100 protein-coding genes, 1 tRNA gene and 12 pseudogenes (1 of these 113 only partly in view) are annotated in these 112,574 nt (G+C 64.4%); 59 read left to right on the top strand and 54 right to left on the bottom strand.

From position 1 onward, the window contains the following. The first annotated feature begins 33 nt into the window (after nucleotides 1–33). The 9 genes from soxY (at nucleotide 34) to ACFJGT_RS21635 (ending at nucleotide 7,322) form a co-directional block, all read left to right on the top strand. The gene (gene soxY, locus ACFJGT_RS21675) at nucleotides 34–498 is read left to right on the top strand and encodes a thiosulfate oxidation carrier protein SoxY (protein ID WP_377842265.1); all 465 of its coding nucleotides are present in this window, start codon (nucleotides 34–36) and stop codon (nucleotides 496–498) included. 48 nt (nucleotides 499–546) lie between these two features. Then, the gene (gene soxZ / locus ACFJGT_RS21670; protein ID WP_089173476.1) at nucleotides 547–876 is read left to right on the top strand and encodes a thiosulfate oxidation carrier complex protein SoxZ; all 330 of its coding nucleotides are present in this window, start codon (nucleotides 547–549) and stop codon (nucleotides 874–876) included. A 104-nt stretch (nucleotides 877–980) separates the two neighbouring features. Next, complete coding sequence (gene soxB, locus ACFJGT_RS21665; protein WP_377842259.1) at nucleotides 981–2,678, top strand: thiosulfohydrolase SoxB; 1,698 nt, start codon at nucleotides 981–983, stop codon at nucleotides 2,676–2,678. A 45-nt stretch (nucleotides 2,679–2,723) separates the two neighbouring features. After that, on the top strand, nucleotides 2,724–3,998 hold the full coding sequence (soxC, locus tag ACFJGT_RS21660; protein ID WP_377842256.1) for a sulfite dehydrogenase: 1,275 nt from the start codon (nucleotides 2,724–2,726) through the stop codon (nucleotides 3,996–3,998). Next, nucleotides 3,982–4,728, top strand: a complete 747-nt coding sequence (locus tag ACFJGT_RS21655) for a c-type cytochrome (RefSeq protein WP_377842253.1) — start codon at nucleotides 3,982–3,984, stop codon at nucleotides 4,726–4,728. Before soxC ends, ACFJGT_RS21655 begins: the two co-directional genes overlap by 17 nt. Nucleotides 4,729–4,757: 29 nt before the next feature. Continuing rightward, the gene (locus ACFJGT_RS21650) at nucleotides 4,758–5,054 is read left to right on the top strand and encodes a c-type cytochrome (protein WP_377842249.1); all 297 of its coding nucleotides are present in this window, start codon (nucleotides 4,758–4,760) and stop codon (nucleotides 5,052–5,054) included. 34 nt (nucleotides 5,055–5,088) lie between these two features. After that, nucleotides 5,089–5,613, top strand: a complete 525-nt coding sequence (locus ACFJGT_RS21645) for a DsrE family protein (RefSeq protein WP_377842246.1) — start codon at nucleotides 5,089–5,091, stop codon at nucleotides 5,611–5,613. A 6-nt stretch (nucleotides 5,614–5,619) separates the two neighbouring features. After that, a complete protein-coding gene (locus tag ACFJGT_RS21640) occupies nucleotides 5,620–6,891 on the top strand; it encodes an FCSD flavin-binding domain-containing protein (RefSeq protein WP_377842242.1) in 1,272 nt (423 codons plus the stop codon). 44 nt (nucleotides 6,892–6,935) lie between these two features. Next, nucleotides 6,936–7,322: a c-type cytochrome gene (locus ACFJGT_RS21635; protein ID WP_377849037.1), complete on the top strand. Its 387-nt coding sequence runs from the start codon at nucleotides 6,936–6,938 to the stop codon at nucleotides 7,320–7,322. Nucleotides 7,323–7,381: 59 nt separating this feature from the next. On the opposite strand, the gene ACFJGT_RS21630 is transcribed toward ACFJGT_RS21635, so the two are convergent. From ACFJGT_RS21630 to ACFJGT_RS21620, 3 genes are all read right to left on the bottom strand, one after another. Then, nucleotides 7,382–8,338 (bottom strand): YeeE/YedE family protein, encoded by a 957-nt coding sequence (locus ACFJGT_RS21630; RefSeq protein ID WP_377842239.1) that lies wholly within the window; start codon nucleotides 8,336–8,338, stop codon nucleotides 7,382–7,384. A 148-nt stretch (nucleotides 8,339–8,486) separates the two neighbouring features. Then, the gene (locus ACFJGT_RS21625; RefSeq protein WP_377842236.1) at nucleotides 8,487–8,867 is read right to left on the bottom strand and encodes an ArsR/SmtB family transcription factor; all 381 of its coding nucleotides are present in this window, start codon (nucleotides 8,865–8,867) and stop codon (nucleotides 8,487–8,489) included. A 12-nt stretch (nucleotides 8,868–8,879) separates the two neighbouring features. Beyond that, the gene (locus ACFJGT_RS21620; RefSeq protein ID WP_377842234.1) at nucleotides 8,880–9,272 is read right to left on the bottom strand and encodes a thioredoxin family protein; all 393 of its coding nucleotides are present in this window, start codon (nucleotides 9,270–9,272) and stop codon (nucleotides 8,880–8,882) included. A gap of 40 nt (nucleotides 9,273–9,312) precedes the next feature. On the opposite strand from ACFJGT_RS21620, the gene ACFJGT_RS21615 reads away from it, so the two are divergent. Beyond that, on the top strand, nucleotides 9,313–9,870 hold the full coding sequence (locus ACFJGT_RS21615; RefSeq protein WP_377842232.1) for a thioredoxin family protein: 558 nt from the start codon (nucleotides 9,313–9,315) through the stop codon (nucleotides 9,868–9,870). Between the two features lie 240 nt (nucleotides 9,871–10,110). On the opposite strand, the pseudogene ACFJGT_RS21610 reads toward ACFJGT_RS21615, so the two are convergent. From ACFJGT_RS21610 to ACFJGT_RS21590, 5 genes and pseudogenes are all read right to left on the bottom strand, one after another. After that, a pseudogene (locus tag ACFJGT_RS21610) lies at nucleotides 10,111–10,242 on the bottom strand (phosphatase); the annotation flags it as partial. A 43-nt stretch (nucleotides 10,243–10,285) separates the two neighbouring features. After that, a complete protein-coding gene (locus ACFJGT_RS21605) occupies nucleotides 10,286–10,948 on the bottom strand; it encodes an RraA family protein (protein ID WP_377842230.1) in 663 nt (220 codons plus the stop codon). A 57-nt stretch (nucleotides 10,949–11,005) separates the two neighbouring features. After that, nucleotides 11,006–12,211 carry a PLP-dependent aminotransferase family protein gene (locus tag ACFJGT_RS21600; RefSeq protein ID WP_377842227.1) on the bottom strand — a complete coding sequence of 402 codons (1,206 nt, stop codon included), beginning with the start codon at nucleotides 12,209–12,211 and terminating at the stop codon, nucleotides 11,006–11,008. Between the two features lie 18 nt (nucleotides 12,212–12,229). Beyond that, complete coding sequence (locus ACFJGT_RS21595) at nucleotides 12,230–13,012, bottom strand: 2-keto-4-pentenoate hydratase (protein WP_377842225.1); 783 nt, start codon at nucleotides 13,010–13,012, stop codon at nucleotides 12,230–12,232. 56 nt (nucleotides 13,013–13,068) lie between these two features. Further along, entirely contained in the window at nucleotides 13,069–14,589 is a 1,521-nt protein-coding gene (locus tag ACFJGT_RS21590) for a PLP-dependent aminotransferase family protein (RefSeq protein ID WP_377842222.1), read from the bottom strand. Nucleotides 14,590–14,763: 174 nt separating this feature from the next. Here ACFJGT_RS21590 and ACFJGT_RS21585 point away from each other — a divergent pair, with 174 nt between their 5' ends. From ACFJGT_RS21585 to ACFJGT_RS21555, 7 genes are all read left to right on the top strand, one after another. Continuing rightward, the gene (locus ACFJGT_RS21585) at nucleotides 14,764–15,540 is read left to right on the top strand and encodes an ABC transporter ATP-binding protein (RefSeq protein ID WP_377842220.1); all 777 of its coding nucleotides are present in this window, start codon (nucleotides 14,764–14,766) and stop codon (nucleotides 15,538–15,540) included. An 11-nt stretch (nucleotides 15,541–15,551) separates the two neighbouring features. Next, nucleotides 15,552–16,349, top strand: coding sequence for a transporter substrate-binding domain-containing protein (locus ACFJGT_RS21580; RefSeq protein WP_377842216.1), 798 nt, complete (start codon nucleotides 15,552–15,554; stop codon nucleotides 16,347–16,349). 73 nt (nucleotides 16,350–16,422) lie between these two features. After that, nucleotides 16,423–17,121: an ABC transporter permease gene (locus ACFJGT_RS21575; protein ID WP_377842209.1), complete on the top strand. Its 699-nt coding sequence runs from the start codon at nucleotides 16,423–16,425 to the stop codon at nucleotides 17,119–17,121. 2 nt (nucleotides 17,122–17,123) lie between these two features. Then, the gene (locus ACFJGT_RS21570; protein ID WP_377842206.1) at nucleotides 17,124–17,852 is read left to right on the top strand and encodes an ABC transporter permease; all 729 of its coding nucleotides are present in this window, start codon (nucleotides 17,124–17,126) and stop codon (nucleotides 17,850–17,852) included. Further along, nucleotides 17,842–18,648, top strand: coding sequence for an inositol monophosphatase family protein (locus ACFJGT_RS21565; RefSeq protein WP_377842204.1), 807 nt, complete (start codon nucleotides 17,842–17,844; stop codon nucleotides 18,646–18,648). Before ACFJGT_RS21570 ends, ACFJGT_RS21565 begins: the two co-directional genes overlap by 11 nt. A gap of 41 nt (nucleotides 18,649–18,689) precedes the next feature. Next, complete coding sequence (locus ACFJGT_RS21560) at nucleotides 18,690–19,562, top strand: inositol monophosphatase family protein (RefSeq protein ID WP_377842201.1); 873 nt, start codon at nucleotides 18,690–18,692, stop codon at nucleotides 19,560–19,562. 527 nt (nucleotides 19,563–20,089) lie between these two features. Beyond that, entirely contained in the window at nucleotides 20,090–20,812 is a 723-nt protein-coding gene (locus ACFJGT_RS21555; protein ID WP_377842198.1) for an NAD-dependent epimerase/dehydratase family protein, read from the top strand. Nucleotides 20,813–20,896: 84 nt separating this feature from the next. Here the strand turns inward: ACFJGT_RS21555 and ACFJGT_RS21550 are convergent. Continuing rightward, nucleotides 20,897–22,622: pseudogene (locus tag ACFJGT_RS21550) on the bottom strand (IlvD/Edd family dehydratase). Between the two features lie 13 nt (nucleotides 22,623–22,635). On the opposite strand from ACFJGT_RS21550, the gene ACFJGT_RS21545 reads away from it, so the two are divergent. Continuing rightward, nucleotides 22,636–23,373 carry a GntR family transcriptional regulator gene (locus ACFJGT_RS21545; protein ID WP_377842194.1) on the top strand — a complete coding sequence of 246 codons (738 nt, stop codon included), beginning with the start codon at nucleotides 22,636–22,638 and terminating at the stop codon, nucleotides 23,371–23,373. 10 nt (nucleotides 23,374–23,383) lie between these two features. Here the strand turns inward: ACFJGT_RS21545 and ACFJGT_RS21540 are convergent, their stop codons facing one another. The 5 genes from ACFJGT_RS21540 to ACFJGT_RS21520 all read right to left on the bottom strand — a co-directional run bounded on the left by ACFJGT_RS21540 (nucleotide 23,384) and on the right by ACFJGT_RS21520 (nucleotide 28,594). After that, nucleotides 23,384–24,298: an SMP-30/gluconolactonase/LRE family protein gene (locus ACFJGT_RS21540; RefSeq protein ID WP_377842192.1), complete on the bottom strand. Its 915-nt coding sequence runs from the start codon at nucleotides 24,296–24,298 to the stop codon at nucleotides 23,384–23,386. A gap of 168 nt (nucleotides 24,299–24,466) precedes the next feature. After that, the gene (locus ACFJGT_RS21535) at nucleotides 24,467–25,717 is read right to left on the bottom strand and encodes an MFS transporter (protein ID WP_377842187.1); all 1,251 of its coding nucleotides are present in this window, start codon (nucleotides 25,715–25,717) and stop codon (nucleotides 24,467–24,469) included. Nucleotides 25,718–25,952: 235 nt separating this feature from the next. Next, nucleotides 25,953–26,366 (bottom strand): cupin domain-containing protein, encoded by a 414-nt coding sequence (locus tag ACFJGT_RS21530; protein WP_377842184.1) that lies wholly within the window; start codon nucleotides 26,364–26,366, stop codon nucleotides 25,953–25,955. Between the two features lie 33 nt (nucleotides 26,367–26,399). Next, complete coding sequence (locus ACFJGT_RS21525; RefSeq protein WP_377842181.1) at nucleotides 26,400–27,770, bottom strand: NAD-dependent succinate-semialdehyde dehydrogenase; 1,371 nt, start codon at nucleotides 27,768–27,770, stop codon at nucleotides 26,400–26,402. A 62-nt stretch (nucleotides 27,771–27,832) separates the two neighbouring features. Continuing rightward, nucleotides 27,833–28,594 (bottom strand): SDR family NAD(P)-dependent oxidoreductase, encoded by a 762-nt coding sequence (locus ACFJGT_RS21520; RefSeq protein ID WP_377849036.1) that lies wholly within the window; start codon nucleotides 28,592–28,594, stop codon nucleotides 27,833–27,835. A gap of 174 nt (nucleotides 28,595–28,768) precedes the next feature. Here ACFJGT_RS21520 and ACFJGT_RS21515 point away from each other — a divergent pair, with 174 nt between their 5' ends. Further along, nucleotides 28,769–29,713, top strand: coding sequence for a LysR family transcriptional regulator (locus tag ACFJGT_RS21515; RefSeq protein ID WP_377842179.1), 945 nt, complete (start codon nucleotides 28,769–28,771; stop codon nucleotides 29,711–29,713). 192 nt (nucleotides 29,714–29,905) lie between these two features. Here the strand turns inward: ACFJGT_RS21515 and ACFJGT_RS21510 are convergent, their stop codons facing one another. After that, complete coding sequence (locus tag ACFJGT_RS21510) at nucleotides 29,906–31,396, bottom strand: PLP-dependent aminotransferase family protein (RefSeq protein ID WP_377849035.1); 1,491 nt, start codon at nucleotides 31,394–31,396, stop codon at nucleotides 29,906–29,908. Between the two features lie 110 nt (nucleotides 31,397–31,506). On the opposite strand from ACFJGT_RS21510, the gene ACFJGT_RS21505 reads away from it, so the two are divergent. After that, a complete protein-coding gene (locus ACFJGT_RS21505) occupies nucleotides 31,507–32,730 on the top strand; it encodes a benzoate/H(+) symporter BenE family transporter (RefSeq protein ID WP_377842175.1) in 1,224 nt (407 codons plus the stop codon). Between the two features lie 158 nt (nucleotides 32,731–32,888). Here the strand turns inward: ACFJGT_RS21505 and ACFJGT_RS21500 are convergent. Continuing rightward, a pseudogene (locus ACFJGT_RS21500) lies at nucleotides 32,889–32,978 on the bottom strand (GNAT family N-acetyltransferase); the annotation flags it as partial. On the opposite strand from ACFJGT_RS21500, the gene ACFJGT_RS21495 reads away from it, so the two are divergent. Beyond that, on the top strand, nucleotides 32,973–33,455 hold the full coding sequence (locus tag ACFJGT_RS21495) for a hypothetical protein (protein WP_377842173.1): 483 nt from the start codon (nucleotides 32,973–32,975) through the stop codon (nucleotides 33,453–33,455). The pseudogene ACFJGT_RS21500 and the gene ACFJGT_RS21495 sit on opposite strands and share 6 nt — an antisense overlap. Here the strand turns inward: ACFJGT_RS21495 and ACFJGT_RS21490 are convergent. Together ACFJGT_RS21490 and ACFJGT_RS21485 are read right to left on the bottom strand one after the other, a co-directional pair. After that, nucleotides 33,435–35,276, bottom strand: a complete 1,842-nt coding sequence (locus ACFJGT_RS21490; RefSeq protein WP_377842170.1) for a putative bifunctional diguanylate cyclase/phosphodiesterase — start codon at nucleotides 35,274–35,276, stop codon at nucleotides 33,435–33,437. The two genes, ACFJGT_RS21495 and ACFJGT_RS21490, sit on opposite strands and share 21 nt — an antisense overlap. Nucleotides 35,277–35,342: 66 nt before the next feature. Next, entirely contained in the window at nucleotides 35,343–36,329 is a 987-nt protein-coding gene (locus tag ACFJGT_RS21485; protein WP_377842168.1) for a GlxA family transcriptional regulator, read from the bottom strand. A gap of 239 nt (nucleotides 36,330–36,568) precedes the next feature. Between ACFJGT_RS21485 and ACFJGT_RS21480 the strand changes: the two genes are divergently transcribed. Beyond that, entirely contained in the window at nucleotides 36,569–36,919 is a 351-nt protein-coding gene (locus tag ACFJGT_RS21480) for a hypothetical protein (protein WP_377842165.1), read from the top strand. Between the two features lie 95 nt (nucleotides 36,920–37,014). Here the strand turns inward: ACFJGT_RS21480 and ACFJGT_RS21475 are convergent, their stop codons facing one another. Further along, complete coding sequence (locus ACFJGT_RS21475) at nucleotides 37,015–38,082, bottom strand: NAD/NADP octopine/nopaline dehydrogenase family protein (RefSeq protein ID WP_377842163.1); 1,068 nt, start codon at nucleotides 38,080–38,082, stop codon at nucleotides 37,015–37,017. 103 nt (nucleotides 38,083–38,185) lie between these two features. Here ACFJGT_RS21475 and ACFJGT_RS21470 point away from each other — a divergent pair, with 103 nt between their 5' ends. From ACFJGT_RS21470 to hydA, 6 genes are read left to right on the top strand one after another with little or no spacing between them, the layout of a single operon-like run. Further along, the gene (locus ACFJGT_RS21470) at nucleotides 38,186–39,052 is read left to right on the top strand and encodes a substrate-binding periplasmic protein (RefSeq protein ID WP_377842160.1); all 867 of its coding nucleotides are present in this window, start codon (nucleotides 38,186–38,188) and stop codon (nucleotides 39,050–39,052) included. Then, a complete protein-coding gene (locus ACFJGT_RS21465; RefSeq protein ID WP_377842158.1) occupies nucleotides 39,052–39,813 on the top strand; it encodes an amino acid ABC transporter ATP-binding protein in 762 nt (253 codons plus the stop codon). The genes ACFJGT_RS21470 and ACFJGT_RS21465 overlap by 1 nt, the downstream gene beginning before the upstream one ends. A 2-nt stretch (nucleotides 39,814–39,815) precedes the next feature. Further along, on the top strand, nucleotides 39,816–40,487 hold the full coding sequence (locus tag ACFJGT_RS21460) for an amino acid ABC transporter permease (protein ID WP_377842153.1): 672 nt from the start codon (nucleotides 39,816–39,818) through the stop codon (nucleotides 40,485–40,487). A 5-nt stretch (nucleotides 40,488–40,492) separates the two neighbouring features. After that, on the top strand, nucleotides 40,493–41,146 hold the full coding sequence (locus tag ACFJGT_RS21455; protein WP_377842150.1) for an amino acid ABC transporter permease: 654 nt from the start codon (nucleotides 40,493–40,495) through the stop codon (nucleotides 41,144–41,146). Nucleotides 41,147–41,175: 29 nt separating this feature from the next. Next, nucleotides 41,176–41,922: a GntR family transcriptional regulator gene (locus ACFJGT_RS21450; protein WP_377842147.1), complete on the top strand. Its 747-nt coding sequence runs from the start codon at nucleotides 41,176–41,178 to the stop codon at nucleotides 41,920–41,922. A 5-nt stretch (nucleotides 41,923–41,927) separates the two neighbouring features. After that, complete coding sequence (hydA, locus tag ACFJGT_RS21445; protein WP_377842145.1) at nucleotides 41,928–43,370, top strand: dihydropyrimidinase; 1,443 nt, start codon at nucleotides 41,928–41,930, stop codon at nucleotides 43,368–43,370. 201 nt (nucleotides 43,371–43,571) lie between these two features. Here hydA and ACFJGT_RS21440 read toward each other — a convergent pair whose 3' ends face one another. The 6 genes from ACFJGT_RS21440 to ACFJGT_RS21415 all read right to left on the bottom strand — a co-directional run bounded on the left by ACFJGT_RS21440 (nucleotide 43,572) and on the right by ACFJGT_RS21415 (nucleotide 50,582). Next, nucleotides 43,572–44,075 (bottom strand): alanine racemase, encoded by a 504-nt coding sequence (locus tag ACFJGT_RS21440; protein ID WP_377842143.1) that lies wholly within the window; start codon nucleotides 44,073–44,075, stop codon nucleotides 43,572–43,574. 20 nt (nucleotides 44,076–44,095) lie between these two features. Further along, the gene (locus ACFJGT_RS21435) at nucleotides 44,096–45,331 is read right to left on the bottom strand and encodes a CapA family protein (protein WP_377842140.1); all 1,236 of its coding nucleotides are present in this window, start codon (nucleotides 45,329–45,331) and stop codon (nucleotides 44,096–44,098) included. Between the two features lie 103 nt (nucleotides 45,332–45,434). Next, nucleotides 45,435–47,114, bottom strand: a complete 1,680-nt coding sequence (locus ACFJGT_RS21430) for a dipeptide ABC transporter ATP-binding protein (protein ID WP_377842137.1) — start codon at nucleotides 47,112–47,114, stop codon at nucleotides 45,435–45,437. Further along, nucleotides 47,104–47,985, bottom strand: a complete 882-nt coding sequence (locus ACFJGT_RS21425) for an ABC transporter permease (protein WP_377842135.1) — start codon at nucleotides 47,983–47,985, stop codon at nucleotides 47,104–47,106. The genes ACFJGT_RS21430 and ACFJGT_RS21425 overlap by 11 nt, the downstream gene beginning before the upstream one ends. A gap of 13 nt (nucleotides 47,986–47,998) precedes the next feature. Then, on the bottom strand, nucleotides 47,999–48,967 hold the full coding sequence (locus tag ACFJGT_RS21420) for an ABC transporter permease (RefSeq protein WP_377842132.1): 969 nt from the start codon (nucleotides 48,965–48,967) through the stop codon (nucleotides 47,999–48,001). Nucleotides 48,968–48,977: 10 nt separating this feature from the next. After that, entirely contained in the window at nucleotides 48,978–50,582 is a 1,605-nt protein-coding gene (locus ACFJGT_RS21415) for an ABC transporter substrate-binding protein (RefSeq protein ID WP_377842127.1), read from the bottom strand. Nucleotides 50,583–50,771: 189 nt separating this feature from the next. Between ACFJGT_RS21415 and ACFJGT_RS21410 the strand changes: the two genes are divergently transcribed. From ACFJGT_RS21410 to ACFJGT_RS21365, 10 genes and pseudogenes are all read left to right on the top strand, one after another. Continuing rightward, a complete protein-coding gene (locus ACFJGT_RS21410; RefSeq protein ID WP_377842124.1) occupies nucleotides 50,772–51,695 on the top strand; it encodes a LysR family transcriptional regulator in 924 nt (307 codons plus the stop codon). Between the two features lie 175 nt (nucleotides 51,696–51,870). Further along, nucleotides 51,871–52,023 (top strand): annotated as a pseudogene (locus ACFJGT_RS21405) (transposase); the annotation flags it as partial. Next, nucleotides 52,024–52,233, top strand: a pseudogene (locus ACFJGT_RS21400) (transposase); the annotation flags it as partial. A 284-nt stretch (nucleotides 52,234–52,517) separates the two neighbouring features. Then, the gene (gene gcvA, locus ACFJGT_RS21395; RefSeq protein ID WP_377842121.1) at nucleotides 52,518–53,453 is read left to right on the top strand and encodes a transcriptional regulator GcvA; all 936 of its coding nucleotides are present in this window, start codon (nucleotides 52,518–52,520) and stop codon (nucleotides 53,451–53,453) included. 70 nt (nucleotides 53,454–53,523) lie between these two features. Then, nucleotides 53,524–55,200 carry an ABC transporter substrate-binding protein gene (locus ACFJGT_RS21390; RefSeq protein ID WP_377842119.1) on the top strand — a complete coding sequence of 559 codons (1,677 nt, stop codon included), beginning with the start codon at nucleotides 53,524–53,526 and terminating at the stop codon, nucleotides 55,198–55,200. Nucleotides 55,201–55,305: 105 nt separating this feature from the next. After that, on the top strand, nucleotides 55,306–56,253 hold the full coding sequence (locus tag ACFJGT_RS21385) for an ABC transporter permease (protein WP_377842117.1): 948 nt from the start codon (nucleotides 55,306–55,308) through the stop codon (nucleotides 56,251–56,253). After that, nucleotides 56,250–57,125 carry an ABC transporter permease gene (locus tag ACFJGT_RS21380; protein ID WP_377842114.1) on the top strand — a complete coding sequence of 292 codons (876 nt, stop codon included), beginning with the start codon at nucleotides 56,250–56,252 and terminating at the stop codon, nucleotides 57,123–57,125. The genes ACFJGT_RS21385 and ACFJGT_RS21380 overlap by 4 nt, the downstream gene beginning before the upstream one ends. Then, complete coding sequence (locus ACFJGT_RS21375; RefSeq protein WP_377842112.1) at nucleotides 57,122–58,126, top strand: ABC transporter ATP-binding protein; 1,005 nt, start codon at nucleotides 57,122–57,124, stop codon at nucleotides 58,124–58,126. The genes ACFJGT_RS21380 and ACFJGT_RS21375 overlap by 4 nt, the downstream gene beginning before the upstream one ends. 5 nt (nucleotides 58,127–58,131) lie before the next feature. Next, entirely contained in the window at nucleotides 58,132–59,223 is a 1,092-nt protein-coding gene (locus ACFJGT_RS21370) for an ABC transporter ATP-binding protein (RefSeq protein ID WP_377849034.1), read from the top strand. A gap of 2 nt (nucleotides 59,224–59,225) precedes the next feature. Then, nucleotides 59,226–60,293, top strand: a complete 1,068-nt coding sequence (locus tag ACFJGT_RS21365) for a peptidase C39 family protein (protein ID WP_377842109.1) — start codon at nucleotides 59,226–59,228, stop codon at nucleotides 60,291–60,293. 185 nt (nucleotides 60,294–60,478) lie between these two features. Here ACFJGT_RS21365 and ACFJGT_RS21360 read toward each other — a convergent pair whose 3' ends face one another. Both ACFJGT_RS21360 and ACFJGT_RS21355 read right to left on the bottom strand, forming a co-directional pair. Next, a complete protein-coding gene (locus ACFJGT_RS21360) occupies nucleotides 60,479–62,602 on the bottom strand; it encodes a putative bifunctional diguanylate cyclase/phosphodiesterase (protein WP_377842107.1) in 2,124 nt (707 codons plus the stop codon). 334 nt (nucleotides 62,603–62,936) lie between these two features. After that, a pseudogene (locus tag ACFJGT_RS21355) lies at nucleotides 62,937–63,053 on the bottom strand (IS3 family transposase); the annotation flags it as partial. On the opposite strand from ACFJGT_RS21355, the pseudogene ACFJGT_RS21350 reads away from it, so the two are divergent. Then, nucleotides 63,049–63,135, top strand: a pseudogene (locus ACFJGT_RS21350) (peptide ABC transporter permease); the annotation flags it as partial. The pseudogenes ACFJGT_RS21355 and ACFJGT_RS21350 sit on opposite strands and share 5 nt — an antisense overlap. A gap of 89 nt (nucleotides 63,136–63,224) precedes the next feature. On the opposite strand, the gene ACFJGT_RS21345 reads toward ACFJGT_RS21350, so the two are convergent. Beyond that, a complete protein-coding gene (locus tag ACFJGT_RS21345) occupies nucleotides 63,225–64,142 on the bottom strand; it encodes a LysR family transcriptional regulator (RefSeq protein ID WP_377842105.1) in 918 nt (305 codons plus the stop codon). Between the two features lie 128 nt (nucleotides 64,143–64,270). Between ACFJGT_RS21345 and ACFJGT_RS21340 the strand changes: the two genes are divergently transcribed. The 4 genes from ACFJGT_RS21340 to rsgA are packed head-to-tail and all read left to right on the top strand — an operon-like array spanning nucleotide 64,271 to nucleotide 66,473. Continuing rightward, nucleotides 64,271–65,059, top strand: coding sequence for an SDR family NAD(P)-dependent oxidoreductase (locus ACFJGT_RS21340; protein WP_377842102.1), 789 nt, complete (start codon nucleotides 64,271–64,273; stop codon nucleotides 65,057–65,059). Between the two features lie 49 nt (nucleotides 65,060–65,108). Beyond that, nucleotides 65,109–65,264, top strand: a complete 156-nt coding sequence (locus tag ACFJGT_RS21335; protein ID WP_377842099.1) for a hypothetical protein — start codon at nucleotides 65,109–65,111, stop codon at nucleotides 65,262–65,264. Further along, nucleotides 65,264–65,407, top strand: coding sequence for a hypothetical protein (locus tag ACFJGT_RS21330; protein WP_377842097.1), 144 nt, complete (start codon nucleotides 65,264–65,266; stop codon nucleotides 65,405–65,407). The genes ACFJGT_RS21335 and ACFJGT_RS21330 overlap by 1 nt, the downstream gene beginning before the upstream one ends. A gap of 52 nt (nucleotides 65,408–65,459) precedes the next feature. Continuing rightward, nucleotides 65,460–66,473 (top strand): ribosome small subunit-dependent GTPase A, encoded by a 1,014-nt coding sequence (gene rsgA, locus ACFJGT_RS21325; RefSeq protein WP_377842095.1) that lies wholly within the window; start codon nucleotides 65,460–65,462, stop codon nucleotides 66,471–66,473. Between the two features lie 143 nt (nucleotides 66,474–66,616). Here rsgA and ACFJGT_RS21320 read toward each other — a convergent pair whose 3' ends face one another. The 4 genes from ACFJGT_RS21320 to ACFJGT_RS21305 form a co-directional block, all read right to left on the bottom strand. Beyond that, complete coding sequence (locus ACFJGT_RS21320) at nucleotides 66,617–67,435, bottom strand: transglutaminase family protein (protein ID WP_377842087.1); 819 nt, start codon at nucleotides 67,433–67,435, stop codon at nucleotides 66,617–66,619. A gap of 356 nt (nucleotides 67,436–67,791) precedes the next feature. Then, nucleotides 67,792–68,949, bottom strand: a complete 1,158-nt coding sequence (ampH, locus tag ACFJGT_RS21315; RefSeq protein WP_377842084.1) for a D-alanyl-D-alanine-carboxypeptidase/endopeptidase AmpH — start codon at nucleotides 68,947–68,949, stop codon at nucleotides 67,792–67,794. 41 nt (nucleotides 68,950–68,990) lie between these two features. Next, on the bottom strand, nucleotides 68,991–75,587 hold the full coding sequence (locus tag ACFJGT_RS21310; protein ID WP_377842082.1) for a hypothetical protein: 6,597 nt from the start codon (nucleotides 75,585–75,587) through the stop codon (nucleotides 68,991–68,993). Nucleotides 75,588–75,786: 199 nt separating this feature from the next. Further along, nucleotides 75,787–76,836, bottom strand: coding sequence for a LytTR family transcriptional regulator DNA-binding domain-containing protein (locus ACFJGT_RS21305; RefSeq protein ID WP_377842080.1), 1,050 nt, complete (start codon nucleotides 76,834–76,836; stop codon nucleotides 75,787–75,789). 93 nt (nucleotides 76,837–76,929) lie between these two features. Here ACFJGT_RS21305 and ACFJGT_RS21300 point away from each other — a divergent pair, with 93 nt between their 5' ends. Continuing rightward, complete coding sequence (locus tag ACFJGT_RS21300) at nucleotides 76,930–77,082, top strand: hypothetical protein (protein WP_377842076.1); 153 nt, start codon at nucleotides 76,930–76,932, stop codon at nucleotides 77,080–77,082. A 343-nt stretch (nucleotides 77,083–77,425) separates the two neighbouring features. Here the strand turns inward: ACFJGT_RS21300 and ACFJGT_RS21295 are convergent, their stop codons facing one another. The 5 genes and pseudogenes from ACFJGT_RS21295 to ACFJGT_RS21275 form a co-directional block, all read right to left on the bottom strand. Further along, nucleotides 77,426–77,881: a TetR/AcrR family transcriptional regulator gene (locus tag ACFJGT_RS21295; RefSeq protein WP_377849082.1), complete on the bottom strand. Its 456-nt coding sequence runs from the start codon at nucleotides 77,879–77,881 to the stop codon at nucleotides 77,426–77,428. After that, a pseudogene (locus ACFJGT_RS21290) lies at nucleotides 77,882–77,938 on the bottom strand (hypothetical protein); the annotation flags it as partial. It abuts the gene before it with no gap. Between the two features lie 80 nt (nucleotides 77,939–78,018). Then, complete coding sequence (locus ACFJGT_RS21285; protein ID WP_377842073.1) at nucleotides 78,019–78,903, bottom strand: carbohydrate ABC transporter permease; 885 nt, start codon at nucleotides 78,901–78,903, stop codon at nucleotides 78,019–78,021. Next, nucleotides 78,900–79,817, bottom strand: a complete 918-nt coding sequence (locus ACFJGT_RS21280) for a carbohydrate ABC transporter permease (protein ID WP_377842071.1) — start codon at nucleotides 79,815–79,817, stop codon at nucleotides 78,900–78,902. The genes ACFJGT_RS21285 and ACFJGT_RS21280 overlap by 4 nt, the downstream gene beginning before the upstream one ends. A 125-nt stretch (nucleotides 79,818–79,942) precedes the next feature. After that, nucleotides 79,943–81,187, bottom strand: a complete 1,245-nt coding sequence (locus ACFJGT_RS21275) for an ABC transporter substrate-binding protein (RefSeq protein WP_377842066.1) — start codon at nucleotides 81,185–81,187, stop codon at nucleotides 79,943–79,945. A gap of 86 nt (nucleotides 81,188–81,273) precedes the next feature. Between ACFJGT_RS21275 and ACFJGT_RS21270 the strand changes: the two are divergent. The 5 genes and pseudogenes from ACFJGT_RS21270 to ACFJGT_RS21250 all read left to right on the top strand — a co-directional run. Next, nucleotides 81,274–81,489, top strand: a pseudogene (locus ACFJGT_RS21270) (GntR family transcriptional regulator); the annotation flags it as partial. A 97-nt stretch (nucleotides 81,490–81,586) separates the two neighbouring features. Further along, nucleotides 81,587–82,402 (top strand): annotated as a pseudogene (locus ACFJGT_RS21265) (LacI family DNA-binding transcriptional regulator); the annotation flags it as partial. Next, a complete protein-coding gene (locus ACFJGT_RS21260) occupies nucleotides 82,395–83,237 on the top strand; it encodes a lactonase family protein (RefSeq protein WP_377842062.1) in 843 nt (280 codons plus the stop codon). The pseudogene ACFJGT_RS21265 and the gene ACFJGT_RS21260, both read left to right, overlap by 8 nt. Next, entirely contained in the window at nucleotides 83,173–83,469 is a 297-nt protein-coding gene (locus ACFJGT_RS21255) for a lactonase family protein (RefSeq protein WP_377842060.1), read from the top strand. Before ACFJGT_RS21260 ends, ACFJGT_RS21255 begins: the two co-directional genes overlap by 65 nt. A gap of 698 nt (nucleotides 83,470–84,167) precedes the next feature. After that, nucleotides 84,168–85,874, top strand: a complete 1,707-nt coding sequence (locus ACFJGT_RS21250) for a BBE domain-containing protein (RefSeq protein WP_377842057.1) — start codon at nucleotides 84,168–84,170, stop codon at nucleotides 85,872–85,874. 106 nt (nucleotides 85,875–85,980) lie between these two features. On the opposite strand, the pseudogene ACFJGT_RS21245 reads toward ACFJGT_RS21250, so the two are convergent. From ACFJGT_RS21245 to ACFJGT_RS21235, 3 genes and pseudogenes are all read right to left on the bottom strand, one after another. After that, a pseudogene (locus tag ACFJGT_RS21245) lies at nucleotides 85,981–86,372 on the bottom strand (integrase core domain-containing protein); the annotation flags it as partial. Between the two features lie 134 nt (nucleotides 86,373–86,506). Further along, a pseudogene (locus ACFJGT_RS21240) lies at nucleotides 86,507–86,679 on the bottom strand (GMC family oxidoreductase); the annotation flags it as partial. Between the two features lie 153 nt (nucleotides 86,680–86,832). Next, nucleotides 86,833–87,618 carry an alpha/beta fold hydrolase gene (locus ACFJGT_RS21235; protein WP_377842055.1) on the bottom strand — a complete coding sequence of 262 codons (786 nt, stop codon included), beginning with the start codon at nucleotides 87,616–87,618 and terminating at the stop codon, nucleotides 86,833–86,835. A 145-nt stretch (nucleotides 87,619–87,763) separates the two neighbouring features. On the opposite strand from ACFJGT_RS21235, the gene ACFJGT_RS21230 reads away from it, so the two are divergent. Then, a complete protein-coding gene (locus tag ACFJGT_RS21230; RefSeq protein WP_377842053.1) occupies nucleotides 87,764–88,261 on the top strand; it encodes a MarR family winged helix-turn-helix transcriptional regulator in 498 nt (165 codons plus the stop codon). Nucleotides 88,262–88,279: 18 nt separating this feature from the next. On the opposite strand, the gene ACFJGT_RS21225 is transcribed toward ACFJGT_RS21230, so the two are convergent. Together ACFJGT_RS21225 and ACFJGT_RS21220 are read right to left on the bottom strand one after the other, a co-directional pair. Next, nucleotides 88,280–89,059 (bottom strand): SDR family oxidoreductase, encoded by a 780-nt coding sequence (locus ACFJGT_RS21225; protein ID WP_377842051.1) that lies wholly within the window; start codon nucleotides 89,057–89,059, stop codon nucleotides 88,280–88,282. Then, the gene (locus ACFJGT_RS21220) at nucleotides 89,056–89,385 is read right to left on the bottom strand and encodes a nuclear transport factor 2 family protein (RefSeq protein ID WP_377842048.1); all 330 of its coding nucleotides are present in this window, start codon (nucleotides 89,383–89,385) and stop codon (nucleotides 89,056–89,058) included. The genes ACFJGT_RS21225 and ACFJGT_RS21220 overlap by 4 nt, the downstream gene beginning before the upstream one ends. A gap of 157 nt (nucleotides 89,386–89,542) precedes the next feature. Between ACFJGT_RS21220 and ACFJGT_RS21215 the strand changes: the two genes are divergently transcribed. The 4 genes from ACFJGT_RS21215 to ACFJGT_RS21200 all read left to right on the top strand — a co-directional run bounded on the left by ACFJGT_RS21215 (nucleotide 89,543) and on the right by ACFJGT_RS21200 (nucleotide 93,814). Then, entirely contained in the window at nucleotides 89,543–90,457 is a 915-nt protein-coding gene (locus tag ACFJGT_RS21215; protein WP_377842046.1) for a LysR substrate-binding domain-containing protein, read from the top strand. 300 nt (nucleotides 90,458–90,757) lie between these two features. Beyond that, a complete protein-coding gene (locus ACFJGT_RS21210) occupies nucleotides 90,758–92,725 on the top strand; it encodes a hypothetical protein (protein ID WP_377842044.1) in 1,968 nt (655 codons plus the stop codon). Between the two features lie 134 nt (nucleotides 92,726–92,859). After that, nucleotides 92,860–93,279, top strand: a complete 420-nt coding sequence (locus tag ACFJGT_RS21205) for a MucR family transcriptional regulator (protein WP_377849033.1) — start codon at nucleotides 92,860–92,862, stop codon at nucleotides 93,277–93,279. Then, complete coding sequence (locus ACFJGT_RS21200; RefSeq protein ID WP_377842041.1) at nucleotides 93,182–93,814, top strand: DUF1214 domain-containing protein; 633 nt, start codon at nucleotides 93,182–93,184, stop codon at nucleotides 93,812–93,814. Before ACFJGT_RS21205 ends, ACFJGT_RS21200 begins: the two co-directional genes overlap by 98 nt. 610 nt (nucleotides 93,815–94,424) lie before the next feature. Here ACFJGT_RS21200 and ACFJGT_RS21195 read toward each other — a convergent pair. Both ACFJGT_RS21195 and ACFJGT_RS21190 read right to left on the bottom strand, forming a co-directional pair. Further along, a tRNA-Arg gene (locus ACFJGT_RS21195) sits at nucleotides 94,425–94,501 on the bottom strand. Nucleotides 94,502–95,003: 502 nt separating this feature from the next. Next, on the bottom strand, nucleotides 95,004–95,828 hold the full coding sequence (locus tag ACFJGT_RS21190; RefSeq protein WP_377842038.1) for a LuxR C-terminal-related transcriptional regulator: 825 nt from the start codon (nucleotides 95,826–95,828) through the stop codon (nucleotides 95,004–95,006). A gap of 118 nt (nucleotides 95,829–95,946) precedes the next feature. Here ACFJGT_RS21190 and ACFJGT_RS21185 point away from each other — a divergent pair, with 118 nt between their 5' ends. Then, on the top strand, nucleotides 95,947–97,074 hold the full coding sequence (locus tag ACFJGT_RS21185; protein WP_377842036.1) for an aminotransferase class I/II-fold pyridoxal phosphate-dependent enzyme: 1,128 nt from the start codon (nucleotides 95,947–95,949) through the stop codon (nucleotides 97,072–97,074). A 152-nt stretch (nucleotides 97,075–97,226) separates the two neighbouring features. Here the strand turns inward: ACFJGT_RS21185 and ACFJGT_RS21180 are convergent, their stop codons facing one another. The 6 genes from ACFJGT_RS21180 to ACFJGT_RS21155 form a co-directional block, all read right to left on the bottom strand. Further along, nucleotides 97,227–98,024 carry an inositol monophosphatase family protein gene (locus ACFJGT_RS21180; RefSeq protein ID WP_377842034.1) on the bottom strand — a complete coding sequence of 266 codons (798 nt, stop codon included), beginning with the start codon at nucleotides 98,022–98,024 and terminating at the stop codon, nucleotides 97,227–97,229. 41 nt (nucleotides 98,025–98,065) lie between these two features. Next, nucleotides 98,066–98,749 carry an ABC transporter permease gene (locus tag ACFJGT_RS21175; RefSeq protein WP_377842032.1) on the bottom strand — a complete coding sequence of 228 codons (684 nt, stop codon included), beginning with the start codon at nucleotides 98,747–98,749 and terminating at the stop codon, nucleotides 98,066–98,068. Next, on the bottom strand, nucleotides 98,746–99,444 hold the full coding sequence (locus tag ACFJGT_RS21170) for an ABC transporter permease (protein WP_377842030.1): 699 nt from the start codon (nucleotides 99,442–99,444) through the stop codon (nucleotides 98,746–98,748). Before ACFJGT_RS21170 ends, ACFJGT_RS21175 begins: the two co-directional genes overlap by 4 nt. A gap of 71 nt (nucleotides 99,445–99,515) precedes the next feature. After that, nucleotides 99,516–100,334: a transporter substrate-binding domain-containing protein gene (locus tag ACFJGT_RS21165; RefSeq protein ID WP_377842028.1), complete on the bottom strand. Its 819-nt coding sequence runs from the start codon at nucleotides 100,332–100,334 to the stop codon at nucleotides 99,516–99,518. Between the two features lie 404 nt (nucleotides 100,335–100,738). After that, nucleotides 100,739–102,634, bottom strand: coding sequence for a glycosyltransferase (locus ACFJGT_RS21160; RefSeq protein ID WP_377849032.1), 1,896 nt, complete (start codon nucleotides 102,632–102,634; stop codon nucleotides 100,739–100,741). A 56-nt stretch (nucleotides 102,635–102,690) separates the two neighbouring features. Beyond that, nucleotides 102,691–104,109 (bottom strand): HlyD family secretion protein, encoded by a 1,419-nt coding sequence (locus tag ACFJGT_RS21155; protein ID WP_377842026.1) that lies wholly within the window; start codon nucleotides 104,107–104,109, stop codon nucleotides 102,691–102,693. Between the two features lie 501 nt (nucleotides 104,110–104,610). Between ACFJGT_RS21155 and ACFJGT_RS21150 the strand changes: the two genes are divergently transcribed. The 4 genes from ACFJGT_RS21150 to ACFJGT_RS21135 are packed head-to-tail and all read left to right on the top strand — an operon-like array spanning nucleotide 104,611 to nucleotide 108,108. After that, nucleotides 104,611–105,519 carry a metal ABC transporter substrate-binding protein gene (locus ACFJGT_RS21150; protein ID WP_377842024.1) on the top strand — a complete coding sequence of 303 codons (909 nt, stop codon included), beginning with the start codon at nucleotides 104,611–104,613 and terminating at the stop codon, nucleotides 105,517–105,519. Beyond that, a complete protein-coding gene (locus ACFJGT_RS21145) occupies nucleotides 105,516–106,421 on the top strand; it encodes a manganese/iron ABC transporter ATP-binding protein (protein WP_377842022.1) in 906 nt (301 codons plus the stop codon). Before ACFJGT_RS21150 ends, ACFJGT_RS21145 begins: the two co-directional genes overlap by 4 nt. Continuing rightward, on the top strand, nucleotides 106,418–107,275 hold the full coding sequence (gene sitC, locus ACFJGT_RS21140) for an iron/manganese ABC transporter permease subunit SitC (RefSeq protein WP_377842019.1): 858 nt from the start codon (nucleotides 106,418–106,420) through the stop codon (nucleotides 107,273–107,275). The genes ACFJGT_RS21145 and sitC overlap by 4 nt, the downstream gene beginning before the upstream one ends. Continuing rightward, nucleotides 107,275–108,108 carry a metal ABC transporter permease gene (locus ACFJGT_RS21135; protein WP_377842017.1) on the top strand — a complete coding sequence of 278 codons (834 nt, stop codon included), beginning with the start codon at nucleotides 107,275–107,277 and terminating at the stop codon, nucleotides 108,106–108,108. Before sitC ends, ACFJGT_RS21135 begins: the two co-directional genes overlap by 1 nt. 60 nt (nucleotides 108,109–108,168) lie before the next feature. Here the strand turns inward: ACFJGT_RS21135 and ltaE are convergent, their stop codons facing one another. From ltaE to ACFJGT_RS21115, 4 genes are all read right to left on the bottom strand, one after another. Continuing rightward, nucleotides 108,169–109,215, bottom strand: a complete 1,047-nt coding sequence (ltaE, locus tag ACFJGT_RS21130; protein ID WP_377842015.1) for a low-specificity L-threonine aldolase — start codon at nucleotides 109,213–109,215, stop codon at nucleotides 108,169–108,171. A gap of 79 nt (nucleotides 109,216–109,294) precedes the next feature. Next, nucleotides 109,295–110,674, bottom strand: coding sequence for an L-serine ammonia-lyase (locus tag ACFJGT_RS21125; RefSeq protein ID WP_377842013.1), 1,380 nt, complete (start codon nucleotides 110,672–110,674; stop codon nucleotides 109,295–109,297). 367 nt (nucleotides 110,675–111,041) lie between these two features. Further along, entirely contained in the window at nucleotides 111,042–112,178 is a 1,137-nt protein-coding gene (locus ACFJGT_RS21120; protein WP_377842010.1) for a M20/M25/M40 family metallo-hydrolase, read from the bottom strand. A gap of 11 nt (nucleotides 112,179–112,189) precedes the next feature. Then, nucleotides 112,190–112,574 carry the final stretch of a M20 aminoacylase family protein gene (locus ACFJGT_RS21115; protein WP_377842007.1) on the bottom strand. The gene runs 776 nt beyond the window's last position, so the window shows 385 of its 1,161 coding nt (coding positions 777–1,161); its start codon lies off the right edge, out of view — the gene reads right to left on this strand; its stop codon occupies nucleotides 112,190–112,192.

Genomic DNA, 112,574 nt, shown 5'->3' with positions numbered 1-112,574 from the left:
TTAAAAATCGACCAGTTCCAGGGAGGAACACGCATGAACAAGGGCCTTTCAGGGCTGTCGCGCCGCGATGCCGTGCGAGCCGCGGCCTTGGCTTTCGCCGCCGGGGTGATCGCGCCGCGCCTTGCCTTTGCCGACGAGAAGGCTGTCACGGCCGAGATCAAGAAGCTCTTCGGCGACAGGAAGATGGCCCAGGGCAAGATCAAGCTCGACGTGCCCGAGATCGCCGAGAACGGCCTTGTCGTGCCGGTCAATGTCGAGATCGAAAGCCCGATGACGGACGCCGATTACGTCAAGGCGGTGCATGTCTTCGCCGACGGCAATCCGCAGCCGGGCATCGTCAGCTACCAGTTCACGCCGGCCTGCGGAAAGGCTTCCGCCGCGACCCGCATGCGCCTCGCGCAGACGCAGGACGTGATCTGCATCGCCGAGATGTCGAATGGCGATCTCTACTCGGCCAAGGCCAACGTCAAGGTCACGATCGGCGGCTGCGGCGGCTGATCTGCCGCCCTCCAGCTTGATCAGAAAACCAAGAAGGCGAGGAAACCCATGACCACGAAGCCCACGCCCCGGGTGCGCGTTCCCGCGAAAGCCGCCGCCGGCGAGATGATCGAGATCAAGACCCTGATCTCGCACGAGATGGAATCCGGTCAGCGCAAGGACGCCAAGGGCGAGACCATCCCGCGCAAGATCATCAACAAGTTCACCGCGAGCTTCAACGGCAAGCCCGTCTTCGCCGCCGACTGGAACCCGGCGATCTCGGCGAACCCCTACCAGTCCTTCTTCTTCAAGGCGGCCGAGTCCGGAGAATTCACCTTCGCCTGGAAGGATGACGACGGCTCCGAATACACCGCCAAGAGCAAGCTGACGGTGGGCTGACGCCCGCTTTCCGCCCGGCCGGCGCGAGGGCGCGGCGCCGGGCATCCGCCTGACAATCCGATCACTTCCCGGGGCGCGACATGCGCGTACCCGAAGGATGAGTCATGATCTCGAGACGCGAATTCCTGCAGGCGACCGCCGTCGCCGGGGCGTTGACCGTATCCGCCGGGCTCGGGCCGCTCGGGCGCGCCGCCGCGCAGCAGAAGCTCTCGCAGGCCGACATCCTGCGCTTCGACCCGCTCGGCACGGTCACGATCCTCTATCTCGCCGATATCCACGCGCAGCTCATGCCGCTGCATTTCCGCGAGCCGTCGGTCAATCTCGGCGTCGGCGAGGTCAAGGGCCTGCCGCCGCATCTGACCGATGCGGCCTTCCGCGACCACTTCAAGGTCGCGGCCGGCTCGCCCGACGCATTCGCGTTGACCTCCGACGATTTCGTCCAGCTCGCGCGCAACTATGGCAGGATGGGCGGTCTCGACCGGGTCGCCACGCTGGTGAAGGCGATCCGCACCGAGCGCGGCGACGACAAGGTGCTGCTGCTCGATGGCGGCGATACCTGGCAGGGCAGCTGGAGCGCGCTGCAGACCAAGGGCCAGGACATGGTCGATGCCATGTCCGCGCTGAAGCTCGACGCGATGACCTCGCATTGGGAGTTCACGCTCGGCGCAGACCGCGTCAAGGAGATCGTCGAGGCGGCTCCCTTCGCCTTCCTCGCCCAGAACATCCGCGACAAGGAATGGAACGAGCCGGTCTTTCCGCCGCGCAAGGTCTTCGAGAAGGGCGGCGTCAAGGTCGCCGTCATCGGCCAGGCCCTGCCGCGCACCGCGGTCGCCAATCCGCGCTGGATGTTCCCGGACTGGGAGTTCGGCATCCGCGAGGAGGAGCTGCAGAAGCAGGTCGAGGAGGCGCGCGCCGAGGGCGCGGGCGTGGTGGTGCTGCTCTCGCATGACGGCTTCGATGTCGACCGCAAGCTCGCCTCGCGGGTGAAGGGCATCGACATCATCCTGACCGCCCATACCCATGATGCCATGCCGGGACTGGTCCGCGTCGGGGATACGGCCCTCGTCGCCACCGGCTCGCATGGCAAGTTCCTGTCGCGGCTCGATATCGCGGTCAAGGACGGCAAGGTCTCCGAGATCCGCTTCAAGCTGATGCCGGTCTTCACCGACGCGATCGCGCCCGATGCCGAGATGGCGGCCCTGATCAGGAAGGTGCGCGAGCCCTTCGCCGGGGATCTCGCCCGGGAGATCGGCCGCACGGATTCGCTGCTCTACCGGCGCGGCAATTTCAACGGCACCTTCGACGACCTGATCTGCGCCGCGATGATGGAGCAGCGCGATGCCGAGATCACGCTGTCGCCCGGTTTCCGCTGGGGCGGCACGCTCCTGCCGGGCGATCCCATCACCTGGGAGGCGATCACCAACGCCACCGCCATCACCTATCCGAACTGCTACCGGATGGAGATGACGGGCCAGCAGCTGAAGGATGTGCTGGAGGACGTCGCCGACAACATCTTCCACCCCGATTCGTATTTCCAGGGTGGCGGCGACATGGTCCGCGTCGGCGGCATGGGTTACGCGATCGACATCGCCCAGTCGATGGGCAGCCGCATCTCGGAGCTCACCCATCTCAAGACGGGGCAGCCGATCGAGGCCGGCAAGCGCTATGTCGTTTCGGGCTGGGCCAGCGTCAACGAAGGCACGCAAGGCCCGCCGATCTGGGATGTCGTGCGCGATCACGTCGCCAAGGCCAAGACCATTTCCCTCAAACCGAACACCGCGGTGAAGGTCAGCGGCGCCTGAGCGCCGCCGTGCCGCACCGCCCCCGCAATCGGAGGACATGAGACGATGACCTCGCATCGAGACGATCCGGCTCCGAGCCGGCGCCGCTTCCTGGGTGGCGCGGCCCTGGCCGGCGCCGGCCTGGTCACGGCCGGCTCCGCCCGCGCCGAAGCAGGCAAGCCCGACCCCCTGATCACCGACGTCCAGGATTGGAACCGCTATCTCGGCGAAGGGGTCGACAAGCACCCCTATGGCGTGCCCTCGCGCTACGAGAAGAACGTGATCCGGCGCGACGTGCCGTGGCTGACGGCCTCGCCGGAATCCTCGGTGAATTTCACGCCGCTGCACGATCTCGACGGGATCATCACGCCGTCCGGCCTGTGTTTCGAGCGCCATCACGGCGGGATCGCCGATATCGACCCGGCCAATCACCGCCTGATGATCCACGGCCTCGTCGAGAAGCCGCTCGTCTTCACCATGGACGACATCAAGCGGATGCCGCGCGAGAACCGCGTCTACTTCCTGGAATGCGCGGCGAATTCGGGCATGGAATGGCGCGGTTCGCAGCTCAATGGCTGCCAGTTCACGCATGGCATGGTCCATAACGTCATGTATACCGGCGTGCCGCTGAAGACGATCCTCGCCGAGGCCGGCCTGAAGCCCAAGGCGAAATGGTTGATGCTGGAGGGCGCCGATTCCTCCGGCATGAACCGCTCGCTGCCGCTGGAGAAGGCGCTCGACGACGTGCTGATCGCCTTCGCCATGAACGGCGAGGCGCTGCGGCCGGAGCAGGGCTATCCGCTGCGCGCGGTCATCCCGGGCTGGGAGGGCAATCTCTGGGTCAAATGGCTGCGCCGCATCGAGGTCGGCGACATGCCCTGGATGGCGCGCGAGGAGACCTCGAAATATACCGATCTCCTGGCCGACGGGCGTTCGCGCCGCTTCACCTTCTTCATGGATGCCAAGTCGGTCGTCACCAACCCGTCGCCGCAGGCGCCCTTGAAACATAAGGGCCGCAATGTGCTCTCGGGCCTCGCCTGGTCCGGCCGCGGCACGATCAAGCGCGTCGACGTCACGCTCGACGGCGGCAAGAACTGGCAGAGCGCGCGGATCGACGGGCCGGTGCTCGACAAGTCCCTGACCCGCTTCTACGTCGATTTCGACTGGACCGGCGGGGAATTGCTGGTGCAGTCGCGGGCGATGGACTCCACCGGCTATGTTCAGCCGACCAAGGAGGAGCTGCGCAAAATCCGCGGCGCCAATTCGATCTATCACAACAACGGCATCCAGACCTGGCATGTGAAGCCGAACGGGGAGACCGAGAATGTCGAAATCTCCTAGGAACGCGCTGCTGGCCGGCGCGGCCGGGCTGGCCGTCGCCCTCGTCGGGCCGCTCCTGGCGCAGCCGACGCAGAAGAACCACGGGCCGGCGAAGCCTCCCCATGCTGCACCGGCTACTGCCCCTGCGGCTCCGGCGGCCGCCCCGAAGCTCGGGCTCGGGCGCGAGGCACTGCCTGCGGAGCTCAAAGCCTGGTCCATCGGCGTGCGGCCGGACGGGCAGGGGCTGCCTCCCGGCAAGGGCACGGTGCGGCAGGGCGATGAGCTCTTCCAGGCGCAATGCGCGGCCTGTCACGGCGAGTTCGGGCAGGGCAACGGGCGCTGGCCGGTCCTGGCGGGCGGGCAGGGCTCGCTGAAGGATGACCGGCCGGAGAAGACGATCGGCTCGTTCTGGCCGGATCTCTCCACCGTCTTCGACTATATCCACCGCGCCATGCCCTACGGCAACGCGCAGTCGCTGCAGCCGGACGAGGTCTATGCCCTGACGGCCTATCTCCTCTATCTCAACGATATCGTGAAGGACGAGGATTTCGAGCTTTCCGACAAGAACTTCACCTCGGTCAAGCTGCCCAATGCCGCGGCCTTCTACGACGACGATCGCGAGACGACCGAGAAGGCGTTCTGGGGCAGGCAACCCTGCATGAAGGACTGCAAGAGCGAGGTGAAGATCACCGGCCGCGCCACGGTGCTCGACGTGACGCCGGATTCCAAGACGGCACCGAAGGTGGATTGATGGCAGGGCCGCAAGCGGGATCCGGCTGGATGAGCTTCGCTGCGGTGGCGGCGGGGCTTGCCGCGGCCCCGGCCCATGCGGCGGCCGACCGGGCGCTCGGGGAATATCTCTCGGCCGAATGCGCCGCCTGCCATATGGGCAGCGCGCCGAAGGCCGGCGCCATCCCGGCGCTTGCGGGCATGCCCGCCGATCAGTTCACCGCGCTGATGATGACGTATCGGCGCGGCGAGCGCGACAATGCCGCGATGGGCAATGTCGCAAAGCAGCTTTCGGAAGAGGATATCGCGGCCCTGGCCGCCTATTACGCGGGGCTGAAAGCCCCCTGACCGTCGATATGCGGCGGCCAACAGGGAGGAAACGATGACTGACAACGCGTTGATTTCGTCGCGCCGTGGCCTTCTCGCGGCCGCGGCGTCCGGCCTCGCGGTCGCGGCCAGCTCCGCTGCCGCCGCCCCGAAGCAGCTCAGCCTCGCGGATATCAAGAAGGAGGCCGACATCGCCTGCGTCTACCATTGCGATTTCGGCGACGTGGCCCGGTTCGACCAGATGCTGACCAATATCGCGAACCATTATTCGGCCTATGGCGCCGACCCCTTCGCGTTGCAGCTCGCCATCGTCGCGCATGGTGCGGGCGTGAAGTTCTTTCTGAAGGACCTCGAGGGGACGAGCTGGGCCGGCGACGACGCCGCACTGAAGGTGTTCGAGCGGGTCGAGGCTCTCGCGAAGAACGGCCTCAAGGTCCATCTTTGCGAGATCACCTTCCAGCGGAACAAGATCGACAAGGCGAAGGCGAGAGATGTCCCTTTCGCCGGCTTCGTTCCTTCCGGTGTCGCGGCGGTCGCGGCGCTGCAGGCGAAGGGCTTCGCCTATCTGAAGATCGGTTGAGCGCCCATGAAGCTCGATCGACGAACGGTTCTGCGCTCGGGGCTGGCAGCGGCGGCGACGCTGGCGGCGCCTGCTGTCCTCGGCCAGGCAAAGCCGCGCGTCGTGGTGATCGGCGGCGGTGCCGGCGGGGCCACGGCGGCGCGCTATCTCGCCAGGGATTCGAACGGCGCGCTGGCGGTGACGCTGGTGGAGGAGAACGAGCTCTATCACACCTGCTTCCACTCGAATCTCTATCTCGGCGGCTTCAAGTCCTATGACGAGATCACGCATCGCTACGATGCGCTGACGGGTCGTCACGGCATCGCGCTCGCCCGGGCTCGCGCCATGCGGATCGACCGGGACAAGCGCGAGGTCGTCCTCGCGGACGGGCAGCGCCTGCCCTATGACCGCCTCGTCGTTTCGCCCGGCATCGACCTCAAATACGATTCCGTGCCCGGCTGGTCGAAGGCGGCCGTAGAGGCCATGCCGCATGGCTGGAAGCCCGGCCCGCAGATGCAGCTCATCAAGCGGAAGCTCGATGCCGTGCCCAATGGCGGGACGATCGTGATGATCGCGCCGCCAAACCCCTATCGCTGCCCGCCGGGGCCTTACGAGCGCGCCTCGATGTTCGCCCATGTGCTGAAGAGCACCGGGCGCGGCGACGCCCGGATCGTGATCCTCGACCCCAAGGAAAGCTTCTCCAAGCAGGGCGTCTTCCAGGAGGGCTGGGAGAAATCCTACGGCACGATGATCGAATGGCTCGGACCCAAGGTGCATGACGGGGTCAAGTCGGTCGATCCGGCGACCAACACCGTCGTCACCGGCTTCGAGACCTATCGCGACTGCGCCTTCGTCAATGTCGTGCCGGCGCAGATGGCCGGCGAGATCGCCCGCAGCGCGGGGCTCGCGCCCGAAGGCGGCTACTGCGCTATCGATCCCGCCACGATGAAGTCGACCGCCGATGCGAACATCCATGTCCTGGGCGATGCCTGCATCGCCGGCGACATGCCGAAATCGGCCTTCGCGGCCAACAGCCAGGCCAAGGTCGCGGCGATGACGATCCGGGCGGAGCTGACGGGAACGCGCAGCTTCCCGCCGCGCTACCTCAACACCTGCTGGTCGCTGATCGAGACCGATGACGCGATCAAGGTCGGCGGCCGCTACGAGCCGCGCGACGGCCGGATCGCTGCGGTCGAAACCTTCGTCTCGCAGAATGGCGAAGCCGTCGATCTGCGCCGGCAGAACCAGGTCGAGAATCTCGGCTGGTACGCCGCGATCACGGCCGACATGTTCTCGTGATCGACCGCCTTGCCCACTCTCATCAGGACACCAGAGGATATCGCATGAAATTGTTGGTTCCCGCCGCCGCGCTGATTGGGGTGCTCGCCTCGCAATCCGCCAATGCTCAGGACGTCTCGGCCGGCGAGCGATCCTTCAACAAGTGCAGGGCCTGCCACCAGGTCGGCGAGACCGCCAAGAACGGTGTCGGGCCGGAGCTGAACGGATTGTTCGGGCGCCATACCGGCGCGGTGGAAGGCTACAGCTACTCGGCTGCCAACAAGGGGGCCAACATCACCTGGGATGAAGCGACCTTCGCCGACTACATCAAGGAGCCGAAGGCGAAGATTCCCGGCACGAAGATGATCTTCGTCGGCATCAAGAACGAGAAGGAAATCGCCGATCTGGCGGCGTTCCTGAATCAGTTCGGCAAGGACGGGAAGAAAAAATAGGGCTATTCCCGCGCCCAGTGCACCGGGGCCGACCCTGGAGCGGCCCGCCGCGGTCCGCTTCAGCGCCTCTGCAGCAATCCCCTGAGCGAGCCTTCCATCAGGAAGGCGATGCCGATCCGCGCGCCGATCATCATGCCGGCGATCGCGAGCGGCCAGGACAGCGCCATCATCGATCCGGCCGAGATTCCCTGGCCGATCGTGCACCCTCCAGCGAGGACGCCGCCCCCTCCCATCAATACGGCACCGACGAGATGGCGCCGCATCTCGCGATCGTCGTCGAAAGCTTCCCAGCGGAACTCCCGGTCATAAAGCGCCGACAGGAAAGAGCCGAACGTCACCCCAACGAGGGTCCCGATGCCGAATTCGAGCAAGGCGGCAGGTGCTGACAGCACGGCATAGAGGGCTCGGCCCACCGGCGAGACGAATGTCAGGCTCTGCGCCCGCGGAATACGATCGAAGGCATCGACGGCCACCCCGGTGACCCACCATCCGGCCACGACGCCGAATCCCAGTGTCGCGCCCGCCACCAGCAGGCGCGGCGACCGGCGCAGCCGCGGATCGACCGCCACGGCTGCGACCAACGCCGCCACGGCGGCCGCGGTGAGGCCCAGGCGCGAATACGGCACGCCGAGATAGGCAAGCACGCTGCCGAGATCGCCTTTCAAGCCGCCCGGCATCGGCCAGGCGGCTTTCTCCAGAACCTCGATCCGGACAGGCGCCAGCATGCCGCGGAGCGTGGCATAGGCAACCGCCCCGAAAACCATCATCACGATCAGGCTGCGCAGATCGCCGGACCCGAGCCGCACGAGCGAGCCGAAGCTGCAAGTGCCGACCAGCGCCATGCCGAGCCCGAACATGACGCTTCCGACGGCGATGGAGAGCCAGGGCAGCGCCGGCTGCACATAGGTCGAATTCGCGGGGTCGAGCAGGCCGAGGCCGACCAGCGACTGCGCACCGGCCAATGCGATCGCCAGCGCGAGGCCGAAAATCCGCAGGCGACGCGTGTCGCCGCCCATCCATGCGTCCTCTACGGCCCCAAAGGAGCACAATCGCGCGCGCCGCGCCGTGAATCCGCAGGCTATTCCGACCAGCACGCCCGCCAGCGTTGCGCCCCAGGCCGACAACTCGGTCATGGCAAGCGGGGCGAGGCGACCGAGCCGCCGATCACGATGGGCTCGACTCGGATGATCCGGCGCCGCAGAAGATGTCGTAGATGACGGAGATGACGCGCCGGACATCGTCATTGGCGAGGCTGTAATACATCGCCTTGCCGTCCCGCCGCGTGGTCACCAATCGGTCGAGCCGGAGGCGCGCGAGCTGTTGCGAGACCATCGGTTGCCGCAGCGACAGCAGGTTCTCCAGCTCCGTCACCGTGCGCTCCCGCTCGGCGAGCAGGCACAGCAGCAGCAGCCGGTTCTCATGCGACAGCGCCTTCAGGAAGTCGCTCGCCCGGCGCGCCTTGCGCATGAGCTGATCGAGTTCGGGGGAGAACTCGGCGCCGTCGCGCAACTCGTTTTCGAGCGCTTTTGGGACGATCGCGGTCATCCTGTCTCCACCTCAAGGCTTCGGGTTGGCGTCGCGCTTGTCCATGCCAGCAACGAGCGACCCGAGCAAACCCCAAAACATGTCGTCATTGAGATAGCCGGTAATCCGGCCGATCTCCCGGCCCTTGTCAACGAGAACGAAGGTCGGCGCGGCAATGACCGGCTCCTTCAGGCTCGCATCGCGAACACCGCCCGCCGGAACATCGACGCGCCGCAGCGGTGCCAGCTTCCCCTCCCGCGTCTTCCCGTAGAGCGGTGCCACCTCGCGCTCGAAGCGCAGGCAGAAGGCGCAGCCATCGCGCCTGTACATGACGAGTTCGGCGGCAAGCGCCGGCGCCGGGAACCATGCGCATAGCAGCAAGACGAACGCTGCGCTCCGCACCCGATGTCCCCAGCTTGCAATCATCCATTTAATATAGTCGTATTCATATGTTTATGCCAGAGACATGGGCGAGGATGCGGGAGGCAACGCGATGATCACCCGACGGAGCCTGCTGACGATGGCATCCGCGGTGCTTGGCACACCGCTCCTGACGATGCCCGCCCGAAGCAAGGCCAGGCTCGGAGAGGACGGCCTCTACCAGTCCGACTGGTATCTGGAGAGCTTTCTCGACCTGGCGGATGATCTCGCCTCCACCACGCGGGACGGCAAGCGCTTCGCGATCCTGTGGGGCCTGCGGAACTGCCCCGCTTGCCGGCGCCTCCACGAGGTTCATATGGCCGACCCGGCGACCGAGGCTTACATCCGCGGCAACTTCAACATCCTCCATCTCAACATCCTCGGTGCCCGCGAGGTGACGGATTTCGACGGCACGAAGCATCCTGAAAAGCGGTTCGCGGCCCGCTACGGGATCATCGGGACACCGGCGATCCAGTTCTTCCCCTCGAGCGCCGCGGGTTTGGCCGATCGGCAGCCGCGCGATCGTGAGGTGGCGCGGATGGAGACGCTTCCGGAACCGGAGCCGTTCCTCGCCATCTTCCGCAAGGTTCTCCAAGCCAGTTAGGAGCGCGGTTCAACGCAGCCCGTCCGAGACGCGGCGGCGAGGCAAGGAGCGCAGCATCACACCTGCCGTTGAGTCCGAGCGCTTCAAGCGGCTGCGACGACCGCGTACAATGCGGGGGCGTGTGGGGAGAGCGGCAGCTCGGCCGGGCGGTCGAACGACAGGCCAAGATCGACAACGTCATCGATCTCACCGCCGGACGATCCGGTTCAGCAATGGCGGCGCAACCGGTCGAGAACCGCTTCATGCAGTGCCGGGCTGCCCGCTCGCCACGACGCAGCGATGGCCGGAATGGATCGTGAGCTCGCGGCCTTCCCAATCGGTGATCGCGCCGCCGGCATTACGCACGATCGGCGTCAGCGCGCAGTAGTCGAACGGATTTAGCGGAGCGGCGTTCGAATGCGAGGCCGAGGGTGACTTACGGCGCTTTCAGGCCGAAGACGGCCTCGGCGGTCTGCCCGGCTTTCAAAGCGGTCTCCCATTTCGCCTCGAGCACCAGCCGCGCCTCGGCATCGGCGATGCGGCCGCGGATCGTCGCGGGCGTCAGCGCCACCAGTCCGTCATCGTCGCCGATCAGCAGGTCGCCGGGCGAGACGAGCGCGCCGCCGATCGTGACCGGCCGGTTGATCTCGCCCCGCTCCGCCGAGGACGGGCCGCGCGGCGTAACCGAGCGCGTGAAGACCGAGAAGTCAGTCCAGCCCGCAAGGGTTCCGACATCGCGGATCGCCCCGTCGCAGACGATGCCGACAGCGCCCTTGCGACGGATGTGACCACCGAGGATCTCGCCGATCATCGCGCTTTCCGCATGGCCTCCCGCCGCGATGACGAGGACATCGCCGGGGCCGATGATATCCATCGCGCGCACGACGGAGCCGAAATCCGGCGCTTCGCAGAAGGCGGTCACCGCGCGCCCGAACAGGCGCGGCTGCTGGCCGGGCGGCATCAGGGCGCGGATGGCCGGGTCGATCTGACTGAGATTGCGGCCGAGATCGACCGCGACCGCGACGGGGATCGCGCGCCAGCGCTCGATCTCGGCGGCCGTCAGGTCGCTCTTGGGGGTGGGGTGGATGGTCACGGGCATGATCAGGTCCTTGTCTGTCGTGGCATGCGCTGTCGGTTTCGATCGAGATGGGCCGCTTCAGCCGCTCGCCCGCGATCCCATGCGGGCCTTCAGCACATCGCCCAGCGCGGTGATGCCGGCGACGAGCCGCTCGTCGGTCTGCGTCGAATAGCTCAGGCGGGCATGGTTCGGCCGCTGGTCGAGCGCGAAGAAGGTGGCGCCCGGCACATAGGCGACGCGGGCTTCGGGCAGTGCGTGATCGAGCATGAAGGCGGCCGTGTCGAAGCCTTCCGGGAAGGTCAGCCAGGTGAAGAGCCCGCCGCTCGCGTCCGTGCAGGCGATCTCCTGCGGGAAGCTCTGCCGGATCGTGTCCAGCATCAGGTTCTTCTTGTGGCGATACGCAGTGCGGATCGTCGCGATATGCGCGTCGATGTCGTAATCCGCGAGGAAGCGCGAGGCGACCGCCATGTTGAGCGTGCTCGTCTGCGTATCGGCCGCGAGCTTGAGCAGGCCAAGCTGCTCGATCAGGTCGGTCGAGGCCACGGCCCAGCCCAGCCGGAGGCCCGGCGCCAGGATCTTCGAGAAGCTGCCGAGATAGATCACCCGGCCCTCGGTGTCGAAGCTCTTGATCGGCGGGATGCGCTCGCCCTCGAAGCGGATCTCGCGATAGGGCGAATCCTCGAGGATGATGATGTCATGGGCGTTGGCGATCTCGACCAGGCGCTTCCGCCGCGCCAGGCTCATGGTGACGCCGGTCGGATTGTGGAAATCCGGCACCGTGTAGATGAACTTGGCGCCCGGATTGGCCTTCAGCGCCGCGTCGAGCGCTTCGACATCCATGCCGTCCTCGTCCATGCCGACCGTGACATAGCGCGGCTCGCACGGGTTGAAGGCGATCAATGCGCCGAGGAAGGTCGGGTCCTCGACGACGATGATGTCGTCCCTGTCGACCAGCAGCTTGGCGACGAGATCGAGCCCCTGCTGGCCGCCCTGGAGGATCAGAACCTCGTCGGCGGTGCAGGGCACGCCGTCGCGCGTCATCCGCTCGGCGATCTGCCGGCGCAGCAGCGGCATGCCGTTCGAGACGGTATATTGCAGCGCCTCCTGCCCGTTCTCGGCCAGCGTCTTGCGGAAGACCTCGTCCAGCCCCGCGATCGGGAACAGCGAGGCGTCGGGATAGCCACCGCCAAAGGAGATCACGCTGGGATCGGCGCCCAGTCGCAGGAGCTCGCGGATGGCTGATGGCTTGACCCGGTTCATCCGGGCGGCGAGGCGAGACATCATGATTTACCTCTCCGGCACTCAGGCGGTGACGTTGAGCTCGACGGCGCCGATGCCTTCGAGTTCGAAGCGATAGGTTTCGCTTTCGGTGGGGAAGCGGGTGGTGACGAGGCTGCCCGTCATCACGATCTCGCCGGCGCGCAGGCTCTGCCCCTTCGCGGCCAGCGCATTGGCGAGCCAGGCGAGCGGGGCGAAAGGATGGCCGAGGGCATCGCGGCCATAACCGCGATCGATCTCCGTTCCATTATGGCTGATCGTTCCCGAGACGGCGTCCAGCGCCGGCCAGTCGCTGCAGAATTCCGACAGGATCACGCCGCCATTCCAGGAGTTGTCGGCGACCAGCGAGAGCACGTCGAGCTTGGCATAGTCGGCGGCGCGGTCGTCGACGATCTCGATGGCCGCGCAGACGCCGGCGACATGGGCCGCGATGGTCTCCGGCGTCCAGGCCGGGCCGCCGGCGGGGAGATCGCTGGCCATGCGCACCGCGATCTCGAATTCGAGGCCCATGCGGCCGTAATCGGCAATGGCGAGGCGCGCGCCGGAGCGGTGCAGCCTGTCGGCCAGGACGACGCCGGCGATCGGGTGGCCGATGCCGCACATCGTCTGCATGCGCTGCGAGGTCAGGCCGATCTTGTAGCCGACGACCGCGCCGCAGCGGGGCTTGAGCAGCGCGACATAGCGCTCCTGCACCGCATAGGAATCGTCGAGCGAGACGATGCCGCTCGCCGCGGCGAAGGGGCGGAACTTCTCATTCCGGTCATGCTCGTCGATCAGCCTGCTGGCCAAGCCATCCGTGTCCATCATTCCAGTCTCCTGTCCCGGCCCTGATGCTGCCGGGTGAAAAGTCGTGTCCACCATCTCTAGGCCGCGGCCATGACCTCGGCGAAGCGCCGCACGGCCGGAGCGATCCGCTCAGGCGCGGTGTTGCCGAAGCCGAAGACAAAGCCCGCCGCGGTCGTATCCTGCAAGCGATAGCGCGAGAGCGCGGGCGCATCGATGCCGCGCTGGCGTGCCGCATCGGTGACGGCCGCATCGTCCAGGGGCCCGAGCGCGTGGGCCGTCAGATGCAGCCCCGCCGTGACGTCCGGGATGAGCAGGCGGTCACTGAGCGCCTGCCGGAGCGCATCGACCAGGATCGTCGCCCGTTCCCGATAGAGCAGGCGCATGCGCCGGACATGCCGGGCGAGGACGCCGCGCCCCATGATGTCGGCCACCATCTGCTGCAGCGGCGGCGGCAAATAGCAGGAGAAGACCAGCTTCGCCCGATAGAACAGCTCGACGAGGTCTGGCGGCAGCACCAGATAGGTCAGGCCGAGCGACGGCGAGAAGATGCGGTTGATGTTGCCGATGAAGATCACGCGCTGGTCGGGATCGAGCGAGAGCAGCGAGGGAAGCGGCTGGCGGTTGATGCCGATCGGACTGCTGTAATCGTATTCGATCACCCAGGCGTTGCGGGTCCGTGCCCAAGCCAACAGGGCGAGCCGACGTTCCATCGACATCGTCGAGCCATAGGGGAACTGGTTCGTCGGCGAGGCGATCACCATCCGGGCGGCCTCCGTCTCCGGGCCGAACCGGTCGATGCAGAGCCCCTCCTGATCGACACGCTGCGGCAGGATGCGCGCTCCGTTCGCGACCATCGCGGCTGTGCGCGTCGGATAGCCGGGATCCTCGATGACGACGCCGTCGCCAGGGTCGAGGAGCAGTTGCGCGAGCAGGATGAAGGCCTGGGTCGTGCTGGCGACGACGGCGATCTGCTCCGCCCGGCAGGGAATGCCCTCGTATTCGCCGAGATATTTCGCGATCTGCTGGCGCAAGGCCGGCAGGCCCAGCCGCTCGCTGAAGCTGAACTGGGGCCAGGGTTCCGAGCCCCAGTATTCGGCGGTGCTGCGGCGGATATCCGCGAAAGGCAGCTCGTCGAGCGCCGGGAGCAGGGGGCTGAGATCATAGCCCAGCTCGCGTTCGCTCGGCAGGGACTGCCCCATCAGGGCGCGTCCGCGCGCGGCCAGCAGGCGCGGCTGCCGCAAAGGCGCCGGAGGCGGCGGTTCGCCGGTCCGGCGGTGCAGGTCTTCGGGCAGGTCCTTCTCGATATAGGTGCCCGCGCCGGTGCGCCCATGCGCATAGCCTTCGTTCTTCAGCCGGGCATAGGCGAGCACGATCGTCGAGCGGGAGACGCCGAGTTCGTCCGAGAGCTTGCGGGTGGGCGGCAGGCGCACGCCACGGGGGATCGCGCCGGCAACCACCAGCATCCGGAGCTGCCCGGCGATCTGGTCGTAGAGCGGCTCCGGCCCGTTCGGCACCAGCGCGATCGTGTTCCAGAAAGGGTAGTTGAAGCTCGCGGTCATGTCCCCGATGGCGTGGTCAGAGCGGAGCGGCAGGGTCATCCGGCCAGTCGCCCAGGATTGAGCGGCGCGGGATCCGCGCGGTCAAGCGCGTCCCAGGATTGGTGTGCCGCATTCCGCAAAATTGGTACTTGAGGCACCTTTTAGCCGCCGATACGGTCCCTGCCAATCAAGGCCGGACAAAGCCGGCCATCCAGCGCAAGCGGAGGGGAAACCGTGTCTCGACCCGAGGCGAAGACCGTCCTCACGGCGGATGACATCCACAAGAGCTATGGCGATTTCCCGGTTCTGAAGGGCGTCAGCCTCTCGGCTCGCGAACGCGACGTCATCTGCATGATCGGCGCGAGCGGCTCGGGCAAGAGCACCTTCCTGCGCTGCATCAACCTGCTCGAAACGCCCGAATCCGGGACGATCCACTTCGAAGGCGAGGCGCTGAACCTGGATCGCCGCGGCAAGGGCGCGCCCGTCCTGGACGCGAAGCAGATCAACCGGATCCGCAGCCGGATGGGCATGGTCTTCCAGAGCTTCAACCTCTGGAGCCATCTGACCGTCCTCGACAATGTCACGATCGCGCCGATCAAGGTCCTCGGCGTGCCCAAGGCGGAAGCGAGGGAGCGGGCCGAGGCGCTGCTCGCCAAGGTCGGCCTGTTCGACAAGCGCTTCCACTATCCCGCCCATATCTCCGGCGGCCAGCAGCAGCGCTGCGCCATCGCCCGCGCGCTCGCGATGGAGCCCAAGCTGCTGCTCTTCGACGAGCCGACTTCGGCCCTCGATCCCGAGCTGGTCGGCGAGGTCCTTGGCGTGATGCGCCAGCTCGCGGAGGAGGGGCGCACCATGATCGTCGTGACCCATGAAATGGCTTTCGCCCGTGAAGTCTCGAACGAGGTGCTCTTCCTTCACGAGGGGAAGATCGAGGAGCGCGACACGCCGGAGAACATCTTCGGCAATCCGGCGTCCGAGCGGTGCAGGCGCTTCCTGCAGCGGGTTCTGTGAGGAGAAGACCCATGAAGAAGACGGCTCTCACCCTGCTCGCCGGCGCAGCCCTGCTGCTTGCCGGTTCCGCCTTCGCCCGCGAGGTCAAGGTCGGCACGGAATGTACCAATCCGCCCTTCAACTATCGCACCTCCGGCGGCGAACTCGTCGGCTTCGACGTCGATATCGCCCGCGAGATCGGCAAGCGCGCCGGCTTTCAGCTCAGCTTCGTCTGCCAGTCGCTCGAAGGTGTCATTCCGGCATTGACGTCACGCAAGTTCGCTCTCGTCCTGGCCAGCCTCTCGATCACCGAGGCGCGCCAGAAGAGCATCGATTTCAGCGTTCCCTACCGCTCCTCGACCGGCCGCTTCGTCGCCCCGAATGCGTCCAAGCTGGAGCCCGTGACGGCCGACGGCACGCCCAATCCCAAGGCACTGGACGGCAAGACCGTCGGGCTGATCCGCTCCAGCACCTATGACCGCTATTTCACCGAGCTGTTCCCGGGCGTGCAGATCTCGCGCTACGAGAATTACGAGACCCTGCTGCTCGACCTCGTCTCCGGCCGCGTCGACGCGATCATGGCCGGGCCGATCAAGATGGAAGGATTCTTCGCGGAACCGCAGGGCAAGGGCTTCAAATATGTCGGCCCCGAGCTGGAGAACATCAAGTATTTCGGGCCGGGCGTCGGCGTCGGCCTGCGCAAGAACGAGCCGGAGCTGCTGGCCAAGGTCAACGACGCGCTGAAGGGCATGTTCGCCGACGGCACCTTCAAGGCGATCAACCAGAAATACTGGAAGTTCACGGTCATGCCGAGCGTCTGGACCGACTGAGCCGCCTCGACTGCAAGGGCATGGCCTGATGCCGGCCATGCCCGGCGCCATCCTCCCCGCACGGGAATGAACGATGACGGCTGACCTCTTTCAGGGCTGGGGCGCCCAGCTTTTCTGGGGCACGATGGTCACGCTCAAGGTCGCGTTCCTGGCCTTGCTGGCGGGACTCGCGATCGGGCTCCTCGTCGCGCTCGCCAAGCTCTCGCCGTCGCGAGCCATGCGCGCTGCGGGCGATCTCTACACCACCTGCATCCGCGGCACGCCGGAGCTGCTGATCATCCTGCTCGTCTATTTCGGCAGTACGGTCGCCTTGTCAGCCGCGCTGCGCTGGATCGGCGGGCCGAACACCTCTTTCGAGATGCCTGCGCTCGGCGCCGGCGTGCTGGCGCTGAGCCTTGTCTTCGGCGGCTATGCGGCCGAGATCTTCCGCGGCGCCTTCCTCGCCATCCCGCCCGGCCAGATCGAGGCGGCGAAGGCCTTCGGCATGTCGCCGCTGACGCTGTTCATCCATATCCGCCTGCCGCTGATGTGGCGCTATGCCCTGCCGGCGCTTGGCAATATCTGGATCTCGCTGCTCAAGAACACCTCCCTGATCTCGGTCGTCGGGCTCGAGGAGCTGATGCGCGTCAGCTACATCGCGACCTCGGTGACGCGCAGCCCGTTCCATTTCTACATGCTCGCGGCGATCATCTACCTGCTGCTGACCATCGCCAATTCCCTCATCATCGAATGGCTGGAGACCCGCGCGAACCGCGGCGTCCGGAGGGTCTGATCATGGACCTGTCGCTCATGATCGAAAGCCTGCCGCGCCTGCTGCAAGGCGCGGTCCTCACCCTCAAGCTCTTGCTGCTGACGGAGATCATCGGCTTCGTCTGCGCGCTGCCGCTCGGCATCCTCTACGCCAATGGCTCCCGGCTCGCCCGCGCGCCGATCTACGGCTTCGTCTATTTCTTCCGCGGCACGCCCCTGCTGGTGCAGATCTTCATCGTCTATTACGGGCTCGCCCAGTTCGATGTCGTGCGCCAGAGCTTTCTCTGGCCCTGGCTGCGCCAGCCCTTCGTCTGTGCTCTGCTTGCCTGCGCCCTGCATTCCACCGCCTACACGACCAATATCCTGCGCGGCGCGATCCAGGCCGTGCCGGCGGGCGAGGTCGAGGCGGCGCGCGCCTGCGGCATGTCCGCCTTTCAGGTCCAGCGCTTCATCGTGCTGCCGATTGCGCTGCGGCTCATGCTGCCCGCCTACAGCAACCAGGCGATCGGCATGCTGAAGGGCACCTCTCTCGCCAGCACGATCACGCTGATGGAGCTGACCGGCGTCGCCAACACCATCGTCGCCAGCACCTTCCAGCCCTACGAGGTCTTCATCATGGCGGCGCTGATCTACCTCGCGATCACGCTCGTGATCACGCGCTGCTTCAAATACCTCGAATACGCGCTCGGCAAGCACCAGCGCCCCCTCAAGAGCACAGCCGCAATACCCGGACAGGTCCGTCATGCCGACTAGCGACATCAGGAACTTCATCGCCTTCGCCCAGGGGCTGACCGATGCCAGCGGCGCGATCATCCGCGAGGCCGCCCGCCAGAACAACGCCTTCGTCTCCAAGGGCGACGACAGCCCGGTCACCGAGATCGATCGTGGCGTCGAGACGGAACTGCGCCGCCGCATCGGCGAGGCCTTTCCGGAGCATGGCATCCAGGGCGAGGAATTCGGCGCGCAGGCGACCGATGCCGAATATGTCTGGGTGCTCGATCCGATCGACGGCACCAAGGCCTTCGTCGCCGGCATCCCGGTCTTCGGTACGCTGATCGCGCTGACCCGCAGGGGCGTGCCCGTCCTTGGCGTGATCGACCAGCCGATGACGCGCGAGCGCTGGATCGGCGCCGACGGTTATCCGACCACGCTGAACGACACCCGCGTCACGACCTCCAGCCGCGAGCTCCTTCCGGAATCCGTCCTCTCGACCAGCAATATCGAACTCTACGATCCGCAGTCACTGCCGGTCTTCCAGGCGCTGCGCTCTTCCGTGCATTGGTGCGTCTATGGCGGCAGCTGCTATTCCTACGGGCGGCTCGCCTCGGGCGGGATCGACATCGCGATCGACCGCTTCACCACCCCGCATGACGTGCTCGCCCATGTCCCGGTCATCGCCAATGCCGGCGGCGTCATCACGGATTGGGACGGCGCCCCGCTGACCCTGCATTCGAGCGGGCATTGCCTGGCCGCCGCCAATCCCGAACTGCACCGGGCAGCACTGAGCCGGATCGCGGCGCCGCGCGCCGAGATCAAGCCGGCGGCGTGAGCCGGCCGAACATCGCATCATCGTCAGCCGGGCCAGCCACCATGACCACCACACCCCCCACCCGCCGCGAGATCGTCGAGGCCATGAAGGAGGCCGCCCGCATCGGCGGCGCCTCGCTCGCCGAGAATTTCGCACGTCTTTCCGCCCTGCCCATTCTGGAAAAGGGCCCGTCCGACTTCGTCTCCGCCGCCGATATCGAATCCGAGCGCCTGATCGTCGCCCATCTCAACGCGAAGCTGCCCGAGGTTGCGGTGCTTGGCGAGGAGGGCGCGGCCTCTCCCGATGCCGGCAACGGCCTGCGGATCATCATCGACCCGCTCGACGGCACCAACAATTTCCTGCACGGCATCCCGCAATTCTCGGCCTCGCTCGCCTTGATGGAGGGCGAGGAGGTGACGGCCGGCGTGACCTTCAATCCGCTGAGCGGCGAGATGTTCTGGGCCGTGGAAGGGGAGGGCGCCTATCTTGGTGACCGCAAACTGAGCGGCTCCGGCCGCCAATCGCTGGCCCATGCGGTCGTGGGGACCTGCTTCCCCTATAATGGCAAGGGCGACACCGAGAAGGCCGCGCGCGAGATGGCGGCGATCATGCCGCGCGTCTCGGGTATCCGCAGCCCGGGCTCGGCCGCGCTGGAGATCGCCTATGTCGCGGAAGGCCGCTTCGATGGCTTCTGGACCTCCGGCGCCAAGCTCGATCTCTGGGATCTTGCGGCAGGCGTGATCATCGCGCGGGAAGCAGGCTGCCTCGCGACCGAGATCGACGGCGAGGGCGACCCGCTCAGGTGCCGCAGCCTCGTCGTCGCGCCCCGGCAGTTCCATGGCCAGTTCATCGACATCTTTCGTCCGACCCATGCGGCAGGCGCCCCGAACCGCTCCGGGTTCGTCGGAGGTCGAGCCGATCCGGCGCGCGCGTGACATAGCGGTCCTTGCGGCCCTTGCCCTGCTCGACCCAGATCGGCATGTGCGGCTGGTGCCGGATCACGAGGCGTAAGATCCGTCGCCGCCCGGGCGACCTGATCGCTCTTCGCCAGCGTGCCAAGTCGCGAAACATATTCGGCATATCTATTAATAGATAGAAATTAATCATTTATAGTATCAATCATCCAGCCCCTAATCTTCCTCTCCGCCCCCGAACGGGTGCCGAGAGGAACGTGGTTGATGTCGAATCCGGCGGGCAAATTCGCCTCCGCGCGGAATGCGCCGATCGAGAGCGGGAGCTGGCACTCTCCCGACGCGATCGTTGCGCTGCTTCGAAGTCGACACCCAGCGGGCGATCCGACCCACACCATGAACGACTTGTCTGCCACGGGTGCTCGCGGAGCACCCGCCGCACTACGAGAAAGAGAATTAGCCCATGCATGTCTTGATCACGGGAGCAGCCGGCGGGATCGGCCGCGTGGCCCGGCGGCAACTTGCCGGCCGCTACGCAGTGCTGCGCGTGCTTGATCGAGTTCGAACTCGGGCCGCTTGGGCCGGGCGAGGAAGCCGTGATCGCTGATCTCGCAGACATCGCCGCGCTGGAGCAAGCAATGGCGGGGATCGACTGCGTGGTCCATCTCGCCGGCGTGGCGGCCGAGCCGGAGAGCAATGCCTGGCCCCAGGTTCTGGCTGCCAACATCGCCGGCACCCACAATGTATTCGAGGCGGCCCGTCGCGCCGGTGTCCGCCGGGTCGTATTCGCCTCGAGCCACCATGCGGTGGGCTATCATCGTCGCAGCCAGATACTCACGGGCGCGGCCGTGCCGCGGCCGGATAGCTATTACGGCGTGAGCAAGGTGGCTGGCGAGGCCTTGGGCCGGCTCTATGCGGACAAGTTCGGCCTCAGTGTCGTCAGCCTGCGGATTGGCGTGTTCAGGCCACGGCCACTGGATATCCGCCACCTGTCAGTCTGGGTGAGCCCGCGTGACATGGCCGAATTGCTGCGCTGCTCGATCGAGGCGCCGCAACTGCACTACGTCGTGGCTTACGGCATGTCCGCCAATACCCGAGCGATCTGGGACAATCGCGAGGCCGCTGTGCTGGGGTACCGCCCGGTCGACAATGCGGAGGACTATGCGGCCGAGCTGCTGGCGGACGGAGCCCCCGAGCTCGAGGGTGCCAAGCCATTCCATGGCGGCTGGTACTGCGCATGGGATCTCGGCGACCACGGCCTGTTCATCGACTGACGCGCACGCGGTACTGGACCAGCGAGCGATCACCTCGCCGCAGCGCGCGATGAAAGGACTGCCTCGAGGGCCTGGATCAAGCGTTCAGCAAAAATCGAAATCGCACCCTTCATCGGCCTGCAGGACCGAGGTGAGGTACAGGTTTCGATAGCCACGGGTTGCCTGGGAGAGATGGGCGGGCGGGGCCCACTCGCGCCGCCGCCGCTCCAGCTCGGCCTCGTCGACGAGCAGCGCGATTTCGCGGGCCGGCACGTCGAGCCGGATCGTATCGCCATTGCGGACCAGGCCGAGCGGCCCACCGATCGCGGATTCCGGCGTGATGTGCAGGACGATGGTTCCGAACGCCGTGCCGCTCATGCGGGCATCCGAGATGCGGACCATGTCCTTGACGCCGGCCTGCGCCAGTTGCTTCGGAATCGGCAGATAGCCCGCCTCCGGCATCCCTGGCGCGCCCTTCGGCCCGGCGTTCCTCAGGACGAGCACGTCGTCTGCCTTCACGTCGAGCGCAGGATCGTCGATGCGGGTGACCATATCCTCGACGGAATCGAAAACGACGGCCCTTCCGGTGTGCTGCAGCAAAGAAGGCGAGGCGGCGGAATGTTTGATGACGGCCCCGCCGGGCGCGAGGTTGCCTCGCAAGATCGCCATGCCGCCGAATGGCTTGAGAGGTGCTGCCGCGGGGCGGATGATGGTCTGGTTCGAGACCTCCTCGGCCGAGTCGGCGATCTCGCCGATGGTACGGCCGTCAACCGTCCTGGCGGAGCGGTCCAGGTGGTCGCCGAGCTCCTTCATGAGCTTCGGGACGCCGCCTGCCCAATGGAAATGCTCCATGTAGTGATCGCCTGACGGCTTCAGGTCGATCAGCACGGGTACGGCACGCCCGATGGCATCGAACTCGTCCAGATCGATCGACAAGCCCGCGCGCCGCGCGATGGCTGTCAGGTGGATGAGGCCGTTCGTGGAGCCGCCAATCGCCTGAAGCACGGTCAACGCATTCCGGAAGGCCGCTTTCGTGAGCAGCTCACTAGGTTTTGGCCCCTGATGGGCCAGCTTCACCGCCTCGCGCCCGCTCGCCTCGGCCGCGCGGATCCGGTCAGCATGGGTCGCCGGGATGGTTCCGGTCCACGGCAGCGCAATGCCGAGTGCCTCGACCAGACATCCCATCGTGCTGGCCGTGCCCATCACCATGCATGTGCCTTGGGTGGGTGCGAGGCGGCCGCTGATGATCTCGATTTCCTCGGCATCGATCTGGCCGGCGCGATACTGCCCCCAGAGCCGGCGGCAATCCGTGCAGGCGCCAAGAAATCTCGCCCTTGTGATGTCCCACCAGCATCGGGCCAGTGATCAGCTGGATCGTCGGCACGTCGGCGCTGACGGCACCCATGAGCTGGGCCGGGACCGTCTTGTCGCAACCGCCGATCAGCACCACCGCATCCATGGGCTGGGCGCGAATCAGCTCCTCGGTATCGATCGCCATCAGGTTGCGCAGGAACATCGAGGTGGGATTGGAGAACGATTCGTGGATGGAGATCGTCGGGAACTCCATCGGCAGCCCGCCGGCCAGCATTACCCCGCGCTTCACGGCCTCGATCAGGCGAGGCACGTTGCCGTGGCAGGGGTTGAAGTCGCTGAACGTATTCGTAATCCCGATGATCGGCCGATCCAGCGCGTCGTCGGAAAAGCCGGCCGCCTTGATGAAGGCCTTGCGCAGGAACAACGAAAACCCGGGATCGCCATAGGTCGCGAGATTGCGGCGCATGCCGCGGGCTGCGGGGGCAGCGGGAGGTGGTGTATCGTCGGGTTTGCTCATGAGGCTATGGAAATTGACTGTCACCAAAATTGTCAACAATTCTGTCGAAGAGTTCCAAGCTAGAATGCCCGCAAAAGCTGTGACGCTTCAAACGACTGAGCGCGCCCGTGCGATCGCGGCCGAGCTGGAGGAGGAGATCGTGCTCGGCTGGCTGTTGCCGCGCGAACGCCTCGTCGAGGAGGACCTGGCCAAACGGCTGGGCGTGAAGCGGCACGTCGTACGCGAGGCGCTGTCGGAGCTGGAGCGCGCCGGCCTGGTTCAACGCATCCCCAATCGGGGGGCCTGCGTGAGGCTGCTCGACCCTGTCGACGTCATGCGAATCTACTCGGTCCGCGAGGCCCTCGAAACGCTGGCGGCCGGGCAGATCGCCTTGCCCGCCTCTCCCACGGTTCTCGCCGGCCTCCGCGCCATCCAGAACGATCACACCGAAGCGGTCGCGCACGCCGACTTCCGGGCCGCATTCCGCTCCAATATGCGTTTCCACGAGGCGCTCTTTGGCGCCTGCGGCAATCCCCATCTCGTCGAGTTGATCCAGACGCTCGCTCAGAAGGCGCATGGCGTGCGCTCCATCACAGCGGCGAATCCGGTACAGCTCTCCCGCTCCCGCGACGAGCACCTGGCGATGATCGAGGCCCTCGCCGGGGGGAGGCGCGACGAGCTGATCGAGCTGTGTCGCCAGCATCTCGCCCCGTCGCGCGACACCTATATCGCCGCCGTCCAGGGGCGCTTCCCGATGGTGGCGGCACGTTGAGCGGCCGCGCTCAGCCCGATTGGGAGAACATTGTCTTACCCGGCACCTTCAGCTCGGCCTTGAGGACGGAGGCCGAGCTGGATTCGGTGATGAACAGCGTGCGATTGCCCTCGCCGCCATAAGCGACGTTGGTGATGTGATCGCCCACGGTGGAGGTGATCCGGAAGGTGGGCTCCCCGCGCGCGTCGGTAACCCAGACCGAGCCCATTCCCACATGGGCGATGGCGAGGCCGCCATTCGCATCAAGGGCAAGGCCGTCCGGGCCGATGCCCCCGGACAGCTGGATGAAGGTGCCGACCTTGGCGACCGATCCGTCCTGCATGAAGGGCACGCGCCAGACGGCATTCGCACGCGTCACCGCCACGTAGAGCGCGTTCTCCGCCAGATTCATCACCAGGCCATTGGGACTAGGAATACGATCGAGCACCAGCTCCAGGCGGCCGCCCGCCGCATATCGGAACACCCGGCCACCAGGGTCCTGATGCCCGGTGAGGCCCTGGTCGGTGAAATAGAGGTCGCCATTGGCCGCGAAGAACAGGTCGTTCACGCCCCGGAACCGCTCGGCGTGGTAGCGCTCGACCAAGGGTGTCACCTGGCGCGTATCCAAGTCCAGCACCATGATGCCATGCATGTAATCGGCGATATAGGCCCGGCCGTCCCGGCCGAATTTCAACCCGTTCGGCCAGCCGTGATAGCGCACCACCTCCTCGCATGCGCCCTCCTCGGAGAAGCGCACGACCCGGCCGTTCTGCACATCGACGCAGTACAGCAGACCATCGCTTCCGAAGCTCGGCCCTTCGAGCAAGGACTTCGATGGCGTGCCGCGAGGCTGATTGCCGCCCCAGGACGGCTCGACGGCCTCAGTCGCTTGGATGAGGCTCGCGAAAGGGGTGGCTTCGATGGTCGGAGGTGGCGCGAAGAGCACGTTTCGTTCTCCCGGGTATCGTTGTTCATCCTGGCCTGCCGTCGGCACGGGAATGGCGCGGCCCGATTACAGGCCGCGCCGCTGCGTCAGATTTCGAGGCGGGTGTCGGCCGCGCGATAAAACAAGAATTGGGGAATCCCCGCGCTTCGAGAAAAGCGCGGGGATGCACTAATCGGCGAGGTACGTGTGTCCCTTCTTTCGAGCAAGCAGGTAGACCACCACGCTCAGGACGGCCACCGCGGCGCCGTACACCGGAAACAGATAGGCGGCGTCGAACTGGCGAAGCCAGACCAGCAAATAGGGCGAGGTGCCTCCGAATATCGACACACCCAACGCGTAGCCGAGCGCGACACCGGTGGTGCGCACGCTGCGCGGCATCAGAGTCACGGCGATGTACTGGAACAGGCTCATATTGAACCCGACGATCGTACCGCCGACGATCATCACGAAGGCGAAGCGACCGATACCCGGCTCGGTATAGAGCCACAGGAAGAAGAAGGCCGGAACCAGCATCAACCGGAAGATGACGAAAGCGCGCGACGCCCGGATACGATCCGCCAAGCCGCCGATGATCGGGCCGGAAATGATCCAGATCACCCCCATGATCACCGTGATGGCGAAGACGAGGCTGCTGTTCTCCTTGAAGATCGAGTTCGCGATGTTCGGCAGCCCGGTGATCCAGGCATAATTCGCGATCTGGAACGACCCGATCACCAGGACGACGGCTGCCAATGCAAGGCGCAGATCCCAAAGCTCCTTCCAGACACCGGCCGTGCTCTTGTGGACTTTCGCATCGCCGGTGGTCGAAGCGGCGTCATGCGCCTTGGCCATCAGCGTCTCGGGCAGATGGCTGCGCAGATAGACGACGACGAAACCGAGTATGCCCCCGATAAAGAACGGGATGCGCCAGCCCCAGGCCTCCAGATCGGCCTTCGTGATCAGCAGGCTGACGATCAGCGCCACCAGGCTCGAACCGACGATCCCGATCTGGATCGCGGTACCGCTGACCAGCCCCATATATCGCCCTTCATGCCCCGGCTTGGCGAGCTCGCTCGCGATCGAGTTCGCCACGCCGGCCTCGGCACCGGTGGCCAGCCCCTGGATCAGCCTGATCACGAGCAGCAGCGCGCCCGCCCAGATACCGATCGTGCCGTAATCGGGCATGACCGCGATGATCAGCGAGCAGACCGCCATCGCCGATACGGACAACAGCATCACGCCACGGTGGCTGATGCGGTCGGCAACCGGCCCGAGGATGATGGCGCCGATCGGACGCGCGAAGAACCCGGCGCCGAACACCGCGAACGCCGCCAGCAACGAAACGGTCGGATCATGGGAGGGAAAAAATTTCGGCGACAGGAGCGACGCCATGACGCCGTAGATGTTCCAGTCGTACCACTCCAGCGCGACGCCACCCATTAGGCCCAGCGTCGTCTTGGATCGCATCGGATCCTCGTCCTTGGCCAGGTCCGGTGGGGCGGCGGCGTTCGAAACCGAACTCATTGTTGTTTCCTCCAGCGATTTTGATTTTTTTGACGTTTCTAGAAACGGTGCGCTCTGCCTCCCGCCGACAACCAGCCGTGGCCTCGCGCGGGAGCGGCGCTGTTGCGCGTTTGGTGTTCCGTGTTCGAGGACCGTTGCGCGGCGGCGATTGTTACGATTGATGCTCTGCCGTGATCGGGCGGGTCTCGCCGGTCTCGACCAGCGTGCGCGTGGCGTCCATCGAGCCGTAGATCCAGAGGATCTTCATCGGAGCGGTCTTGGACGTGTTGCGGAACCGGTGCGGGACGTTGGCGGGAATGAAGGTGGCATCGCCCACCTTCACCGGAATGGAGTCGTCACCGATGTCGAAGATCGCCTCGCCTTCCACCAGCACGACGCTCTCCTCGGCGTTGTGGAAGTGGAACGGGATCTCGGCCCCCCCTTCGAATTCCGTGTAGCCGGTGATGAAAGCGGTCGCGCCCAGGCCCTTGGTCACCAGCGGGGTCGTGCGGGCGCCGCCGCCGCGGTCGTAGCTTCTGATGTCCTCGGGCTTGAGGATGACCGAGTTCGAGCTTGCCTTGATCATGGGTTGTCCGTTCGTCTGAGTGGAATCCCGGCGTCAGGCGGCTTGCCCGAACCACACGGTCTTCACATTGGTGAATTCGCGGATTCCGAACTCGCCGAGTTCGCGGCCGTATCCGGATTGCTTGATGCCGCCGAAGGGCAGCCGCGGATCCGAAGCGACCAAGGCATTCACGAAGACGGCGCCCGCCTCGATCCGGCGTGTGAGGTGGTGCGCACGATCCAGGTCGCTCGTCCAAAGGGCGGCACCGAGCCCGAACTCGGTCTCGTTGGCGATGTCGATCGCCGCATCGGCATTCGCTGCGCGGATGATCGCGGCGGCGGGACCGAAGGTTTCCTCGACCGCCGCCGGCATGCCCGACGTAACCTGGTCGATGATGGTCGGGGCATAGAAGAACCCGGGCCCTTCGATCGGCTTGCCACCCAGGACGATCCTGGCGCCGGCCGCGATGGTTCTGCGGACCTGTCCGTCGAGCTCACCACGCAGGTTCGCCCGTGCCATGGGGCCGATCGTTGTCGAGCGATCCAGCGGATTACCGACCTTGAGCTTTTCGGCCTCCGCGCGGAACAGCGCGACGAATTCGTCGGCGATCGCGTTTTCCACGATGAAGCGCTTGGCCGAGATGCAGCTCTGGCCGGTGTTGGAGAAGCGCGCCTTCACGGCGGTCTTGGCCGCCAGGGAAAGGTCGGCATCCGCCAGGACGATGAAGGGATCCGAGCCACCCAGTTCGAGAACCTGCTTCTTCATCAGGTTGCCGGCCTGGGAGGCGACGATCTTCCCCACGGCGGTCGATCCGGTGAGCGCTACGGCGGCGACACGCGCATCGCCCAGCACGCTCGCCACTTGCTCGGCCTGGATCATGAGAGTCGAGACGAGACCCTGGGGCGCGCCGGCCTCGCGGAAAATCCGTTCGATCTCCAACGCCGAATGCGGGACATTATTGGCGTGCTTCAGCAGCACGGCGTTTCCGGCGATGATCGCCGGCGCGGCACAGCGCACGAACTGCCATAGCGGATAGTTCCAGGGCATCACCGCCAGCACGACGCCGAGAGGATCAAACACGACACGGCTGTCTGCCGCGCTGCTCGGCACAGGGACGTCCCCGACGAAGGCCGGGCCGCTTTCGGCATAGAACTCGCAGGTCCATGCGGACTTCTCGATCTCGCCTTCAGCCTCGGCGATCGGCTTGCCCATCTCGGATGTGATGATCGCGGCAAGGCTGTCGCGCTGTGCCCGAAGGACGGCCGCGACGGATCGCAGCAGGGCCGCGCGCTCCGCCATGCTGCTGCTTTTCCAGCAGGCCTGCGCACGCGCGGCGCCATCGAGCTTGAGCTCGACATCCGCCGCCGCATCAAGGGCATAGCGCGCGATCTCCTGGCCCGTGGCGGGATTGATCGAGATGATCATGGTCTTGGTCCTGCTGTAAGGAGGCAGGCAGGCCCGAGGCCGCCTGCGAAAGGGCCGGCGGATCAGGGGGTGCTGGCGGTCAGGCCGCCATCGACGACGATCTCGGTCCCGGTGATGTAGCGGCTCTCGTCGCTCGCCAGAAACAGCGCCGCATGCGCGGTGTCCCAGCCGCTGCCCATGTACTTCATCGGCACCTGGTTGCTGCGCCGCGTCAGAAAGGCTTCCGGATCGTCCTTCGCGTATTTCTGCACGAGGTTGTCGAGCAGGGGCGTCTGCATGAGACCCGGCACCACGCAATTCAGCCGAACGCCTTCCGCCGCGTAGATGACCGCCGTCGCCTTGGTGAACTGGATCAGTCCGGCCTTGGCAGCCGAATAGGCCACCTGCGGCTTTCCGACATACCGCATGCCTGCCACCGACGAGACGTTGATGATCGAGCCGCCGCCCTGCGCACGCATGATCGGGATGACGTGCTTGCAGGCAAGGAATGCGCCTTTGAGATTGATCTCGACCTGGGAGTCCCAGACATCCTCGGCCATATCCACCGGCGATCCCGGTTGCGACATCCCGACATTGTTCATCAGGATGTCGATCCGGCCATAGGTCTCCATGCAGGCAGCGACCGCCTTCGCTACATCGTCGGCATCCGTGCAGTCGCAGCGGGTGACGGTCGCGACCTTGCCTTCTTCCTCGATGATGCGGGCGGTCTCCCGAGCATTCTCGATGTTCAAGTCGGTCCCGAAAACCTTGGCGCCTTGCCGTGCCATAAGGACTGCGGAGGCTCGCCCGTTTCCCCAACCCTGAGCGACGGCGCCACACCCCATGATCAAGGCAATCTTGCCCGTCAGATTCAACATTGGCCGCGTTCCTCTCCGGCTCCGGATCGGGAGCTCGAAAGGAGGTTACGGATTTTGAGATTGATACCGGAAATGATTAATTTCTATATATTAATAGATAGATAGAATATATAACTCAGAACCACCTCCGAAGGCTGATGGATGCCGATCACTCCTCGCCAGTTGAAGATCTTTGTTGCTCTCGCTGAATCGCTGAATTTCAGCCGGACGGCCGAGCGCTTCTTCATCACACAGCCCTCTCTCAGCAAGGCCGTGAAGGAGCTTGAGCAGGAACTGCGCGTGCAGCTCTTTGAACGCTCGACGCGGTCGGTCCGACTCACCCCCACAGGCGAGCGCTTGACCTCTCTTGCACGGCGAATGGTCGGCGAATTCGACAATGGCCTGCATCACCTCCAGTCCCTGGTTCATCTGGAGGCGCATCACCTCGCAATCGCCTCGATTCCATCGCTGACTCATTCGGTCCTGCCGGACGTATGCGACGCCTTGGAGCAGGCCTTTGCCTCGCCGCGCTTCACCATCCATGACGGGACCAACCGGGCGACGGTCCAGCGGCTGATGAATTACGAAGTCGATTTTGCCCTCGCCTCGGTCACGCCGGCCGAGGAGGGCATCGAATTCGAGGAGCTGATGCGCGATCATTTCGTGCTCCTCGCACGCAGCGATCATGTCGGCTTCGAAGATCGTCCGGTCCGAATGCAGGAACTGGTGGATATGCCCTTGATCTGTGGCTCGAGCGCCAGCACGGCGACGGAATATGTCAGCGCGGCTTTTCTCCAGCGCGGCCTCGTGTTCCAGCCGAAATTCACCTTTGATCAGGTCGCGATTGCCGCAGGATTCGTCAGGAAGGGGCTTGGCATCGTCATTCAACCCTATCTCGGCATTACGCCGCTGCTACACCTCGATGGTTTTCGCCTATATGCGATCGAGGACGGGCCCGTGCGCCCCGTGGGGATCGCACGACGGCGCGGACACGACCTGTCCCGGATTGCCGAACATGCAATCAGGGAAGTACGGAGAGTTTCGCAATCCTTGATCGAGACGTTCCCGGCCTGGATCGAACCGCCTGCCCCTCGCTCCGGCGCATGAGTGTGACGGTCAGGATTGCGTAGATCTATCCTGCCCCAGAATCTGGCCGGCGGCGACGCGTGGGGCTCAGTGATTTCCCGAGGCAACCTCCTTTAGGGGCGGCTTGTCGAGCGTCAGGTCCGCTACTCCACGACGAAGTCCGAGCGGCGCTCGGGCCGCTCGACTGGAAAACCTGCCGTGCTCGAATTGGCGCTATGGCTTGGCGATCGCCCGGAATGCGGGCACCAGCTTCCTGACCGCCATTTCGATCTCCATGGGCGTATAGGCGGCGAAACCCATCAGGACGCCCGCTTCGGCGTCGCCTCTGGCATGAAGCGCTGACAGCCCCAGAAGCTCGATACCGGCATGTCGCCCGGCCGCAATGACGCTCCGCTCGGAGAGATCGCCTCTCAGCAGACAGGGCATCTGCAGCCCGCCCGCGGGAACGCGCGGCTCGACAAAGTCCGGCAGGTGCGTCTGGACGAGATCGACAAGCGCATCGAGCCGCTGTGCATAGATGCCGCGCATCGTGCGGACATAGGCGCCGAAATGCCCGCCCTCGATGAAGCGGGCCAGCGTCAGTTGAGCCATCGGCGCGGAATGTCCATCGAGGAGAGTGCGCGCGACGGTCATCGGTTCCACCAGTTGCGGCGGCAGCACGGCATAGCCGATCCGCAGTCCCGGAAAGAGCGATTTGGTGAAGGTGCCGATATAGATCGTCCGGTCATGGCGATCGAGCCCCTGCACGCAGGCCATCGGCTTGCCGGCATAGTGGAATTCGCTGTCGTAATCGTCCTCGATGATCCAGGCCTGATGGCGCGCGGCCCATTCGATCAGGGCCAGGCGTCGGTCCAGGGCCAGCGTTGCGCCGGTCGGGAACTGGTGGGATGGCGTCAGCGAAACGGCTTTCGCCTTGCGGGGGTCGGCCAGGATCTGCTCGACGGCGATCCCCTGCGGATCCACCCGGACCGGGACGCATTCCAGCCCTGCTGCATCGAACCCCTTCCGTGCGCCGTAATAGGCGGGATCCTCGATGAAGATCCGGTCGCCAGGATCAAGCAACATGCTCGCGCACAGCATCATGGCCTGCTGTGAACTGGTGAGGATGAGCACCCGGTCGGCCGTGGCGCGCGCGCCACGTTCGAGGTTCACATAGTCGGCGATGGCGCGGCGCAGCGCTTCGGTTCCTTGCGGATCGCCATGCCCCAGAGCCTGGGTACCGACCTCCCTGCGCACCTGCCGTTCCAGCCTCTCCCAAAGCTGAAGCGGAAAGGTGCGGGTTTCCGGAACCCCGGGGGCGAACGGCCGCGGCGACAGCATCTCGCGCACCCCGCCGCTGCTGAACATGGCCTTGCCGCGCTCGCTGAGATTGGGAGCTTGGCGGCGCAGCAAGGCTTGCCGTCGAACGGACCGATGGCCGGTCGTGAATTCCGGCATCTGCGCCACGAAGCTGCCGCTGCCGACGCGGCGCTCGATGAAGCCTTCGGCATGAAGCCGGCCATAGGACGCTTCGACGGTATCCCGCGACACGCCCAGCGACGTGGCGAGGGCACGGGAGGGCGGCAAGGGCTTTCCCGGGCCAAGCGCACCATCGACGATCAACTGCCGGATGGCGCGCTGGATCCGCGCATGAAGGGGCATGGTCACGTGAGCGGGATGGGCGATCCACGCCTTCACGGTTTCCAGCTGGGAATGCCTGAACAAATGGTCTGAACCTTGCGAGCCGATTGGATGGGAATACCGGGCCATTCACTGGCTATCTGTCAATCCGGTTTGCTGTCCCGCGCCGAGTTCCAGGAGGTCCTTTCAGGATCATGTCGCCCCGCACCGCATCTTCTCCCATCCGCTTGAAAGACCTGCCGCATCCCGTCGTCGCCGGCCTGATCTCCGTGATCGTCAACTATGGCGGCACCTTCATCCTGGTTTTCCAGGCTGCGAGGGTCGCGGGGCTGAGCCCCGAGCTGACGGCCTCCTGGGTCTGGTCGGTCTCGATCGGCGTGGGGCTGACGGGGATCGCCTTGAGCTGGCACTACCGCGAGCCGATCATCACCGCCTGGTCGACGCCGGCAGCGGCGTTTCTCGTCGCCGCGCTCGGCACCACGCCTTATGCCGAGGCCGTCGGCGCCTACATGGTCTCGGCTGCGGCCTTCGTCGCGCTGGGGCTGTCGGGTTGCTTCGAGAAGGTGATCCGGTTGATCCCGCCGGGTATCGCGTCTGGTCTGCTGGCCGGCATCCTGCTTCCGTTCGGCATCGGCGCATTCGGCGGCGCAAGCATCGATCCGGTGCTGGTCGGGTTGCTGGTCGTCACCTATGTGGTGCTGAAGCGGTTCTCGGCGCGCTATGCCGTGGTCGGCATCCTCGTCATCGGACTGGGCTTCCTGCTCGTGCAGGGCCGGGTCGACCTGTCGGGGCTGAAGCCGGCCTTCGCAACGCCCGTCTTCACGATGCCGGCCTTCTCGCTGAATGCGCTCCTGTCCGTCGCACTGCCGCTCTTCCTGATCACGTTGAGCGGCCAATACATGCCGGGAATGCTCGTGCTGCGAAATGACGGCTTCAAGACCAGCGCCAATCCGATCGTCACCGTAACGGGCCTCGGCTCGCTCATCATGGCCCCGTTCGGATCCCATGCCTTCAACATCGCAGCGATCACCGCGGCGATCGCCACGGGCAAGGAAGCTCACATCGATCCGTCGAAGCGCTGGATCGCGGGTATCGCGGCCGGCTGCTTCTATGTGCTCGTGGGGATATTCGGTGTCACGCTCGCAGCCGTCTTCATGGCCTTTCCGGCGACCTTCATCACCACGCTGGCCGGCCTGGCGCTGCTCGGCACGATCGGCGGCAGCCTTGCGGGAGCAATGGCCGATCCGACGTCGCGCGAAGCCGCGCTCATCACTTTCCTGGCCTCGGCGGCGAACATCAAGCTGCTCGGGATCGGCGGAGCATTCTGGGGGCTGATCATCGGGCTCGTCGCCCATGTCGTTCTGAATGGCCGCCTGCCGCGCAGCGGCCTAGCCGGGAGCAGGGCGGCTGCGAAATGAGGGCTGAGCCGCGCGCTTCCCGTGCCGTGCCGGAGCCCGTGATCTCCCTGTTTCGAGCGGGACACGCAAGGTCCCCTCCGTCGAGGGCCGCACGGCGCAGTTTCGGGAGAGCGCGCACCGATCGGAGCGCTCCTCCGCGCGGACGGATGATGCCGAAATCAGGCCAGGTCCTTGCGATAGACGATGAAGCCGGAGCGCAAGGCGACATCGTCGTAGAGCCTGCGTGCAGTCGCGTTGCCCTCATGCGTATCGCCTACCTCGTCGTGCCCGAGCATTTGGTCCCAGCCTTCGTCGCCGGGCGCTCGCTGATCGACGGTTCCGCCGCCAAGTTCAACCAGGTCGTGCTGGCCGAATTCATGCGCGAGGGGCACTTCACCGCCCACACCCGATGGATGCGGCAGATATACCAGGCGCGCCGCGATCAATTCGTCGCAGCCTTCGCACGGCATCTGAGCGGCATCGCCACCTGCAATCTGCCGCGGGCAGGCCTCCACATCACTGCGCTGCTGCAGAACGCGTATGACGAGGCAGAAACGCTTGCCGTCGCGGAGCGCTCATCGTGGCTGCCAAAACAATGTGAGGCGCGTCCGAACCCCCAAATGGACCCGGTCGTCGCGTGGGAACTAAGGGGCCGGCGCAACATCGCGTCGCGCAGAATGTCCAATCGCTGGAGCGCAGCCAAGTTCCGCATTTGGTGCGCTCGGTCAGGATTGATCGCTACTTGAAGCTTGAAGCGTTGCCAGAGAGCCAAATGACGTCTTTGTCCGAAATGAGTCATGCCTGACTGCGCGATCAGCTAAGCGATCGGTCGATACTCCACCGAATTTCGCTGCGAAGGCTTCTCCGTCATCAGGGCGGCCGAGCAAAAAGCCTTGGCCGATTGGACAGCCCATGCCCTTCAACAGCGCTCGCTGAGCTTCCGTCTCTACGCCCTCCGCCACGACGGTGAGTCCAAGGGCGCGCCCCAGGTCGATGATCGCACGAACGATGACGGTCTTCGAAGGGCTGGCAGTCAGGCCTGCGACGAAGTTCCGGTCGATCTTGATCTCCGTGACGGGAAAGGCCTCAAGCGAACGGAGGTTCGCATAGCCGGTCCCGAAATCATCGACGGAGAGGCCGACGCCGAGATTCCGCAGCCGGCGGAACGCCTCCAGCACGCCCGGCGTGTCATTGAGAAACATGCTTTCGGTGATTTCGAGTGTCAGCAGGTCCGGTCGGACGCCGGACTGTCGTAAGATGCGGTCGACAATTTCCGCCATGTCGCGGTGTAGAAACTCGGCCGCAGACACATTCACGGAAAAGCGCAGCGGTTCATCCCGGCGTTCGTTGATCCTGCGCGCAAAGGCGGCGACGGCGGCAAGACCACGTTCGCCGAGGTCGAGCAGCACGCCGCTGCGCTCCGCCGCTTCGATGAAACGGCCCGGCGGGACGATGCCAAACAAGGGGTGATTCCACCTGATCAACGCTTCCGCACCTAGGCATTCACCCGTCGCGAGATCGATCTGCGGCTGGAAGTGATGGATGAATTCATCCTTTGCGAGAGAGGCTCTCAACTCGCGGGTCATTTGGACCCGATTGCGCGCTTCCTCTTCATCGGCACGCTGAAACCGGCGAGGTCCGCTCAGCGGGGCTGACTTCGCCGCATGCAGCGCAGCACCGGCATTGCGGATCAAGGAGATTAGGTTGCCGCGAGGGTCGCCAAGCGCATAGCCGATGGCGAAGCGCAGACAGACATTCGCTCCTGGGATGACGAAATCGGGAGCGAGGGCGGCGCAAACCTCGGCCACGATCGGTGGCCCGCTTGCCTCATCGGCCAGTTCGAAGGCCAGGGCAAACTCGTTTGCTCCGATCCGGGCGACCAGAACAGCCCCGGTCCCGCGCAGTCGGCGGCCGGTTTCCAGCAGCAATGCGTCCCCGACGTCATAGCCGTACCCGGCGTTGATGTCGTGGAAGCCGATGATGTCGCACTTCACGAACAGCACGCGGCCGGCACATGTCGCGAAGCGCCTTTCCACGCTGACGATGAACGACTGGCGGTTGAGGCAGCCGGTTGCAGCGTCGAGGTTTGCAGCGCGATCGAGGGCGATCTCGGTCTGTCGCGTCGCCGAAACGTCGCGAAGAATACCAAGGTAGAGGAGTTCGCCACTGACCGTGAAAGGTCTGAGGCTCAGGTGGTTCCAGAAGACCGACCCGTCTTTCCGATGATTGCGAAGCGTGACGTCGACCGGTTCGGCGGCCCTGATAGCCTCTCCGATGCGGGCGACTTCCGGTTGATGGCGTTCATTGCCCTGTAGGTAGCGGCAATCCTTCCAGAGCACTTCGTGACGCACATACCCCGTCAGCCGTTCGAAGGCCCGGTTGACGTAGAGAAGGGGTCCGTTCCCCCCAGCAATCCGGGCGATCGCTACACCATCGGAGAACTCCTCGACGAGCGGCGGCAGAACCGAGCGGAGCAGTGCGTCCGAGCTGAGGTCACCGTTGCCCGCACAGAGCGCCGGTGCGAACCTCATGAACTCCAACGGCTTCAGTCCCTTGAAATCCTTCATACCCAAGCAATGACGCGGTTCCCGGTTGCTGGGCAATCCGCGGGCACGGCGGTTTTGAGACAGCCGTCAGCCGATTTCGGACATAGTGGGTCTTGATCCGTCTCCAGATGTCCGGAACCGATCACGGTAGTCGGAGGGCGTCGCGCCGAAATGCGCAAGAAAGGCGCGGCGCATCGCCCGCGCCGAGCCGAAACCGCATTTCGCGGCGATCGAATCGATCGACAGCCGGCTGCCTTCGAGCAGAAAGCGCGCGACATCGATCCGTGTGAGATCGACATATTCGGCCGGCGATGTTCCCACGTCCTGGGTGAAGACCCGCGTGAAGTTGCGCGGGCTCATCGCCGCGATATTCGCGAGGGCATTGACGGACAGATCAGCAGCCGGATGGCTCAGGATGTACTGCTGGACCTTGTAGAGGCGACTGCGGTCGACGCCTTGCGCCGCCAGATGCATACTGAATTGAGACTGGTCCCCCGGCCTCTTCAGAAACACGACCAGACGGCGGGCGACATAGAGCGCAACGTCCCGGCCGAGATCCTCTTCGACCAGCGAAAGGCCAAGATCGATCGCCGCGCTCGAACCGGCTGAGGTGACCATTGGGCCATCCCGGATGAAGACCCGGTCTCCGTCCACCTTTGCTTCTGGAAAGCGCTGGGCGAGGAGAGGCGCATACCGCCAGTGTGTCGCCACGTGGCGGCCGCTGAGAAGTCCGGCGTCACCAAGCAGGAAAGCTCCTGTGCAGACCGAGCCGTAACGTCGCGCCTGCGGGGCTGCGCGTGAGAGCCAGTCGATCATGCCCTTTCCGGGCGCATTGGGTATGCCCACGCTTCCAGCCACAAGAAGGGTGTCGGGATCTTTCGGGCACATGAGGTAGTCTGAGTCCGGCAAAACTCTCAGTCCCGACCCGCAACGAAGCGGGCGGTTTTCTTCTGCGACGATACCGACCTCGTAGAAACCTGCGGCAACCCGCGCATTCGCTTCGGCGAACACGTCCATCAGGCCGGCGAGCTCCAGCGAGTGAACATCGGAAGGCGCGAAGATGATGACCCGCACGCGAATGGTCCTCGTGAAGCGCTAAGCCGAATATTTCGGTCGGCCAGCACGCAGCAGACAGTCGGTCGATGGGTGGCTTCGGACGCATCCCGGTATGGCGCCGGCCATCTTCGGCTAAGCGCCGCTGTTCAAGAAAATCAGAGGGAGACCCGGCGATCGCCCCTCGCGTACGAAGTTGATCGTCCTCTTGCCGTCACGCTGCCATCCTCTCAGGAATTGGCGCTTTCGGCAAACCTGGAGTGGCTAAAGCCGAACATCCAATGTCCGGTTGCAGGCGCAGACTCAAGGTCAGTCGTTGGAGCGAGGAGCGGGTGGTTTGGCGCCGCATCTGCATGTTCGGCCGAGCCGTCGCTGCTTCTGCTATAGAGCGCGGGAATGCGGGTGATGTTCCGACCGAACAGGAGAAGATTGTGACCGACCGATTTGAACGCCACCGCCAACCCTGGACATCTGAGGAACTTCAGAAGCTGAGGTTACTCGCCGGGAAGGGCATGGCACTCAAGGCGATTTCAAAAGCGATGACGCGCAGCGAGGAATCCATCAAAGACCGCGCCAAACTCGATGGCATCAGGATTGCCAAGCTCCGTTAATCCGGGCTCGCGGCGCGACCTTGCGAAGAGGACACCGATCGGCCGATTGGTGTCCTGCGCCGCTCAGGCCGAGGCAGCCTTCGGCCCATCGCTCCTTATTGACGACGGGCGGAGCAATGCGCCTGCATCCAATCCAGCTGCAGAACCTGCTCGTTCCGGCCGGTCGCCCGAAAATCGACGCCTTCCAGGATGTTGGCAAGCGCGATCAGACCGGTCGTGAGCGGCGTCGCAACGCCCGCCTGCCGGCCGAGCACTTCCAGGGGCACGAGCGAGCACGGCACATCCTCATGCAGGAAGCGCTTCTGCAGCTTGGGTCCGAAGCGAGGAATGGCGCCGAACAGGCGCGTGCCTGCCGGATAGCATCTCCGCGAAAATTCTGCTGTCGACATTGGCTTCAATCCGGCTGCGCGCATGACCTGATCGCGCTCCTGCTCCAGCGCGGCGGCGATGACATTGACCCGACCCATCCGCGCCTCGTCGAAATGCAGGATGCCGGTTGTTAGATCGCCCATGTCGCGATCCAGCGTCATCGCGCCGCCGATATAAGCGGGAACGTGGCCGATGCAGTTCGGATTGTTCAGGCCGCTTTCGAGCACGTTCGGGGAATAGGTGAATTCCGGGAACTGCTCCAGAAAGGCCGCGTAGTGCGGGCTTTCCTGCGCTTCAGGCAGGCCAGCGAGCTCGAGCCAGCGCTTCTGCCCCTTGATCACCACGGTCGATGGATTGAGCTTCCCCGCCAGATGGAGCGTGTTGTTGAGCTCGAAGATTGCGACGCTCCCGGGAGCTCCGGCTGAAGCCAGCGCATCGGCGAAGACCTTGGAACCGCCGACATAGCCGCAATGAAGCACGACCATCTGGCCGGAGGCCAGGCCGGGAGCGATTTCGCGCGCCACGGCTGCATGCCGGTCTGCCGTCGTGGAGACGATGACGATGTCGGCTCCGGCAACGGCCTCTGCACCGTTCGCTGCACTCTTCGGCAGGGCAACCGCCCCCTGGCCGCCCAATCCTTCGAAGGACAGCCCCCCGGCCAGATCGGTCGACGAACGCACCGCATCGTCGCAGTCATACCAGCCGCAGGTTTTCGCCCCACGCGCGGCAACGGCCACCGCGAAGCCCGCGCCTGCTCCGCCGAGTCCGATCAATGCGTAGTTCAGAACCGCCATGCCCTGCCTCCCCCTTGCGTGCCGGGTATGATCATGCTGTCATCCGGTCGTCCGTACGTTTAATGTTCATCAAAATAATGTCAATCAAACGAGGGGAACTCAGATGGCTCTAAACTTTCTTGAATTTCTACGAGGGAAGATCAACGTTGCTGCCGGCGCCGTCGGCCTGCTGGCTGCGAGCTTGTCCGGCGCGGTTGCCGAGCCACTGAAGATCGCCGCTGACGTCGGCTATGCCCCCTGGGCGATGCGCCAGCCTTCCGGCGAGATCGACGGCTTCTCGATCGAGGTTGCCAGGGAGATCGCCCGCCGCATGGGGCGCAGCGGCGTCGAGGTTGTCGACGTCAATTTCTCCGCGATCTTCGCCGGGCTCTTCGCCAGCCGCTACGACATGATCGTGGCGCCGATGTCGATGACCAAGGAGCGCGCGGCGCAAATGCTCTTCACCGAGGGCTACATGACCGGCGGCATCGGCCTGGTCACGCGGTCCGAAGACGACAGCATCACCAAGCCGGAGGACCTGCGCGGCAAGATACTCGCGACCAATAGCGGCAGCTTTACCGATACCTGGGCGACGGCGAACGAGGCCAAATACGGCTACAAGATCCAGCGCTACGACAAGGACAGCGACGCGCTGCAGGCCGTGATCGCCAAGCGCGCCGATGCCGACGTGGTCAATCTCAATGTCGGCCAATACGCGGCCTCGAAGAACCGCCGCATGAAGGTCGTGCACCGCATCTTCGTCGACTACGATCTCGGTTACGGCTTCCGCAAGGACGCCAGGGAGTTGCGCAACCAGGTCGAGAACGCGCTGGAATGCATGAAGCTCGACGGCACGCTGCAGGGCATCCACGAAAAATGGTTCGGAGAGCAGCCCGATCCCGCCGATTCCAGCATGAAGGTCTTCGCCGGCTACGGCCCGATCGGGCTTGAGGGCTACGAGCGCAGCTATCACAAGCCGGATTGCAAGTGATGGCTGCAAGCGCGTCTTCCAGGGCCTTGCTGAGGATGCGGGGGATCGAGAAGAGCTTCGGCGCCGTCCCGATCCTCAAGGGCATCGATCTCGACGTGGCCGCCGGCGAACTGGTCGCCATCATCGGCCCGTCGGGCTCCGGCAAGTCGACGCTGCTGCGCTGCATCAACAGACTGGAGGAGCCGCAAGCCGGCTCCATCCACCTGGACGATGTCGAAATCACCGGGAAACGCGCCAATCTTAGCCGGATCCGGCGCGATATCGGCATGGTGTTCCAGGCCTTCAATCTCTATCCACATTTCACGGCCGAGCGGAACGTCAGCCTCGCCCTGTCGAAGGTGCTGAAGCTGAAGGCGACGGAGGCCTCGGAGCGGGCGCTCGCAGCGCTCGAGCAGGTCGGCCTGCGCCACAAGGCCAAAGCATTTCCGGCCGAGCTCTCGGGCGGCCAGCAGCAGCGCGTCGCCATCGCGCGCTCCATGGCGATGGCCCCTAAACTCTATCTCTTCGATGAGCCGACCTCGGCGCTCGATCCCGAACTCGTCGGCGAGGTTCTCGCTGTCATGCAGGAGATGAAGGCGAAGGGTCAGACCATGGTGGTGGTGACCCATGAGATGGCCTTCGCCCGCCAGGCCGCCGACCGGGTGATCTTCATGGACGAGGGCATCGTGGTTGAGCAGGGAACGCCGGATGCGATCTTCCGCACCTCCACCAATCCGCGCCTCGGCAGCTTCCTGCGCAATTATCGCGGCAAGGAGGCTTGAGCGTGGGCGAGATCGGCAAGTTCTTCTTCGACGGCACCATCGCAGCTGCGGTGCTGCCCTTCCTGTTCCAAGGCTTCCTCGTCACGCTGCAGTTGTCGGCTCTCACGATCCTGTTCGGGCTCTCGCTCGGGCTCGCACTTGCCTGCGCACGCGCCTACGGGATCACGGCGCTGAACCTGCTGATCGTCGCCTTCGTCGACATCCTGCGGTCATTGCCGGCGCTGGTGATCCTGATCTGCATCTATTTCGTGCTGCCGGAATACGAGATTCGGATCGATGCCTATTGGGCGACGGTGCTGAGGCTCGGCCTCGTGCTCGCCGCCTTCTCCGAGGAGATCTTCTGGGCCGGCATCAGCTCGGTCCCGAAGGGGCAGTGGGAGGGCGGCCTCTCGACCGGCCTGACCTTCACCCAGACACTGTTCTACATCGTGCTCTACCAGGCCGTGCAGATGGTCATCCCCCCGCTGACCAACAAGACGATCAGCATCACCAAGAACACGGCGCTCGCTTCCGTCGTCTCGGTCTCGGAACTGCTGAACCAGGCGTCGAGCCAGCAGGCGCTCTATGCCAACCCGACACCGCTCACCGTCGCGGCCCTGTTCTACCTGGCCGTGTTCGCGCCGCTGGTCGTGCTCAGCCGGCATATCGAAAGCCGCTACGCGGTGAAGAGGTAAGCGCCATGTTCCACCCCGACACCGTCGCGCTGACCATTCCCTACCTGCTCTCGGGGCTGAAGGTCACGCTCCTGCTCGCGATCCTGATCGTGCCGCTGGCTTTCGGCGTGGGCACGCTGGTCGCCATCGTGGCGAATTCAGCCTCGCGTCCGGCACGGCTGCTCGCCTATCTCTACATCGATTTCTTCCGCTCCTTTCCGCCACTCGTCCTGATCATCTTCGTGTTCTATGCGCTGCCCTTCCTCGGCCTGCGCCTGCCGGAAATCCCGGCCTTCGTTCTGGCGATGACGCTGAACGGCTCGGCTTATTTCGCCGAGATCGTTCGGGCCGGTCTCGCGGCAGTGCCGAAGGGCCAATACGAAGCCGCTCAGGCGACCGGACTCAACGGCGCTCAGGTTCTGACCTATGTCGTCCTGCCGCAGGCGCTGAAGAAGGTCCGCCCGCCGCTGCTCAGCAACGTCCTCGAACTTGCCAAGGCGACCTCGCTTGCGTCGGTCGTCGCGATCGCCGAACTGCTCCGCAGCGCCCGAATCGCCCAAGGTGCCATCTATGATCCGACGCCCCTGCTCATGGCCGCCTTGGTCTATCTCGTGATGTTCTGGCCTTTCGTGCGCTTGCTCTCGCTGATCGAGAAGCGCCAGCCCTTCAAGCCGGCATGAATGCCGAGCCTCTCAACACTGGAAACTCCATGCCCGTGCCGCTTCACCTGCAGATCCAGGCCGACATCATGGGGGCGATTGAGCGCGGTGACTTCCCGGTCGGCGAGCAGCTCCCATCGGAAGCAGAACTGCAGGTCCGCTACGGTGTCAGCCGGGCGACCATCCGCAAGGCGATGGAGGAGCTCTCGGCCGGCGGCGTCGTGATGAAGCTCCAGGGTCTCGGGACCTATGTCAGCGACCGCGTGCAGGTCGGTCAGAGTGTGCGACTGCGCGGCTATCTCGACGATATCCTGATCTCCGACGAGCGCCTGAGCTTTCGGACGCTGGCGATCGACGACGTCCAGCCGACGCCGGATCTCGCCGCCCTGTTCGCGCCGGCCGACCGAGGTGCCGCAACCCGCTATCGGTCGCTCATCCTGCAGGCCGGCAAGCCTCTGATGATCGGCACGTCCCATATTCCCGTCTCGGTCTCGCCCCGCGTCGACGACGCGGAACTGCCGCCTGGCGAGCAGCAGACCGTGGTGCGATTGCGCCGGGCCGGGCTCGCGATCCAGCGCGGGCAGCAGACGCTGGGCGCGATTGTCGCCGATGCCGAGCAGGCCTCGCATCTAGGCGTGCCCGCGGGAACAGCGCTCATCGCCTCGCGCCGCCTCTATTACGATCGCTCCGACAGGCCGCTCATCGTCATCGACGGCATCTTCCACCCGACCAATTACAGCCTCGTCGTCGATCTCGTGCCCAGACCGGGCGGTCGCTTCGTCAGCCCAAGCCGGTAGTTCCCATGTTCGATCTCGTCATCCGCAATGCCCGCTGCGCCAGCTCCAGCGATGTCTTCAACGCCGATGTCGGCATCCGCGACGGTCGGATCGCCGAACTCGGCGCAATCGGCGACAAGGCGCCAGAGATCATCGACGCGGCCGGCCGGCTGGTCACGCCGGGCGGCGTCGACAGCCATCTGCATATCGACCAGCGCAAGGGCCATGGCCGGATCAACGCGGACGACTTCTATTCGGGAACGGTCTCGGCCGCCTGCGGCGGCACGACGACGGTGCTGCCCTTCGCCCCGCAGCATCGCGGCGAAGGGATTGCCTGGGCCGTCGTCGACTATCACGAACGCGCGCGCAAGGCGGTGCTCGACTATAATTTCCACATCGTCGTCACCGACCCGTCCCATCCCGATTTCGACCGCGATCTCGCTCAAGCCGCGGCCGACGGCCTGCGCTCGCTGAAGATCTTCACGACCTATGCCGCCGTCGGGATCGCCGATCGCGACATCGTCACGGTCTTCGCCGCCGCCCGCCGGCACGGCTTCATGGTCATGGTCCATTGCGAGAACACCGACATCATCGACCATGTGACTCAGCAATTGCTGGCGCAGGGCCATGTCGCGCCGAAATTCCACCTCGCCTCGCGGCCGACCATCGCCGAGGCGGAGGCCGTCTTCCGGATCTGCGCCTATGCCGAACTGTTCAACGTGCCGACCATGATCGTTCATGTCTCGACCGGCCGGTCGCTCGACGTGATCGCGCTCTCCCGCGCGAAGGGCACGACGCTTTTTGTCGAGGCCTGCACCCAGTACCTGACCCTTGATGCCAGCCTGCTCGACAAGCCCGGCCATGAAGGCGCGAAGGGCATCTTCAGCCCGCCGATCCGCGACGCCGCCAATCGCGCCGAGCTCTGGCGAGGGGTCGCCGACGGACGCATCGACGTGCTCTCCTCCGACCACTCGCCCTATATGTTCGACGAGGTCGAGAAGTTCCCGAACGGCTTCGGCGCGAGCTTCGACAAGATCGCCAGCGGCGTGCCGGGCGTCGAGATCCGGATGCCGCTCTTGTTCACGCAATGCGTCAAGGAAGGTCGCATCAGCCTGCCGGAATTCGTCAGGCTGACATCGACCAATGCCGCGCGGATTTATGGACTGGCACCGCGCAAGGGCGACCTCGCTGTCGGAGCCGACGCCGATCTCTGCATCTGGGACGAGAACTACGAGCGCGTCATCGACAACGCGATGATGCATCACAACGTCGATTTCACGCCCTATGAGGGGCTGAAGGTCACGGCATGGCCCGCGATCACACTGAGCCGCGGCGAGGTGATCAGCCGATATCACGAATTCTGCGGCATCCGCGGGCGGGGCCAATTCGTGCCGGCCCTGGCGACAGCACCTCATCATGCCCAGACCGATGCCGAGAAGGAATTGGCGGCCTTTGGTGTCACATGGTGACGCGACTGATCGAGGCTTCCGTAAACTGAAGCTCGGTTCGCAATAGCTACGGGCCGTTGATTCTGGGCATGTCCGGTTTCGGGAGACGAGCCAACGCCCGCTTTTGGCGCGATGCGGCTGGTATCGAAAAATGCACTCAGGGCACTCGATGCTCACATCAAATATCTGCGCGGCAGTGTCTTACCAATGATCGGAGGCAGGTCATGGGTGGTCATGGCCGTAGACGCCGGCGAGAGACAGATGCCGGCTCGCGGCGATGGCCTTGGCCACGCCGACGGCCTGATGTGGCAACGCTCCGGCCCGGAAGCCGCCGGCATCGATCTTGAGAAAAACGGGCAGACGCTGGCTCGCAGCGGCGTCCCAGGCGGCGACATCCTCCAGCGTCGACGGGGTCGGCATCAGGCGGTGTCGTTCCAGAACGGGGGCGGCCTTCGGCAGGCAGGTCGGATAGAGCAGGATCGGACTCCCGATCCCGGCTTCGCGGCAGACGAGGGCCGCATCGACATTGCCGAAGGCGAAGCCGGCGACACCCTCGGCCTCGGCACGTTTCGCAGCCGCGATCGCCCCACTGCCGCTGGCATCGCCCTTGAGGCAGACATAGACCGAAACCTGCGGTCCGAGGAGGGCCTGCAACTGCCGCAGATTATGCGTGACGGCGCCGAGATCGATCTCGCACCAGGTGGGGCGCAGGGGCAGGGAGGTCATCGGGCCGGAGGCTCCAGCGCTCAGAGACGAAGAAGGCCGACGCCGTTCGCGATGTCGATGCGCGTTCCGAATGTCGCGGAGTAATCCCTGAAGCGGCCGAGAATCCGGTCCGCATCGGCATCGGAGGCGAGTTCCGGCGCCAGGCGCTGTTCCAGGATATCATTCGTGGCGGACTCGCTGCCGCCGATGACGACCGGATGGAAGGAGATGCCGGCGAGCTCGCCGCCTTTGCCGAAGGTGCAGAGGCCGATCACGCTCTCCCATACTTCCCGGGCCAGCCATGGCGATTTCTCGGATCGAACGTGGAAGATGAAATTGCCAAGGCTGTAGAAGATCGGCCGGCCGCGATAGATCTCGACGGGCTGGAGAACGGGCGCGCCGTGGCTGACGAACATGGCCGCACCGGCATCGATGCAGCTCTTCGCGACGGCTCCGACCCAGTCAGGGACCTGGTACCAGTCCGGCGCCCAGTGATGGTGGTGCAGATAGGCGATGACGAGGTGGCCCTGCTCGGCCGCCGCCGTGATGGCGGCGGTGTGCCGGGCGATGTCGCCGGTATCGATCTTGACATGCCGGCCGAACCTGCCGGAACGCCTGAAGATCGCGCGGGCGATGCTGATCTCGGTTTCGGAATCGAAGTCCGGCGCATCGTCGGGCTGGCTGTCGTTGCGAAGGTCCATGATCGTATAACCGACCTTGTCGCGGACCCTGCGCAACTGCCCGAAAGCCTCGTCATCGACATCGACGACCTTTGTGAGCTTCAGGCGGTTGACGCCCGGACGCTCGGGACGTCCGTTGATGGAATCGGCCGCATACATGAAATCGGGGCCCGGACCGCCATCCATGGCGACGAGGGCCACCTTGCGGCCGGCGAAGGCCCCCTTGGCCGCCCTGCCGGCCGCCGTGTGATTGCGCCCGATACCGGCATGCAGGAAGCCGCGCCTGTCGACCTCCTCCAGCGTCGAGAGAATACCGGATGGGCCCAGGTCGAAGGCGTGGTTGTTCGACAGCGACAGTGCCCGGAAGCCGAGATCCTGCAACGTGTCGAGAACGACGGGGTGGCTGCAGCCGAACACGCCTCCCTTGAGCGGCCATCCGCCATGGCTCCCGAGGATCGTGCTTTCGAAATTGGTGAACGGCAGGTCGGCACGCCCGAGCACCTCCCGGACGCCCCGGAAACCCGGCTTATCGACGTGGCGGATATCATGCTTGATGAGCGACTGCCCGGTGACGGCGATCGTGAACGTGGTCGTCATGACAAAGCTTCTCCTGCGCCGCGCGTCGGCGCGGCGTGAAACGAGGGCGGGGGCTGGGGAATCCGGGAAGCCGTTGCGAGCGGCTCCCGGAGCTATTGTCGCGTCAGTGCGTGAAACGCCTGGGACGCGCGTCGATCAGAGTCCGGGTGTAGGGATTTCGTGAATGCGTGAAGATGAAGTCCGCAGGGCCTTTGTCTTCGACCCTGCCGTCCTTGAAGATGTAGATCGCGCTGCAGAGCTGCTGCACGAGCGCGAGATCATGCGAGATGAAGAGCATCGCGATGCCCTGCTCGGCGACATTCTCCCGCAGGAGGGCGACGATCTCCGCCTGCACGGAGACGTCCAGCGCCGAGGTCGGCTCGTCGGCGACGATGATCCGTGGGCGGGCGAGGAGCGCGCGCGCGATGCAGATGCGCTGCTTTTGCCCGCCGGACAATTGATGCGGGTATCGGGTAAGCAGGCTGCGCGCGAGCCCGAGCCGGTCCATCATCCCGGCCACGTCTGGCCGGTCGCTCCCTGGTCTGGCGGTGCCGAAGCGGACGCTTTCCTGCAGTGTCGCACCCACCGACATGCGCGGATTCAGAGATACCGCCGGATCCTGGAAGATCATCTGGACCTTGCCCAGCAATCCGCTGCGCGCGCCGGAGCGCGCGATATCGAAGGCGGTGCCGTCGATTTCCAGCGTGCCGTCTCCGGCTGTCTCCAGGCCCGCGATGATCCGGCCCATCGTGCTCTTGCCGCTGCCGCTCTCCCCGACGATCCCGGTGATCGCGCCGTGCTCCAACGCGACGGTGACATCCTGCAGCGCGGGCTTTCCGTGCTCCTTGCGGAACCAGGCCAGCGAGCGCCTTTGAAAGGTTTTCCCGATGCCGCTCGCGAGGAGGATCAGCGGCGTTCCCGCAGGCTCATGCACCGCCTGCGGCTGCGGGCTTCTTGGGCTCTCGCCGGCTTCCTGCCGCGTTTCGGGCCCGGATAGCCGCAACCGTGGTACGGCCGCGAGCAGGCTGCGTGTGTACGGCTCCCGCGGCGCGTCCAGGAGCGAGGATGTCACCCCGTGCTCCACGACCCGCCCGTGTCGCATTACGACGACCCGGTCCGTGATGTCGGAGACCACGCCCATGTCATGCGTCACGAGGACGATCGACACCCGGGTTTCATCGACGAGCTCGCGCAGGAGGTTGAGAATCTGCTTCTGTACCGTCGCGTCGAGGGCGGAGGTCGGCTCGTCCGCGATGATGATGTCGGGAGATCCGGCCAGCGCGATCGCGATCACGACGCGCTGGCGTTGTCCTCCGGAGAACTGATGCGGATAGCTCTGATAGCGCTCGCCGGCGTCGGGAATGCCGACGCGGGTCAAAAGGTCGATGGCGCGGATACGCGCGTCCTGCCGAGAGATGCCGTCGTTCGTTGCCAGGATCGTCTCCTCGAGCTGAGGGCCGACCGCCATCAGCGGATCGAGTGATGCGGTATGGTCCTGGAAGATCGCGGATATCCTGCGCCCTCTGATCCGTTCCCACGCCGGGCTGTCCGCGGCGTCGAGCGCCTCGCCGTCGAACAGGATCGTGCCGCCCGTCCGCTCGAACTCTGACGGGACCAGGCCGAGGATGGCGTTGCCGAGCGTCGACTTGCCCGCACCCGACTCGCCGATCAGGCCGAGGACCTCGCCGCGGTGCAGGTCCAGGCTGACATCCTGCAGGATCGTCGTCGCGCCGGACGCGCCTCGGTGCTTCAGGGTGAGGTTGCTGACGGCCAGAAGAGGCGCCGGCGCGCTGTCATGCGTCATGGGAACGGCTCCTCGGATCGAGGCTGCGCCGGACATCCTCGCCGACGAAGTTGATGCTGGCGATGAGGCCGAACAGCGCCAGGCCGGGAAACAGACTGATCCAGTATTGGCCGGTCAGCAGGTACTGAAAGCCGTTCGCCACGGTGGAGCCGAGCGAGGGTTTGTCGATCGGCACGCCCAGGCCGAGGAAGGACAGGGTCGCTTCGAGGGCGACCGCATGGCCGAGCTCGATCGGGATCAGCGTGATCGCCGGCGCAATGCTGTTGGGCAGGAGATGCCGGAAGATCATCCGCCCCGTGGGCAGTCGCAGCAGCCGTGCCGCATCGAGATAGGGCTTGCCGATCTCGCTGAGGGCGACGCCGCGCGCGATCCGCGCATAGGTCGCCCATTGCACGATGATGATCGCGAGGATGATCCGGTCGATGCCCGGCCCGAGCGTGACGATGGCGATCAGCGCTACCAGGATGGTCGGGAGGCTGAGCTGGAGATCGACGATCCGCATCAGGACGGCATCGACCCATGTGCCGAAATAGGCCGCGCTGACGCCGATGGTGACGCCGATCAGCGCCGCGATCGCGGTGCTGGTGACAGCGACGACGAGGCTGATGCGCAGGCCGTAGAGGATGGTGCTGACGATGTCCCGACCGAGCCCATCTGTTCCCAGAAGGTAGACATAGCCGCCACCGCTGCCGGTCCCGGGAGGCGATGACGCTTCCCATCCGAAGATCTGCAGGGGATCGTAGGGATCCTGGGGGGCGATGGCCGGCGCGGCGAGCGCGAGCAGGACATAGGCGGCGAGCACGAGCCTGGCGAAGCCGGCGCGCCCTCGTTCCGGGCGCTTCCAAAGAGCGCGCATGATTGCAGCTTTCATCGGATCGCTTTCATCACGACAGGCGCACGCGCGGATCGAGCACGGCGTAGAAGAGATCGACCAGCGCGTTCAGCCCGATGAAGACGACGGAGACGAAGGCCAGCGTCGCCATCACGACCGGGCGGTCGAGAAGCTGGATGGAGTCGATCAGCAGCTTGCCGATGCCCGGCCAGGCGAAGATGGTCTCCACGACCACCGCGAAGGCGAGCATCCCGCCGAACTGCATGCCGATCATCGTGACGATCGGGATGCTGATGTTCGGCAAGGTGTGCCTGAACAGGATGCGCCGGGACGAGAGGCCCTTCGCCCGGCAGAACCGCACGAAATCCTGGTTCTCGACCTCGATCGTTCCCGCCCGCGCCAGCCGCGCGATCAGCGCGACATTGGGGATCGCGAGCGTCAGGGCGGGGAGCGCCAGGTGGCGCAGGCCGTCGAGCGTCGTGAAGCTCCATTCCTGGCCCATCAGCAGGACGGTCGGACCGCGCCCGCTCGACGGAAACCAGCCCATCGCGACCGCGCCGAGCAGAATCAGCACCATGCTCAGCCAGAAGGACGGGATGCTCAGTGCGAACACGCTCGCCTTCAGGACGGCGCGGTCGATCCATCCGCCTTGCCGGCGGCCCGCCAGCAGGCCGAGCAGGGTGCCGCAGGGCGCGGCGATCAGCATCGCCGTCGTCGCCAGCTCGAGCGTGGCGGGCAGCTTGCTCATGACCAGCGCGAAGGCGGGCAGGTGATAGATGTAGGACGTCCCGAAATTGCCGGCGAGGACGTTGCGCATGAAGAGCCAGTATTGCCACCAGAGCGGCTGATCCAGGCCCAGCGCGATCGTCGCATTGCGGATGTCTTCGGCGGAGGCGGTCTCGATATTGACGACGTTGTAGACGGGATTGCCGATGCTGTGGATGCCGGCGAACCCGATCACCGACAGGGCGAGGAGGACGAGGAGGGCCTGCGACAGCCTTCCGACGATGACGCTCGTCATGGCCGTGCCCTCACTGCCCCGCGGGGACGGCCTGCATGGCAGTCGTCCATCCGCGTGGGTGCACGGTATAGGAGCGCACCTTCTGCCCATGCCCGGTGATCAGGTGGAAATGATAGAGCGGCAGCATCGGATAGTCGGCCATGGCGAACTCTGTCGCGGCTGCGAGCGCGGCGCTGCGCGCCGGCCCCTCCTCGATCGTCTTCGCCTTCGCCAGCATCGCGTCGAACTGCGGATTGGAATACTTGCCGTAGTTCAGCGAGCCCGTACCCAGCTCGACATTCGGGGATACGAGCAGCGCATCCAGGCAGAACGATACGGCATCACCCGAACAGCCGCCGTACCAGACGGGATACTCGCCCTTGGCCCGCTGCGTGGCGAAAACCGAAAATGGAGCAACGACCGGTTGGGCGCGCACGCCGATCCGTGCCCAGTTCTGCGTGACGGCTTGAAGTGACTCGCTATCGCCGGGATAGCGCCCCGCAGGCCCGGCCAGCACGACATTGAAGCCATCGGGAAAGCCGGCCTCGGCCAGCAAGGCTTTCGCTGCTCCGTAATCCGGCGCGGCGACCTTGAGGTTCGAAGAGGTTCCGGACAGGCCGCCCGGAAAGATCTGAGTGGCCGCGGTGCCGTATCCAAGGAGAATCTTCTCCACGATGAAGGGGCGGTCGGTGGCCATGGAGAGAGCCTGGCGCACGCGCTTGTCACGGAAGGGGTTCTTGATCGGTCTGCCGGATTTGTCGGTCACGCCGGGAGCGGTTTCCCGCTCGATGTCGAACTGGAGGAAGTTCGAGCGCGCGGCACTGGTGCTTTCGACCTTGAGGCCGCGCTGCTTGAGGCCGGGAACGTCCCGCGCCGGAATATAATCGGCGACATCGACATCGGCTGTCGTCAGCGCGGCGACACGGGCGGCAGGGCTCTCGATCACCCTGAATGTCACCTCGGCCCATGCCGGTGTTCCGCCCCAGTAACCGTCGTTCCGCGTCAGGCGGAAGGTTTCGCCGGACTGCCAGGCCTGGAACCTGTAGGGCCCGGTCCCGATCGGCCGTGCCGTGGCATTCAGCTCATCGGTCGAGGCGAACCCGCTCTCCTTATGCGGCATGATGAAGATCGCGGCGAGCGAGAGCGGCAGCGTCGGGGAATCGGTGTTCGTTTCGATGACGACGGTCAACGGGTCCGGCGCCGTGATGGATTTCATCGCCTTCGCATAGGACCGGTAGCCGCCGCTCGGCGGCGTCAGGAAATCCCGGATGCGCGTGAGCGAGTAGATCACGTCCCGCGCGGTGAAGGGCGAGCCGTCATGAAAGCGAACCCCCTCGCGCAGCTTGAATTCCCATCGCGTGTCCGAAAGACGCCTCCATGAGGTGGCGAGACCCGGCTGCGGATCGAGATGGCCGTCCTGATTCACCAGGCGGTCGTAGATATGCGACAGGAGGGAGTTGTTCTCATTCAGATCCGCGTAATGGGGATCGAGAGTCATCAGCTTATACGAGGTCGCGACCCGCAATGTCTGGGCGGCGACGGGCTCTGCCACGGTGGCGAGGCCGGCAAGGGCGCCCGCGGTCAGGGCCAGTCGAAGACAGCGAAAAGACAGTTTTTTCAAGATGATGCCCCTCATTTTTATTGGCTTCGCAGCGTCGCTGCCGATGGCTGGCTCTGCGCCGTGCCGCCTGGCAGAGTTCGTGCGAACTCTCTGCGAGGAACAATCGGAGAGGTGCTCCGGCGGGTCAATTTATTAAGTTTCTGCAAAGCTGATTAGTTCTGCTAATATCTCCATCGAGCACCTTGTCTGACTGCGGAGAGCGAAATGAACGATGTCGCCCGCCTGGCCGGCTCGATCGGATTGAGGCCGGCACAAATCTTTCGCGAGATCATCCGGGCGGGCTCGACGAGGCGCGCCGCGAAAGTGCTGGGTGTGACCCAATCGGCCGTCAGCCAGCATCTCAAGCAGTTCGAGGATGCGGTTGGCGAGAAGCTCTTCGTGCGCGATGGCCGCGGCCTGATCCCGACGACAAACGCGATCGAGATCTACAACCGCATCGATCGCTACTTCGAGACTTTGAGGCATATCGAGGACGAACTCCTCGATTCATTCTCGGCGACGCGCAATACGCTGACGATCAGTGCGCCGCATATCACCTGCCTGGCCTTTATCCCGAAGCTCGCACTGGAACTTGATCGGGCTGACAGGACGCTGGAGCTTCATATCAAGGCGCAACGGTATGACCAGATCGCTCATAGCCTGCTGACCGGGGAGGCCGATCTCGGCATCTCGCGACTGCCCCTGGATGAGCGGTTCTTCCAGTGGCTGGAGATCGCTGAAATCCAGAATGTCTGCGTCATGCGCGCGGATCATCCGCTGTCACGGAAGGAGTTCATCACCGAGGGCGATCTCGTTTCGGAGAAACTGCTCTCGATCGAGCGCCAATATGCGGCAAACCCGCTGGGGTCGAGGGTTTCGGGTCCGAGGCGAGACGCCTCTGCGGCCAACATTTATGTCGATTCTGTCGGGTTAGGTGCCCTATATATCGCGAACGGGCTCTGCATATCGGTCGATAACGAATTCAATGCGAAGCAGTATGAGGCGTTGGGATACGATCTCGTGATTATCCCGTTCCGCCCGACCGCGACTTATCGCTATGTCGTCTTTTGGCGTCATGGAAATGAGAAAGGTTCAAAATACGCGGATCTGGTGCGATCTCTATTTCAGAAAGAATATTGTCAGCGCTAGAATTCAACATGCTCTGTTCCGTATTTTCGCCATTTAAAGCAGTGACCTGAGACCCATTCCTCCTCCTGTCTGAGGGAGAGTCCTGGGTTTGATTTCTGGCCTCAGGCGGCCTGGCCTGCCCTCTGAAAAGTGGTCCTCCGTGAAGCAGGCTTTTTGAGCCTTGGAGGATGCCGCGATGGCGCAGAAGAAGCATAAGCCTGAAGAGATCGTCGCGAAGCTGCGGCAGGTCGATGTGTTGTTGTCGCAAAGCCGGCCGGTTGCCGAGGCGATCCGCACGATCGGAGTGACGGCCTTCACCTATTATCGTTGGCGCAAGGAGTTCGGCGGTGGCTATTGCGAGAGCTTCAACGCGAAGCTGCGCGACGAGCTTCTGAACGGCGAGATCTTCTATAGCCTCGCCGAAGCGAAGGCCGTCATCGAGAGCTGGCGCCAGCACTACAACACCAGGCGCCCGTACTCCTCGCTCGGCTACAAGCCGCCAGCGCCGGCGGCTATCGTGCCGCTATCAAACATGGCCGTAAAGCCGACCATGCATTAGAGAGAAGCCGGACCACTCAATCAGGGCAGGCCAAGCCCCTTGCGGCTGTTGCGGGCGTGCACCTTCCCGCTGAACATCATAGGGACCGAGATCCGCCTCCAAGTGTTGGCGTAAAATCTGCGGGGATCAGGCGGCCCAAGAGCCGACATTTTCGGCGCCTGAGATCGACCCGACTGGACCCACTCAGCAAGCCAGCACTTTCGAAATGGATGTTGGCTGATTGCGGTATCCAATCAAACTGCCCATAGCTTGCCGCAACAGTCTCGATCTGCTCGGAAACCAGCGTGCGCCGCGTCCTGCCATCCCTGCCTTCGCTGACAATTTTCGAGGCTTCGGCACGCCACTCGAGTTTCACTCGAGCGGCGGAGGAGTTGAATCTGTCGCAAAGCGCGGTCAGCAAACAGGTTCAATCGCTTGAAGCATTCCTCGGACTGCGCCTCTTCGAACGAGTCCGGCAGCGCATCGTTCTGACCGAAGCGGGCCAGCTCTATCTTGCCAGGGTACGCGAGGCGCTTGAGATCATGGAATCGGCGACCATGGAAGCGCTCGCCTTCCAGGGCGGAGGCGGAATCCTCAATATTGCTACGCTCCCAACCTTCGGTGCCCGCTGGCTTGCCCCAAGGATTGGCGGTTTCCAGGCACTTCATCCCCGTATCGCTCTCAGCCTAACGGTTCGGACCTGGCCTTTCGATCTTGTCGAAGAGAACATCGATATCGCGGTCTATTACGGCGAGAAGCCGTGGCCTGGCGGACCGTCCGACCTGTTGATGGAAGAAGAAGTCGTCCCCGTCTGCGCCCTGTCTCTGCTGGCTCCGCGGGGGCCGCTGAGAGCCGTCACCGACCTCGGCCGGCTCGCCTTGCTGCATCATCGCGCTCGCCCCCGTGCCTGGAAGGACTGGCTGCAACTTGCCGGCGGCGGCGACGTCAATCCCTTCCATGGCGTTCGCTTTGAGCAGTTCGAGATGATCATTCAGGCGGCGATCAGCGGCATGGGAATGGCGATCGTGCCGCGCTTCATGATCGAAGCCGAACTGGCCGATGGCAAATTGATCGCGCCGTTCGCCCCGGCGATGAAGAGCCCGGAATCCTATTATCTCGTATGCCCGGAGCGGAAGCGTGATCTGCCCGCGGTCCAGGCCTTCCGTCGGTGGGTGCTCGATGAAATGCGGGTGTTCCACTTGCGCCAAGCCGAACAGAATCGGCTGGTTCAGCCGCACTGAAACTTCATTCCCCCAAGGAATGAATTGACGCGGTCTTATCGTTAGGGCGGCCGCCGGTAGCCAACTTACTATGCAGCATTCGCGGTCAAAGCTGGCGCTTATCCCGGTTCAGGAGTCGGTAAGCGAGGCGCGCTGTGGCATGGGAGTTGGTCTGGTGAGATTTCTCAACACACACGCGGCGGGCTTGGCGCTGGCGCTTCTTCTTGCGGCTCCGGCGGTGCTGGCCCAGGAAAACGGCACCGTGACCGCTTTGCGGACGAGCGATGCCGATCGCTACGACCCTCAGCGCACGACAACCTTGGCCGCGGCTGAGATCCTGTACATGGTCGGCGAAACACTGGTCACGCTCGATCGTGACCTCAAGACCATTCGTCCCGGCTTGGCCGAACGGTGGGAGATCAGCGCGGATTCGCGGACCTATACGTTCCACTTGCGCCGCGATGTGAGCTTCTGCGACGCCAAGCCCTTTACCGCCAAGGCCGTCGTCGGCACGGTCGAGCGCTGGCTCAACCCGGATTTTCCCGGCGTCAGCAAATGGAAGGCGGGCAAGGTCGAGAGCGTCAGGGCGCTCGACGACTACACCGTGGAGTATCGCCTGAAGGAGCCTTACTCCGAACTGCTCTATCAGATGACGCAGTTCAATTTCGTCATCATCGATCCGGATCAGGCCGCGGCGCTGAAGGACAATTTCGGCATTTCCGCGTTCAACGGAACGGGGCCGTTCTGCTTCCAGTCGTGGAAGCCGCGGACAGAGACGGTGCTGACCCGCCACGAAGCCTACCGTTGGGGGCCTGCCTTCATGGCCAATGCGGGGCCGGCGGGGTTTGCCCGGTTCGTCTGGAAGATTGTCCCCGAAGCCGCGACACTTGTCGCCGCGCTGCAGACCGGCGAGGGGGATCTCTCCTATTCCGTCCCGGCCTGGGCCGTCGCCGAAGTCCAGGCGAACTCAAAAATCCAGTTGTTGCATCCGGCCGTGGCGTTTCGCACCCACTATGTCGGCATGAAGATCACGCGCCCTCACCTCGGAGACAGGCGCGTCCGCGAGGCCATCAGCCTTGCCATCGACGAGGGGGCGATCGCCGACACGATCTTCTTCGGCGAAGCCGAGGCGGCGAACGCCTATTTTTCCAAGGCGACCCTCGACTTCAATCCGGACATGAAGCTCGGGGCCTTCCGCTACGACCCGGCACGGGCCAAAGCCTTGCTCGACGAGGCCGGCTGGGTGGCCGGCGCGACAGGCGTCCGTATGAAAGACGGGAAGCCGTTATCTTTGAATTTCTACGGTTTTACGGGCGACGCCAACCGGCAGATGGCCGAGGCGATCCAGGGCGATCTGCGCAAGATCGGCGTCGATCTCAAGGTCGAGCTTTATGATGCCACCATCGTATGGGGCAAGCTGCGGACTCAGGATTTCGACCTGTACCAGATGAACTATCCCTATCTCAGCGCTGGCGAAGCGATGAACCTCTACTTCCTCTCCAGCAACATGCCGACCCCCAACAGGATGAACTGGAACGACCCGCAGACCGATCGCCTGATCGAGGAGGGCAATCGCGCGACCTCGCCGGAGGGGCGCTACAGCGCCTTCGCCCAGGCCGGGGCGATCGTCCACGAGGCTGTGCTCTGGAAGCCCCTGGTCAACGAGAAGCTGACAGTGGTGGCGCGGACACGTCTCAAGCCGTTCAAGCCGCACGGCATCAGCGGGGCGGCGCTTTACAACGGATTGGACCTCATGCCGGCGAAGTGACGGCAACGGAGCGAGCCGCCAGCGCCATTCGGCGCGCCGGATGTGGAGCAGACGTCGGAGAGCGCTTGGACGCTCGAGATGCCGTACGTCCAAGGATGAAGTGACGTGACGCGACAGCTATTTTGGCGCTTGGTAAGCTCGCTGCCGATCTTGTTTGGAGTGCTTTTGGCCGGTTTCCTGCTGCTGCAGGTGATTCCGACCGATCCGGCCACCATCATCGCCGGCCCCACCGGGACCGCGGCCGAGATCGATGCCATCCGGCGGCAGCTCGGCCTCGACGCCCCGATCTTGGTGCAGTTCTGGCTCTATATCTTGCGGGTTGCCCAAGGCGACCTCGGGCGCTCGATCATCAACAACGCCCCCGTTGCGGAGGAGCTCGCATCCGCACTCGGCCCGACCGTCGAGCTGATGTTCGCGAGCCTGATCTGGGCGGTGCCGCTGGGCATCCTGCTCGGCACACTGGCAGCGACACGGCGTGGAAAAGCGTTCGATCGGGCTGTCATGGCGTTGTCGGTGGCTGGCGTATCCGTCCCGGCGTTCTGGGTCGGCCTGCTCCTGCTGCAGTTTGCGGCCTATCGCTGGCAGTTGTTTCCGCTCCAGGGCCGCGGCGGGCCGCTCTGGACGCTGCGGGGACTGCACCATATCGCGCTGCCCGCCCTGATGCTGGGCATCATCTTCATCGGCCCGGTCGCACGGATGACGCGGACGGCCGTGGTCGAGGTCCTGGGGGCCGACTTCATCCGCACGGCCCGCGCCAAGGGGGCCTCCGAATTCCAGGTCATCACGCGCCATGCGCTGCGGACGGCGCTGATTCCGGTGGTGACGCTGATCGGCCTTCAGATTGGTTCGCTCCTCGGCGGCGCGGTCATCGCCGAGACGATCTTCTCCTGGCCCGGTGTTGGCAGGCTCGCGGTCGGCGCCATCGTCTCGAGTGATTTCCCCATGGCGCAGGGCGCGATTCTCGTCATCGCCTGCGGCTTCATCGTCGTGAATCTGGTCGTCGATACGCTGTATGGGCTCCTCGACCCACGCATCCGGAGTGGCGCGCGATGAGCACCCAAGTTTCAGCAACGACCGGCGCCGCCGAGCGCCGGTCGCGACCGGGCCTGCTCCGGCGCCTCGCCCGCGACCGCGTCGCCCTGTGTGCGCTCATCCTCCTGCTCGGCATCATCGCTGCGGCGATGTTCGCGCCGTTGCTGACGCCATACGATCCCTATCACACCAATTTGCGGCTCCGGCTCCGACCGCCGGGCGGCGATCATCTCCTTGGAACGGATTCACAGGGCCGCGACCTGCTCACCCGCCTGCTCTACGGCACGCGGACCACTCTCTTCCTGGGGTTTGCCGGTGTCGCCATTGGCAGCTTGATCGGAGGCAGCATCGGCCTGCTGGCGGCGTTCTATCGCCGGCTCGAAGGGCCGCTGATGCGTGTCGTCGATGTCATGCTGTCGTTTCCAGCGATCCTGTTTGGTCTTGCGCTGGCGGCGATGCTCGGCATCGGGATGGACAGTCTCGTGATCGCGCTCGGCTTGTCGGCTTCGCCCCGGATTGCCCGCGTCACCCGTGCCGCTGCCGCGTCGGTGATGCAGGCGGAATACATGGAAGCCGGCCGTGTCATAGGACTGTCCGACGCGGCGCTGATGCGCCGCTACCTCCTGCGCAACTGCGCGGCATCGATCGTCGTCTACTGCACCCTGCAGTTCGGCGAGACGATCCTGCTGGCCGCCGCACTCGGCTTTCTCGGCCTCGGGCTGCAGCCGCCGACGGCCGAGCTGGGCAGCATCGCGGCCGAGGGGCGGAGCTTCATTTTCCTGGCGCCGCATGTGTCGACCGCGGCGAGCCTGCTGATCTTCGTGATCGTGCTGTCCTGTAACGTGTTGGGGGATGCCTTCCGCGACCTCACGGATCCGAAGCTGCGGCGATGACGACAGAAGCACCCCTGATCGAAGTCCGCGGCTTGCGCGTATGCTTCAACACCTCCGCCGGCCAGGCGATAGCTGTCGATGCGGTCGACCTCGCCGTCGGTGTTGGGGAAACGCTGGCAATCGTCGGCGAGTCCGGCTCCGGCAAGAGCGTCATGTCGCTTTCGCTGTTGAGGCTGGTGCCGGAGCCGGGGGCCATCACGGCCGGCGAGATCTTGTTTCGTGGCGAGGATCTGCTTGCCAAACCGGCCGATGCAATGCGCCGCATTCGCGGCGGGCGCATCGGGATGATCTTCCAAGAGCCCAACACCTCGCTCAATCCGGTTCAGACGATTGGCGACCAGATTATCGAAGCCATCCAGCTGCACGAGCCGGCCAGCCGCGCCGCGGCGCATGCCAGGGCACTCGAAGTGTTGCAGCTGACCGGCATCCCCTCGCCGGAAGCGAGGATCAAGGCCTATCCGCACGAACTCAGCGGCGGCATGCGTCAGCGCGCCATGATCGCGATGGCGCTGGCCTGTCGGCCAGAACTCTTGATCGCCGATGAACCGACAACGGCGCTCGACGTCACGGTGCAGGCCCAGATTCTGGATCTGATGCGCGAGCTCAAGACCGAGACCGGTGCTGCCATTATCCTTATCACCCATGATCTCGGCGTGGTCGCCGAGATGGCCGACCGCGTCGCCGTGATGTATGCGGGGCGCATCGTCGAGACCGCTCCGGTCGGGGCCCTGTTCGAGAGTCCCGAGCACCCCTATACGGTCGGGCTGCTCAGCTCGATGCCGGCGATCGAAGGCGACGAGGAGCCGCTGATACCGATCGAGGGCGGCCCGCCCGATCCGCTGGCCCTGCCACCTGGCTGCGGTTTCCAACCGCGCTGTCCCTTCGCCATCGCCCGTTGCGGCACGCAGAGGCCGCCACTCCTTGCCGTGAGACCAGGGCATTCCTCGGCCTGTTGGCGCACGCCGCTGTTGGAAAGCCTTGCACAGGAAGGGCGGGCGTGATACCGATTGCGGATTCCACCACCCCACTTCTCACCGCTGACCGGCTGAGCAAGCAGTTCAGCGTCGCTGGCACGTGGCCCTGGCAGAAGCGGGTCCTGAGCGCGGTCAACGACATCAGCTTTTCGATCGCCCCAGGCGAGACGCTGTCCCTGGTCGGCGAGAGCGGCTGCGGCAAGTCGACGGCCGGGCGCATGCTGGTCGGGCTGACGACGCCCAGCAGCGGGCGCATCCTGTTCGAGGGGCGCGATGTCGCGGCGCTGTCGTCAAGGCAACGACACGATCTGCACCGCAATGTTCAGTTGATCTTCCAGGACCCGTACGGCTCCCTCAATCCACGGATGACCGTCGGCGACTTGATTGCCGAACCCGCCTTGTTGTTCGGCCTGGCCGACAAGCGCAGCGTGGCCGCCCGGGTCTCTGAATTGCTCGGACTGGTCGGCCTGGCGGACAGACATGCCGATCGCTACCCGCACGAGTTTTCTGGCGGCCAGCGTCAGCGGATCGGGATTGCGCGCGCACTTGCGGTCGAGCCACGGCTGATCGTCTGCGACGAGCCTGTTTCCGCACTGGATGTCTCCGTGCAGGCACAGATCGTCAACCTGCTGCGGAGCCTGCAGGATCGCCTCGGGCTGAGCTATCTCTTCATCTCCCACGGCCTTTCCGTCGTCCGCCATCTGAGCCACCGCGTTGCTGTGATGTATCTCGGCAATATCGTCGAGATCGGGCCGAAGGGCGCGATATTCGCTCGGCCCGCGCATCCCTACACGCAGGCGCTGCTGGCTGCCGCGCCCGTGGCGCGACCCGGCGCGCGCCGGGCGCGCGTGGTGCTGGCTGGAGATATGCCGAGCCCGCTAAATCCGCCCAGCGGCTGCCGCTTCCACCCGCGCTGCCCGTTCGCCATCGAGCGTTGCCAGCGTGAGATACCGACTCTTACTTCCGGTGAGGACGGGCGCTTGGTCGCCTGCCATCGCTGGCGCGAGCTCGCCGCGCACCCGGCCGAGGCCCCAAGCGTGCGGCACTCGCCGCGAACAGCACAATTGCTTGCGCTCTACCGCAATGCTGCGGCCGGCTCAGGCCATCGCATCGGGATCAGCTGAACATGCTGCCAATCAACATTGTCCAGATTCTCGACGGGCAGGACGCCCCGGACGGATTGCCGGCGGCGGTAGCGGACCGTCTGGCAGTTTTCCTTGCCGCACGCGGACGGCTCGTTCTGGTCGCAAGACGAGGGGATGCCGTTGTCGGACTTCTGGTTGGGCTCCGGCGCCGGACAACGGCGATGCTGCGCATCGTCTGGTTCTGGGTCGACCAGGCCGAGGCTGACGGCGATAGCCAGGAGGCTGGCCGCGCGCTGATCGCGGAGCTCGAGCGGATTTCGCTCGCAGGCGATGTCCTGGCCTGGCGGATTGCCAACACGACCGGGGAGGACGATATCCGGGCTGCCTTGCGAACGCTGGCCGGTATTGCGGCCGCGGAGCCGGGCTCCGTCTATTCCCAACGCAACCTGCGAAACGACGAGGTCCCGCCAAGGCCGCTGGCCCCACTCTACCCGCAATCCACTGGCTTCACCTGTGGTCCAGCCTCGCTGGCGATGGCTTTCGCCTGCTTTGAGCCCGATTTGCTTCTGGATCGCCAACTCGAGATCGCGTTGTGGCGCGAGGCCACGACGGTGATTGGCCTGGCCGGCCCCGGCGGATGCGATCCGTATGGCCTTGCCCTGGCGGTTGCGTCACGCGGCTATGCGTTGCGGCTGTTCATGAGCACGCCGGAGCCGACCTTGCTCGATCGCGGCAATACGGAAGCGAAGCGCGAGCTGATGACATTCGTCCAGGCCGAGTTCAAGAGCCGCGCGCTCGCATCCGGTATTCAGGTCGAACAGCGCGTTCTTGCTCTTGCCGAGATGCAGGACGCGATCGCCACCGGCGCCATCGCAGTGGTCTTGATCGATCAAGTTGAAACGCACGGCCGGACCGCGCCGCATTGGGTCGTCATCCACGCGGTGCGGGACGAGATCGTCCTGGTCAACGACCCGTGGATTGAAACGGACGCGCAGGAAACGGCGGCTGACGTTGTCGACCTTCCGATCCGCGCCTCGTCCTTGGAACGGATGGCTTGGTACGGCGAGCCAGCATACCGGGCAGCGCTCTTGATCGGGCGCAGAGAGTGAGCCGCCTTCCGTTTCCTCCGGGAAATCCGGTGTAGTCCCCGGCTACAACCGGGTTGAAATTCGTTCTGGCCCCTTGAGAGGACCAGAACATCAAGCGCCGCCGCTCCGCCCAAGGAGCCGATCATCGCGATGCCGCGCATCAGGCAGGCCAGCAAGCTATTAGGGTCGATACGCGGGCCTCTGCTTTAGCGGAGCCTTCGCGCGGCTGATGGCGCGGAGTTGCTGCGCGGCCACGTGATGCCGGAGAGCGCAACACCCAAGCTACGCATGATTGCAGGAATGCGTGCTCCCTCTAGGGGCCTTTCATAGAGATACCCTTGGGCGGAATCGCACCCTGTATCGCGAAGGCGCGCGGCCTGCTCAATAGTTTCGACCCCTTCGGCCGTCGTATGCATTCCCATTGCGTGAGCGAGGCTGACGATTGCCGTCACAATCGCGGTATCGCTCCCGTCGGTTATGACGTTGCGCACAAAGCTCTGGTCGATCTTTACGTGATCGACCGGGAACTGCTTCAGATGGAGCAGGGACGCGAAGCCGGTCCCGAAATCGTCGAGAGCTATCGAGACGCCGGCCTCGTGCAGCTCATTGAGGATCGATGAGGCTGCCGCCGTCCTACGTCCAAGGAACGCCGTCTCGGTAACTTCAACCTCGAAATGGACGGTCGGGACCTGTGCATCTTCCAGAATGCGGAGGATCCTGCTGGCGAGCTTCGGATCCGAAATCTCAGCTGTCGACAGGTTGACCGCAACGCGGCCGCATTCCAGGCCCAGATCCAGCCAGGATCGGATATCGGCAGCGACCTGGCGGATCATCTGATCTCCGAGGGCCAGCGAGATAGCCTGTTCAGAAAAGACCGAACCGAAATATGCGGGCGTCAGGATGCCTTTGATTGGATCCTTCCAGCGCGCGAGCGCCTCGAACCCGACGATCCCGGCTCCATTCAGTGATACCTTAGGCTGATAGAACGGCACGAACTGTTGAGCGGCGAGACCAATGCGCACATCGTGTGCGATAGTGACGCGCTGCTCCATCGTCTCGCGAGCAGCGCTTGTGTAAACTACCGCCTGGCTACGGCCCTGCTCCTTAGCCCGGTATAGCGCGATGTCGGCATCTTTCATCAGCTCAGCGGGCTCGCGATGATGCTCGGGGAAGGAAGCCAACCCAATGCTGACGGTCGTTGAGAGTGCTCGCGTTTCGTGCTGGAACGGAGCACGCAATGCCTCCACGATCTCTGCCGCCCGCGAAATCGCGTCCCGGCCCGTGCCTATCCCAGCGAGGATGATTGCGAACTCATCGCCGCCGAGGCGAGCGACCGTATCGTCCGTCCCTACGAATGTACTGAGCCTGAGCGCTGTTTCCTGAAGCAACAGATCTCCGACAGCGTGACCGAGCGTATCGTTGACGTCCTTGAAATCGTCGAGATCGAGCAGAAGCAGACCCACGCCGGAACCGGCGGCCTCCGCGCGCTCCAGCGCCTCGTTCAGGCGAACCTGGAAGAGCGCTCGGTTTGCGAGGCCAGTCAGCGGATCGTGATTGGCAGTTTGCCAGATCACGTCTTCGGCGGCTTTACGATCCGAGATGTCGAAGGTGAGTCCGATGAGCCGCTTCTCGTCCTTTCGCTCGGCCCGAAGTGCCAGCCATGTCTGCGCGCCTGAGGGGAGCAGGTAGCGCACCTCCGTTGCGCCGCTGCCGTTCACCATAACATCCTGCCAAAATGTCGTGATGTGCTCGTGATCTTGCGTTGGCACCCGCGCCATGAAATCCACAGACGGACCAGACGACAGTCCAAGCAACGTCATAGAATTTTCCGAACGGTCGACCCACTTGGTCTCAAGGTCGAGCTCCCAAGCTGCCATACGGCTTGCCCTAAGGGCGAGCCGTAGACGCTCCTCGCTTACACGGATCGCCGTCTCTGCGGCCTTGCGTACGGTGATATCGGTGAAGGTGCGCACCATCCCGCCGTTCGGGAGCCGGTTCGTCCGAACTTCTAGGACCGTTCCGTCTGGTCTCAGGCGTTCATAGTTCAAGATTTCAACGTTTATTCCTTCGTACTTGATAGCCTGGAGCAGCTTTTCTGTGACCGTACCGAACTCCCCCTGCTCCATCTGCCATCGCTTGACCGCTTCAAACGATGGATTCGAGCGCATTAGGTCTGCCGGCAAGCCCAGCAGGTCGATAACGCGTTGATTGCAAACGGCGACGTAGCCGTTTTCATCTACCATGAGGATCCCCTGATCCACATGCTCAAGGACAGCGCTCAATAATACACTGTCGACGGGGAACGATCGGTTCGCGCACTCGGTCGTCAAGTGTCCGTTCCTTGCCAGCCCTTAGCTGCCAAACAAGGTATGGTTGGGTACTTTCTAAAGTTTAAAAGGATGCGTGGCCTGCTGCCGGTTCTGCGGCGGCCAGTTTTGCCGAGGTGCAGGGTCTCTGCTTGGCGAGCATCAAGCCCAGTGCGATCGCCATGACTGACGACGAATGGCTTCGCAGCAGTTCGAGATCATCCGCGACTGGCCTGCCCCCATCAGGCGGCCCGTTCTAATCTAATGCATGGTGGGCTTGGCGGCCACGGTTGAGATGGCCGGCGAAGCGGATTGGGTTTGTGCAGCCGGCCACACCACAGCGGTCGGTGGTGGATCACTCGACGAAGTCGTAGGACCAGACATAGTTGGGATATTCCGGCCGAAGCCGGATGCATAATCCGTCATTCAGCCAGAGACGGCCTTTCTTCGGTTGCCTGGCCGGCACCTTCATCCCCGGTGCCGCAATCACGCTCGCGGTGACATCGTTCAAGCTTATTGGCGACGGACTACGGGACGCTTTGGATCCGAAACTTTAAGTCCGAACTCGCGCGGCCTGCCGACGCGGCCAACGTCCGCTTTCCAATATCCGGAGGTGGCGCGGCGGAGACCACTCTAGCGACTTTCGTCATCGTCCTTTCGGCGTGGTGGCCCGGCATTCCGCGATCATGGTTTCCCTCATCCAGCGATGAGCCGGGTCGGCATCCATGCGCGGGTGCCACATGGCTGAGACGGCGATGTCGGGCGTCCGGACAGGAAGATCGAACATGACTAGTTTTCCCGCCCGCGTTGCTTGATCATCGAGGCAGGAGGCCGGCACGAGCGCAACCAGATCCGAGCGGCCGGCGACCGTGAGCGTGTCGGGGAAGCCGGGCACGACCGCGACGACAGTGCGTTCTAGTCCCAGCTCGGCCAGGGCATCGTCGACCGGGCCGGTGAAGATCCCGCGGCGGGATGCCACGACATGCCGGCAGTCTGCATAGCGCTGCGGCGATAAAGGGCCGTCGAAGAGGGCGTGCCCGGCCCGCGCCACGCCGACGAAACGGTCTCGAAAGACGAGCTGAGCGCGGATTTCGGGGGCGAAGGCACCGAGCACGCCGAACTCGAGGTCGACCTCGCCATCCCGCAGTGGGCGTGCGTCCTTCTCGGGCTTCGGAGCGAAGCGCAGCCTGACGTGAGGAGCCGTCTTTACGACAGCCGCGATCAGAGGCGCGCAGAACAGCGCAATGAAGCCCTCGCTGGCGCGAATGGTGAAGGTGCGCGCCAAGGACGCGATGTCCGGGCTGTCATCCTGCGGGCTCAGCGTGGCGCGGACCTCGCGATTGAGCTCATGAACACGGTCGCGCAGGGCCATGGCGCGCGGCGTCGGCACCAATCCGCGGCCGGCTCGCACCAGCAGGGGGTCGCCCGTCGTCGCCCGCAACCGCGCCAATGTTCGGCTCATGGCGGAGGGGCTGAGCTTCAGGCGTGCCCCCGCCTTGGTGACGCTGCCTTCGGCCAGAAGCGCATCGAGCGCCGTCAGCAGGTTCAGGTCGAGATCGCTCATCCAGCGAGCTTATCCGGTCCGCCCGGACAAACATAGCGCCGAACGCAAAGATTGTTTGCAGGCCGTGCGTCTGGCGCCTTGTCGTTCAGGGGCGCATCTTTCGCAGACCGCCAAAGATGGAGGTTTCCATGAACGACCTGACTGTCAGAAGGAGAGAAATCATGACCATCGTCGCCGCCGCCGCCGTCACCGGGCCGTTTTCGACGCCCGTCAAAGCCGCAGAAGATGCTCGTCCCGTCATCCTGATCATCGGCGCCTCGCGCGGCCTTGGCCTGGCCATGGCCGCAGCGTTTCTGACGAAGGGCTGGAACGTCGTCGGAACCGTGCGGCGTGATCACACGGCGCTACACGATCTGGCCTCACAGAATCCGGGACGGGTCGAGATCGCCTATGTAGACGTCACCAGCCTCGAGCAGATCGCGGCTCTGCGCGAGCATTTGTCCAGCCACAGCTTCGCGATGCTTTTCCACAATGCCGGCACCGCCGATGCCAATCAGGACCAGAGCATCGCGCAGGTCTCCACGGAAGAGTTCGAGCGGGTCATGGTCACGAATGCGCTCGGCCCGCTGCGCGTGATCGAAAGCCTTGAGGATCTCGTCCCGCCGGATGGGTTGATCGGCGTGATGTCGTCAGGCCAGGGCAGCATCAGCGCCAATGAGAACGGCGGGCACGAGGTCTATCGCGGCTCCAAGGCGGCGCTCAACATGTATATGCGCAGCTATGCGGCCCGGCACGCCAGCGATCCCCGCCCGATGGTACTGATGGCCCCCGGCTGGGTGCGTACCGATCTCGGCGGACCGAAAGCGCCGCTCGCCATCGAAGACAGCATCCCGAAGGTGGTGAACGTGCTGCTCGCGCAGCGCGGCAGGCCGGGGTTGCGCTTCCTGGATCGGGAAGGCCGCACCGTAGCGTGGTGACGCCCCACCGCATCGTTTAGCCCATGCGGACCCATCATGGGAGAACGCCATGACACTGATCGGTATCGAAGAGCATGTTCTGACGCCTGAGGTCACCGAGGCCTGGCACGCGCTTGGCCTCGCTGCGGTCGATCCCAGCGTGGCGTTCCATCCAGCGCGATCGAGCGCCGGCTGCTGGATCTGGGCGAGGAACGGATCGCCCTGATGGATGAGGCCGGGCTGGATGTGCAGGTCCTGTCGCTGACCATCCTGATCACGCAGAGCCAGGTCGTAGCGGACGCGACCCGCTCGATCGGCGTCACGGACTGCGCTCACTCTCCGTCTTCCGGCGCTTGCAAGCCGGGCTAAACCCCGCTCTATCGTCACCCATGATGAGGACGCGGATTGGCGGGGCGATACTGTGACACAAGGCGACACTGCCTCCGCACCACTGTCACTTGCGGCGCTGGGCTGGACGGACTTCTTTGCGGATCAATGCGAACCAGATGACGCCTGCCTCCGGCCTGCGCGAATCGACTCCGTGCACCGCGCCCGCATGAGCGCAATCACGCCCGATGGGCCGATCAGGCTCAAGCTGCCGGTCCATACCAATACAGGCGACTTCACGGTGGGTGACTGGGTTCTGGTGGAGCCCGGCACACATCTGCTGCGGCGCCGGCTCGAGCGCGCGACGGTGTTGGCGCGGCGCATCGAGGGCAGCATGAAGCCGCAGCTTGCCGGGGCCAATATCGACACGCTGTTCATCGTCACCTCCTGCAATGCGGATTTCAACGTCGCTCGCCTCGAGCGCTACCTTGCGCTGGCCAATGAGAGCGGAGCCGAACCTGTCATCCTGCTGACCAAGGCCGATCTCGTGCCGGACGTGCAGCCCTATCTCGACCAGGCCGCCGCCCTGCAGCGCGGGCTGGCTGTTGCAACCGTCAATCCGCGCAGCTCTGACGTGGCGGCTGCGTTCGCGCCCTGGTGTGGTGAAGGCCGCACTCTGGCTCTGGTCGGTTCGTCGGGCGTCGGCAAATCAACGCTTGTGAACGCGCTTGCCGGCACCATCGAGGGCGAACCGCAGCAGACCGGCGATATCCGCGCCCACGACGCTAAGGGACGCCATACCACGACGTCGCGCTCGCTGCATGCGATTGCCAGCGGCGGCTGGGTGATTGATACGCCGGGCATGCGCACGCTCCATGTCAGCGATGCGGCGTCTGGTCTCGAAACGCTGTTCGCCGAGATCACGGAACTAAGTCCACTCTGCCGCTTCCGCGACTGCACCCATGAGCACGAACCCGGCTGCGCGGTCCAAGAGGCGGTCGCCAAGGGCGTGATCGACCCTGAGCGTCTGGCACGCTGGCGCAAGCTCGACTTAGAGAACAGGGCAAGGACACCGGAGGTGAAGCGGCCGAGGGGGAAGGGGCGGTAGGCGCGGCGTCTGATTCGGCCGAGCCCGAACCTCAGCCGCTCGCGCCTTTTTTCGCTGGGCGGGCTCGCCCTTTGCCGCGGTGTCCCAGCTCTGGATGATTGATTGACGTGTTGGCCCGTCCAGGACGTCTCTGGGTGCCGCGGTTACAGCGCCCCTTCCACCACCTCGTCGGTCCAGACCTTGAACCCCGTCAGAGTGTTCGGCCCGAACGTGGTGGCGATGGCGACATCGGCGGCGTCACGGCCGCGCGCGATCAGCACACGGCCAATGCGCGGCACGTTGTTGCGCGGATCGAACATCTGCCAGCCGCCTTCGAGATACGCTTCGAAGGACGCCGCGAAATCGCCGGGTGGATAAGGCGGAGGCGTACCGACATCGCCGAGGTAGCAGGTGCAGTAGCGAGCCGGGATGTTCATCGCCCGGCAGAAGGCGATGGCGAGATGGGCGTAGTCGCGGCAGACGCCGCGGCCTTCGCGGTAGGCGTCGGACGCTGTGCGTGTCACGCTGGCGTCGTTGTAGTCGAAGGTGATGCGCTGGTGGACGAAATCGCAGATCGCCTGAACGCGCGGCGCGCCCGGCTGGGTATGCCCGAAGAGCTGCCAGGCGAGATCCAGCATGCGGTCGCTGTCGCAGAAGCGGCTCGCCAGCAGAAAGACGAGGCTCTCCTCCGGCAGCCGTTCGACCGGCACTTGGCCAGCATGGCGGTCATGGCTTTCGGGCAGGCCGCTATCGGAGATGATCGCGTCGGCTGTGATCCGCATCAGCCCCTGCGGCGCCAGCAGCCGCGTGCACCAATTGCCGAAGCCGTCACGATAGGCACTGACGGGAACTGAAGGCTGGATGCGGATATGGTCTGGTTGGGCTAGGTCCGATACCCGGCTGAAATGCACGTTCAGCATCAGGATGACGGGTGTCGGTTGCGGGAAATCGTAGTCGAGCTGGTAGCCGATCCTGAGTTTCACGTGATGCCTTCTGCGCGGTGATCGCGCGAACATTGGCTGGCCGGTAGACCTGCCAGATCATCATGCATGTTCCTGGCCACGGCGATATAGGCTGCGCTTGATCGCATATGCAGGGGCAGGCCCAGCCCAATGTCCGCTTTCAGGCGGCCTGGCAAGGTCAGGTCATGGCGCGATCCGACCGAGGAGAGCAAACCTTGCAATCCGTTGCCAGATGGCTCAACCACCCGTCAAACGTGCATCGGATTTCGATCTGCTCCTGCAAGGAAAAAGCCGCAATGTCGATCACCGCGCCTTCGGCGCTGGAGAAAACAGCGATCGGCGCGAATACGAGAGCAACGCAAGCCGCGGGTATGCATTTAGCGAACCGGCGCCTGGTAGCCCGCTGGAACCAGTTCGGCTGCGAGATTTCGGACGGATTGCCGGATCCCCTCGAACATCGCGAAATTGACACGGCTGGCCGCGACGAAGATGCCGAGCTTGCGATTGGGCGCAAGCACGACATAGGTCATGAAGCCGCCGAGGCCCCCGCTCTTGCCGAGCAGCAGCGGTACGCCGTCGCGCGCGCGGCTGACGACCCAGCCAAGCCCCATGCCTTCCGAATCCGTGACCTCGACCCCGACAGCACGGCGCAAGCCGTCATGCGGGCGCCAGAGCGCATGGGCCAGCGCCATCGTCGGCTGAGCCTCGCCTGAAAGATGCCAGCGCATCCAGCGCGCCATGTCGTCGGCCGTCGAGTAGAGCCCGCCGCTGGCCGCCATGATGGGCGTCGCCTCCCAGTTCGGATCGGGATTGCCCAGCGGGTCGAGCCCTGTCATCAGGCGCGGCTTCTGCGCTTCCGAAAGCCGAGCGACCGTATCGGCCATACCGAGCGGCGCGGTAATCCTCTCGCGGAGCAGATCGGGGAAGGATTTGCCACCGGCCCGTGCGAGAGCCTCGCCAAGCAACCCGAAGCCGACATTGGAATAAAGCGCGGTCGTGCCCGGTGCGTAGGCCGGTGCGTTCTGTCGCATCCAGCTCCAGTAATAATCCGCCCTGTAGGCGGCAAACGGATTGCCTTCGCCCTTCACGTCCGGATCGGACAACTCCCGCGGCAGTCCCGCCGAATGTGTCGCGAGATCCAGCAGGGTGAAGGGCTTACCGCCGAAGGATTTCACGCTGCTGCCGGTCGGCGCGTAGCGGGTGAACGGGTCGCTCAGACCGATGCGGCCTTGTGCCGCCATATCCGCCAGGAGATCGCCCGTGAGCACTTTCGAGATCGAACCGAGCCGCAGGATCGAGCCCCCGTCCGGCTCGACCTTGCTGCCCGGCGCGGTCTCGCCGACTCCGACGATCTCGGTCTCGTCACCATGGACGACGGCGACGATCAGGCCGGGCGCCCCAGCATTCAGGAACATCGCCGTGGCGGCCATGGAGACGGCATCGCGCAAGGCGAGATCCTTGGGCTGCGCGCCGGCCGTCGCCGTCAGGATGTGAAGCGCTGCCAGAGCGCCGACCGTCTTGCCGATGAATGTCATGATCGCTCCGCTTCATTCTGAGGTTCTGCTGGGTACAAGCCCTAGAACCGGTAGGCCGCGCGCAGGGTCGCCGACTGGTCGAGATAGCGGCTGGCGGCGCGCGTCGTGTATTCGGCGCGGAGCTCGAAGCCCTTCGCGGAGACCAGTTCGAAGCCGGCCGAGACGTTGCCATAGGTATTCGGCAGCCCGGTCTGGAGGGTGAAGGGAGCGGCCGCGAAACCGGCGAGATGCAGCTTCGAGGTCCAGTCGCTGGTCGGCAGGATGCTGACGCCCGCCGAGAGATAGGAGCGCAGCGTCATGCCGTTCAGATCGTGACGCGCGCCGATCTCCAGGCTCGGCGTCGCCATGACGGTGAAACGGTCGCTGCGATGAACCGCGAGATCGAACCAGCCGGCCCCGCTTTCGCGATGGCCGCGCTGCACCGTGTAGTTGAGATCGAGATCGACGAAGGGCTTGGCGTACCAGCTCCCGAAATCCATCTGGTAGGCGGCCCGCAGGCGGCCGCCGCCGAAATCGAGCTGCGGCTCGCCCGTGGCCACCCCTCCCGGCGTCCGCCGCGACGTCTTCGCCATGTCTCGGCCGACCTGCACCGCCGCGGCGAACTGCCAGGGGCCGAGCTGGTGTTTCAACGTGAGACCGCCAATGAAACTGTCATTGTCGATCGTCGAGCCCGCCGTCGTGCTGGTCCGACCGAAGCCATAGCTCGCCGCCCCGCCGAGGAACCAGCCCGGCGCGAACTCTCGCTGCGCCCCGAGGCTCAGCGTGGTCTGCCTGATCCGAAAGCCGCTATCGTTGGCGCTGCTGCCGCGACGCATCCAGTTCGAGCCGATCCGCGCCCAATTGCAGTCCCCCTCGACGAGCGCCGCGCCAGGCCCCGTGAAGGCTGGGCAGCTCATCAGCCGGTTGAAGAAGCCGAACGATTCGTTGATCTGGTTGGCGGACCGTGCACCGGCGCCGTCATTGGCGATCGCATCGACGACGCTGCCGTGATGCGCGAGCGACTCGACGCTCGTGAAAGCATCGAACAATGCGCCTGCACGCGTATCGCCGCTGTCCCACAGCGTCTGGATATGCCGCGCGACACGCGACCGGTCGGCGCTCAGGCCGCCATTGGCCAGGCCGAAATGGCCGTCGACCGTCAGGAACAGGTCGCGCCCGTCCGGGCTCTGGTGAAGCCTGTAGCTATAGGCGGTCGTTCCGCTTTTGAGCGAGAAGGTACCGGTCGGCCGATCGTCGAAATGTGCGACCTGCAGCGACACGCCCGGCCGCGGATTCTGGAGCAGCGGTTCGAGCTGGCCGGCCAGCGACGGCGCGGTGCCCGAGCTTGCGACAGAGATCATGTCGGCGGTGCCGGCGCCGAAATTGACGTCGGCCTGGTAGATTCCGCCCGGGCGCTGCTGGAAGACACTTGCGATGCGCGTCGTCGCGATGCTGCCGCCGCCTGCCACCGCTCCGCCCGGATTGATCGTGCCGGAGTTGAACAAACGCGTCTGATATTGCGCACCCATCGCAAGGACGCCGCCGGGACGGTTGTCGACATCGCTATTGAACGGATCCCCGGTGGTGAGGATATCGCCGATCATGGTTCCGCTGTTGCTGATCGACAGGCCGCCATTCGTCGAACGCCCGGCCACCTTGCCGCGGATCACGCCGGCATTGTCGACGCGCGTGGCGAACTCGCTGATCGCGAGGATCGCCGCATCCTCCTCGCTGGTCACATGCGCCCCGGAAGCAATGCTGATCGCGATCGGCGTCGAGCGATTGTTCAAGTCGGGGCTGGCGCTCATGCTGACAGCAACGATCGCCGGCGCCCCCACCCCGCCCGCATACACGACAGCATCGCGCCCGACGGTGATCTCGACCTTGCCGCCCTTGGTGTTTGTGCCCCAGTCGCCCCGGTTCGCCGCGAGCAGGATGCCGCCGTCCTTGAGGATCGCACCGCCACCCAGGCTCATCGCCACGATGGCAGGTGCGCGAGCGCCAAAGCTCGCGACCCAGCCATTGTCGCCGACGGCGACCTTCACCGCGCCCCCATTGCCGCCGGCGCCTTCGACATTGCTTGGCGCAGACCGGACCAGCCCGGTCTCGTAGGATATCGACGACAGGTCGCCGGCGATGCCGCCACCACCGCCAACGCTTTGCGCCAGGATGCCGATGGAGCCCTGTCCATAGGTTTCGACCGATCCGTCGACCCTGGCGCTGACCGCGCCTCCGTCGCCATAGGTCACCGAGCCGAAGAGAGAGACCGGATTGAGGGTGACGAGGCCCGGTTGCGTCGTCAGCGCGGCAACGCCCCCGCCGGCGCCGACGCTCTGGGCGACGATGCCATGCGCCGCCTTGCCCGTGGTGGCGAGATCGCCACCCTTGCCCAGAGCGACGGCGACGTCCTGACCGTCTCCGAGCGCGCCGTGCGTGGCATTGAGGGTGAGCGTCATCGGAAAGGCGAGCGCGCCCTGCGTAGCCGCCGTCGCGACATAACCACCTCCGGCGCCGACACTCTGAGCGAGAACGCCGAAGGCAAGGTCGCCGGAGGTCCTGACCAGGCCGTCGATATCGACCTTGACCTTGCCGCCATCGGCCCGGCCATGCCCGGTTTCCGCTCCAAGCGCGATGTCATGCGAACCGGCGGCGGGACGGTCGAACACCAGGCTCGCTGCGCCGCCGCCGCCGCCGATGCTCTGGGCCATGATTGCGTGCGACAGCAGGCCCGAGGTTTCGATTCGGCCGCTCGACCTGACGAAGACATGGCCGCCATGCCCGTTCGCCCCGAAGGCACCGACCTTGGTCGCACCGCTGAGCGAGATGGGATTGTTGCAGAGGCCGGCACCGCCGCCGAAACGGGACGCACTGCGCCCACCGCCGCCCCCGACGCTCTGGGCGAGGATGCCGGCCGAGTCCACGCCAAATGTGCCGATCCGCCCGCGGTTCTCGATCACGATCGCATAGTCGGTGGAATCGTTGGCGACGCGCAGCTCGCCGCCACCATCACCGCCGGCTCCGCCCCCGCGGCCGAGGTTAAGGCCGATATTCAGGGACTGGTTGCCGAGCACCGTATGGCTGCTGCCGGCATTGCCGCCGCCGCCGCCGACCGTCTGGGCGAAGATGCCCGGAGCCTGGTCGCCATGGGTCGCGATCTCGCCGCTATTGACGATCTCGACATGGCCGGCGTTGCCGCCGCTGCCGCCGGCACCGCCGACATTGAAGGAGAGGCTCGCCCCGCCTTGTCCCTGCAGGAGCGGCACCGCGTCGAGCAGCGCACGCAGAAAGGTCGTGCGCATGTTGGCATCGGAGAACAGGTCCTTGGCGATGTCCTCGACATTGCGGCCGACGCTGCCGCCATTGCCGCCTCCGCCGCCGATGCTCTGCGCGAAGATGCCGGCCGCTCCGGCGCCGCCCGTCTGGATCGTGCCGCTATTGACGATCCTAACTGCGCCGCCATCGCTGGAGCCGCCGCCACGCCCGCCGAGATTGAGATTGAGGCCGAAGGTCTCGGGGAACTGCCGGAAATTCGCGCCGGCAGCGGCGAGCGTTCCGAGCGCATCGACCAGGGTCGTCGTCAGCGTGCTGATCGAATGGGAATCGACGCTGCCGCCATTGCCGCCGCCGCCGCCGATGCTTTGCGCCACGATGGCATGCGCGCCGGTTCCTGCCGTCCGCAGCGTCCCGGCATTGTCGATCGCGACCGTGCCGCCATGGCTGCCGCTGCCGCCATTGCCGCCGACCGTGACATTGCTGGTGAAGGAGGGCGTGAACTGGCTCGTCACCCATTTGTCTGCCGAGACCGCGCGCAGCGTGCTGATCAGGCGGAAGAGTGCGCTGATGTCACCGCCGATCGCGGATGCCAACGAATTGCCGGTCAGCCGCTCCGCATTGCCGCCGTCGCCGCCGCCTCCGCCGATGCTCTGCGCGAAGATCCCGTAGGACATCTCGCCGCTCGTCGAGATGGTACCGCGATTGGCGATCGTGACCGCGCCGCCGTGATTGCCGCTTCCGCCGGTGCCGCCGATCGTGATCGCGGCGGTCCCACGCTGCGACGGGCTGGTCTTGCCCTGGGAGCTTCCGCCCGCCCCGCCGCCACCGCCGACGCTCTGGGCATAGATGCCGGCCGCGGCGATGCCCGTACTGGTGATCGTCCCCTCGTTGCTGAGGACGACGCCGCCGCCGATCGCACCGAGGCCACCATGCCCGCCGACCGAGGTCGCGACCCCGAACGTCGTCGGCACAGCCTGCGGCGTTCCTTCCGGCAGGGGCACGATCTGCGCGCCGCTGACCTCGGCCAGGGCACTGCCGCCGACACCGCCGCTGCCACCGATGCTCTGCGCGATGATCCCCCGCGCATTGTCGCCCCCGGTGACGATCGCGCCCTTGTTCAGGACGTTGACCGTACCGCCCAAGCCGCCGATGCCGCCTGCCCCGCCAACGGCGACGCCGGTGGTGAATTGCGAGGCTGCGAGCAGGGTCAGGCTCTGCGTGGCGGTGGAGCCGCCGATGCCGCCGCCACCGCCGACACTCTGTGCGACCAAGCCATGCGCGCCGGCGCCCGCTGTCCGGATCGCGCCCAGTTGCTGAACGTCGACGCTGCCACCGGCCCCACCACTGCCGCCGGCCCCGCCAACCGCGACGCTCAGCGCCGCCGCCGCCGGCCCTGTCGGACTGCCGCTGATCGGGACGCCCACGGTGAGCTGCCTCGTCCAGACCGAACCGCCATTGCCGCCGCCACCGCCGATGCTCTGGGCCGTGACACCGATGCTCTGCGCGCCGGCCGTCGTCACCTCGCCATCGTTGATAAGGCTGGCGGTGCCGCCATTGCCGCCGCTGCCGCCGCTGCCGCCGATATTGACGCCGACATTGAGACCGACTCCGATCGCGATCAGATTCGCGGTGCCGCCAGTGCCGCCACCCCCGCCGATGCTCTTGACGCTGATGCCGGTGGCATTGGCACCGAAGGTCGCGACCATGCCGCTATTGCCGACCGAGACGGCGCCACCCGAGCGGCCGCCGCCACCGCTGCCGCCAAGGCTGACGCCGAGCGGCCCGACGCTGATGGCGCGCGCGATACCGGCATCGCCGCCGCCGCCGCCGATCGACATGGCGTCGATTCCCGTGCCAAAGGCGCCATGGGTAGTTACGCTGCCGGAACCCGCATTCCTCACCGAGACGGGGCCGCCATCACCGGCATTGCCGCCGCTGCCTCCGGCGGAGACGAAGCCGCCCTGCGTGCTGCCGCCGGTGGCACCGCCGCCGCCGATGCTGTGCGCGACGATGCCCTTGGCGTTTTCGTTGTTCTCCGGCGCGTCGCCACCGGCGCTGATCGCGCCCGCATTGGTGATGCTGATCGCAGCATCGCTGCCGCCGCTGCCGCCATTGCCGCCGCTCGACCAGATCACGCCGTGGTCGTTACCGCCGGCACCGCCCCTTCCGCCGGTGGCGAAGGCGCCGATGCCATAGCTGTCGCGGCCGATCGTGGTGATGCCGATCGCGTTCGAGATGGTGATCCGGCCAGTGCCGCCGCCATTGCCACCGTCATAGCCTTCCGGCCCTGCGACATGTCCCTTGCTGCCATCGCCGCCGTTGCCGCCGATACTTGTGGCACGGACGCCGAAGGCGCCGTCTCCTGTCGCCGTGATATGCGAAGCGGGGTCGCGCAGGATGATGCTTATGTCGCCGCCCTGGCCGCCGGCGCCGCCGGCACTGCCGGAGCTCAACGGCCCCGCCGGCAACCCGGAGCCGCCATGCCCGCCGATGCTGCTGGCCGCGATGCCGCCGGTCGTCGTCGTCAGCACGCCGCTGAAGGTCAGGTCGATCCGCCCGCCGGCACCGCCGAGACCCGACTCGCCATCATAATTGGGATTGACGCTGTTGCCGCGGCCGCCGCCGCCATTGCCACCGCTTGAGGCGAGGCCAATCGCGGCTCCGACCATGCTCGGCCCCTGAACCGTGATCGCACCGGCTGATATCGTCGAAGCGATATCGCCGCCGCGCCCGCCGTCACCGGCCTTCTCGTTGACGGCCAGATGGCGCGCCGCCGCATCGAAGGCCGAACCGCCCACCGTCGTCGCCCACAGGAAATGGCCCATGACGGTCGCGTTGGAAATGGTCAGATCCGTCGTCAGCTTTCCACCATGGCCGGCCTGGCCATAGCTGTGACCGCCGGTGACGATGCTCGTCGCTCCGCCATTGCCGCCGAGCGATATCAGCGTCAGCCCAGGCGCGAGCAGGCTGAAGGAAGGGGCGGAGGGAATCTGCGGTGTCGGGCGTGCGATGACCGTGATCGCACCGCCGTCGCCACCATTGCCGCCCCAATGGTTGTGGCGGTCCGAGCTTTCGCCGCCCTTGCCCCCGTTGCTACGCAGCAGGACGCCTGTAAGGCCGTGAACGGTCGAGCTCAGCCCATGTGCTGGAAGCTGGGTGGTGATGTCACGCCCCGACTGGCCGTTCTCACCGTTGTCGTTGTGATTACCGGCCGATTTCCCGTCACGGCCGCCCGTGCCCGAATAGTCGACGCAAATGACGGCGTCCGAGGGGCAGCTCTGGGCGAGCGCGGGCCTGCCGGCGAGAAGGTCGGCAGCCGCGATCAAGGCCAGACCGGAAACGGAACAGGACAGCCAGCGCGACGAAAGACCGAAGCTCCTGCCCATCACGGCCCCCTGGAAACGCCCGCCCAATGCTGGAGTTTCCGTGAATGGAGGCAAGCGAAGCCAAAACTGGCAATCCGATTTCGACCGATCGCCGACTGGTGTCGACGAATCGACATACGACGTTGCGCGAGGATTAATTCGATCTTACCGCTGCGTGGGCGGGATGCCTAGAAACCGGCCGCAAGCCGCCGGTCGCGAATCAGATGCCGAGACGCTCGCGCAAGGCTTGCCGGTAAGGGCGAGAGACGCTCCAGACCGCCTCGCTGGCGCGCAATTGGACCATCCACTTGCCGTTGCCGGCATCTGCCGAACCGATCTTGCCGACATGCTTGAGATTGACGATCGCAGTCCGGTGAATGCGGAGGAAGTCAGCTGCGGGCAGGAGCGCGGTCCACAAACCCAGTGGGCGGGCATCGAGTACGACGGAGCCGCCCATGAGCCAGACCTGCGTGTAGTCCTTGGCCGAGCGCAGCCCGAGGATCTCGCCCGGCGCGACACCCCGGACCTCGCCGCCGCGGCGCAGATAGAGCAGCGGCGGAAATGTGCCCGCACTGCGCGCCGGCGTTTCAGTCGAGGAAGGCGCCGCAACGTCTCCGCTGTAGAGCGCCAGACCGATCAATTCGGCACAGGCCGCGAGCGAGATCGCCTCGCTCGTGCTCCATGTCCGTCGCTCTCGCGTCATGTCGAATCCGATGCAAGCCCGTAGTCCGCCCTTGCTCAGGACCGGCACACTCAGGACGCTCTTGTCGCCCTGACGCAGCATCTCGCTCGCCAGCGGGCGGGCGAGCCGCGGCAAGCGCTCGACGTCGTGGATCATCACCGCTTCGCCCTTCATCAGGAAGCGATGCAGCCAGCCGATCATCGTCACCGGGGCGTCCTGAAGGTCCTCGACATGCGATCGCACTCCGTCCCGGCACCATTCATGGGTATTGCGGAAGCGTAGCAGGGCCTCGTCATATTCGAACATCCAGGCCCGGTCGACATGGGCTCGAGCGCCGAGATTCTTCAGGATTTCTGAGACCGCGCTCGATGCAGATTCGCTCAGCAGAGACCTCGCAGCGAGGAACGGCCAGTCCGATCCAGCGCCAGAGGACTCGCCAACCGGGACATTTTCGAAAGACCGCATGCGTTGGCAGAACTCGTGGCGCGGATTGGTCGAGCGGACGGCATGCGCCAAACTCTTTTCCGCCGGCAGGTGGAGTGTCGGGCATGATACGGAAAAAGAAAACCGCCTTTCGAGGGCGCGCATGAACTCTGCCGGCGCCTATGCAGACATCCAGCGCCCGCGAGACCGCAGAGCTGGAGACCTTGCTCGTTTCAGAGCGGCCTCGGGGAGGAGGATATGCTGAACGACGGCACGTCGCCTGTCGATATCTGGCATCGCTCCGAAAATATCCGCTCGTTCAGGCGCTATTGTGCATTGGACCACCTCGATGTTGGTCTGCTGGAATGGAGATCGAACGCCGCCAGCCTTCTCAGCAAGGGATTGAGCTGATCCTGTCAATCGGCAGGGGCCTTAGCGCCCGCCTGGAAGTCGATCCAGCCTGAGCTGCTACGCTGGCTTATTCGGGTATTGCGGACATCGCCACCTGCGGTGACCACTTGGCGAGGCCCCGGGATCTCGCCCATGCCGGATGTCGGCTTCCGGCCGGTGACCCAATGTCCGGACGTGGCGCAGAACGGCAAGCTCAGGTCTTGAGCGTGCGCGGCTCAAAGCGCGCTACAAGGCGATCAATCTCGCGCAGCAATACTCGGGCGAAAGCCGACTCGGTCTTCATCCTGCTGCGGGATGGGTTGGAACGCCTTGAACGGCTCAGCTCTTGCTGCCGGATAAATTCTTAGCCTTCAATCAGCCATTTCAGGATCAGGGCGACGAGATCATCGACTGCTGCTTCCAACAGCATGCCGCCTTCCATGACCTCAGCCGATAGCGCCTCCATCGTTCCAATCAAGCCGACACACCGTCGCTGCACCGCTTTCGAATCGAGTTTCGAAAGCGGCTGGATGGCTGCCGCATAGAAGGCTGCGTGGTCTTGCCGGGTCCGACGCTGGTGAACCTCCATGGTCGCATCACCGCGCAGCGCCGCATCGATCGCATGCCATTCTGGCCCGATCGTCAGCGCGCATTCGAGATAGGCGCTCGACAGGATTCGTGCGATCCGCTCTGGCTCATGCGGGGCGTCTTTTAGGGCGGTCGCCAGGGCCGCGAGCTGCCGATCCATTGCCATCTTGGAAAGAGCGATCATCAGCCCCGAACGAGTCTCGAAGTGGCTGTAGGCGATCGGTTTGCTCACTCCCGCACGTTCCGCCAGCAAGCCGAGTGTCAAGGCGTCCGTACCCTCTTCGCGCACGATGGCAGAGGCAACTTCGAGGAGTTGGGCGCGGCGTTCAGGCCTCGGCAGCTTCTACCCCTAAATTTCCGAGCAGCCTCTCATCCCTTGACTGCGCCGGATGTCAGGCCGGATACGAGGTAGCGCTGGATCACCAGGAAGAAGACGGCGGCCGGCAGTGCAAAGACGACCGATGCCGCCATCATCTCGTCCCACGCGACCGAGTACTGGCTCTCGAAGGATGTGAGCCCGACGGAGAGAACCCAGTTGCCCTGCGTCGCGATCAGGGTGCGCGCCAGAAAGAATTCGTCCCAGCCGGTGATGAAGGAAAAGGCGGTCACGACAACCAGACCGGGGACCGCGAGCGGCAGCGTGACGCGGTAGAAGGCGCCCATGCGGCTGCAGCCGTCGATCTGGGCCTGCTCCTCCAGATCGATCGGAATCCGGTCGAAGAAGCCCTTCATCAGCCAGGTCGCCAGCGGCAGGATGAAGGCGGAATCGGCGATCGCGAGGCCGAGCAGCGTGTTGTAGAGGCCGAGCTGCCGGAAAATCACATAGAGCGGCACCACGATCAGCGTCGCCGGCAGCATCTGCGAGAACAGGATGAAGATGCCGAACCCCGTCGTCATCTTCCCACGGAAGCGTGACAGCGCGTAGGCCGCGTTGATCGAGACGATGGTGCAGAAGATCGAGGTCGCCGAGGCCACGACCGCCGTGTTCGAAAGCCAGGTCAGGACGGCGCGCTCGGTGAATATCTTCTCATAGGCCCTGAATGAAATGCTGCTGGGGATGATCCGCGGCGGCCACACGAAGAGCGAGCCGGTGTCGAGCGACGAGACCAGCATCCAGTAATAGGGAAAGACCACGATCGCCGCACAGAGCAGTGTGAAGGCGAAGGCCGCGACCCTCCGCGGAAGCGCAAACCGGGATGCCGAGCCGACAGGCTCGGTCTTCATACTCATCGTCGAACGAAGAAACGAGGTCATGGGGTCTCCCCGCGGCGCACGATCAGGAAGAAATAGGCCAGGCTGAGGACGAGTAGGATGACGAGCAGGACCGCGCCGACCGCCGAGGCGTAGCCGATGCGCTGGTACTGGAAAGCGACGTTGTAGGTCAGGATCGACAGGGTTTCCGTTGAGCGGGCCGGCCCGCCGCCGGTCATCGCGTAGATCATCGTGACCTTGCGGAATGAGTTGAGGATCAGGATCAGGATCAGGACGACGTTGACGGCGCGCAGGCCGGGCAGCGTGACATGGATGAAGCGGCGGAACACGCCGGCACCGTCCACCATCGCCGCCTCGTATTGCTCATCGGGAATGGTCTGGAGCCCGGCGAGCAGGATCAGCATCGCGAAGGGAAATTGCTGCCAGCTCGTGACGAGAACGAGTGCGGGCATGGCAAGCCCGGCGCTGGTCAGCCAGGCCACCGGCGCGCTCAGGATGCCGGCTTCCACCAGCGCGTAGTTGATGACGCCGTACTGAGCGTCGAGCATCCACACGAAGATGAGCACGGCCACCACTTCGGGGATCGCCCACGGCATGATGAACAGCGTGCGGATGAAGCCTCGGCCCGGGATCTCGCGGTTGAGCAGCAGGGCGAAGCCGAGGCCGAGGCAATAGGTCAGGACCATCGTCGCGGCGCCGTAGATGAAGGTCACCGCGACGGAATTCCAGAAGGCGGGGTCGCTGCCGAGTGCCCAGTAATTGGCGAGGCCGATGAACTCGCCCTGATTGTAGCGAAGCAGCCGCGTGTTGAAGAAGCTGAGCGTGATGCCTCGCACGATCGGGTAGAAGAGCAGCCCGGCCATGATGATCCCGCATGGCATCATCAGCCACACCGGCATCCAATCGAAAGGCTTGGCGCGCGACGGCCGGTCGGCGGCTGGAGAATGGCGGGTCATGCGGCCCCCTGATTGGTATCAGACCGGTTTCTTGACTTCGCTGCTCGATTGGCCCGACCGCAGAGAGCGCTCGCCGGCTGGGAGACCGGACGGCGCGCCCCTGTTGGCGTGAGGGCGCCCGGCCCTCAGCGGGTCTTGGACCAGGTTTCCAGGGCTTTCTGGGCCTGGTTCAGGCCCTCCTCCACTGTCGCGGTTCCCGCATAGATCTTGGCCAGATGATCGGCGGCGATTTGCCGGAACTCGGCCGCGTCGACCGCATAGCCGGGCGGTGCGTAGCCGAGGCCGCCGGGATACTTGGCCGCGATTTCGACCATCTTGCCGACCCAGGGATTGCCGGCGAGGAACTCAGGGCTCAGCTTCACGTCCGTGCCGGGGATTTGCAGAAGCTTTTCGACATAGGCGCGCTGGGCCGGCTCGGCATTGATGATGTCGAGATACTGGCAGGCCTCGGCCTTGCGCTTGGAACCGGCGGGAATCGTGTAATAGGCGCCGCCGGTGATCGCCGCATGGGTCGGCGTCGGCATCACCGTGAAGTCGACCTTCTTGGCGAGCTCCGGATTGGCGCTGCCGACCTGGACGATCACCCAGGGGCCGTCGAAGATGAAGGCGACCTTGCCCTCGGCAAACATGGTGCGGATCGCATTGGCGTCGAGCCCCCTGGGGCTCAGCTTCTCGTCGAGGAAGCGCTTGATCCAGGTCACGCCCTGGATGGTCAGCGGGCTGTTGGCGGTGATCGTCCCGTCTGGCTTGGACCAGTCACCGCCCAGACCGACGATCCATTGCATGCTCTGGAGATAGGGAAAGAGCGCGTTCGACATATTGTTGGGGAAGCCGTAGCCCCATTGGCCAGTCTTCTCCTTGACGGCCTTGGCTGCAGCGTAAAACTCGTCCGGAGTGGTGGGGATGCGCTCGACGCCGGCCTTTTCCAGGAGATCGCGATTCACGATCATCGACTGCGGGCTCATGGTGAGCGGGATACCGTAGGTCTTGCCGTCCTTCTGCGCGTATTTCACCGAGGGCAGAAGCCGATCCTTGAACGACGAGGCCGCGATGCAATCGTCCAGCGGAGCGAGCACCCCTTCCCGGATGAGGGGGGCGAGCATGTTGGTATAGACCGGCATCAGGTCCGGCACGTCGCCGGCGGCGATCTGCGTGGTGATGACGTTCTCGAAATTGGCCGGGGACAGGACGGTCGCCTCGACCTTGAGACCGGGGCGCTTGGCCTCGAACTCCGCCTTGCGTTCCTTGTGCCAGGCGCCGACCTGACCTTCCTCCCACATCCAGCTCGGATATTTGAACGGCGCGTTCTGTGCGAGGGCCGAGCCGGCGAGAAGCGCGGCGCAGCAGGCGCCGAGAATTGCGGATTTCATGAGCCATCTCCCGTGCTGGTATCATGGAAATCAACTGGTATTATGATATCGGCTATTGATGCCGTTTTTCTTTACCAATATCATACATGTCTTATGGAGCGGCGCAATCCATGATTTTGGACAAGACCGGACTGATGGAGAGAGTCCTGCGCGATGCAATCGAGCAGGGAAGGTTTTCGCCCGGCAGCGCGATCCCGTCCGAACGGCAATTGATGGAAGAGCACGTATTGTCGCGCACGACCGTGCGCAGGGCGATCGATGCACTGGTCGAGGCCGGGCACCTCGAACGCAGGCCGGGTAGCGGCACCTTCGTTCGCGACCGACTGGCGAGCATTCGCCCGGACAGGCTCCGGCCCATGCGGCTGGCCCTGATCATCCCGACCTTCTCGAAGTCCATTCTACGGCGAGATGATCGACGGTATGGAGCAGGCGGCGCGCAGCCACGACCTCAAGGTCATGGCCAGCCAGTCGGAGTACCGCCAGGACAGCGAGAACGAACAGCTCCTGGAGGCGGCAAAGGACCCCACCATTGCGGGCGCCATCGTGGTGCCCGGTGCCGTCGACGGGCCGGCGCCGGGGGCGCTGCGGCTGATCGAGGCCGGCAAGCCGCTCGTCTATGTCGGGCGCTGGCCGAAGGGCCTGAAATGCGACACCGTCTGCACCGATTATCTCGCTGCGGCCAAGCTGGCGGTCGAGCACCTGATCGCGCTCGGCCATCGCTCCATCGCCTATGTCGAGGGCGCTCCGCATTTCCAGGGCTTCTCGCCGCAGAGCGGCTATAGCGAGGCCCTCAGGGAAGCGCGCATCGCGCAGCGCCCGGAACTGGTCTGCCTGTCCGACCTGCCGCCCCAGGAGGCCGGGCAAGCAGCCGTGTCGGAACTCATCCGCCGCGGCGTGGAATTCACCGCCGTCTTCGCCCGCAACGACGTGACGGCCGTCGGCGTCATGCGCGCCCTGCGCGAGGCCGGTCTGAATATCCCGGCGGACGTCTCGGTGGCGGCGATCAACAACAGCCTGCTCGCGCGCTCGCTCGATCCGCCGGTCACGACGGTCGATCCCTATCCCTCGACGCTCGGCCGCCTCGCGCTCAAGCTGCTGCTCGACCGCATTCTCGGAGGCTATGACGGCCCGCCGATCCGGATGACCCTGGAGCCGTCGCTCAACCTGCGCGAGTCGAGCGGGCCGCCGCCCGAGAAGGCGCGCGCTCATGGCTGATCATCTCTTCGCGGTCGGCAGCTTCACCGAGAGCTATGCGGGGTTTCGCGCGGTCGGCGAAGGGCTGTCGCTGGTTCGGCTCCGCAGCGATGGCGGGCTCGACATCGTCGATCGCCTCGATAGCCTGCCCAATCCGTCCTTTCTCAAGCCGATCGCCGGCAATCGCCTGCTCGCGTCAATCGAGGTTGACGATTCCCGGAACGGCATCGCCACTATCGTCATCGATGCGGGGCGACTGTGTCTCCAGCATCATCAGCCGACCGTCGGCAGGGTTCTCTGCCATGTCGACGTCGATCCGACCGGACGCTGGCTCGCCGGCGCCTGCTATGGCAGCGGGCACGTTTTCGCGGGCCCGCTCTGCGCGGGAGGGCCGTTCAGGGATGTGCTGAGTACCGTCCGGCGCAGCGGCCATAGCGTACACCCCATCCGCCAGACGGTGTCCCACCCCCACGCGGTCCGCTTCTCGCCTGATGGCCGCTGGATCGTCGTGCCCGATCTCGGGACCGATGAAGTCGCCTGCTATCCGTTCGCGGAAGGCCGGCTCGACACAGCGCGAGTGAACGTGTGGCATGCTCCTGCCGGATCGGGCCCAAGGCTTGCCCGCTTCAGCCGGGACGGCCGCCATCTTGTCCTCGTCCATGAATTGACCAGCGAGGTCTCGTCACTGCGCTTCGATGACGGCGTCATGGAACCCGTTGCCCGCATTTCGAGCCTGCGAACGCCTTTCCCCGGCGAGAACACGGCGGCCGGGCTGCATTTGGCACCCCACCTTGAGTGCCTTCGTCGTTTCCAATCGCGGCGCCCAGACCATCGCCTTCTTCCATTTCGACGTTGACAGCGGTCTGATCTCGCCTTGGTTCGACATTCCCAGCGGCGGGGACAAGCCACGCGATTTCGCCTTCTCGCCCTGCGGCCGCTGGGTCGTCGTGGCCAACCAGAACGACGACCGCCTCGTCGTCTGGGAGATGGACTGGATGGCGGGCAAGGGGCGCAGCGCGGGCGAGGGCCTGACGGTGGGAACCCCGAGCTGCGTGGCGTTTCTGCAGGATCAGAGGCAAAATTCCTGAACGAGCCCTCGAGCATGCTGGAAAATGGGCCGGAGAGCGCGCCGCCTCACGGCAGGTGCACAGGCGCGCATGGTCTGTTTTGAAGCAACTTAAGGCAAATGGTTTTACAGCGCGGCGTTTGCCTGTCGCGCGTGACAGCCCTTCGACGATCTCGTCCCAGCGGCGGCTGAGATCGTTTTGCCGGGCATAGTCCTGACCATCCACATGCATCAGTTTGCCGAAACAGATCTTTGATCTGTTCTCGGAACTCCCGAGTAGACCGGCATTCAGCAAGAGACGAACCAAGGCATAGGGCGTCGATCTCGGCACGTTGATGGATTTGGAGAGATCGGAGATCCGAATTGGCTCGCAGCGCTCGTGCAGATGCGACAGTACTTGGGAAACCCGTTCTATAATGCGCTCGCGACTGACGTTCGCCGTTTTCGTCCGGCTAGTCGTTCTCTTCCCGTTTCTTGGATCATGCGTAAGCAGCCGCTTGAGCGAAGCAAGATTCGAGTCTTTTATATGGGACAAATACATTCACTATCATGCTGAAAATTTAAAAAGTCTATACCATATGTCCGTGGCGTTCTTTGCCGAAGCTTGACGTAATAATTCTTCAAGATAATCATCGCGCACTACAAAATTGTATTTTTCATAGCAAAATCGAACAATCAATAAAGAAAATTTCTATAATCTCGTGCTTAAATCGAGTTTATATGGAGGTGTTTATGGGTATTAAATCAATTAGTGATGACGACCCACGCTTCAGGACGCTTGTGAGGGGATTTAATCAGCGTTGGCCGGCCGAAAAAACTGATTCACCAGAGAAAATATACATTGCAAAATCGGCAGGAGAAGCAAAAGAGGCCCTACAATCTGCATTTTCCCTTGGATTGCGCCCAACTATTCGGTCCGGCGGGCATTGCTATGAAGATTTCGTTTCAAATAACCCAGGGGGCGCAATCATCGATGTCGGCCTCATGGCGGGCATCGAAAAGGATCCCAAGATTGATCCGGCGCCCGAGAAGCCCCGCTCCTATCGTTATCGTGTCTGGGCAGGAAGCCAGAATTGGGACGGAGCGGTGGCGCTCTACAAGCTGGACAACAAGTGCCTGCCCGGCGGCTCCTGCTATTCGGTCGGTGCCGGCGGCCATATCAGCGGTGGGGGCTACGGTCTCCTGTCCCGCATGCACGGGTTGACCGTCGACTGGCTTGCCGGCGTGGATATCCTGGTTGCCGACAAGAAGGATGGAAAGGGCAAGCCGATCGTTCGGCTTGTCCACGCGAACAAGGATCAGAACGCAGATCTCTTCAAGGCTTGCCGGGGAGCTGGTGGTGGAAGCTACGGGCTCATCACCGCGTTCTATTTCGATGACCTTCCCGAACCGCCCCGCCATGTCGCGCTCCTGATGCTGCAGTTCCCTTGGAAGCAGTTCGTTGCCGACCCGAAAGACCCGAAAACCAGGGAGAAAGACGCTGAGAAATTCCTTGGCTTTCTCAACAAGTATGCCGCCTATTTCAAGACTTCCGACAAGAATCCAGCCTCCTATGGGCTGTTTTCTTTCCTTAAAATAACCCCATATGTTGCCGGCAACATTGCGCTGACCGTCCAATATTGTGACGATTCGGGGCGGCTGAAGGATACGGAGCAGCTGGAAAAGTTCATCAATGACATGACGAATGGCTACGAATCCGGCCATTTGGATGACGCCATGCCCACGGCCCAGATTCCATTCATCTGGCCTGACCAAGACGAACGCCTCGCGAATCTCCGTAAGGGGAGCGTTGTTCTCGATTGGCTATATGCGACGCAATCTCTGAACGGGTCTGGCAACAACCAGCGGGGAAAATACAAATCGTCCTATATGAAGGATCTTTTCACGATCGATGAGGCCAAGGCGCTGCTCGAGCATCTCGTTTACAACGAGGCGGCGCAGAAAGATCCGGATTTTGTGCAATCCCGTATTTCGATCGACTCTTATGGCGGGGCGATCAACCACAAGTATAAGGGAAATCCACATTTCGATCCGGCGGCCAATCAGACGTCGGTGTCGCAACGGTCATCGATTCTGAAGCTCCAGTATCAGACTTACTGGATGGATCCCAATAATGATCAGAAGCACCTCGACTGGATGCGGAACCTGTACACCGCGGTTCACCAGAAAGATGGCTTAAACGGTACGCCCTATCCGGGCGCCCGATATGAAGGTTGCTATATCAACTATCCGGACATTGATATGCTGAACGGAGAAAAGCCGGGCGCGACGGATGCGCAAGGCAATCCCTACGATTGGGGCACGCTCTACTACGGCAAGGCGCTGTTCTCTGAGTTGAAGACAACGAAGGGAAAGTACGACCCCTACAATTTATTTCATCACGCGATGTCCATTCCGCTCGACGGGGCTCGGGGAGGGAAGGGCTGATGGCAAATCGAAGCTATATCAAGAATGTGAAGCCCATCGGCTTTGTGTCGCCCGAACCGACATCCACGAGCGTCCTGGTTGGCGCCGACGGAATGGCCTGCCCCCATTAGGTGGTCCGGTTCAAGTCTACATGGTGGACTTGCTGGCTACGGTTGAGGTGTCCGGTGAGGCGGGTTGGGTTTGCGCAGCCGGCCACAGCGAGCAGCGCTGGTGGCCGGCAGCCGAACGAGGAGTGCGGGCGCCGGGTATCATGGTACTGGCGCCAGCCCTCGACGACGATCCAAGCCTTGGCGAGGCTGTAGAACATTCCACCGTTCAGGGACTGGTCGCGAAGCCGGGAGTTGAAGCTCTCGCAGTAGCCGTTTTTCCACGGCGAGCCTGGCTCGATGAAGTCCGTTTGGCGCCGACCGTTATGACCCAATCCCGCACCGCCTTGGCGACGAACTCGGGACTGTTGTCCGAACGAACATGCCCAGGCACGCCGCGCAGGATGAAGAGAGCCTTGCACCTCAAGGATGGTCTCTCTCAACTCATCCGGCAGATCATCCGCCCCCAACCCGGCAGAGTACGCTTCGCTGCCAGGACAACGCGCGAAATCGATATCCAGATTGATGGCGATTTCACTGGAGGCACCCCCAGTCGCGATCGGTGCCGAGATTGGTGGGCCGCAGAGCGGGATCCAGCACGGACTCCGCTTCGTCGTCGGGCCCGGCCTCGATCAGAAGGACGCTACACGCCGGGTTTTCGGCCAGGGGCGGGCAACCACCGATCCCGACGAACCGGCGCCGCATATGATGAAGTCGTAGGCGGTCTCGAGGTTGGCTCTGCGCTCCGCCTGGTTTTGGCGTGCGCGTCTTTCGAAGCCCCCGGCATCGCCGGGGGCTTAGGTGTCAGTCATCGTTCGATCTTTCCAGTTCGGCGCTGGGCAGTTTCGGGGACCGCGATACGCGGCTGGCCGTTACTTTGCGGCGGACGCTGTCTGGCGAGCGGCCTGGTCGATCACATCGGCGACGACCTTGGGCTGGGTCATGAAGAGGGCATGGCCGGCCGAGACCTTCGTGACCTTGGCGCCCATGCGCTTGGCCATGTGATCGAGCATCGCCTGATCGAAGGCCTTGTCCTCACTGGCGATGACGGCCCAGCTCGGCTTGGTGCGCCAGGCGGCGTTCTTGAGCTTGGTGCCGAAGGCCGAGAGGTTGATCGGCACCTGCGAGTCCCGCATGAAGGCGACATCCGCATCGGAGACATCGTGTGCGAAGCCAGCCTTGAACTTGGCGCGGTCGACGAAGGCGAAACCATCCTGCGCCTTGTCGAGGACGAACTCGGTCGCCGGGGCGAATCCCTCATATTGCTGGGCCGTGGTCTCGCCGGCATCCGGAGAGAGGGCCGAGACATAGACGAGGCCAGTGACCTTCGGATCGACGCCCGCTTCGGTGATGACAGTGCCACCCCAGGAATGGCCGACGAGGATCGTGGGGCCGTCTTGCCGGTCGAGCGCCCGCTTGGTGGCCGCGACGTCGTCTTCGAGCGAGGTCAGCGGGTTCTGAACGATCGTCACGCTATAGCCGCGAGCCGTCAGCAGGTCATAGACGCCCCGCCATCCCGATCCGTCGGCAAAAGCGCCATGAACCAGAACGACATTCTTGGCAGGCTGCGCCGTGCTCGCAGTCTGAGCGAGAGCGGCCTGCGATATGCTGCCGATGGCGGCTGCGGCGAGAAGGGCGTTGCGGATGGACTTGTTCATGACAGCTTTCCTTCGTTTTAATATCGCAGCAACTGTTATTGCGATAAAAGATTTGCCGGTTACCGCCATGCTTGTCAATAAGACATTTGTCGCGATATATGTTTTCGAGGTCACGGTTCCGTGAACCGCAGTGAAAGGCCTGCCGATGACCGATGCGACCACCGCCCCACCAGTGCCGCTGGAGGACCAGCTCTGTTTCTCGATCTACTCAGCCGAGATCGCAATCCAGCGGGCCTATAAGCCGTTGCTCGATGGCCTAGGGCTTACCTATCCGCAGTACCTCGTTCTCAACGTCCTCTGGCGCGAAGACGCCCAAACGGTCGGCGGCATCGCTCAGCAGCTTGCCTTGGAGTCCAGCACGTTGACGCCGCTGCTCAAGAGGATGGAAGCCGCGGGCCTACTGCGTCGCACCCGCAATCCCGAGAACGAGCGCCAGGTCATCATCGCGCTCACGCCGGAAGGTGACGCACTTCGCTTTCGTGCCGGCTGCCTGAACGCAAATCTGCTTGAAGCGTCCGGCCAGACGGTCAGCGAACTTGGGAAGCTCAACCAGCTGATCCGGCAACTTCGCGACGCAATCTATGCCCATACCGGTGCTCTAGGCGTAGGAGGGCCGGGTATGGACCCCGATCCCAGGAGCTGATGCTAAGGCAGAGGCCGCCTAGACCGTCGGCACGGTCCCACCATCGATGACGTATTCGGTTCCGGTGATGCTCCCCGCTCGGTCCGAGGCGACGAAAGCAATCAGGCTTGCAACTTCGTCGGTGCTCGCGGGACGACCGATCGGAATTCCGCCGAGGGAATCCATGATCATCTTCGTGCTCGTCTCGACGCTGACGCCCTGTTGCTCGGCGAGGCGCTCCGCGAAGTGAACCGAGCCCTCGGTGGCAATCCATCCCGGCGAAACACGGACGACCCGCACGCCTTTGGGGGACACCAGCTTCGAGAGGCTCTTGCTGTACGAAGAGAGCGCGGCCTTCGCTGCGGCGTAGCCGATCGTCGCTTCCGGCAGCGGCATGACTCGCTGGATGGAGGTGACATGAATGACGACACCGCTGCCTTGTGCAGTCATCGCCGGCACCAATTCACGATCGAGGCGAATGGCCGGCATCAGGTTGAGGTCGAGCTCCTTGCGCCATACCTCATCGGTGAGCGCCTCGTACCCTCCTGCCGGGGCGGAGGAACCGCCCAGCATGTGCACGATGATGTCGACTCCGCCCAAGCGCTCTCGGACGGCCTGTGCCAGCTGCGCGCAGCCCTCCGGCGTCGTGAGATCGACGCCGACGAACATCTCGGCCGGCAGGTCTTCCGGCTTCGACCTGGCGCTGGTCAGGACCCGGGCGCCCAATTCGCGGAAAAGCTTTACGGTTGCGGCGCCTGCGCCACGCGTGCCGGACGTCACGAGCGCCCGCTTGCCTTCGAGGCTGATGAACGGGTTCATGGGGTAATCTCCAACTCGCCGATCTTGTCACCCTCCAGGCGGAAGAAATAACGCAGGTCGATCGGGCTGCCCGGGAAGTTGCCCTGGACGTGGCAGGTCACGACGGTGCGGCCGCGCTCGCGTTCGATCGCAATCGGCGTCGAAGTTGCTGTGAATTTCTTCGAATACTCCACGTTCCACTGACGGATTTCGTCCCTGCCAGTGTGGACGTGGTTCTCATCCCGAACAGTAGCGGTGTCCGAAAAGCAGTCGGCCATCGCTTGAGGATTGGGGTCGAGATCGGCGGTGAAGTATCGCGCGATTGGCGAAGGCAGTTCAAGGGACATTGTTGACATCCTCAGCGTTGAATTCTGCAGACCTGGCCGCCGGCTGACCTGTTGAGATCTTGCATCAGCGGTTGCTTTCACGGACATCAACTTAGCGATGGACAGTGGGACTGATAATCGGGATAAATTGGGATGAAACGTTGCGAAATCCGGGACAATGATCGGCCATAATCTCATCGAGCTGGATGCCGTCATGGCGGTCGCGCGTCGGAAATCGTTCCGGGCAGCGGCTGTGGAACTGCAGATCTCCACGACGGCGCTGAGCAATCTCATCGCGAAGTTCGAAAAGCAGCTCGGTGTCCGTCTGTTCAATCGGACGACCCGGAGTGTCTCACTCACTGATGCCGGGCGGAACTTCGTCGAACAGATCGGCCCTGCTCTCGTTGAGATTCACAGCGCCATGGACAGCGCCATGTCGCAACAGGAGGTACCGTCCGGGACGATCAGGATCAACGCGTTCCCGACCGCAGCGCGGGAGATTCTGGAGCCGCTGGTATTGGAGTATCTGCGCCGATATCCGCAGGTGCACATCGACCTCGTGACCGAGGGGCGCTTGCTCGATGTGGTGGCCGACGGCTTTGACCTCGGCGTCAGAAGCGCGGATTTCGTGCCCAGCGACATGATCGCTGTTCCGATTGGCCAGGCACGATCCTACGTCGTTGTAGCTTCACCGGCGTATCTCGAAGCGCACGGCAGACCACAGGTGCCGCTCGATCTGCTCAATCACACCTGCATCCGCATCCGACTGCCAAATGGCGGCATCTACAAGTGGCACTTCGAGAAAGACGGCGAGCCTGTCCAAATCGACGTGCAAGGCCCCATCACCCTCGACGAGGCCAGCCTTTCGCGGACCGCCGTCCTGCGCGGGATCGGCCTGGGTCTATTTATGGAGTCGGACGTCCGTGAAGACATCACAACCTGCCGCCTGATCCGCGTCCTCGAAGACTGGATGAAGCCCGTGGCGCCCTTGTGCCTCTATTATCCCGGGCGCAAGAATCCGTCCGCCGCGTTCAAGGAATTTATCAGCCTCGCACGCGAGTTCACCCCGGCTATGAATGCCGATCGGAGGTGACGCGGCAGCCAGATCACGCTGCGACGAAAGTCCGCTTGTGGGCAAGTGCCGAGAGTCAGCTTGTGGCGCAGGGGCGACGGATCGGACTGTCTGTGATGAAGCCGTAACGCCTGGCTCGTCTAACGGCTTCGATTCGTTGACCTCGATTTCCTGTCCCAAAAACTGCTATCCCGCGGCGCTTAGGCTTGTATTTTGGAGAGAAAGTCTGCGTATAAATCGATCCATTACGCAACGAAATTACACTGATCCTTCGATGCGAACTAGAAAAATTCTAAATTATATAGACGGCAGGAGGGGGCATTGAGCATCTTATTGCAACGGTGGATTACTTTTTTGGGGTTGGGCGCTAGCTATCTAATTCAATTGCACTTTGTGCCTGCGGCGGCATTGAACGTTGCTGCCAATGTTCATCCCTTCACCGTTCTCAGCTTCGCGGTGCTGTTCATTTTAATCGGAATAGCGCTGGAGATCAAAAAATGGCCGGGTGGAAGGGTTATAGTATCGATTGGTTTCTTCGTTTCAGCAGCGATGCTGCTCTATACATCCGTTCCGATCGCCGTCCTGTGCATCATGATATTTGCGACGGTCCTCGCGTTGCTCATCACAGCGCGGGTCGGGTTGATCTGGTTTGTCCTGCTTTGCGGGCTGGCCGGCGGCATTGTCGGCCACGCCACGCGCGATTGGGAGCTTGCGGCGGCAGGAGCGCTGGCATCCGGACTACTCTTCGTTGCAATCAACTACCTTGTTCAGCTCGTTACCGACCACACAAACGAGCGTGCGCAGCTGATAAAACATAGAAGGGATATATCGCCAAAGGTGATAGCCACGTCCCTGGCCTTCTACTGGCTGCCAACTGTCGCTCTGGTGGCGCTCGGAATGTGGGTCAATAATTCGATCCAGATTTTCGGGATCCAAAAGGTCTACGACGCCCAGATCGTCAGGAAGAAGCCGGTTGAGGCCGGCGCGAAGGCACCAACTCTCGAAGACAGCGTCATCTACACACTGGAGCAACACCGCGCAGAGAAGCAGAAGGAGTTTTTGCAAAAGCTTTCTGAAAGCTCCGCATCGGCGGCTAACGCATCGAAGGTCTTTCCTGGCGTTGTCGCTGAACAAATGGAGCTCTTGAGGCCAGGTTTGATCGATACCGGCCGCTGCAGTGGCGCAAAGGCAAAAGTCTGGAAGTTTCACATACCTCTCGGTTGGCTATGCGTGATGGCTTTGGACGCCGCGAACGATGGAATTCAAACGTCGTTCGTGAACGCCAAGGCCAAGGCCGTAGCTCGTGCCACAGAGAAGGCAGCGAAGTTCAGCAAAGTTCAAACGGTGGCAGCCGAGGAAGCTCGCAAGGCTGGCCCGGAGTTGGTCGATGTCTTTTTTGACGAACTCACAACGTCGGCCAGATACACCTTCTTGATATTCAATACCCTGGCGCTCGTGTCGTATGTGTTCCTTGCGGGAGGTATCCTAGGCGCACTCAACCTAACGCTCGGCCGGATCCTGTTCGACCACACGCTTTCCCCCCGAAAGGGCAGGAAATCGGCGCTGGCTTTTCGTCTTAGCGATAGTGCCCAGCCCGCAAAGCGGTTGAACTTCAAGTCATATCACCAGGTACCGCTGTCGGCCTACGCCATTCCATCGAAAGGAAATGTCGACTGGTATGTTGCATTCCAGGCCATGCGTGCGGGCCCTGGAACGCATATGCGGACCAGCGCTCCGTGCCCGGCCTCGCTTCTATTTTCACGGGTTATTGCCCGGCGCTACCTGATGACCAAAATCACGGTGGAGCCGAATTACCCAAATAATAATGGGCCAATCATATCGAGCCCAGGTGATCTCAAGCTGATCCTGATTGAATTGGTTGATGGGCAAGAAGTGGTATTCCGTGTGCCCGATCTCCTCGCTTTCACCAGTGAGACCACGCTTGGCTCTACATACACGGCTCATATTGCGACGCACCTACTCGGGCTAGGCTCTTTCTTTGCGACTGCAAAAGGCCCGGGCTGCATCGTCCTTTGTTCGGAAGGCCAACAAGTGCATGGCCTTTCGAACGGAACGTCGGTTCCGGCGGAGAGCCTCCTGTGTTGGGACAGGAGGACCGAATTCACGCTGGGCCAGGAGCTTACCGTAAGGGGGATGTGGCTGAATGACCCATCCGTCGTAGGTAACTCGGTAGCCGACGCCGCAATTCTCGATGAAGGGCGGGCGAGTGGGACCGGCCTTTTCCGGCGCATCGTGAAGGTCGTGCGCTACTTCTTTCTTCCGTTTTGACGTCTGGGAGGGCGCACTCAGTTATATCTGCGCGAGTAAGCAAAAATAGCTTGCTCGCGCAACGATATCCGACAACTAGGAGAATCAGTTTCCACCCAGCTTGTGAAAGTAAAAAGTCTGAAAATAACGAAACGATTCTCGACCTGGTTGCGGGGATCGTCTCCGCCTTTGTAGCGCATAACAGCGTTCCCACGTCCGAGCTGCCGGCGTTGATTGCCAGCACGCATGCGGCTCTTGCCAGTCTGGGCAAGGAGCCGATTGCCGCGGTGGAGGAGAAGCCTGTCCCGGCCGTCTCGATCAAGAAGTCGATTTCGCCGGACTTTTTGATCTGCCTCGAGGACGGTAAGAAGTTCAAATCGCTCAAGCGTCATCTGCGGACCGCGTATGACATGAGCCCCGACGAGTATCGGGTGAAGTGGGGGCTGCCGACGGATTATCCCATGGTAGCCCCCGCATATGCCGACGCGCGCTCCCAGCTGGCAAAGTCCATGGGCCTGGGTCAGCAGCGCCGGAAGACCGCGGCAAAGCGCCGAACCGGCAAGACAGCCGCGTAAGGCTAGTTCGGCAGCCCCGGCTGATCGTTTTTGGCCGGGATTGCCAACATTGGCCCCCTCAACCGTGACTGCGGGGCGAGCCACACGTCGTCCCAGCCGCATCGCGTCGGATGGTTTGACGGATGTGTTGCGACGGGAACTGGCGCAGGGCCGACGAGTGCGCGCTTGGAGGGCTCATCTGCAACGACGCGGCAGAGGCCGTCTGCATCGCCGCCTTCACCGACGTCGACAACAAGCTGCTCGATGGAGGCGGCAGCTACACGCTCACCTTCGCGAAAGGCGCCCTCCCTCCGTCAACAAGTTCTGGTCGGTGACGATGTACGGGCCGGACTACAACCTCGTCCCCAACCCCCTCAACCGGTTCGCGATCCGGGACCGGACCCCCAACGTCAAGCAGGGAGCAGACGGCTCGACGACCTTCTATCTTCAGGCGACCTCGCCTGGGCCCGAAAGGGAGGCAAACTGGCTTCCAACCCCGGACCGGGCGGTTCGGCATGTTGTTGCGCGTCTACGTGCCAAAACAGCCAATCCTTGACCGAAGCTGGCTCCCGCCAACTGTCAGGAGGCTCGCTGGCTGAGCCCCCGCGCCCCTTTATCGTTGGCCTTCGGGAAGGAACTCGACCGGGCAATCGGCTTCCTCGGCGTCGCCGCCATCCACGAGATCGCGGCCCCTAAGCCGCTGGACGTCGGCGGTATCGGTCTCGGATCCTCCGGAAGCGGCAGTTCCTTCCGATGATTCCAAACCTGTCGTACCCCGTCAGCCGTAGGAAAGCGTCATTGGCTAAGGCGATCGGATTGTCCGGCAGGTTCGGATCGGTGATCGTCATAGGCATGCGGGTCGCGCGGACTGCCGACGCGAACGGGTTGTTGGCCTTTTCGACTATCTGACCGCGTAAGTTTTCTTCAAGCCGAGCTCGTCACGATGCAGACTGCCGCGCACCAAAGACCGCTTTTCGGCAATGAGCCAATGTCCGGAGTTGGCGCAGATCCGGCGGCCCAGCGAAGCGACTGAAACGCTGCATCTGGCTTCGTACAAAACATCGCCACTGAGATCGCGCCGTGGCTACCCGGTGGCTATCCAACAAGGTCGTTGAGCGCCGGCAGAATATATCCGCGGAAAAAACCAATAATTGTAGGAAGATAAGTGGCGCGCCCGACACGATTCGAACGTGTGACCTTTGCCTTCGGAGGGCAACGCTCTATCCAGCTGAGCTACGGGCGCTAACCGTGAAGGCTGGATAGCCGATCCCCGCTGCTTCGGCAATGCGGGATTTTGGATGAGGCGTGGTTCTCCTCCGGCAAAGGTCACATGTTCGCATCGTGTCGGGCGTGGCGGGAGTGCGGCTGAGGCCGCGCCCTGGATAGCCGGTTGTTGAGGGCTCGGAGCGCCCGGGGGCCATCCCGAGTGCGTAATCGCTCTCTTGAAGAGCCTCCCATCGCGCGCAGAAAGCGACATCCGCGTTGCTTACCGCGTCCACACCGGCGCAGAGGGAGACACCTTCAGGGCGCCGAGAGCTGACCTCGATATAGACGGCGTCGCGGCGGAATCGGTCGATCTCGTTATCTCCGTTGCCGCTTCATCGTGCCTCTCAACGGCGCTGTGGGGCCATCAGGCGCGCAGGCTCGCAACGCGACAGTGTCTTGGCCCTTGCTCTGGGCTCTGGCCCGGCCCGGTGCCAAACGGGCGCTTGATCCGCATGCGTTTGAGCGGCTGGAGACTGGCTTCACCGCGCCGGCGTCAGGTCCGTTCCGATATGTTTCAGATAGAGATTCAGCAATTCGGCCTGGGTAGAGATCTGGAGTTTCTCATAGGCGTTCTTGCGATGGGTTTTGACGGTCGCCAGCGAAATCCCGAGCTGGGAAGCGATCGATTCCGAGGAATGCCCCCGCAGCACCAACTCGAGCACCTGGCGTTCGCGTGAGCTGATCGCGCCTTGGCCGAACGGCTCCGCGGGGCGTGCCGGGGCGTCGCGTTGCGAGCGGTCGTGAGCGGCGCGGCTGCGGGACCAGTAGGCGCGAAAACAAGCGAGGATGAAGGTGAGCTCCTCCTCGATCACGGCAAGATCGGTGCCCTGGAAATCGCCCTTGCGCAAATAGCGGTAGAGCGCGAGCTCGACGGTTTCATTCTCCTCTAGCTGCAGCGCGATGTCGATCTCGCCCAGCCCCTCCGGCCAGTCACGCGTCACGTAGCCGATCTCTTCCTGCCTGGTCACCTTGATCCGATAGTCGTTGTAGAATTCGCTCTGGAAGAAGATGTCGGGCGCGAGATCGCGAATACGGTAGACGCCCGAGGTGAGGCCGGCCTGCTGTGCCTGGAAGAAGGGATTGAGAGCATAGGTCTTTTCCAGATATTCTCTAATGCCGTTCTTGGCCTTCTCGCCGGTGAAGTTGTTGAAGACGTGGATCGGCGACTGGTTATGCCGATGGACGAAGATCGTCGCGGCATCGAATTCGGTGCGTTCAGCAAGATGAGCGATCAACGCCGCAGCGAAATCGCTCCTGTCGATCGCGTCGACGAGGCGCGCCGCCCGTTCGTGCAAATTCAGCATGCTCCGCCCTTCGCCAGCCCAGGCCATCCCGCCATCCCTCTCTGGGAGGATAGGCGAGGACGAGCCTCTGTCACAATGAAGCATGCAGGATTGCAGCCAACGACAGCGGACAAGGCCAATGAAATACGCTCGCATGGTGATCGAGACCGAAGCACCGGAAGAATATGGCTACGACCGGATTCGTTTCAATCTTTCGGAGAGCTCCATCCGCGACCAGACTCTGCGGGGCGGGGGCTTCACGGTGCCCGACCTCACGCTGTTCTATGGCGAGCACCGCGGCGAGACGCGCCTGCGCGAGCTGATCGCGGCGCAAGGTCAAGGCCTGAGTCCAGATCAGGTCCTCGTGACCGCCGGTGCAGCTGGCGGATTGTTCATCATCGCGACCTCGCTCCTGTCGCCCGGCGGCCATCTCGTCGTGGTCAGGCCGAATTACGCCACCAATATCGAGACGCCGAAGGCGATCGGCTGCGACATCACTTATATCGATCAGCAGTTCGACGACGGTTTTAGGCTGGACATCGACGCCATCGCCCGCGCGATCCGGCCGAACACGCGCTATGTCAGCATCACCTGCCCGCACAATCCGACGGGCACGATGATCTCTGACGCCGCTCTGCGGCAGCTGATCGCGCTGGTCGAGACGCGCGGCTGCCGCCTGCTCGTCGACGAGACCTATCGCGACCTTCAGTATGACAAGCAACTTCCGGTCGCCGCCGGCCTCAGCCCCAGCGTGATCAGCGTCTCGTCGCTATCCAAGGCCTATGGCATTCCCGGCATTCGCGTCGGCTGGATCATGACCCGCGACTCCGCGCTCTATGAGACCTTCCTGGCCGCCAAGGAACAGATCGGGATCTGCGGCAGCGTCATCGACGAATGGATTGCCGGCTCGATGCTCCAGCGTCGCGATCAATTCCTGGCGGAGCTCGCGCCGGTGATGCAGCAACGGCTCAAGATCATGCGCGACTGGGTCGAGAGCGAACCACTGATCGAATGGGTCGAGCCGAAAGGCGGGGTGGTCTGCTTCCCGCGGATGAAGGTCGACGCCGCTTTCGACTTCGATCGGTTCTATACGACGCTGCTCGAAAAGCACGGCACCTATGTCGGTCCGGGGCACTGGTTCGACATGCCGCGCTGTTATTTCCGGATCGGCTTCCTATGGCCGCTGGAAGACGAACTGCGCGGCGGGTTGGCTGCGATATCAGCCGCCCTGCGCGAGACGATGGCCGGCGCCAGGGCGGTCGCGTAGGAGCGCCATCCGCGTGATCGCCCGAGCCTCCATCGTTCCGGTGACCGGGACGATGGAGGGGTTCTTATCCGGTGGGATAAACCTGGAGCCGGCTGAATTTTCGCGAAGCCGCAGCGTTGCTGCGGCTCACCTGCCACGATGGCATTGTCCCGTCAAAGGGCGCGTGTGCCCGAGGCCGGCATTTCGCACGCGATCGTTGCCAGCACCTCGGCATGGAGCGCGGGCGTGGCACTGGCCACGAAGCGCTGTCCGGATGTCAGGCCGAGAGGTCTGCCCTCCCAGTCGCTGATTGCGCCGCCGGCCGCCCGGATGATGGGCGCGAGCGCACAGTAATCGAACGGGTCATGCCCAGCTTCGATGCCGATATCGAGTTGGCCGCTGGCCAGGCGCGCATAACCATAGCAACCCGCACCATAGACGCACCAAGCCGCGCGTGCACGCAAAGCGGACACGGCCCGGAACTCGTCATGATCGTAGGGCTCGGGGCTGGTGGTGAACATCAGCGTTCCCGACAATGTTTCCGATGTCCGCGTCGTGACGACCCGGCCGTTGCAGATCGCGGGCGTGCCGTCGGCGGCGCTCCAGCGTTCCCCGGTGACGGGATGGTCGATGATCCCAAGCACCGGAATGCCGTTATGGGCAAGGGCGATCAGCGTGCCGTAGAGCGGAATCCCGGCGATGAACTGTTTGGTGCCGTCGATCGGATCGAGAATCCAGACCCATTCCTTGTCGAGATTGGTCGGCGCGAACTCCTCGCCCAGGACACCATGGTCAGGATGCTCCGCTGCTATCGCTTCGCGCAATGCCGTTTCGATCTCGCGGTCGACCGCGGTGACCGGGCTTGCATCATGCTTGCTGTCGAAGCTCCGCGCTGTGGCTCCGGCTCGTTTCAGGATGGCTCCGCTGCAATCGGCCAGGCGGTGCGCGAAGGGCAGGAAATCGGCGGGCACTGGGAAGCTTGGCATGGCAGGTCTCGAAGGCAGAGCGATGTTCAACGCTGAGCGTGCCGGTTGAGCCTGATTTCGAAATGCGCGACGATCGTCTGCACGAGAAAGGTCAGGACCAGGTAGATCAACGCAGCGGCGATGAAGATTTCATAGGGAGAAAACGTTTCGGCGACGATCGTGCGGGCGATGCCGGTCACGTCGAGCAAGGTCACGGTGCTCGCCAGGGCCGTCGACTTGAGCAAGCTGACGATCTCGTTGCCGTAGGCCGGCAGGCAGAGGCGCAGGACGATCGGCGCCGTGACAAAGCGCAGTCGGTGGAAGCGGCTGAGACCCAGCGCCCAGCAGGCTTCTTTCAGCCCCTTGCCGACACCGAGCAGGCCACCGCGGATGATTTCCGCGACATAGGCGCCGTTATTGAGCGAGAGCGCCAGACACATGCACCAGAACGGCTCGCGCAACAGCGGCCACAACGGGCTCGTCCGGATGAATTCGGACTGAGGCAGGCCGAAGTAGATCATGAACAGCTGCACCAGCAGCGGGGTGCCGCGGAAGAAGTAGACGTAAGCCTCGGCCGGCCAGGACAGCCAGCGCGTGTTGCGGGCGAAGCTGGTCGCGAGCGCGATCAAGAGCCCGAAAACCAGCGAGACCGCGAGCAGGCTCAAGGTCATGCGCAGCCCCTCCAGCAGGCGGGGGAAGCTCAGCGCCATCAGCGGGATGTCGAAGCTCATCGGGCGGCCACCATGAAATGGTTTGCCCGGCGCTCGAGGCGGCGGATCACTACGGTTACCACCGTGGTGAAGGCGAGATAGATCAGCGCGACGGTGAAATACATCGCGAAGGGCATCGAGTTCGTCGATGCGGCCATATCGGCGGTGAACATGATCTCCTGCAGGCCGATCACGGAGATCAGGGCGGTATCCTTGACCAGCGAGTTCAGGTGATTGCCGAAGCTCGGCAATGCGAGGCGCCACATCTGGGGCAGGCGAATGAGAATGAAGACCTGAAAGCGTCGCAGCCCCAGGGCGCGTCCGGCCTCGACCTGTCCTTGATCGACGCCCAGGAAGGCGCCGCGAAAGGTCTCGGTCGCAGCCGCTCCGACGATCATGCTGATGGCGATCGAGCCGGCCCAGAACGGCGAGAGGTCGACGAAGCGCGTCTGGGGCCAGACGAGTTTCGCCAGGGCCGTCAGAGTGATGGCCGAGCCGAAATAGAGCAGGAGCAGGACGAGGAATTCCGGCGTTCCTCGAAAGATCACGGTGTAGGCGTTGGCCGCGCCGCGTGCCACGCGGTTGCTCGAGAGCTTCGCGCTGGCCCCGATCAGGCCCCAGATCACGGTCAGCACCAGCGAAACCAAGAAGACCAGCAAGATCACGAGTGAACCCTGCAGGAAGGGTCCGCTCCAACGCCACAATTCCTCAAACATCACGATCCCATGCAACGATTAGACCGAGGCGGGGCGCCGCAGCCCTGCCAGGCTGGCCGCGGCGCAGGGGCTCAATTGGTCGTGGCTGGCTTCCAGTCTCGCGGATAGATCGGGAAGGGGAAGTATTTCTTGCTGAACCGGTCGAGCGAGCCGTCATCGGTCATGCCGGCGATGGCCTTGTCGATCTTGGCCAGAAGCGCTTCGTTGCCTTTGCGCAGCCCGACGCCGGCGCCGGCGCCGAAGAGCTTGTCGTCGCTGATCTCCGGCCCCACGAACCCGAAGCCCGCACCTTCCGGCTTGCTGAGGAAGGCATCATGCGCCTTCATTGGGTTTGTCATGATCGTGTCGACGCGGCCGGCCTTGATGTCGAGGAATAGCGCTTCGACAGTGTCGTAGCGCATGACGTTGGCATTCGGCATCTTGGCCTTAAGCCAGTCGTCATAGGTCGTCGAGCGTTGCAAGCCGACCTTGATCGACTTGAAGGCTTCGGGGTCGAGCGTGCCATCCGGTTTGAACAGAGCGAGCTTGGCACCGGTCGGGGCGACGAGGCGTCCGACGGAGATTCGATAGGGTCGGGAGAAATCGATTTTCTTCTGGCGCTCTTCTGTGATGCCCATCGAGGCGACGACCAGATCGAATTTATTGGCCAGCAAGGCCGGGATCATTCCATCCCATTTCTGGCAGACGAATTCGACCTTGTCGCCGAGTCGCTGGCCGATCTCGTTGGCGACATCGACATCATAGCCGGCATAATTGCCGTTGGCATCGCGGTAGTTGAAGGGGAACGACGTGCATTCGATGCCAACCCTCAATTCCCCTGCATGCGCCGTAGCGAGATTCACGGCGGCCCCGAGCAGTGCCGAGAAAAGCCATTTGGTGCTGATTTTCATGACCGTCCCCATTTTTTGCGGGCAGCTCGCTCGCTTTCCGATCTGAGCGAATGGCAGCCGACCCGATTAAGCATCGCCCGATTGAACCCGCATATCATCCCAGAGGTTGATGCGTTGCAGCGTGTCTGCCGGCGAGGCCGCCGCTCCTGCGACGCGGGATTTCGAATTTGAGCAAGAGCCCGAAACGGCAAAGGTGACACGCTCGCATCATGCGGGACAGCGAAGACGGGCCGTATCCCATCTTGCGTATGCGCCTGCCCCGGTGGCCGATCGTGGAAATGAGCGACTTTTCCGGGCGCTCCGAAGTCAAGAAATGGCAGGCGCGTATCACGAGCTTCTTGCGAAGGCTTGAGCCGATCCCCGTCGCTCTATCGCTCGTCCGTCACATGTCCGTTCGAGCGACTTCAGTCAAAGAGTCGGCGCACGACGGCGGTGGTCACACCCAATGTCGCGACCTGCGCAAAGGCTTTGACATAGTTGCCGGCATAGAAGCCCCGGATCATCTCGATGCGCGTCTTCAGCTCCTCGTCGAACTTGATCGCGAAACCATCCGCCAGCTTGCGCACGATCGTGCCGCGGACCGCGCGCCCGCCGATCGTGCAGATGATGGGCGTGCCCAGAGGCGCCGGCGGTTCGCCGCGCAGCCCAGCCCCGGTGATGGAGATATCGGTCAGTCGCAGGATCAGGCTTTCCCCGGCACATTCGAGCATGACCGCCTCATCGGTCGCGAAGCGCTCCGCCTTGCGGCGCCGCGGCTGTTCGATGCAGACGAAGCAGACGATGATGAGGACGATCAGGTTGTACCAACTCCAGGCGAAGGCGAGGCCGCCCGATGTCAGGCTGTCGCCGCGCACATGGATCGCGAAGGCATAGACCAGTCCGGCCAGGGTGAGCAGGATGATGCTGCCGTAGATCTTCACGAGCGGCCATTCGATGAAGCGCTGGCCCCGGTCGCCACCTTTGGCGGTGACCTTGAACTTCTGGTGCCGCGGCCGCAGAAGCCCGGTGAAGACCGCTTTCAGAATCGCCGGTGCCGCGATGAACTGCGACACGTCGGTCATGAAGACCAGCGAACGACCGCGCGAGATCCAGCTCATCGTGACCGAGTGCCACAGGAAGAATGGCAGGAAATAGCCGAGCAGGTCGTAGAGATCGGCATCGACGGTATGGACGCCGAACAGCAGGTAGCCGATCGGCACGAGCAGCCCGAGCAGCTTCGCGATGTAGACAGCGGTCCAGTTGAGGAAGGTGTCGACGAGGGACAGGCGGTCGATGAAGGTGAGGCTGGAGCTGCGCGAGAACGGCCCGCTGCGCCCGCGCGTGATCTGCATGAAGCCGAGGCACCAGCGCCCGCGCTGCGTGATGTATTCCTTGAGCCCCTCCGGGGCGAGCCCCAGCGTGAGCGGCTCGTTCAGATAGGCGGTGGTGAAGCCCGTCTCCTTCAGCCGCAACGTCAGGAGATAGTCTTCCGTTACGGAATCGGTCGGGAAGCCGCCGATCGCCATCAGCGGCGCGAAGCGGATGACGGAGGAGGTGCCGCAGCAGAACGCCGCGCCCCAGGCATCCTTCGCGGCGAGCACGACATCGAAGAAGAAGCGCTGCTCGTCCGGCCAGACATGGGCGGCGGCGAGATTGGTCTGGATCGGGTCGGGATTGATGAAATGCTGCGGCGTCTGCACCAGGCCGACGCGCGGGTCCCGGAACAGGCACAGCGCCCGCGACAGGAAATCCGGGAGCGGCACGAAATCGGCGTCCAGGATCGAGATGAACGCCGGAGGCTCCGGCAGGGCCGCCAGATGCGCCAGGGCGTGATTGATGTTGCCGGCCTTGGCATGGCTGTTGTCAGGCCGGGTCAGATAGCGGCAGCCCAGGCGCTGCGACAGTTCCTCGAGCCAGGGGCGGCGACCATCGTCGAGCACCCAGACGCGGTAATTGCCGTGGTTCATCCCGGTCGCGCCGATCATCGTGCGTTCGAGGATGGCCTCTTCCTCGTTGTAGGTGCAGATCAGGACGTCGACCAACGGCGGCTCCTGGCTTGCGAGCCAGGCCTTGTTCGCCTCGACCTCGGGCGAACGGTTCCGCGTCCGGCACAGGAAGATCGAGGCGAGGATCGCCGCCGACAGCGACGCCGTTTCCGCGACCAGGAAAATGCTGCCCGCCGCGAAATCGGCTGTCCAGCCGACCGGCGGCAGCGTCGACGTCACCCGCCAGTGGAAATAGCGCAGCAGCAGCAGCAGCCCGACGCCGACCATCAGCATGCGCGCGGGTGTCCGGTCATGCCTCAGCAACGGCGTGAGCATGACGGCAAGCCCGGCGGCGGCGAGACCGGGCGCCAGCGCGGTCAGGAGATCGTGCGTCACGGCGCGGAGGCCTGCTCGCCGAACACCACGCGGCCGGTGCGACCGACGGCGCAGACCTGCCCGGCGCCCAGATCCGGCACCGAAACCGTAACCCGGTAGGGCTCCTTGCTCAGTGCGGCGGGCTCGATCGCGAGGTTCGCCGCTGCGGTGGCCCGGCCGGTCAGGTTGACGACCTTCCCTTGCAGATCATTGCCGCCATCGGCCGGGATGAAGCGGCCGGGGCTGCCGACCGAGAGACGATTATAGACGGATTCCGTGACATTCGCCGTCACGACTGCCGTCGAGCAATCGATCAACCGGGCGAGGTCCTGACCGACGCGCACCTGCTCGCCGGGGGAGACCATGACCTCCCAGATCCGCCCGGTCACCGGAAGCGTCATGGGAACGTCCGACTGGGCATGATGGCGCGCACGCGCCGTGGCGAGTGCGGCTTCCAGCTGTTTCGTTTCCGCGTCGATGCCGGCCAGTTCCGAGCCGAGATCGGCGATGCGCTGGCGCATCTCGTCGCCGCGCTGCACCGAGCTCGGCCGGTCGTTGTAGCTGTCGCCGAGGAAAATCCGGTTGCGCGCCGCGGCAAGCTCGACGGTCGCAGCCGCAAGCCGATGGCGCGTCGAGGCTTCGGTTCCCGTCGCGATCGTGACCTCGCGCGACAGGCGGTCGAACTCCGCAGCCGTCACGTTCCCGGTCCGCGCCAATGCCTCGGCCCGGCGATAAGCGGCGGTCGCCTCCTCGCGCCTGGCGACGGCGACGCCGATCTGGCTCTCGAGCTCTGCCATTCGGGCGGTCAACTGCTCGACCCTGCCCAGCCTGAACGCCTCGGCCTGACGGTCGAGATCGGCCGCCGCGACCTGCGCGCTCGTGAGCTTGCTGTCCAATGTCGCCCGCTGGCTGGCCAGCTTGCCGAGGGCTTGCTCCAGCTCGTCGAGCCGTCCGCGATCGGCTCGCGGATTGACGATGCTGAGCAAGGTCGAGCCTTGCGCGAGAGTGTCGGACGTAGCCAGTTTCGTCGTCGACGCGACGACCTCACCCGCGATGGGCGAGCGCAGTGTCATCAGTCGTGCGTTGACGACGGCCTCGACGCTGGAGGTCTGCAGGAGCGTGCGCAACGGCGCCAACCCAAAGACGGCGACAACGGCCGCCCCGAGCAAAATCTTGGCCGCCCGCCGGACGGCCGGCGTCATCATGGGCTGCTTGGCTGGCTGCGGTGCGGTGGCTGCGGCCTCGGGCTTGGGTTCGCCGCCATCGACGTATTGTTTCAGCCTGCTCTGCAGGGCGCGCGCGTCCTGAGGCTCCTGGCCACCGGCGGAGGCGGCCGGAGAGGCTGCCGCGTGAAGCGCAGCCGAAGCCGGATCCGGCTTCGCGTCGCCGGCTTCCAAAGCTACGGATGTCTTGGAGTGCAGAGCTTGATGGGCCATGTGTGCGTCCCTGTTATCGAACGGAACGATTGGGCAGCGCGCTTTCCCAAAGCTTAAATGCGAGGGGATCGTTTAACGAACGCAAGAACAGCGGAAATGAAAGCTGAAGTCAGCGCTTCGGAGTCGTTAACGATTTCATTACCTTTGCGCGGGTCATCGCGCGTGCTCAGCTTTCTCGGCCGCTCGTTGGTCGCGAAGAATTCGGGTTACCGGCCGCGCCGCCGAACTCATCGATCCTACCCAGCGACAGCCTCTCGATTGCCGGTTCGACCATGCGCAATGCGAGCCGCGGGACGCGCTTCGGAACGATGGTTACGATGGCCCGATCGGCGTCGACAGTTTCTGGATCTGCGGCTCGGTCATGATCAGCAAGGTGCGGCCGATCGAGCGAAGAGGCAGGGCAGGCGGTCCTCTAACTGCCAATCAATCGCACTTGCAAAACAGGCCGGCTTCGGGTTAACAATAATCCGCTCTTGCAATTCATTGTCAATAAGGATGCCCATGGCCCTTGGTTCGCGCAGATCGGCTCTCATCGGTTTGATGGGCGCTGCCTTCGTCGCCGCATCCGGCTTCATGCCCGCCGCGGCGCAGGACAAGTTCAAGGCCGTCACGACCTTCACGGTGATCGCCGATATCGCCCGCAACGTTGCCGGCGACGTCGCCGTGGTCGAGTCGATCACCAAGCCGGGCGCCGAGATTCATAACTATCAGCCGACGCCGGGTGATATCCAGCGCGCGCAGGGCGCGCAGCTCATCCTCTGGAACGGGCTCAACCTCGAATTGTGGTTCGAGAAGTTCTTCCGCAACCTCAGGAACGTCCCGAGCGTGGTCGTTTCCCAGGGCGTCGAGCCGATGGGAATCAGCGAGGGGCCCTACAAGGGCAAGCCGAACCCGCATGCGTGGATGTCGCCGGCGGCCGCGCTGATCTATGTCGACAATATCCGCGATGCCTTCGCCAAGCATGATCCGAAGAACGCCGACGTCTACAAGGCCAATGCCGAGGCCTACAAGGCTCGGATCAAGGAGGCCGTCGACCCGATCAAGGCGAAGCTCGCCACCGTTCCCGACGAGAAGCGCTGGCTCGTCTCCAGCGAGGGGGCGTTCTCCTATCTGACCCGCGATTTCGGGTTGAAGGAGCTCTATCTCTGGCCCATCAATGCCGACCAGCAAGGCACGCCGCAGCAGGTCCGGAAGGTCATCGACGCCGTCAGGAAGAACAAGATCACCGTGGTCTTCTCCGAGAGCACGATCTCCGAGAAGCCGGCCCAGCAGGTCGCGCGCGAGACCGGCGCGACCTATGGCGGCGTGCTCTATGTGGATTCGCTGAGCGAGGCGGACGGCCCCGTCCCGACCTATATCGACCTGCTGAAGGTCACGGCGGATACGATCGCCAAGGGATTGACGCGGTGAATGCTCCTGTCGCCGGCCACTCGCTTCCGCCTGCGGCGGAGGGGGGCTCAGGGATCGCGGTGACCGGCGCGACGGTCACCTATCGCAACGGCCATACCGCTCTCAGGGATGCGAGCTTCCGCATCCCGACCGGCACGATCGCGGCGCTCGTCGGGGTCAATGGCTCCGGCAAGTCGACGCTGTTCAAGGCGATCATGGGCTTCGTGGGCCTCGCGAAGGGCGATATCCGCATCCTCGGCATCACGGTGCGCGAGGCGCTGCGCCGCAACCTCATCGCCTATGTGCCGCAGGCCGAGGAGGTCGACTGGACCTTCCCGGTCCTGGTCGAGGATGTCGTGATGATGGGCCGCTACGGCCATATGGGCATGATGCGCATCGCGAAGGCGGCCGATCACGAGGCCGTCGCCACGGCGCTCGAACGCGTCGACATGAGCGCCTTCCGCAAGCGCCAGATCGGGGAGCTCTCCGGCGGGCAGAAGAAGCGGGTCTTCCTGGCGCGTGCTCTGGCGCAGGACAGCCGGGTCATCCTGCTAGACGAGCCCTTCACCGGGGTCGACGTCAAGACCGAGGACCAGATCATCGCCCTGCTGCGTGAACTGCGAGCCGAGGGCCGCGTCATGCTGGTATCCACGCATAATCTCGGCTCCGTGCCGGAGTTCTGCGACCGCACCATCCTGATCAAGGGGACGGTGCTGGCCTATGGCCTCACGCCCGAGACCTTCACGCAGGACAACCTGCAACGCGCTTTCGGCGGCGTGCTCCGCCATTTCGTCCTGGGCGGAGCGGGCCGCGCGGGTCAGGCGCCGGTCGGCGTCTTCACCGATGACGAACGGCCGCTGATCCTGCGCGAAGGCAAGGCGGCTCTCCGGGACGCCGAGACGCTCGACGGAGAGCGGGGATGATCGCCGTGCTGCTCGAGCCGTTCGCCTATGGTTACATGCGCAACGCGATGTGGGTCTCGGCGCTGGTCGGCGGCGTCTGCGCCTTCCTGTCCTGCTATCTGATGCTGAAGGGCTGGTCGCTGATCGGCGACGCGCTCTCGCATGCGATCGTGCCCGGCGTCGCCGGCGCCTATATGCTGGGGCTGCCCTTCTCGGTCGGCGCCTTCTTCTCCGGCGGTCTCGCGGCCGGTGCGATGCTCTTCCTGAACCAGCGGACCCGGCTGAAGGAAGACGCCATCATCGGCCTGATCTTCTCCAGCTTCTTCGGACTCGGCCTGTTCATGGTCTCGCTGTCGCCGACCTCGGTGAACATCCAGACCATCGTGCTCGGCAACGTGCTGGCCATCACGCCGGCCGACACGATCCAGCTTGCGGCCATCGGCTTCGTCTCGCTCGCCATCCTGCTCGTCAAATGGAAGGACCTGATGGTCACCTTCTTCGACGAAAGCCATGCGCGCTCGATCGGCCTCAACCCGACCGCCCTCAAGCTTATGTTCTTCACCCTGCTCTCGGCCTCGACGGTCGCCGCGCTGCAAACGGTGGGCGCCTTCCTCGTCATCTGCATGGTCGTGACACCCGGTGCAACCGCCTATCTGCTGACGGACCGCTTCCCGCGCCTCCTGGTGATCGCGGTGGCGATCGGCGCTGTGACGAGCTTCACCGGCGCCTATGTCAGCTATTTTCTCGACGGCGCGACCGGCGGCATCATCGTCGTGCTGCAGACGACGGTCTTCCTCACCGCCTTCTTCCTCGCGCCCAAGCACGGGCTGCTGGCCGCTCGCCGCCGCGCCGCCTGCGAACTGGAGACCGGCTGATGCTCGTGATCGAGACGCTGCTGTCGCCCTTCCGCTTCGACTTCATGGTCAATGCGCTGGTGATCTCGGCGATCGTCGCCGTGCCGATGGCGCTCCTGTCCTGCTTCCTCGTGCTGAAGGGCTGGTCGCTGATGGGGGATGCGATCAGCCATGCCGTGTTTCCCGGCGTGGTGCTCGCCTATATCCTCGGTTTTCCCTATGCGATCGGTGCCTTCGTCGCCGGGATGATCTGCGCCACCGCCACTGGTTTCCTGAAGGAGAACAGCCGGATCAAGCAGGACACGGTGATGGGCGTGGTCTTCTCCGGCATGTTCGGGCTCGGCCTCGTGCTCTACGTCAAGATCCAGTCCGACGTGCATCTCGACCATATCCTGTTCGGCGACATGCTCGGCGTCTCCGGGGCAGACATTGCCGGGGCAGCAGCGATCGCCGCGTTCACCGCGGCGGTGATCGGCATCAAGTGGAAGGATTTCCTGCTGCACGCCTTCGATCCCGCGCAGGCGCAGGCGGTCGGCCTGCGGGTGAAGCTGCTGCATTACGGCCTGCTCGGGCTGATCTCGCTGACGATCGTCGGCGCCCTGCAGGCCGTCGGCATCATCCTCTCCGTCGCCATGCTGATCGCGCCCGGCGCCATCGCATTCCTGCTGACCCGCCGTTTCAGTACGATGCTGCTGACATCGGTCGTCATCGCCGTGGCCGGCTCGCTGCTTGGCGTCTATCTCTCGTTCTTCCTCGACAGTGCGCCGGCGCCGACGATCGTGCTGCTGCTGTCGCTCGTCTTCGTCCTCGCGCTGCTTCAGACGAGCCGAAGAGTGCCGGAAGCGTCGGCATAGGCGCATGGCCTGCTGCTATCGCCAGCTATCCGGCAGCGCGCGTCCTTCATGGTTGCATCGTCAGGCCCGCGCCTTCAATGCGGCGGGCGCCTGCTTGCCGTCGAAGAAGCGCTCGCAGGCTTCGGCGACACGCGCGACGGCAGCGTCGTCGACATCGAGATGGGTCACCCAGCGCAGCGTGCCATAGCGCCCGCTGACGGCGATGCCGCGCTCGCGCAGGAATGTGGCGAAGGCGGCAGTGTCGAGCGCCTTGGGCGCCATGAAGACCATGTTGGTGCGCGCCGGCCCGGCGCCGAGTTCCGGGAAACGCGCCAGTACGTCTGCCAGCGCCGCGGCGCGCCGATGATCCTCGCCGAGCCGGGAGACGTTATGCTCCAGCGCGTAGATTGCAGCCGCCGCGATCACGCCGGTCTGGCGCATGCCGCCGCCCAGCATCTTCCGGATGCGGCGGGCCTTCTCGATGAAATCCTTCGGGCCGACGAGGATGGAGCCGACCGGCGCGCCCAGCCCCTTGGACAGGCAAAGCGAGACGGTATCGAACTGCCCGGCGATCCAGGCGGCATCGCGGTTGCTCGCCGCGGCCGCGTTCATCAGGCGGGCGCCATCGAGATGGGTGGCAAGGCCGCGCGAGCGGGCGAGCCCGGTCGCAGCCTCCAGATAGGCATCGGGCAGGACGAGGCCGTTGAAAGTGTTCTCCAGCGCCAGCAGGCGCGTCATCGCGAAATGGAAATCGTTCGGCTTGATCGCATTGGCGATGGCATCGAGCGCGATCGTGCCATCGGCCTCGTTGGGCAAGGGCTGCGGCTGGATCGAGCCCAGCACGGCGGCGCCGCCGCCTTCCAGGCGATAGGTGTGGGCCATCTGGCCGACGATATATTCCTCGCCCCGGCCGCAATGGGCCATCAGGCCGGCAAGGTTCGCCTGCGTCCCGGTGGGGAAGAACAGGGCTGATTCCTTGCCGAGCCGCTCGGCCGTCATGGCTTCCAGCCGCTTGGTCGTCGGGCAATCGTCATAGACGGCGTCACCGACCTCGGCCGCGGCCATGGCGGCGCGCATCCCTTCGCCGGGGCGCGTTACCGTATCCGAGCGGAAGTCATCCACGATCATCGATCCGATCCTTGCAGGCCGTCTGCACACCCTATCGGGCTCTTGCCCGGCCCATCATGCAAAAATGGCAGGGGAGGGCTCAGCATTCCGGCAGGTTGACCGCGAGTCCGCCAAGGCTGGTTTCCTTGAAGCGCTCGTTCATGGCCTCGCCGGTCTGCCGCATCGCCTCGATGCAATTGTCCAGCGGCATGAAATGCGAGCCGTCGCCGCGCAGCGCCAGCGACGCTGCCGCAACCGCCTTGATCGCGCCGATGCCGTTGCGCTCGATGCAGGGCACCTGGACGAGCCCCGCTGCGGGGTCGCAGGTCATGCCGAGATGGTGCTCCAGCGCGATCTCGGCGGCGTTCTCGATCTGGGCGGGCGTGCCGCCGAGCACGGCACAGAGCCCGGCCGCAGCCATCGCGGCGGCGGAGCCGACCTCGCCTTGGCAACCGGCCTCGGCCCCGGAGATCGAGGCGTTGTGCTTGATGAGGCCGCCGATCGCCGCAGCCGTCAGCAGGAAATCGGCGATCTTCTCGGGCTCCGCGCCAATGCAATGGTCGAGGTAATAGCGCAGCACGGCCGGCACGACGCCGGCCGCCCCGTTGGTCGGCGAGGTCACTACCCGGCCGCCGGCCGCATTCTCCTCGTTCACCGCCATTGCATAAACGCTGAGCCAGTCCGTCGAGGCGTGCGGCTGCGAGCGATTGGCCAGCTTCTCGGCCGCCAGTTGCCGGTGGATGCGCGCGGCCCTGCGGCGCACACGCAGGCCGCCGGGCAACTCGCCCTCCTGGCTCATGCCACGCTCGATGCAGTCGTTCATCACCGACCAGAGGCGGGTCAGGCCGCTCTCGACCTCCTCCGCCGAGCGGAGATGGATCTCGTTGGCGCGCTTCATCTCCGCGATGGAAAGCCCGCTCTCGCTGGCCATACGCAGCATCGTCGCCGCATTCGCGAACGGATAGGGCCATGAGGCAGCCTCGGTCGCGGCCGCCGGCGCTTCGCGTTCCCGTGCCGTCACCACGAAGCCGCCGCCGATCGAATAATAGGTCTCGGACAAGAGCTCCGTCCCGGCAGAATCGCGGGCACTGAAGACGAGGCCGTTGGCATGGCCGGGCAGGGGAGGGCCGTAGTCGAAGACGATATCGGTCACGGGATCGAAGACCAGCGGCGGCAGGCCGTCATGGCGCAGCAGATGGCTGCGGCCGAGTTCCTCGATCTGGCGTTCGGCCGCGTCGAAATCGAAGGCGGCCGGCGTCCAGCCGAGCAGGCCGAGCGCCACGGCGCGGTCGGTGGCATGGCCCTTTCCGGTGAAGGCGAGCGAGCCATAGAGCGTCGCCTTGACCGCCGCGGCCCGGTCGCGCGACGGGGCCTGGCGCAGCAGCTCCAGGAAATGCCCCGCCGCTGTCATCGGCCCCATCGTATGCGAGGACGAGGGACCGATACCGATCTTGAAGACGTCGAATACGCTCAGGAACATTCCCACCCCCGCCGAACCCGGCATGGATCGCTTCCGCGGTTTCCAAGATACCGGGGCGCTCCATGTTGCTGCTTTATCGCTTTTTGTTCACGCGAAGCGCTATCCGCCGCATTTGAACATGTTCTTGTCTGTTTCGGAGGCAATTTCAAACGGCGATCGCCATACCATGCGATGCCGTCGCGTTGCAGGTGGGCGCGCCGATGGCGATGCGCGGCGCTTGCCGTACGCGATCGGCGGCCCCCCGAGATGCAGATCGAAGCGGCTGGTCATGCCGTTGTAGATGAAGCGAAGACCACCCGAGGTCGTGCCGGACGGGCTGCCGCGCGTAGGGGGCATCGCGACGGCGCTGCTCCCGCGGCCCGGCGCTTCAGTCGGAAAGCCGCGCGAGCAGCCCCGCGATCAGCCGGGTGCGCCGCGCCAGGCTGTCCACCTCGATATGCTCTTCCAGCGTATGGTAGCCGGCGCCGAGCAGGCCGAGGCCGTCCAGCGAGGGAATGCCGGCCGCGCCGGTGAAGTTCGCATCCGAGCCGCCACCGGCCGAGGCATGGCCGAGCTCCCAGCCGAGTTCCGCGGCGATTCCATGGGCCTGCCGGTAGAGCACCATAGTGCCTTCGTCTGGCTCCCAGACCGGGCGGGTGACGCCGCGCTCGACCGTGAAGCCGGTGCCGTCGGTGCCGCGATCCGACAGAGCGAGCATGCGCTCGACGCCACGGTCGAGATCCTGCTGGCGCTTGGCCATGCTGAGCGCCTCGGCCCGGCACGAGGTCGGCACGCAATTGACCCATTGGCCGCCCTGGATCACGCCGACCGAGAAGGTGCAGTCCTCGTCGGTCATCGCCTCGATGGCGAGCAACTGCCTCGCCATCATGCTGATGGCAGAGCGCCCGTTTTTCAGCTGCGAGCCGGCATGGCTCGGCCGGCCCTCCGCCGCGAGATTGAACCGAGCGATGGCATAGCGCCCGGTAACGACGCCGTCGCCCGGCTGCCCCGGTTCCGGCACCAGCACGTAGCGCTGGCGACGGGCCTCCTCCATGATCAATTCGCGCGTGCCGGGGCTGCCGATCTCTTCGTCCGAGGTGTAGAGGACCGTGACCGGCAGCGGCGTCGCGACGCCGGCCTTGGCCAAGGCCACGATGGCCTGCAGCCCGGCATAGGCGCCGCCCTTCATGTCGAGGATGCCTGGCCCATAGCAGCGCGAGCCGTCGCGGCGGAAAGGCAGCTTCGCCAGCGTCCCGACCGGATGCACCGTGTCGAGATGCGACATCACGAGGATGCCGGGCTCGCCCTGCCGCGGATGCGGGAAGGTTGCGCGCACGCAGTCGCCCAGCCCCTTGGGGCCAGGGATGCGGGTGATGCTGGCTCCGGCCGCAGCCGTATCGGCCGCGGCGAGGTCCATCATCCGGTTGACGGCAGCGGTGTCGAAGGTCGGGCTCTCGCACTCGATCCAAGGGCGCAGGCCTGCAAGCAGGGCCTCGGTGTCGAGCGGCAGGCTGGCCAGGTCCATCGTGTCGACTCTCAGGCGGCTGTGCGGGTTTCGACGAGCCGGGCGAGGAGGCTGGCGCCGACCGGCAGGATGCCGTCGTCGAGGACATAGGCCGGGTTGTGCACCGGTACCGTGCCGGCATGGCCGACCCAGGCATAGGCGCCGGGCACGACGCGCAGCATGTCGGCGAAATCCTCGCTGCCCATCAATGGCTTGCCATCGGTCAGTACGCCCTCGGTGCCGACGATCTCGGCGGCGACGGCGACCACGGCATCGGTCTGGGCCTCGTGGTTGACCAGCACGTTGAAGATGTTGCGGATGTCGACATCGATCGTGACGCCGAAGCTGGCCGCAGTACCGGCGGCGATCTCGCGCATGCGGTCGCGCACGAGCGCGCCGATCTCCGGTGAGAAGGTG

It is taken from the genome of Allobosea sp. UC22_33, assembly GCF_042700715.1.
Lineage (GTDB): Bacteria > Pseudomonadota > Alphaproteobacteria > Rhizobiales > Beijerinckiaceae > Allobosea.
The sequence above is the reverse complement of the archived record's forward strand: the minus strand, read 5'-3'. Positions and strand labels throughout refer to the sequence as shown.

Bases quoted from the DNA above. Each gene is read 5' to 3' on its own strand.
- soxY (WP_377842265.1), top strand. From the start codon at position 34: ATGAACAAGGGCCTTTCAGGGCTGTCGCGCCGCGATGCCGTGCGAGCC.
- soxZ (WP_089173476.1), top strand. From the start codon at position 547: ATGACCACGAAGCCCACGCCCCGGGTGCGCGTTCCCGCGAAAGCCGCC.
- soxB (WP_377842259.1), top strand. From the start codon at position 981: ATGATCTCGAGACGCGAATTCCTGCAGGCGACCGCCGTCGCCGGGGCG.
- soxC (WP_377842256.1), top strand. From the start codon at position 2,724: ATGACCTCGCATCGAGACGATCCGGCTCCGAGCCGGCGCCGCTTCCTG.
- ACFJGT_RS21655 (WP_377842253.1), top strand. From the start codon at position 3,982: ATGTCGAAATCTCCTAGGAACGCGCTGCTGGCCGGCGCGGCCGGGCTG.
- ACFJGT_RS21650 (WP_377842249.1), top strand. From the start codon at position 4,758: ATGAGCTTCGCTGCGGTGGCGGCGGGGCTTGCCGCGGCCCCGGCCCAT.
- ACFJGT_RS21645 (WP_377842246.1), top strand. From the start codon at position 5,089: ATGACTGACAACGCGTTGATTTCGTCGCGCCGTGGCCTTCTCGCGGCC.
- ACFJGT_RS21640 (WP_377842242.1), top strand. From the start codon at position 5,620: ATGAAGCTCGATCGACGAACGGTTCTGCGCTCGGGGCTGGCAGCGGCG.
- ACFJGT_RS21635 (WP_377849037.1), top strand. From the start codon at position 6,936: ATGAAATTGTTGGTTCCCGCCGCCGCGCTGATTGGGGTGCTCGCCTCG.
- ACFJGT_RS21630 (WP_377842239.1), bottom strand. From the start codon at position 8,338: ATGGGCGGCGACACGCGTCGCCTGCGGATTTTCGGCCTCGCGCTGGCG.
- ACFJGT_RS21625 (WP_377842236.1), bottom strand. From the start codon at position 8,867: ATGACCGCGATCGTCCCAAAAGCGCTCGAAAACGAGTTGCGCGACGGC.
- ACFJGT_RS21620 (WP_377842234.1), bottom strand. From the start codon at position 9,272: ATGATTGCAAGCTGGGGACATCGGGTGCGGAGCGCAGCGTTCGTCTTG.
- ACFJGT_RS21615 (WP_377842232.1), top strand. From the start codon at position 9,313: ATGGGCGAGGATGCGGGAGGCAACGCGATGATCACCCGACGGAGCCTG.
- ACFJGT_RS21605 (WP_377842230.1), bottom strand. From the start codon at position 10,948: ATGCCCGTGACCATCCACCCCACCCCCAAGAGCGACCTGACGGCCGCC.
- ACFJGT_RS21600 (WP_377842227.1), bottom strand. From the start codon at position 12,211: ATGATGTCTCGCCTCGCCGCCCGGATGAACCGGGTCAAGCCATCAGCC.
- ACFJGT_RS21595 (WP_377842225.1), bottom strand. From the start codon at position 13,012: ATGATGGACACGGATGGCTTGGCCAGCAGGCTGATCGACGAGCATGAC.
- ACFJGT_RS21590 (WP_377842222.1), bottom strand. From the start codon at position 14,589: ATGACCCTGCCGCTCCGCTCTGACCACGCCATCGGGGACATGACCGCG.
- ACFJGT_RS21580 (WP_377842216.1), top strand. From the start codon at position 15,552: ATGAAGAAGACGGCTCTCACCCTGCTCGCCGGCGCAGCCCTGCTGCTT.
- ACFJGT_RS21575 (WP_377842209.1), top strand. From the start codon at position 16,423: ATGACGGCTGACCTCTTTCAGGGCTGGGGCGCCCAGCTTTTCTGGGGC.
- ACFJGT_RS21570 (WP_377842206.1), top strand. From the start codon at position 17,124: ATGGACCTGTCGCTCATGATCGAAAGCCTGCCGCGCCTGCTGCAAGGC.
- ACFJGT_RS21565 (WP_377842204.1), top strand. From the start codon at position 17,842: ATGCCGACTAGCGACATCAGGAACTTCATCGCCTTCGCCCAGGGGCTG.
- ACFJGT_RS21560 (WP_377842201.1), top strand. From the start codon at position 18,690: ATGACCACCACACCCCCCACCCGCCGCGAGATCGTCGAGGCCATGAAG.
- ACFJGT_RS21535 (WP_377842187.1), bottom strand. From the start codon at position 25,717: ATGGGTGGCGTCGCGCTGGAGTGGTACGACTGGAACATCTACGGCGTC.
- ACFJGT_RS21530 (WP_377842184.1), bottom strand. From the start codon at position 26,366: ATGATCAAGGCAAGCTCGAACTCGGTCATCCTCAAGCCCGAGGACATC.
- ACFJGT_RS21525 (WP_377842181.1), bottom strand. From the start codon at position 27,770: ATGATCATCTCGATCAATCCCGCCACGGGCCAGGAGATCGCGCGCTAT.
- ACFJGT_RS21520 (WP_377849036.1), bottom strand. From the start codon at position 28,594: ATGGGGTGTGGCGCCGTCGCTCAGGGTTGGGGAAACGGGCGAGCCTCC.
- ACFJGT_RS21515 (WP_377842179.1), top strand. From the start codon at position 28,769: ATGCCGATCACTCCTCGCCAGTTGAAGATCTTTGTTGCTCTCGCTGAA.
- ACFJGT_RS21505 (WP_377842175.1), top strand. From the start codon at position 31,507: ATGTCGCCCCGCACCGCATCTTCTCCCATCCGCTTGAAAGACCTGCCG.
- ACFJGT_RS21495 (WP_377842173.1), top strand. From the start codon at position 32,973: ATGCGTATCGCCTACCTCGTCGTGCCCGAGCATTTGGTCCCAGCCTTC.
- ACFJGT_RS21490 (WP_377842170.1), bottom strand. From the start codon at position 35,276: ATGAAGGATTTCAAGGGACTGAAGCCGTTGGAGTTCATGAGGTTCGCA.
- ACFJGT_RS21475 (WP_377842163.1), bottom strand. From the start codon at position 38,082: ATGGCGGTTCTGAACTACGCATTGATCGGACTCGGCGGAGCAGGCGCG.
- ACFJGT_RS21470 (WP_377842160.1), top strand. From the start codon at position 38,186: ATGGCTCTAAACTTTCTTGAATTTCTACGAGGGAAGATCAACGTTGCT.
- ACFJGT_RS21465 (WP_377842158.1), top strand. From the start codon at position 39,052: ATGGCTGCAAGCGCGTCTTCCAGGGCCTTGCTGAGGATGCGGGGGATC.
- ACFJGT_RS21455 (WP_377842150.1), top strand. From the start codon at position 40,493: ATGTTCCACCCCGACACCGTCGCGCTGACCATTCCCTACCTGCTCTCG.
- ACFJGT_RS21450 (WP_377842147.1), top strand. From the start codon at position 41,176: ATGCCCGTGCCGCTTCACCTGCAGATCCAGGCCGACATCATGGGGGCG.
- hydA (WP_377842145.1), top strand. From the start codon at position 41,928: ATGTTCGATCTCGTCATCCGCAATGCCCGCTGCGCCAGCTCCAGCGAT.
- ACFJGT_RS21440 (WP_377842143.1), bottom strand. From the start codon at position 44,075: ATGACCTCCCTGCCCCTGCGCCCCACCTGGTGCGAGATCGATCTCGGC.
- ACFJGT_RS21435 (WP_377842140.1), bottom strand. From the start codon at position 45,331: ATGACGACCACGTTCACGATCGCCGTCACCGGGCAGTCGCTCATCAAG.
- ACFJGT_RS21430 (WP_377842137.1), bottom strand. From the start codon at position 47,114: ATGACGCATGACAGCGCGCCGGCGCCTCTTCTGGCCGTCAGCAACCTC.
- ACFJGT_RS21425 (WP_377842135.1), bottom strand. From the start codon at position 47,985: ATGAAAGCTGCAATCATGCGCGCTCTTTGGAAGCGCCCGGAACGAGGG.
- ACFJGT_RS21420 (WP_377842132.1), bottom strand. From the start codon at position 48,967: ATGACGAGCGTCATCGTCGGAAGGCTGTCGCAGGCCCTCCTCGTCCTC.
- ACFJGT_RS21415 (WP_377842127.1), bottom strand. From the start codon at position 50,582: ATGAGGGGCATCATCTTGAAAAAACTGTCTTTTCGCTGTCTTCGACTG.
- ACFJGT_RS21410 (WP_377842124.1), top strand. From the start codon at position 50,772: ATGAACGATGTCGCCCGCCTGGCCGGCTCGATCGGATTGAGGCCGGCA.
- ACFJGT_RS21390 (WP_377842119.1), top strand. From the start codon at position 53,524: ATGCAGCATTCGCGGTCAAAGCTGGCGCTTATCCCGGTTCAGGAGTCG.
- ACFJGT_RS21380 (WP_377842114.1), top strand. From the start codon at position 56,250: ATGAGCACCCAAGTTTCAGCAACGACCGGCGCCGCCGAGCGCCGGTCG.
- ACFJGT_RS21375 (WP_377842112.1), top strand. From the start codon at position 57,122: ATGACGACAGAAGCACCCCTGATCGAAGTCCGCGGCTTGCGCGTATGC.
- ACFJGT_RS21365 (WP_377842109.1), top strand. From the start codon at position 59,226: ATGCTGCCAATCAACATTGTCCAGATTCTCGACGGGCAGGACGCCCCG.
- ACFJGT_RS21345 (WP_377842105.1), bottom strand. From the start codon at position 64,142: ATGAGCGATCTCGACCTGAACCTGCTGACGGCGCTCGATGCGCTTCTG.
- ACFJGT_RS21340 (WP_377842102.1), top strand. From the start codon at position 64,271: ATGAACGACCTGACTGTCAGAAGGAGAGAAATCATGACCATCGTCGCC.
- ACFJGT_RS21335 (WP_377842099.1), top strand. From the start codon at position 65,109: ATGACACTGATCGGTATCGAAGAGCATGTTCTGACGCCTGAGGTCACC.
- ACFJGT_RS21330 (WP_377842097.1), top strand. From the start codon at position 65,264: ATGGATGAGGCCGGGCTGGATGTGCAGGTCCTGTCGCTGACCATCCTG.
- ampH (WP_377842084.1), bottom strand. From the start codon at position 68,949: ATGACATTCATCGGCAAGACGGTCGGCGCTCTGGCAGCGCTTCACATC.
- ACFJGT_RS21310 (WP_377842082.1), bottom strand. From the start codon at position 75,587: ATGGGCAGGAGCTTCGGTCTTTCGTCGCGCTGGCTGTCCTGTTCCGTT.
- ACFJGT_RS21305 (WP_377842080.1), bottom strand. From the start codon at position 76,836: ATGCGCGCCCTCGAAAGGCGGTTTTCTTTTTCCGTATCATGCCCGACA.
- ACFJGT_RS21300 (WP_377842076.1), top strand. From the start codon at position 76,930: ATGCTGAACGACGGCACGTCGCCTGTCGATATCTGGCATCGCTCCGAA.
- ACFJGT_RS21285 (WP_377842073.1), bottom strand. From the start codon at position 78,903: ATGACCTCGTTTCTTCGTTCGACGATGAGTATGAAGACCGAGCCTGTC.
- ACFJGT_RS21280 (WP_377842071.1), bottom strand. From the start codon at position 79,817: ATGACCCGCCATTCTCCAGCCGCCGACCGGCCGTCGCGCGCCAAGCCT.
- ACFJGT_RS21275 (WP_377842066.1), bottom strand. From the start codon at position 81,187: ATGAAATCCGCAATTCTCGGCGCCTGCTGCGCCGCGCTTCTCGCCGGC.
- ACFJGT_RS21260 (WP_377842062.1), top strand. From the start codon at position 82,395: ATGGCTGATCATCTCTTCGCGGTCGGCAGCTTCACCGAGAGCTATGCG.
- ACFJGT_RS21250 (WP_377842057.1), top strand. From the start codon at position 84,168: ATGGAGGTGTTTATGGGTATTAAATCAATTAGTGATGACGACCCACGC.
- ACFJGT_RS21235 (WP_377842055.1), bottom strand. From the start codon at position 87,618: ATGAACAAGTCCATCCGCAACGCCCTTCTCGCCGCAGCCGCCATCGGC.
- ACFJGT_RS21230 (WP_377842053.1), top strand. From the start codon at position 87,764: ATGACCGATGCGACCACCGCCCCACCAGTGCCGCTGGAGGACCAGCTC.
- ACFJGT_RS21225 (WP_377842051.1), bottom strand. From the start codon at position 89,059: ATGAACCCGTTCATCAGCCTCGAAGGCAAGCGGGCGCTCGTGACGTCC.
- ACFJGT_RS21220 (WP_377842048.1), bottom strand. From the start codon at position 89,385: ATGTCCCTTGAACTGCCTTCGCCAATCGCGCGATACTTCACCGCCGAT.
- ACFJGT_RS21215 (WP_377842046.1), top strand. From the start codon at position 89,543: ATGATCGGCCATAATCTCATCGAGCTGGATGCCGTCATGGCGGTCGCG.
- ACFJGT_RS21200 (WP_377842041.1), top strand. From the start codon at position 93,182: ATGCCGACGCGCGCTCCCAGCTGGCAAAGTCCATGGGCCTGGGTCAGC.
- ACFJGT_RS21190 (WP_377842038.1), bottom strand. From the start codon at position 95,828: ATGCTGAATTTGCACGAACGGGCGGCGCGCCTCGTCGACGCGATCGAC.
- ACFJGT_RS21185 (WP_377842036.1), top strand. From the start codon at position 95,947: ATGAAATACGCTCGCATGGTGATCGAGACCGAAGCACCGGAAGAATAT.
- ACFJGT_RS21175 (WP_377842032.1), bottom strand. From the start codon at position 98,749: ATGAGCTTCGACATCCCGCTGATGGCGCTGAGCTTCCCCCGCCTGCTG.
- ACFJGT_RS21170 (WP_377842030.1), bottom strand. From the start codon at position 99,444: ATGTTTGAGGAATTGTGGCGTTGGAGCGGACCCTTCCTGCAGGGTTCA.
- ACFJGT_RS21165 (WP_377842028.1), bottom strand. From the start codon at position 100,334: ATGAAAATCAGCACCAAATGGCTTTTCTCGGCACTGCTCGGGGCCGCC.
- ACFJGT_RS21160 (WP_377849032.1), bottom strand. From the start codon at position 102,634: ATGCTCACGCCGTTGCTGAGGCATGACCGGACACCCGCGCGCATGCTG.
- ACFJGT_RS21155 (WP_377842026.1), bottom strand. From the start codon at position 104,109: ATGGCCCATCAAGCTCTGCACTCCAAGACATCCGTAGCTTTGGAAGCC.
- ACFJGT_RS21150 (WP_377842024.1), top strand. From the start codon at position 104,611: ATGGCCCTTGGTTCGCGCAGATCGGCTCTCATCGGTTTGATGGGCGCT.
- sitC (WP_377842019.1), top strand. From the start codon at position 106,418: ATGATCGCCGTGCTGCTCGAGCCGTTCGCCTATGGTTACATGCGCAAC.
- ACFJGT_RS21135 (WP_377842017.1), top strand. From the start codon at position 107,275: ATGCTCGTGATCGAGACGCTGCTGTCGCCCTTCCGCTTCGACTTCATG.
- ltaE (WP_377842015.1), bottom strand. From the start codon at position 109,215: ATGATCGTGGATGACTTCCGCTCGGATACGGTAACGCGCCCCGGCGAA.
- ACFJGT_RS21125 (WP_377842013.1), bottom strand. From the start codon at position 110,674: ATGTTCCTGAGCGTATTCGACGTCTTCAAGATCGGTATCGGTCCCTCG.
- ACFJGT_RS21120 (WP_377842010.1), bottom strand. From the start codon at position 112,178: ATGGACCTGGCCAGCCTGCCGCTCGACACCGAGGCCCTGCTTGCAGGC.